Genomic DNA, 106402 nt, shown 5'->3' with positions numbered 1-106402 from the left:
CACCGCTCTTTCAACTCCTTCAGGCTTCGATGAACTGAAGCGTAACCGCTGTCGAAAACTGCGTAACTCTTTGTTTATCAAGGAGTTTTCCGTTTCGACTGCGCCGGAAGTGGGGCGAATTATAGACTTCCAGAATCTGCCGTCAACACCTATTTTCATAAATCTGTCATATCAGTCAAAAACCCCCGAAAACACGAAGGCCGGTCCACCATTATAAAGAGGTGGACCGGCCTTCTGCCCTTCTATTTACAAGCTAGGGAATGCGAACTGCGAGGCTTCATGGCTTGCACGTTGTGGCCAGCGCTGGGTAATCGCCTTGCGACGGGTATAGAAACGCACACCATCCGGGCCATACGCATGCAGGTCACCAAACAATGAACGCTTCCAGCCGCCGAAGCTGTGGTAAGCCACTGGAACTGGCAGCGGAACGTTGACCCCAACCATGCCGACTTCGATCTCGTCGCAGAACAACCGCGCCGCCTCACCATCACGGGTGAAGATGCAGGTGCCGTTGCCATACTCGTGATCGTTGATCAGTTGCATAGCCTCTTCCAGGCTATTGACCCGAACGACACACAGCACCGGCCCGAAGATCTCTTCTTTATAGATACGCATCTCTGGCGTGACGTTATCGAACAGGCAGCCACCCAGGAAGAAACCTTCCTCATGACCGGCAACACTCAACCCACGACCATCGATGACCAGGGAAGCGCCGGAGGAAACACCGTCTTCTATATAGCCACTGACTTTATCGCGAGCCTGACCGGAAACCAGTGGCCCCATGTCCAGACCACACGAAGTGCCGGCACCGATTTTCAGCGCCTTGATCTGCGGAACCAGCTTGGCCACCAGCGCATCCGCGACCTGATCGCCGACGCACACGGCTACCGAGATCGCCATGCAACGCTCGCCACAAGAACCGTAAGCCGCGCCCATCAGCGCGCTGACTGCGTTATCCAGATCAGCATCCGGCATCAGCACCGCGTGATTCTTCGCCCCGCCCAATGCCTGAACGCGTTTACCGCGCTTGGTGCCTTCGGCATAGATATATTCGGCAATCGGCGTCGAGCCGACAAAGCTCAGTGCCTTGACTTCAGGCGCTTCGATCAACGCATCGACCGCAGCCTTGTCACCGTGAACCACGCTCAACACGCCTTTCGGCAGGCCGGCTTCCAGCAGGAGCTGAGCGATCAACAACGTCGAGCTTGGATCACGCTCGGACGGTTTGAGGATAAAGCAGTTGCCGCAGACGATCGCCAGCGGATACATCCACAGCGGCACCATCGCCGGAAAGTTGAACGGGGTGATACCGGCCACCACGCCCAATGGCTGGAAGTCCGACCAGGCATCGATGTTCGGGCCGACATTACGGCTGTACTCGCCTTTGAGGATTTCCGGTGCCGCACAGGCGAATTCGACGTTTTCGATACCGCGCTTCAATTCACCCGCGGCGTCTTCCAGCGTCTTGCCGTGTTCTTCGCTGATCAATTGAGCGATACGCGCTTCGTTCTGCTCCAGCAATTGCTTGAAGCGAAACATCACCTGGGCGCGCTTGGCCGGTGGCGTGTTGCGCCAGGCCGGAAATGCAGCCTTGGCCGAATCGATGGCGTTTTGAATGGTTTCACGGCTGGCCAATGGCACTTTATGGATTGGCTGGCCAGTGGACGGGTTGAACACATCAGCAGTGCGAGCGTTGTCGCTCACCAGTTCACCGTTGATCAAATGCGGGATGAGGCTCATGCGGGGCTCCTGAAAAATTATCCACAGACGCGCATCGCTGCGCGTCCGTTGTTCGTTCTTATATAGAAGGGCTAATCAGTCGATCTTGTTCAGCACTTCTCCGACCGCATCGAACAGACGATCAAGATCCTGCGGCTTGCTGTTGAAGGTTGGGCCGAACTGCAGGGTGTCGCCGCCGAAGCGCACATAGAAACCCGCTTTCCACAGCGCCATGCCCGCCTCGAACGGACGCACAATGGCGTCGCCGTCGCGCGCAGCGATCTGGATCGCACCGGCCAGACCGTAGTTACGAATGTCGATGACGTTCTTCGAACCTTTCAGACCGTGCAGCGCATTCTCGAAGTGCGGCGCAACTTCGGCCACGCTCTGCACCAGGTTTTCCTTTTGCAGCAGGTCGAGTGCCGCCAGGCCGGCAGCGCAGGCCACCGGGTGCGCGGAATAGGTGTAACCGTGGGGGAATTCCACCGCGTATTCCGGCGTCGCCTGGTTCATGAAGGTCTGGTAGATCTCCGAACTGGCGATCACCGCGCCCATCGGGATCGCACCGTTGGTGACTTGCTTGGCAATGCACATCAGGTCCGGAGTCACGCCGAAGCTGTCAGCGCCGAACATCGAACCGGTACGACCGAAGCCGGTGATGACTTCGTCGAATACCAGCAGGATGTTGTGCTGATCGCAGATTTCGCGCAGACGTTTCAGATAACCCTGAGGCGGAACCAGTACACCGGCAGAACCGGCCAATGGCTCGACGAACACCGCTGCGATGTTCGAGGCGTCATGCAGTTCGATCAGCTTGAGCAGCTCATCGGCCAGGGCGATACCGCCCTCTTTCGGCATGCCACGGGAATAGGCGTTGCTGGTCAACAGGGTGTGCGGCAGGTGGTCGACGTCCATCATCGCCTGACCAAACAGCTTACGGTTGCCGTTCACGCCACCCAGGCTGGTGCCGGCGATGTTCACACCGTGGTAGCCACGGGCACGGCCGATCATTTTGGTCTTGGTCGACTGACCTTTCAGGCGCCAGTAAGCGCGGACCATCTTCACGGCTGTATCGGCGCACTCGGAACCGGAGTCAGTGAAGAACACGTGATTCAGATTGCCCGGGGTCAGCTCGGTGATTTTCTCGGCGAGCTGGAACGACAGCGGGTGACCGTACTGGAAGCCCGGCGAGTAATCGAGGGTGCCCAACTGTTTGGCCACCGCTTCCTGGATTTCCTTGCGGGTATGCCCTGCGCCGCAGGTCCACAGACCCGACAGTGAGTCATAGACTTTACGGCCCTTGTCGTCGATCAGGTAGCTGCCTTCAGCGGCAACGATCAGACGCGGGTCGCGCTGGAAATTGCGGTTGGCGGTGTACGGCATCCAGTGGGCATCGAGCTTGAGTTGGCTGGCCAGGGAGACCGGGGCGTTTTCAGGCACGTTCATGAGCAAAACCTCGCAGGGCAATAAGCGGCGTAGGGATTAAAAGCGTTCTTGCAGCTAAGTTGCCACGACGATAAAGTCGGTGAAATCCAACTCTTCTAACCTTCAGTCAGCCAATCACTAAACTTTTGAGTAAAAAGCATGAGCAGCCGCCGACCCGATCCACTGGCACAAGTCAGTGACTTTGATATCCGCCTGCTGCGGATCTTTCGCAGCGTGGTCGAGTGCGGTGGCTTCTCCGCGGCAGAAAGCGTGCTCGGGATTGGACGTTCAGCCATCAGCCAGCAAATGAGCGATCTTGAACAACGACTGGGCCTGCGCCTGTGTCAACGTGGTCGAGCCGGGTTCTCGCTGACCGAAGAGGGCCGCGAGGTCTATCAATCGGCGTTGCAGCTATTAAGTGCGCTGGAAAGTTTTCGCACCGAGGTCAACGGCCTGCATCAGCACTTGCGCGGTGAATTGACCATCGGCCTGACCGACAACCTCGTCACCCTGCCCCACATGCGCATCACTCACGCACTGGCGCAGTTGAAAGAGCGTGGGCCGGACGTGCAGATTCAGATCCGCATGATCGCGCCCAATGAAGTCGAACAAGGCGTGCTCGACGGTCGCTTGCATGTCGGCGTGGTACCGCAGGCCAGCGCCTTGTCGGGGCTTGAGTATCAGCCGCTGTACAGCGAGCGTTCGCTGCTCTACTGCGCGGTCGGCCATCCATTGTTTTATGTCGACGATAAACAGCTGGACGATGAACGCCTGAATAGTCAGGACGCGATCGCCCCGACCTTCCGTTTACCAGCCGAGATCCAGGCGCATTATCAGGCGCTCAATTGCACCGCCAGCGCATCGGACCGCGAGGGCATGGCGTTTCTGATTCTGACCGGGCGCTACATCGGTTACCTGCCAGACCACTACGCCAGCCTGTGGGTGCAGCAAGGTCGCTTGCGCGCGCTCAAACCCGGCGCACGTTTTTATGACCTGAGCCTGGCATCGGTGACACGTAAGGGGCGGCGCCCGCATTTGGTACTGGAAAGCTTCCTGGAAAGCCTTGCAGCGACTCGATAATCAGCATGAAAGGCCCAGCGTTGACGCTTTTATAGCGACAAGGCTTGTCGGATTCCCGTGGGTGCGCTATCAACGCACCGTGCACCCACTGACCCGCTCGGAACCGCCCATGACCTTTGAAGTCCCAGCCCACGCAGGCAAGCCTGCCAGCCGCATTCGTCAGAAGAACGAAGAAGCGATCCTCAAAGCCGCCGAAATCGAATTCGCTCGTCACGGTTTCAAGGGCACCAGCATGAACACCATCGCGCAGAATGCCGGGCTGCCCAAAGCCAATCTGCATTACTACTTCACCAACAAGCTCGGGCTGTACATCGGGGTGTTGAGCAACATCCTCCAGTTGTGGGACAGCACCTTTAATACCCTTACTGCCGAAGACGATCCCGCCGAAGCGCTGACCCGCTACATTCGCGCCAAGATGGAGTTCTCCCGCCGCCAGCCACAAGCCTCGCGGGTGTTCGCCATGGAAGTCATCAGCGGCGGTGAATGCCTGACCGAGTACTTCAATCAGGATTACCGCGCCTGGTTCCAGGGCCGCGCGAACGTGTTTCAGGCCTGGATCGACGCCGGCAAGATGGACCCTGTAGACCCGGTGAACCTGATCTTCCTGTTATGGGGCAGCACCCAGCATTACGCCGATTTCGCCACGCAAATCTGCCGCGTCACCGGTCGTACCAAACTGACCAGGCAGGACATGGAAGACGCTGGCGATAACCTGATCCGTATCATTCTTAAAGGCTGCGGCCTCACTCCAGCCATTTAAGACGCTCAGACATGCCCTTTACCCTCGCAGGCCTTTGCGAATACCGTGAAGAGATTCGCAAAAGCCGCTTCATCGCCCTCGCGGCACCGATCACCAGTGCTGCCGAGGCGCAGGCGTTCATCGAGCAGCACAGCGACCTGAACGCTTCACACAATTGCTGGGCCTGGAAACTCGCCGATCAGTACCGCAGCAGTGACGACGGCGAACCGGGCGGCACTGCTGGCCGGCCGATACTCGCGGCGATCGAAGCGCAGGATTGCGATCAGGTCGCGGTCGTGGTGATTCGCTGGTACGGCGGCATTCAACTGGGCACCGGCGGCCTCGCCCGGGCCTATGGCGGCAGCGCCAATAAATGCCTGCAAGGCGCCGAGCGGATTGCTCTGATCAGCCGAGTGCCGATCCGTTGTGCCTGCAGCTTCAGCGAACTGGTGCTGGTCAAACTGCGCGTGGTCGAGCTGGGCGGGTTGGTGGTGGAAGAAACCTTCACCGCCAATGGTGTGGAACTGCAACTGGCCATCGGTGAGACGCAGATCGATACCTTGCAGCGTCAATTGGCGGATGTGAGTCGCGGGCGGATTGTGTTGCAGCGCTGAAAAAAGGCTGCGATCTTTTGGGGCATTGGCGCCATGCCAACTTTACCGACACTTGCCCACAACCGCTGTGCACCCGGCTGTGGATAACCTGAGCACACAGCGCTGTAACCCTTCCGCCACGTGGCTTTGCGGCCGTTGATCATTTTTCGCCCAACTGACCATCCACAGGTTCAATTCCACCGCAAAACAAACAGTTAGAGCGGCATATCACCTTTAGAAGAAAGCCTTACAGTGCTTATTCCCGGGTTTCTGGCTTGCGCACAAATACTGTGGAGCAACCTGTGGATAACCCGTTCATGGCTGGCTCAGTCGCATAGCCGGCATAGCCTGCAGCCACATGGTCATTTTTTAATCAGATTACCCCGAGCAAAATTTGCACCCGATCCTGCAGCTCGCCCTGAAGTAGTGCCTGACCCCGAATCTAACTTCTGCATTTGATCGTCCAACGTCTGGGCTTTACGCTTGGTGAGATCGGTGAGTTACGCCAGGAACTGCAACAACGGCTCGGGCAACGCTGCCCATTGAACCCATGATTTTTTTCAAGGAAGCCACTCATGTCTACGGTAAAAACCGCACTGATCATCGGCGCCTCACGCGGCCTTGGCCTGGGGCTGGTGAAAACCCTGCTGGCCGACGGCTGGCAAGTCACCGCCACGGTGCGTAACCCACAGAACGCCGAGGCGTTGCAGGCACTGGGCAAGGTACAGATTGAAAAGCTCGACATGGACGATCAGCAAGCGGTGATCGCCCTCAGTCAACGACTCAAAGGCCAGGTGTTCGACCTGTTGTTCGTCAACGCCGGCGTCAAAGGCCCGGAAGTGCAGACACCCGGTGGCGCGACACTGGCCGAGGTGGGTCAATTGTTCTTCACCAACGCCGTGGCGCCCATCAATCTGGCCCAGCGTTTCGTCGGGCAGATCCGCGAAGGCAACGGTGTACTGGCGTTCATGAGCTCGGTGCTCGGCAGCGTGACCATGCCTGATGCGCCAGAACTGGCACTGTACAAGGCCAGCAAAGCGGCGCTGAACTCGATGACCAACAGTTTCGTCACGCAGTTGGGCGAACAGAAACTGACCGTGCTGTCGCTGCATCCGGGTTGGGTGAAAACCGACATGGGCGGCGAAGGCGCGGACATCGATGTCGATACCAGTGCCCGTGGACTGGTCGATCAGGTGAACGCTTATGCCGGCAAGGGTGGGCATCATTTTGTGAATTACCGCGGTGAAACAATTCCCTGGTAAACACCACCCATCCCCCTGTGGGAGCGAGCCTGCTCGCGATGACGGCGTGTCAGTCGACGTCAATGGTGTATGACACACCGCTTTCGCGAGCAGGCTCGCTCCCACAGGTTATTCATCGTCCTGTCGGACCAGGCTTGCCCGAAAAGCGCTTTTGTTCGAAACTTCGCACTTCGCCCCCCGCGGCGACCCTGGATCAGCAGACAGGGCAACACTGAGCTGGCGAACCTGAACCCAACTTTCAGAGGAGCCGGCAAATGCCTGCGACCCGTATCTGGTTAAAAAATCCCCTCGCGATCTTCACGGCCAACGACCTCGATGCCCGTGGTGGCCTGGTGCTGCAAGACGGTTTGATCGTCGAAGTCCTCAAGCAAGGCCAACAACCCGCGACACCCTGTGGACAAGTCTTCGATGCCCGTGAGCATGTGATCCTGCCGGGGCTGATCAACACTCACCATCACTTCTATCAAACCCTGACCCGCGCCTGGGCGCCAGTGGTCAATCAGCCGCTGTTCCCCTGGCTGAAAACGCTTTACCCGGTCTGGGCCCGACTGACCCCTGAAAAACTCGCGCTGGCGACCAAGGTGGCCCTGGCTGAATTGCTGCTGTCGGGTTGCACCACTGCCGCCGATCACCATTACCTGTTTCCCGAGGGACTGGAAAACGCCATCGACGTGCAAGTCGAAAGCGTCCGTGAACTCGGTATGCGCGCCATGCTGACCCGTGGCTCGATGAGCCTCGGCGAAAAGGACGGAGGCCTGCCTCCCCAGCAAACCGTGCAGCAAGGTGAAGTGATTCTCGCCGACAGCCAACGCCTGATCGCCGAGTACCACGAACGAGGCGACGGTGCGCAAATCCAGATCGCCCTGGCGCCCTGCTCGCCGTTCTCGGTCACACCGCAAATCATGTCGGCCAGTGCCGAACTGGCGAATACGCTCGATGTTCGCCTGCACACCCACCTCGCCGAAACCCTCGACGAAGAAGACTTCTGCCTGCAGCGCTTCGGCCTGCGCACTGTGGATTACCTGGACAGCGTTGGCTGGCTCGGCCCACGCACCTGGCTGGCGCACGGCATTCATTTCAACCCCGACGAAATCGCCCGCCTCGGCGCCGCGGGCACCGGTATTTGCCATTGCCCGAGTTCGAACATGCGCCTGGCATCAGGCATTTGCCCAACTCTTGAGCTGACGGCTGCCGGCGCACCGCTGGGCCTTGGCGTTGACGGTTCGGCGTCCAACGATGCGTCAAACATGATCCTCGAAACCCGTCAGGCGCTGTACCTGCAACGGCTGCGTTATGGCGCAGAGAAAATCACCCCGGAGCTGGTGCTGGGCTGGGCCACTCAGGGTTCGGCAAAGTTGCTCGGTCGCAGCGACATCGGCGAAATCGCAGTGGGCAAGCAAGCCGACCTGGCGTTGTTCAAGCTCGATGAGCTGCGCTTCTCTGGCAGCCATGACCCGATCTCGGCATTGCTGTTGTGTGGCGCGGATCGTGCAGACCGGGTGATGATCGGCGGCAAATGGCGAGTGATCGACGGGCAAGTCGAAGGGCTGGACCTGAAAGGCTTGATTGCCGATCACAGCCAGGCGGCGCGGCAGTTGATTGCCGATATCTAACCGGACGCCTTCGTGGGCAAGGGCTGGCCCTTGCCCACGTTTGCCAACATCCAGGTTTATGAGGTGGCTGGATGAACCAACCGGTCAGGTTTTGCTAATTGTTTCTACAGGCATCTGTAGAATGCTCACTATCTGTACCTGATGAGAAAAGAATATGTACGACTGGCTGAACGCCCTGCCCAAGGCAGAATTGCATCTGCACCTGGAAGGCTCGCTGGAGCCTGAGTTGCTGTTCGCCCTGGCCGAACGCAACAAGATCGCCCTGCCGTGGAACGACGTCGAAACCCTGCGCAAGGCCTATGCCTTCAACAACCTGCAAGAGTTCCTGGACCTGTATTACCAGGGCGCAGATGTGTTGCGCACCTCTCAGGATTTCTACGACCTGACCTGGGCCTACCTGTTGCGTTGCAAGGCGCAGAACGTGATTCACACCGAACCGTTCTTCGATCCACAAACCCATACCGACCGTGGCGTGCCGTTCGAAGTGGTGCTTAACGGCATCGCCAGCGCGTTGAAAGACGGTGAACAGCAACTGGGCATCACCAGCGGTTTGATCCTCAGTTTCCTGCGTCACCTGAGCGAAGAAGAAGCCGAGAAAACCCTCGACCAGGCGCTGCCGTTCCGTGATGCGTTTGTCGCCGTCGGCCTGGACAGTTCAGAGATGGGCCACCCGCCGAGCAAGTTCCAGCGTGTGTTCGATCGCGCCCGTCATGAAGGTTTCCTGACCGTTGCTCACGCCGGTGAAGAAGGCCCGCCGGAGTACATCTGGGAAGCCATCGACCTGCTGAAAATCCAGCGTATCGACCATGGCGTGCGCGCCATCGAAGACGAGCGCCTGATGCAGCGGATCATTGACGAGCAGATCCCGTTGACCGTTTGCCCGCTGTCCAACACCAAGCTGTGCGTGTTCGATGACATGTCCCAGCACAACATCCTCGACATGCTTGAGCGTGGGGTGAAAGTTACGGTGAACTCGGATGACCCCGCGTACTTCGGCGGTTATGTCACCGAGAACTTCCACGCGCTGTATACCCATTTGGGCATGACCCAGGATCAGGCCAAGCGCCTGGCGCAGAACAGCCTGGATGCACGGTTGGTCAAGCCATAAGCTTCACCGCAAAACCAATGTGGGAGCGAGCCTGCTCGCKATGAGGCCATAACATTCAATACCAATCTTGAATGTCAGTCCGCCATCGCGAGCAGGCTCGCTCCCACATTGAATTAGTGTTTAACCGACTTGCGCGACCTCGCTCAACTCCTCCAGCGTCTTGCCCTGCGTCTCCATCCCGAACAGCCAGACCACGCCTGCGGCAATGGCAAAACACATCGCGCCCAAGGCGAACACCCCGCCCTGCCCCGTTATCGGGAACACCAGCCCGGTGACCAATGGCCCGAGCAACGAGCCGACCCGGCCAATCGCCGAGGCAAACCCGGAACCGGTGGCCCGCGCTGAAGTGGGATAGAGCTCCGGGGTGTAGGTGTAGAGCACGGCCCACATGCCGAACAGGAAGAACTGCATCAGCAGGCCCGAACTGATCAACAGGCTGACGTTGCCGCCAAACACTGCGCTCTGCCCGTACAGAAACGCCATCACCCCACCACCGAGCAAGGTGATGATGCACACCGGCTTGCGCCCCCAACGTTCCACCAGCCAGGCAGCCATGAGAAAACCGGGAATCCCGCCAAGGGAAATCAGCACGGTGTAATACACCGACTGAGTCACTGCAAACCCTGACTGTTGCAGCAATGCGCTGAGCCAGGAAGTCAGGCCATAGAAGCCAAGCAAGGCAAAGAACCAGACGCTCCAGATCATCATCGTGCGTTGGCGATACAAGGGTGACCAGATTTCATTCAAGGCCGAGAGAAAGTGCCCCGGACGACTCTCGATCCTGGGCAAACGAATCGGCTCCGGCAGATCGGCGCGCCCCAGCGAGCCCCGCACCTTGTCTTCAATACGCTGCAAAACCTTGTCCGCTACCGCATGATGCCCGGCCTGTTCCAGCCAGCGTGGTGACTCGGGAATGAAGAAACGGATCGCCAGGACAAACACCGCCGGTACCGCCAGCACCAGGAAGATGTCGCGCCAGCCAACCAGCGGTAACAGGAAGTAAGACAGCACGCCCGCCGCGACAAAACCCAGCGGCCAGAAGCCATCCATCAACGCGATGTAGCGCCCGCGCCGTTTGGCCGGGATCAATTCGGACAGCATCGATTGGGCAATCGGAAACTCCATGCCCATGCCGATCCCCAGAAGTACTCTAAACAGCGTCAGCGTCTCGACGCTTTGCGCCGTAGAACAGAGGTAACTGGCGACGCCCCACAACACGATGCTCCACTGAAACACCGGCTTTCTTCCGAAGCGGTCGGCAAGCATCCCGGACAACGACGCGCCAAGCACCATGCCGAAGAAACTCGAACTGGCCAGCAACCCGGCCTGCGCGGTGCTCAGAGCGAACTCGGCTTTGATCGACCCCAAGAGGAACGTCATCATTGCCAGGTCCATGGAGTCGAAGAAAAACGCCAGGGCAATGATGATGAAAATGATCCGGTGATAACCGCTGATGGGCAGTCGTTCCAGACGTTCTGCCGCGCTATAGCCTTGCGTTTCCATGCCGTATCCCCCATTCGATAATCCCCGTATCGAGTGTGCGGGATCGCCTGGGGTCACTATTGCTGGATACGACTTGGCCACAGCTCTGAGCGACGTCTGAAACCTCTGGCCACAGACGTCGATTTCAAAGGTTGCTAGAGCGCCATTTCCAACTCGGCCTCTTTGGCGAACTGATCGATTTCACGCTGACCGGCCGCGGTGATCTGCAGAACACGCGTGTCGCTGGGCAGATTCAACCAGCCGGACTGCATGAACAGCTGCAATACCGCCGCCCCCAGTGTGCCGCCCAGATGCGGTCGGCGCTCGCTCCAGTCAGGGCAGGCGCAGACTACTCGGGAAGTGCTGTGGGCCAGGGCCTGAATGAATACGCCGTGGGTTGCCAGCTGATTGGCCCCTTTGTGGGTCACGATGACGCGCTTGTCCAACTGTTCGATCCAGCCGGCATCGAGCATTCGCTGATACAGATCGGCCGCCAGGCTTCCCCCCAGATGGTCTTCACAGAGCCTGGCCCGAAGCAATGACGAAGGTGCCGTACGCACTTTCGTCGATGGGCTGGTGCGCTTGAGCAACTCTGGAACCTTGCCTGGCAGACTGGCCAGAGTGGCGCTGGCCAGCGCTTCAACCGCCGCACCGATTTCGGGAGCCGCAAGCCGGAAAAACCGCTTGCGCCCACGCTCCTCGACTTTCAACAGTCCACCGCTGGACAAACGCCCCAGGTGCGCATTGGCCGATGACGGCGATAAGCCTGCCAGCAATGCCAACTCCTCGGATTGCCGTGCAGTACCGTCCATCAAGGCCCACATCATTGCGCTACGCTTCGGGTCTGCCAGCAACGTGGCTATCTGGCTGATGCAAGGTGCATGTTCCATGTATTCACTCCCTGTTGAATCATTTGTCTGCTGCTCTGGGACATCTTGACCAGTAATGTGCTGCCGGCCAAGGCGTGAAAGCCGCCAAAAGCCGGGCGGTATAACCAACGGATGCGACGAACCTCTTCGAAAACCCCGACCTGGCTCAACAACGATCAGCACAGCGTCCAACCGCTTTGAGCGAGACATCGCAACGTCGCCGACAACGGTGCGACACCAGGCAGGCGCTAGTATATGCGCGATGATCTTCGGTTCCTGCCGGCCGGAAGCTTTTGGAGGTGATAGTTCCTGCCAGAATTTTCCCTATTTGCGTGCGACTACTCGCCCGCACCGATCATTGCTGGCGATTGAGCCGACAATTGCGCACATCGTGACTTGAGCATTTCACTCAGCAGGTTCACCGGCTTACTCAATTGAGCGCGATGAGCGCACAGCAAATTCAGCGGTGCGCGCTCGCAGAGCAGCGCCGGCATCAGCACTTTCAAGCGCCCGGCCAACACATCGCCGGCTACATCCAGCCAGGACTTGTAGGCAATTCCGGCACCGGCCACCGCCCACAGACGTACTACGTCCGCATCATCACTGAAGCGATCACCGCTGACGGTCAAGCTCACCTCCCGCTTGCCGTCATGAAAACTCCAGTGGTCGTGAACCCGGCTGCCCAGCATGTACAACAGGCAATTGTGCTGGGCCAGTTGCTCCAGTTGGCGCGGTTCGCCATGCCGTGCGAGGTAGTGTGGTGCAGCACACAACACGCGACGGTTGTCCGGGGCGATCGGCAGCGCCACCAGGCTTGAGTCTTCCGGTTCCCCGTAGCGCAGGGCGATGTCCACCGGTTGGCGGAACAGGTCGGCAATCCGGTCCCCCAACAGCAGGCGTACCGTCAGTTTTGGATGCTCGCGCTGGAATTCGTCCAGCCACGGCAGCAGCAAATTGCGACCGAAGTCCGAAGGTGCCGACAACTGCAATACGCCGCTGACCTGGTCCTGTCCGCTGGCCAGCAAACGCCGTCCTTCATCCAGATTGCTCAGCGCCGCGCGGGCGTATTCCAAAAAGCCTTCGCCCTCTGCGGTCAGACGCAGACTGCGAGTCGAACGCGCCAGCAACCGCGCGCCCAATTGCTGCTCGATCCGCTTCAACGCGGCGCTGGCCACTGCCGCCGACAGGTCCATGACCCGCGCCGCCGCAGACAGACTGCCCAGGTCCGCAGCCCGGACGAACAACTGCAAGTCATCGAAACGCAGCATCAGCCCACCTGCATTATCAAAAAAATATTGAAAGAGACTGTTCTTTTAGCCGGTTTTATCTTCAAGAGAAATAACCAATCATCCCTGCCATCGAATGCCCCATGAGAATTGCGCCATGAAAGCCATTGCCTACTACCGTTCACTGCCCATCAACGATCCGGAATCGCTGCAGGACATCGAACTGCCCGAGCCGCTTGCAGGCCCACGGGATTTGCTGGTTGAAGTCAAAGCCATCTCGGTCAATCCGGTGGACACCAAGGTTCGCCAGAATGTCGCGCCCGATGAGGGTGTCGCAAAAGTGCTGGGCTGGGATGTGGCCGGCGTGGTCAAGGCAGTCGGCAGCGACGTCAGCCTGTTCAAGCCCGGTGACAAGGTTTACTACGCCGGCTCTATCGCGCGCGCAGGTGGCAACAGTGAACTGCATGTGGTGGACGAGCGCATTGTCGGCCATATGCCCAAGTCCCTGAGCTTCGCCGAAGCCGCCGCGCTACCGTTGACCGCGATCACCGCATGGGAACTGTTGTTCGAACGCCTGCAAGTACGCGAAGGCAAAACCGCTCAAGGCCAAAGCCTGCTGATCGTCGGCGCCGCCGGTGGCGTGGGTTCGATCCTGACTCAACTGGCCAGCCAGCTCACCGCATTGAACGTCATCGGCACTGCCTCACGCCCGCAGACCCAAAGTTGGGTACGCGAACTGGGCGCAGACCTGGTGATCGATCACAGCCAACCGCTGAGCGAAGAACTCAAGCGCGCAGGCCACGCTCAGGTGACTCACGTTGCCAGCCTGACCGAAACCGACCAGCACTTCGAACAACTGGTCGAAGCCCTCGCGCCTCAAGGCAAGCTTGCGCTGATCGATGATCCGAAGGCACTCGACGTGACCAAGCTCAAACGCAAGAGCCTGTCGTTGCACTGGGAATTCATGTACACCCGCTCGCTGTTCGAAACCGCCGACATGCTCGAACAGCACAAGCTGCTGAACCGGGTGGCCGAGCTGATCGATGCGGGCACATTGAAAACCACGGTCGGCGAACACTTCGGCACGATCAACGCGGCCAACCTGCGCCGTGCCCATGCACTGCTGGAAAGCGGCACGTCCAGGGGCAAGATCGTCCTCGAAGGCTTCTAGGGGTTTAGACGACGGTGTGTTCCGCTTGCCGTTTCAAATACGAAACACACCGTCAGTCTGAGGATTTGATCCGCGTCACAAATCCGATTTGATTCAGGTCTACAATCGAGCCTCCCGCAGTGCAGTCTTTTAGGTGAGGAAGTCAGCAATGAAGATCCTGATAAAAGAATTGGCAAAATCCCAGTGGCAGGTCCGCCTGGACAACCACGCGGTGAACTTCCGCAGTGAAGCCGAAGCTCGCGCTTTTACCTCGACCCTCGAGGCTCGCTTGCACGCTCCTCATCAACTCCCCCAACGCCAGCAACGAGCAACCGGCTGACTCAAGTCGCGGCTTGCGCTGCCCGGGCAACTTGCAGCCGACGGGTGAGCATCGCGACGCTCACCACCAACATACCGCACAGGCTGATGACCATCGCCATCGGCATGGCCGTGCCGTCGTGCAGCACGCCGACCAACGCCGCCGCGCCTGCGGCAACGCTGAACTGCAAGCAACCGAGCATCGCCGAAGCGCTGCCTGCGCGCGCGCCCTGCCCGCTCATGGCACACGCCGATGCATTGGGAATGATGCAACCCAGGCTTGCGATGCAGATGAACAGCGGGATCAGCAACGGCCATAAATGCTCGGTATGCAGTGAACTGACCGCCAGCAAGCTCAGGCCTGCCGCCAGATAAATCCACACGGTGCGCGCCAGCAAAAAGGCCGGGCCACGTTTGGAGAGCAACCGGGCATTGACCTGCGCCACCAGAATGAAGCCCGCGGCGTTGGTGCCGAACAACCAGCCGAAGTGCTCGGCCGGCACACCGTAAAGCTTGATGAAGACGAAAGGTGAACCGGCGATGTAGGCAAACATCCCGGCAATCGCGATGCCGCCGGTCAAGGCATGTCCGAGGAAGATCCTGTCAGTGAGCAGGCGACCGTACTGACGCAAAGCACCCGACAACGGCTGACGCGGCTGGTTGGCCGGTAAACTTTCCGGCAGGCCTAGCGCAACCGCCAGGGCTGACAATGCGCTGAACAGCGTCAAGGCGATAAAGATCGACTGCCAGCCATACAGGTTGACCAGCAAACCGCCGAGCATTGGCGCAAGAATCGGGGCCAAGCCCATCACCAGCATCAGCTGGGAAAAGACTTTCGCCGAACCCACCGCGTCGCACTTGTCGCTGACCACCGCGCGGGAAATCACCATCCCGGCGCAGCCCCCCAGCGCCTGAACGAAACGGGCCGCGATCAGCCACTCAAGGCTCGGCGCAAACGCGCACACCAGTGATGCCAGGGTGAACAGACCGACGCCCACCAGCAATGGCATGCGCCTGCCGAAGCGATCGGCCACCGGGCCATAAGCCAACTGACCAATCGACAGGCCGAGGAAATAAGCTGCCAGGGTCAACTGGACGTGTTTTTCATCCGTGCCGAAAGCAGCCGCCATGGCCGGGAAGGCTGGCAGATAGAAATCGATGGCCAGCGGCCCGAAAGCGCTCAGGGCGCCAAGAATCAGAATGGTACGGAGGTTCATCAGGCGTCCAGTTATACGTCAGTCGGCAGCCCGACAGTCTAGCCGCGCCTGGACGCCTTGAACATTCCGATAGGTCGCTAACTATTAAAAAGGTTCAGGCCAGCGTGACCGCGTAGCCTTCTTCGCTGATCAGGCTGATCACCTGCTCTGTCGACAACGCGCTCTCCACGCCGACTTCCTTCGCCGCGAGGTCGACCCGGACACTGGCCGCCGGATCCTTGGCTTTCAGCGCCTCGGTAATGGCCCGAACACAGTGACCGCACGACATTCCTTGAACGTTGAATACTTGCATGAGACAGCTCCTTTGATGAGGTTTAGGGGGCGTTCTCAATCAGTTTCCCCACCGGCGTGGAAACTGATTGAGAACGCCCCCTGAGCCAGTCTTGAGCTTGCCACTGTGGCAAGGTCAAGTTCTGCAGTGATCTGCCGGGCTGGCAATCATCGCCGCGCTCGGCCAAGCTTCGCCATCAATGACTCAAAAGCAGGAGATGCAGCCATGCGCTGGTCAGCTTTCAGCCTATTCGGCATGCTCAGTCTTTTCGCCGCCGCGCCCTCGGCCAGCGCCGAAGACTATGGTGTGTTGATCATTTCTCGCGAGCGCCTGGAAGTCGCGACCTCGTGCGAGATTGGCGTGTACATCCAGGATCAGTTGTCGGCGCGGTTGTTCCAGGAGCAGAGCACCTCGTTCAATTTGCCGCCGGGCAACTACTCCCTGCGACTCAAACTGCTGCCCGGCCAGGCGCCAGGTTGCAGTGCCGGGATGCTCGCCCCGGGTTCGCAGAACATTACGTTGCGAGCGGGCGACCTGTTGAAATACCGCATCGCCATGAATCAGCAAGGCATGTACCTCAAGCCCGCCACGTTGGGGTATTGAGCACATTCCACCTGTAGCGGCTGGCGAAGCCTGCTGCTACAGGGACCGCGTTGGCTTCTTGAAGGACACCATCAAGATTGGCGCTTGACCTTGCCCGCATGGCAAGGTTGATCCTGTAGGTCATCTCTACAGGGAGTAAGACCGATGTCCGATTCCACCACCTTCGATCTGCCGATATCCGGCATGACCTGCGCCAGCTGCGCCGGACGTGTCGAGCGTGCGTTGAGCAAAGTTGTTGGCGCAAGCAGCGTCAGCGTCAACCTGGCCACCGAGCAAGCGCGCGTCCAGGCCCCACGCGACAGTTTGCCTGCACTCATGGAAGCGGTGCAGCAAGCCGGATACAGCGTGCCCGTACACAGCCTCGAATTGAGCATTGGCGGTATGACCTGCGCCTCATGTGTCGGTCGGGTCGAACGTGCCCTTAATAAAATCGCCGGGGTGAACAGCGTCAGTGTCAACCTGGCCAACGAACGCGCGCACCTCGAACTGCTCACTCAGATCGATCCGCAGGTATTGATCGATGCAGTCAGCAAGGCCGGTTACAGCGCCAGCGTCTGGCAAGCCGAGCAAGCCACCGATAACGATCAAGTGCTGCGTCTACACCGTGAGCGCTGGAGTTTGCTGCTGGCAATCGTGCTGGCCTTGCCACTGGTGCTGCCAATGCTGGTGCAGCCGTTTGGCCTGCACTGGATGCTTCCGGCCTGGGCGCAGTTTGCCTTGGCGACGCCAGTGCAATTCATCTTCGGTGCACGCTTTTATGTCGCCGCCTGGAAGGCCGTTCGCGCGGGCGCCGGCAACATGGATCTGCTGGTGGCCCTGGGCACCAGCGCCGGTTATGGCTTGAGCATTTACCTGTGGGCCACCGTCAGCTCCGGCAGCATGCCGCATCTTTATTTCGAAGCTTCGGCGGTAGTGATCGCGCTGGTGTTGCTCGGCAAATACCTTGAGAGCCGCGCCAAACGCCAGACCGCCAGCGCCATTCGCGCCCTTGAAGCCTTGCGTCCTGAACGGGCAATTCAAGTGATCGACGGCCGTGAACAGGACGTCGCCATCAGCGCGTTGCGCCTCGGTGACCTGGTGCTGGTCAAACCCGGCGAACGTTTCCCGGTGGACGGTGAAGTGATTGAAGGCCAGAGCCACGCCGACGAAGCACTGATCAGCGGAGAAAGCCTGCCCGTGCCCAAACATCCCGGCGACAAGGTCACTGGCGGCGCAATCAACGGCGAAGGCCGGCTGCTGGTTCGGACTCAAGCGCTTGGCGCAGAAACCGTGTTGGCGCGAATTATCCGTCTGGTCGAAGACGCCCAGGCCGGCAAGGCACCGATTCAAAAGCTGGTGGATAAAGTCAGCCAGGTGTTCGTTCCCGTCGTGCTGCTTTTAGCGCTGGCAACCTTGATCGGCTGGTGGCTGTACGGCGCACCGCTGGAAACCGCGGTGATCAACGCGGTTGCCGTGCTGGTGATCGCCTGCCCTTGCGCCCTCGGCCTGGCCACGCCGACCGCGATCATGGCCGGCACCGGTGTGGCCGCGCGCCACGGCATTCTGATCAAGGACGCCGAAGCGCTGGAGCGCGCCCATGAAGTCAGCGTGGTGGTGTTCGACAAGACCGGCACACTGACGTCCGGCACGCCGCGCATCGCTCACTTGAGTGCCATCGACGGCAACGAAGCGAGCCTGCTGCAACTGGCCGGCGCCCTGCAACGCGGCAGCGAACACCCGCTGGCCAAAGCCGTGCTCGACGCCTGTGCCGAGCGTAACTTGCCGGTGGCCGATGTCAGCGCTAGCCAGTCACTGACCGGTCGCGGCATTGCCGGCACGCTGGAAGGTCGTCGATTGGCGCTGGGTAATCGCCGTCTGCTGGAAGAAAGCGGCTTGAACGCCGGTCCCTTGAGCGAATCCGCCAACGCCTGGGAAGCCGAGGGTCGAACCTTGTCATGGCTGATCGAACAAAGCCCCGAGCCCAAGGTGCTCGGCCTGTTCGCCTTTGGCGACACCCTCAAGCCTGGCGCGCTGCACGCCATCGAAGCACTCAACGAGCAACATATCGGCAGTCACCTGCTGACCGGCGACAACCGTGGCAGCGCCCGAGTGGTTGCGCAAGCGCTGGGCATCAGCAACGTTCACGCTGAAGTACTGCCGGCCGAAAAAGCCTCGACCGTCGCTGAGCTGAAAAAGACCGGCGTCGTGGCGATGGTCGGCGACGGCATCAACGATGCTCCGGCGCTGGCGGCGGCAGATATCGGCATCGCCATGGGCGGCGGCACTGACGTGGCGATGCACGCGGCCGGGATCACCTTGATGCGCGGCGATCCTCGCCTGGTGCCGGCAGCTCTGGAAATCAGCCGCAAGACCTACGCGAAGATCCGTCAGAACCTGTTCTGGGCCTTCGTCTACAACCTGATCGGCATTCCGCTGGCAGCCTTCGGCTTGCTCAACCCGGTGATCGCCGGTGCGGCGATGGCCTTGTCCAGCGTCAGCGTGGTGAGCAATGCTTTACTGCTCAAGACCTGGAAGCCGAAAGACCTGGAGGACGTTGAATGAACATCGGCCAAGCAGCCAGACACAGCGGCCTGAGCGCCAAGATGATTCGTTATTACGAGTCGATCGGCCTGCTCAAGGCAGCGCACCGTACCGACAGCGGCTACCGCATCTATGGCGACGACGACCTGCACAGCCTGGCGTTCATCAAGCGTTCACGCGATCTCGGATTTTCCCTGGAAGAGGTCGGCAAACTGCTGACCCTCTGGCAGGATCGCCAACGGGCCAGCGCCGACGTCAAGGCACTGGCCCGCCAGCACATCGACGAGCTGAACCAGAAAATCCGCGAACTCGGCCAGTTGCGCGACACCCTGCAGGATCTGGTGGAACATTGTCAGGGCGACCACCGCCCGGACTGTCCGATTCTCAAGGAACTGGCGTCGGGCTGCTGTGCCGAGCCCGCGCGGCAGTGATCATACGGACGACAGCGACTGTCCGATCATCGAACACTTATTGCCGTCTTGCGAGACTTGCCGCTCAGCATCAATTGACCAAATTAACCAGCTAGTACAATTTATCTGCACAGGCGGGTCCCCCTCGACCCACGCCCACAATAACAATGGAGATGCCCCTGATGTCCCCTATCGTTCTGGTGCTCAACGGCCCGAACCTGAACCTGCTCGGCAGCCGTGAGCCGGCGACGTATGGCCATGAAACCCTGGCCGACATTTCAGCCTTGTGCGGTCGCGCCGCCGAGGAGTTCGGCCTGGCAGTGGAGTTTCGCCAGACCAACCACGAGGGCGAATTGCTCGACTGGATTCACTCGGCACGCGGTCGTTGCGCCGGAATCGTGATCAACCCGGCAGCCTGGACGCACACTTCGGTAGCGATCCGTGACGCGCTGGTCGCCAGCGAGTTACCGGTGATCGAAGTGCACCTGTCCAACGTGCATGCTCGCGAGCCTTTCCGTCACCACTCGTTCGTGTCGGCCATCGCCACCGCCATCCTGTGCGGATTCGGCAGCCACGGCTATCGCCTGGCGCTGGAGCATTTCAGTCAACGCCTGAAGGGATGAGCCACATGTCGCAGAACAACACAGTACTCGCAGGACTCATCGGCGCCGGTATCCAGGCGTCTCGAACCCCGGCCCTGCATGAGCGCGAAGGTGATGCCCAAGGCCTGCGCTATCTATATCGGTTGATCGACCTCGATCAGCTGAAACTCGACAGCGGTGCGCTCCCCGACCTGCTGATGTCAGCCGAGCGGATGAACTTCACCGGCCTGAACATCACCTTTCCGTGCAAGCAGGCGATCATCCCGCTGCTCGACGAACTCTCACCGGAAGCCCGAGGCATTGGCGCCGTCAACACCGTGGTGCTCAAGGACGGAAAACGCATTGGGCATAACACCGACTGCCTCGGATTCGCCGAAGGTTTTCGCCGTGGTTTGAAGGATGCTGCCCGCGAGCGCGTCGTCCAAATGGGCGCTGGTGGTGCGGGGGCTGCGGTGGCCCACGCGCTGTTGAGCGAAGGCGTGCAGCAATTGAGTATTTTCGACGTGGACGTCAGCCGCGCGCAAAGCCTTGCGAATAATCTCAATCAGCATTTCGGCAGCGGCCGGGCTTGTGCCGGCAGCGATCTGACCAGCGCACTGGCGCAGGCCGATGGACTGGTGAACACCACACCGATGGGCATGGCCAAACTGCCCGGCATGCCAGTGCCAGTGAAATTGCTGCGGGCTGAATTGTGGGTCGCGGAGATCGTTTACTTTCCACTGGAAACCGAACTGCTGCGCAACGCCCGCGCCCTGGGCTGCCGTACTCTGGATGGCGGCAACATGGCGGTGTTTCAGGCGGTAAAGGCTTTTGAGTTGTTCAGCGGGGTGGTGCCGGATGCACAGCGGATGCTCGCGCATTTTCAAAGCATGAATGGCTGAACAGCATCGCAGGCAAGTTGATCGTTCCCACGAGAGTGGGAACGATCTGCATTCTGCTGGCTTGAGCTTCAGGCCTGCAAATAACGCAGCACCGACTCGCAGATCATCTGCCGATGACGCTGCTTGATCGTTTCGTCCGGCAAGTCGATCTGAAAAATCTCACCAAAGGTATGACGGTTCGACACCCGGTAAAAACAGAACGAACTGATCAACAAGTGCACGTCCAGCGGATCCAGCCCACTGCGGAATACACCCTCCTCGGCACCGCGACGCAGAATCACGCCCAGCGAATCGAGGATCGTATTGTTCATCGCCTTGATCGCTTCGGACTGTTTCACGTACTCGGCGTTGTGAATGTTCTCGATGCTGACGATGCGCACAAAATCGACGTTGCGGTCATGGTGATCGAAGGTGAACTCCACCAGCCGCCGAATCGCCTCACGCGGTTCCAGCTCAGCCAGGTGCAAGCGATTTTCAGTGCTGCGGATGTCGCCGTAAAGTTTCTCCAGCACCTCGACGTAGAGCTGTTCCTTGCTACCGAAGTAGTAATAGATCATCCGTTTCGAGGTGTGGATGCGTTCGGCGATCGCATCGACACGAGCACCGGACAGACCCTGCTGGACGAACTCGACAATGGCTTCTTGAAGAATGTTCTCGCGGGTCTTTTCCGGGTTGTTCTTGCGACTCTTGCGCGGCTCGATCGAGGGTTCGTCGGGCGCGACGGTGAGTTCTGTGGTCATTCTCATTCCGGGCTCATGGCCTTCACTGCACAGCTGGCGATTATGGGCCGCACGCGGCAGTGAAGGAAGCTTCGCCATGGCCGTTTTACCCATGCATTTACCAATTTCCTACAACTTGGCGTGACGCACGCCTCCGCTGCGTGATTTCGCCATCGCCGCCAGGCGCACCGCGACGTTGGCCGCACCATATCCGGCATAGCCGTTTTTGCGCTGGATGATTTCGAAGAAGAAGCGCCCTTCAAAGGGCTCGGTGTACACATGAAACAGCTCACCGCCCTGGGCATCGCGGTCATACAGCACGTTGTAATAGGCGAGCTCGCTGAGGAACTCGTCATCGAAATCAAAGCGTGCCGCGAGGTCATCGTAATAGTTGAGCGGGATGTCCAGCAGCGGTACGCCGGCGGCTTTGGCGCGACTGACTTCAGCGAAAATATCGTCGCAGTCGAAGGCAATGTGATGCACACCGGAACCGCGATAACTGGACAAGGCATGTGAGATCGCCGTGTTGCGGTTCTCAGAAATATTCAGCGGCAAACGGATCGAACTGCATCGGCTGCGCAGCGCGCGGCTTTTCACCAGGCCGTAAGGATCAGGCAACACCACTTCATCGTCGGCCTCGAAATCCAGCAGGCTCTTGTAGAACAGCACCCAACTGTCAAGGCTGTCCGCCGGCAGCGCCATCGCCATGTGGTCGATCCTTTTCAGTCCCCCCCCAGTGGCGGCCGTCGGATGCAGACTGAAGTCGGTGCCGTAGACATCGGCGTGTTCATCCACCAGATAAATCAGGCTGCCATCCGGCGCACGGACTGCCGCCAGTTCCAGTTCATTGGGGCCGACCAGCCCGCGATAGGGTTGCCCTTTGTACGCCACCGCCCGGGCCAGCGCACTGGCGCTGTCCTTGACCCGCACCGCAGTCGCGCACAATGACGGCCCGTGCGCTTCGAAAAAGCTGTGGGCAAACGAATAGGGCTCAGAGTTGAGGATCAGATTGATATCGCCCTGGCGCAGCAGCGTAACGTTCTTGGAGCGGTGTTCACCGGCCTTGACGAAACCCAGTCGCTCCAGCCAATGCGAGAGTTTGGCGCCAAGGCTTTCGTCCGCCGCGAACTCGAGAAACTCGATGCCGTCGTACTCACTGGCCGGCGGCGTGGCGAACAAAATGTCGAGGTTCGGTGTCGGCGTCGCTTGTTGCTGCAAACGCGCTCGGGTCTTCTCTTCCAGATACAGCAAGGAGCGCAGACCATCGGCGGCATTGGCGCGTGTTGGTGCGGCGCGGAAACCGTCATTGAACACTTCCAGCGACAGCGGCCCGGTGTAACCGCTCTGGATGATCGGTGCGAGAAAACCCGGCAAGTCGAATTCGCCTTGCCCGGGGAAGCAACGAAAATGTCGGCTCCACTCCAGCACGTCCATGGCCAGTATCGGCGCGTCGGCCATTTGCACAAAGAAAATCTTCTCGCCGGGAATGTCCGCGATAGCCCGTGGATCCCCCTTGAGCGACAAGGTATGAAAACTGTCCAGCAACACGCCCAGATTCGGATGATCCGCCTGGCGGACGATGTTCCAGACCTGTTGATACGTGTTCACGTGCCGGCCCCAGGCCAGCGCCTCATAACCGATCCGCAAGCCACGAGCCCCGGCGCGCTCGGCCAGCAGTCGCAGATCGTCGACCAGAATCTGCTCATCGCCAACGCTGTCGGCCGAGGCGTTGCTGCACACCAGCACCAGGTCGGTGCCCAGTTCCTGCATCAGGTCGAACTTGCGCTCGGCGCGCTCCAGGTTGCGCGGCAAGCGGTCGCGGCGGCAGCCTTCGAAATCACGAAAGGGTTGAAACAGGGTGATGGCGATGCCGAGGTCAGCGCACATCTGTTTGATTTCACGCGGGCTACCGTCGTAGTACAGCAAGTCATTCTCGAAAATTTCCACCCCATCGAAACCCGCGGCGGCAATGGCTTCGAGTTTTTCCGGCAGGGTACCGCTCAAGGAAACGGTGGCAATGGAACGCTGCATGTTTCGACTCCCGGTGGGATGGGTTGATCTTGTTAGAGGCACGACACCGCTTTTTGTAGCAGCTGGTGTAGCCTGCGTTCGGCTCGGTCCGCGCTCGGGCGAAGCAGTCGTAAATCCTGAGTGCGCGGTCCTCCTGACTCACCGCATCGTCTGATTTCACGACTGCTTCGCAGCCGAACGCCGGCTACGCCAGCTGCTACAAGGGCTTGCGTTTGACTTGGGGCAAATTATTGGCTGCATGAATGATCCGAGCAACGCAAAGTGTACCAACCGGTTAGTTTACTGTGCGATTATCGAACAAAATGGCGGTTGGCGAATTGACGATTTTTCGCTCACTGCGCACCATCGGCAGCACATCGATTCCGGTCATGAACCACCGGTCGAAGTGACCAACGACCCAGAACACACCATAAAAAATTCAAAAATCGGGTACACGCTCATGCTTGCATTCAACGCCTTGCTCCGTTGCTCTCTCCTTCACTCCCCGTGCCTGGCGCCCAACCGCCAACCGCCTTCGAACCTTTCTGGCGCCTGCGACCGAACCCGGCCCGCATGCTGAACACGCGCTTTGGTTGCCTCAGCCAACACTGAGCCAACACAAACACTCAGCCGATCAATCATTGTTTTCACCCTGCGTATCTGCGCACCCCGACGATTGATCACGCGCCCATGAAGTCCCGACGAGCCTTGCTTGTCAGTCATTGAACGGATGGCACAGATGATTCCTTCTCAGAGCTCTCACACAGAAAGCGCCCGCACGGCCTCAAGCCTGGGCGTCGCGACCGGCGGCATCGGCGACAAAATCCGTGGCGCCATGGCGGTCGGCAAAACCCGTTGGGGCATGCTGGCGCTGGTGTTTTTCGCCACCACCCTGAACTACATCGACCGCGCCGCGCTGGGCGTCATGCAGCCGATCCTGGCCAAGGAAATGAGCTGGACGGCGATGGACTACGCCAACATCAACTTCTGGTTCCAGGTCGGTTACGCCGTCGGCTTCGTGCTGCAAGGCCGGCTGATCGACCGGATCGGCGTGAAGCGCGTGTTCTTCTTCGCGGTGCTGCTCTGGAGCCTGGCGACCGGCGCCCATGGCCTGGCGACCTCGGCCCTGGGCTTTATGGTCTGCCGCTTTATTCTCGGGCTGACCGAAGCCGCCAACTACCCGGCCTGCGTGAAAACCACCCGCCTGTGGTTCCCTGCCGGTGAGCGTGCCGTGGCCACTGGCATCTTCAATGCCGGGACTAACGTCGGCGCCATGTTCACGCCGATGCTGTTGCCGCTGATCCTCCAGGTCTGGGGCTGGCAAGCCGCGTTCCTGTGCATGTCGGCACTGGGCGGTATCTGGCTGCTGTTCTGGGGCTTGAAGTACTTCAACCCGGAAGATCACCCGTCGGTGAAGCAATCGGAACTGGACTACATCCAGCACGAAGCCGAACCGGAACAATCCCGCGTACCGTTCTCGCGGATCCTGCGGATGCGTGGCACCTGGGCCTTCGCCCTCGCCTACTCGATGACCGCGCCGGTGTTCTGGTTCTACCTGTACTGGCTGCCGCCGTTCCTCAACCAGCAATACAACCTGGGCATCAACGTGACCCAAATGGGTATTCCGCTGATCATCATCTATATGACGGCCGACTTCGGCAGCGTGGGCGGCGGCATTCTGTCCTCGTTCCTGATCGGCCGCGGGGTCAACCCGATCAAGGCCCGGTTGATGTCCATGCTGCTGTTCGCCTGCTGCATCATCGGCGTGATCATGGCCGCCGGCTCCAGCAACCTGTGGGTCGCGGTGTTTGCCATCTCGCTGGCCATCGGCGCGCACCAGGCCTGGACCGCGAACATCTGGAGCCTGGTGATGGACTACACCCCCAAGCACATGATGAGCACGGTGTTCGGTTTCGGTGGCATGTGCGCCGCCATTGGCGGGATGTTCATGACCCAGTTGGTCGGGCACATCCTGACCATCACCAATAACAACTACACCGTGCTGTTCACCATGATTCCGGCGATGTACTTCATCGCGCTGATCTGGCTGTACTTCATGGCACCGCGCAAGATTCCGAAAATCGACAACTGACACTTCCTCTTTCGCAGGCCTGGTTTCAGGCCTGCTTTTTTTATTTGCACGGTTGCCGATTTCGTCCCTCTTTTTTCCGTCCACGGAGCTCATACCATGTCTCTGGGTAACCTGAGCATCGCCAAACGTGCGCTGATCAGCTTCGGCGTAATCGCCCTGCTGGTGTTGTTGCAAGGACTGTTTGCCCTCAAGCAGGTGGCCGAAGTGCGCGCCACCGGCCAGCACACCGAAAACGTCTCCCTGCCCAGCACACGCTACCTGGGGGAAATCCGCGACTACATTCTGAGCATTCGCGTGCTCAGCCTGCGCATGGCGCTCAACCGCGAGCCCAAGGTACTCGACGCCACTATCGCCCGCCTGCATCAGGTGGAAGGCTGGCTTGAGCAAACGCTGACCAAATTCGCGCCCCTGGTCGATGACTACAACCGCGTGCAGTACGAAACCTTTGTCAGCACTGTAAAGAGCTACCGGCAGGCTCTGGATCAATACGAAGAACTGTCCCGGCAAAATCGCAGCGAGGACATGAGCGCGCTGCTCAACGGAAAAATCCAGGATTACTCGACCCAGACCGGCGATCAATTCACCGAGCTGATGAACCTCACCGCCAGCGAAGTCAGTCAATCGGCCAGCCATGCCGACGCGCTTTACGCCCAGGTAAAAATGACCGTGATCGGCGCACTGATCGCTGTTGCCCTGCTGACCTCATGCCTGGCCTGGCTGCTGATCCGCAGCATCGTCATGCCCATCCGTCAGGCTGTACGTGTGGCCGAGCAGGTCGCTGACGGTGACCTGAGTGCACCGATCCAGAGCCAGGGGCCCGATGAAACCGCCCGTTTGCTCAGGGCCCTGGCCAGCATGCAAAACAGCCTGCGCGACACCCTGCAACTGATCAGTGATACGTCGAACCAACTGAACGGTGCGGCGCAGCAGATGAGCCAGAACACCGGGCAGGACTCCAGTCGCCTGCAACAGCAGCACAACGAAATCGAGCAGGCCGCCACGGCGGTCAATGAAATGACCGTCGCCGTCGAAGAAGTGGCACGCAACGCGGTCTCGACCTCGGACACCACGCGCCAATCGACGATAGAGGCCACTCAGGGTCAGGCGCGAGTGATCGAGACCCTCGATTCGATCCAGGCCATGAGTGCCGACGTTGGCACCGCGCTGCAACAGGTTCAGACCCTGGCCGGACAATCCCGGGAAATCGGCAAAGTACTGGACGTCATCCGCGCCATTGCCGAACAGACCAACCTGCTGGCCCTCAACGCCGCCATCGAGGCGGCAAGAGCCGGGGAAGCCGGGCGCGGTTTTGCCGTGGTCGCCGATGAAGTGCGAGCCTTGGCCCACCGCACTCAGCAGTCGACCCGGGAAATCGAGCAGATGATCGCCCGGGTACAGGGCGACACCGACAGTGTGGTGCTGTCGATGCACGGCAACAGCCAGCGCGTGGCCAAGACCTTGTCGATCGCCGAACAGGCCGGCGTGGCCCTGGCGCAAATCACCCGCGCCATGGAGCAGATCCACGAGCGCAATCTGCTGATCGCCAGCGCCTCGGAAGAGCAGGCTCAAGTGGCCCGAGAGGTCGATCGCAACCTGCTGAACATCCGCGACCTGTCGCTGGCCAGCGCCGACGCGTCGACCCGGACCAGCGCCACCAGTCGGGAGTTGTCGCAACTGGCGGCCGGTTTGCAGAACCTGGTGGTGCGTTTCAGGTTTTGAGCGCAATCAGCTTCTGCGCTGTTGCCAGGCCGCCGCCAGACCGCTGAGGCAAATGATCGCGATGCCGATCACCGTGGTCAGGCTCGGCGTGTGGGAAAACAGCAGCCAGCCGAGCAGTCCGGCAAACACGATCTGACAGTAACCAAAGGGCGCCAGCAGTGCTGGCGCCGCATGCCGAAACGCCTGAGTCAGCAGCAGATGCGCGGTCATCCCGCAGCTACCCAGCGCCAGCATCAACAGCCCGTGGGTAAAACTCGGCACTTGCCAGAACATCGGCACCAGTGCGCTCATGACCAGGGTGTTGCACAAACCGGCAAAGAAGTTGCTGGTGGTCGGGCTGTCGATCTCGCTGAGTTTGCGCGTCAACAGTTGGTAAAAGCAGAAGAACAACGCCGAGCAGAACGGCAGCAACACCGCCGGAGTGAACAAATCGCCGCCGGGGTGGACGATGATCAACACGCCGATAAACCCGCAAATCACCGCCAGCCATTGCCCCCGCGTCACCCGCTCGCCGAGCAAGGGCACCGACAACGCAGTCACCAACACCGGCGCGAGAAAGTTGACCGCCGTGGCTTCTGCCAATGGGATGAACAACAGGCCCGTGGTGAACAGCAGACTGGTGCCAAGCAAGCACAAGGCCCGCAGCAACTGCAGCAACGGGCGTTTTGTGCGCAGGACACGCAAGCCTGATTGCGGCAGAAAAATCCCGGCCATCAGTAGCGTGTGAACCAGATAACGCGCCCACACCACCATAATCACCGGATAGAGGCCCGACAGGTATTTGGACAAGGCGTCGTGAGTGGAAAACAGAAAGGTCGCAACAACGATCAACAGGATGCCTTTGAAGGGCTGATTGATACCGGACAGCGGAGTGCTCGATACAGCTTGGGAATGCGGCTGGCCAATAGTCCCGGCACTGCTCAACCCGATGCGAAGTGGCGAACTCACAGTGCAATCCTCTAGTGATGATTGTCAGGACATCGAATTCCAACAATTTAGAACTTGATTCCAGTTTCTCACACATGAAAACACCAATAGTGTTCGAACAGCGCACAGTTTCTACATGAAGATGGTGATCAGTTGAACAACTCCGACGCCTGACTCGCCACCGACAACTCCTGGGCAAACTGCAACAACAGCGGCGCCAGTTCATGCAGTCGAGACTCGGGCAGCCGCGCACTCGGTCCGGCGACACTGAGCACACCGACCACCCGCCCATTCAGCGGATGGCGCACCACGGCGGCGATTGCCGAGGTGCCGACTGCCGAACTCTCCTGAACCCAGGCATAGCCGTGTTCGCGGGCCAGGCGCAGGCGTTCGAGCAATTCGATAGTGGAACGTGGCGCATTCGGTCCCAGGTCCGACGGTACATCGGCAGCTTGACACTCCACCAGCGACAAGGCCTCTGCGTCGCTCATACTCGCTAGCCACGCATGGCCGGAGGCGGTGTAGAACAACGGTGCATCGCGGCCCATGTCCGGGTCATAACGCAAGCCCGAGCGCGCACCCTGGGACTTGGCGATCCAGGTCTGACGCTCGCCTTCAATCACCCCCAATCGCACCAGCTCCCCGGTTTCCTGGGCCAACCGATCCAGTACTGGCTGGACGATATCCGCGCCGCTGCTCGACAGGTAACGAAAGCCCATGGCAACCAGTTTGGTCGACAGGTGATACCGCAGGTTGTCCGGATTCTGCCGCACGTAACCCAGTCGGATCAGCTCGGCGAGCAAGCGGTGAGTGGCACTTTTCGGGATTTCCAGCTGCTCGGCCAACACCTGCATCGGCAGGCCTCGCGGGTCGCTGGTAAGACTTTCCAGCACACTGAAGACGCGTTCGATTTGACTGCCGGCCATGGTGGGATTCCAGACGAAATTTGGCCGATTCTAGAAGACAAGCGGATGAATGCAAAATGTGGAACTGCGGCGTTCAGCCGTGACCGGCAAGGGAACCAAAGAGCCAGCGTGATGCCTGAAACGTTCGCCGAAGTTCGTCTGCCGCCATCGGTTTTGCAGGTGAATGCCATACTGTCTTTCATTCGGCATAGTCTGAGCATCCACCTGGCGCCTATCCCACTCACCAGCAACACTCATCACCACGCGTAAACAGAGGATTCCCACATGCTATGGAAAAAAGGCCGTCGCAGTGACAACGTGGTCGATGCTCGCGGTGAGGATGCTGGCGGTGGTGACCGCGATTTCGCCCATGGCACGTCGGCGCAACGGGTTCGCTGGTTCAAGACCGGCTTTGCCCAGGGCCAGGTCAGTAAATGCGACACCTTCGCGACGAAGAGCCTCTAAATGAGCACGCGCTGGCTGCTGGTATTCGCGCTGTTATTCGGCAGCGCCAACCTGCTGGCTGCCGAGCAGGCGGTCAAGGTCATCAGCCCTGGTCGGCTGAACATGGGCGACGCCGAACTGGCGGTTGGCATCAGCCAGTCGTCACCGCAAATCCAGCGTGTACTGATCGTGATTCACGGGCGCTTGCGCAACGCCGAAACCTACCGCCAGAGCTCGGAAAGAGCCGCCGAGCAGGCAGGACAAAGCGCAACCACCCTGGTAATTGCGCCGCAGTTTCTTAATGAAAGCGACATCGCACGCCATCAATTGCCCGACAGCCTGCTGCATTGGCGCGGTGATGACTGGATGGCCGGCGAGCTGTCCATCGGAGCGAATCCGCTGAGTTCTTATGCGGTGCTCGACAAGATTCTGGAACGCCTGAGTGATCGCCAGCAGTTTCCAACCCTGAAAGAAGTCGTCATCGCCGGCCATTCCGGTGGCGCACAAGTGGTGCAACGTTATGCACTGCTCGGCCACGATCAGCCGGCACTGCAAGCGGCGGGCGTCAGCGTGCGCTATGTGATCGCCAACCCGTCTTCGTATGCGTATTTCGATGAGCAGCGGCCGGTGCCGTTCAATACCGCGCGCTGCCCCGGCTTCAATGACTGGAAGTACGGACTGCTGAAACTGCCGGACTACGCCAACGGGCAAACGCCGCAGCAACTGGAGCAAGGCTACGTCCAGCGCAACATCACCTATTTGCTCGGTCAGCGAGACACCAATCCGCATCACCCGGCACTCGACAGAAGCTGCGCTGCCGAGACGCAGGGCGCGTCTCGGCTGGTGCGTGGGCATCGCTATTTCGACTACCTGCAGCAGCGCCATCCCGAAGGGTTGAATCAGCGGCTGATCGAAGTGCCCGGCGTCGGGCATAACGGGGACAAGATGTTCACCTCGCCCGAGGGGCTGAAGGCATTGTTTCAGTAGCTGGAAGCAGGTCGCCCGATATGGCCCCATCGCGAGCAGGCTCGCTCCCACCGGGGATCGCATAACACCTGTGGGAGCGAGCTTGCTCGCGATAGCGGTTGACCAGACAACAAATCCCTCAAGCCGACAACATCTGCCGCAACACCACACAATCGCGCGCATGCCAATCGGCCAATTCAGGCCACGGGTTTTCCGGCAGATTCACCAGCACCGTCCGTGCCCCCGCCGCGCGCCCGCAATCCAGGTCGAAGCGATAATCGCCGACCATCACCAACTCGCTCGGCGCTACGTCCCAGGCCTTGGCCAGTTTCAGCAGGCCACCCGGATGCGGTTTGGGCGGTGCTTCATCACGACCCAGCACATCCTCTGCCGCAAAGCAGTCCGCCAGGCCGATCGCCTCAAGCGTGACATGGGCCAGTTCGCGAGCATTGCGCGTAAGGATGCCAAGGCGATAACCGCGCCCGGCCAGTTCACGCACCAGTTCCACCGCACCGGGAGCCGGTTTGGAGCCCAGGGCCAGGTCGCGTTCATGCTCCAGCAACCAGGCGTGTTTCGCTGCGGCTTCATCGGCCGGCAGCGCCGCAAGATGGGTGAGGATGTCGTGCTCAGCGGGAATCGCCAGCGCCTGGCGAATCGCCACGAAATCATGCACGGCCACGGTCAGCGTGCCATCCATGTCGAACACCCAATGCCGCACCTCGGAGAGACTCATGCCCAATCCTTGCGATGACGAATCAGGCCTTCCTGCGTCACCGATGCCACCAGCTTGCCGGCGCGGTTGAACACACTGCCGCGTGAGAAGCCGCGAGAATTGCCGGCCCAAGGGCTGTCCATGGCGTACAGCAACCAGTCATCGGCGCGCAGGTCGGCGTGGAACCACAAGGCGTGATCGAGGCTGGCGACTTGCATGTCTTTCTGCCAGACCGATTTGCCGTGCGGCAACATCGAGGTGGTCAGCAAACCGAAATCGGAGGCATAGGCCAGCAGGTATTTATGCAGCGCCGGCGAGTCGGCCAACGCACCGTCGGCGCGAAACCAGACGTACTTGATCGGGTCGGCCGGTTGTGGGTTGTACGGGTCTTTCTCCGTCACCGGGCGGACTTCGATCGGCTTGGGGCACAGCAGCTTTTCACGCATGTGCTCGGGAATCAAATGCGCGCGTTGCTGGGTGATTTCCAGCTCCGACGGCAGGTTTTCCGGGCCGACCACTTGCGGCATCGCGGTCTGGTGTTCGAAGCCTTCTTCGTCGTACTGGAACGATGCGCTGCAGGTGAAGATCGGGTTGCCCTTCTGGATCGCCGTCACGCGGCGGGTGCTGAAGCTGCCACCATCGCGCACCCGATCCACCTGATAGACAACCGGCATACCCGCATCACCCGGACGCAGGAAATAACCGTGCATCGAATGCACATGGCGCGCGTCTTCGACCGTCTGGCTGGCCGCGGAAAGGGACTGGCCCAACACCTGGCCGCCGAACAGCTGACGAAAACCCAGGTCCTGGCTGCGACCGCGAAACAGGTTTTCTTCGATCGGTTCCAGGGTCAGCAAGTCGACCAGATCATCCAACACATGGCTCATTCAGACTCTCCTCACACAGAGCAATGCCGCGCAGTCTTGGCTGCGCGGTCGATTCAGATAGTGGCCAGGGCCAACCATGAGCCCATTGTAAACATCCCGCAGAGCTTATCCATGCAAGGTTTCCAACCATTGTTCGCGGGTGATGCGGTACAGCACGTGGCGGCGCAGCGGATGATCGGCCGCCAGTTTGGGGTGCTCGAAATCCGCCGCGGGGTCGTGATGCATGCCAATGGCTTGCATGACTTTCTGCGACGGCAGGTTGGCTTCGGTGGTAAACGCCACCACTTCGTCCAGCGCCAAACGGTCAAAGCCGCAACGCAGAGCGGTCCAGGCCGCTTCACTGGCGTAGCCCAGCCCCCAATGCTCACGGGCCAGACGCCAGCCGATTTCGGTCGCCGGGGTGAAAGCAGCCTCGAACCCGACCACCGCCAATCCGGTAAAACCGATAAACGCGCCGGTGTCCTTGCGCTCCAGCGCCCACAGGCCGTAACCATGCTCAGCGAAATGACCACGGATTCGCCCGATCAATGCCGCACTTTCCAGACGGCTCAAGGGCGCCGGAAAGTAGCGCATGACCTGCGGATCGGCGCACATCGCCGCAAACGCCGGTAAATCCTCATCGCGCCATTGGCGCATCAGCAGCCGCGCGCTCTCGAGTTGCAGTATCGGCTCCATCGTTCCCCCTCCGTTCCCCTGCAAACAAGTCTACATCGCTGGTAGGATCCTTCACTCATTCACTCCATGAAATCGCCATGTCGCTGCCGCTGATTTACCACGAAGACTACAGCCCCGAATTCCCGGCGGAACATCGCTTTCCCATGGACAAGTTCCGACTGCTGCGCGATCACCTGGTGGACAGTGGCCTGACTGCCGATCACCAGTTGCTGCGCCCGGAAATCTGCCCGACCGAGATTCTCGCCCTCGCCCATGACCCTGCGTATATCGAACGCTACATGGGCGGCGAGTTGTCCCGCGAAGACCAGCGGCGGCTCGGCCTGCCGTGGAACGAAGCGCTGGCCCGACGCACCGTGCGCGCGGTCGGCGGCTCATTGCTGGCCGCCGAGCAGGCGCTGGAACACGGCATGGCCTGCCATCTGGCCGGCGGTACGCATCACGCCCATTACGATCACCCGGCAGGTTTCTGCATCTTCAATGACCTGGCGGTGATCAGCCATTACCTGCTGGAAAGCGGTCGGGTTGGCCGGGTACTGATCTTCGACTGCGACGTGCACCAAGGCGATGGGACTGCACGCATACTGGAACATACCCCGGACGCCGTGACGGTATCCCTTCATTGCGAAAAGAACTTTCCTGCACGCAAGGCCAAAAGCGATTGGGATATTCCGCTGCCCATGGGCATGGGCGACGAGGATTACCTGAAAGTCGTCGATGACGCGTTGAATTACCTGCTGCCACTCTATCAGCCCGACCTGGTGCTGTATGACGCCGGTGTCGATGTGCATAAAGATGACGCGCTGGGCTACCTGAAACTGACCGATGAAGGCGTCGCCGCCCGTGACGAAAGCGTACTGCGCCATTGCCTGGGGCGCGACATTCCGGTGGTCGGGGTGATCGGCGGCGGCTACAGCAAGGACCGCCAGGCCCTGGCGCGACGCCACGGCATCCTCCATCACAGCGCACAGCGGGTCTGGCAGTCATCAGGTTGTCACTGAGGTGTGGATGCTTTACCCACAATGCCTGTGGAACGGCCTGTGGATAACCTGAGTGAAAGGACCTACAGGCTATAGCGCGTATAGCCTGTAAGCCATTGAGCACTTTTTAACCAGCTCAATCCCATACCCTGTAGCAGCTGCCGAGCCCGCGAGGCTGCGTTCGAGGACGAAGTCCTCGCAAATCCTGGGTACACGGTTTTCCTGAAAGAAAACGCTGCCTGATCTCACAACCGCTTCGTCCGGATGCGGCCCAGACCTAACGCAGCCTCGCGGGCTCGGCAGCTGCTACGGCCGCAGTCCTGTGCTGATAGAATGCCCGCCCTATTCCGCCGAACCGCAGCTCACACCATGACCCAGCCCTCCGCCAACCTCCCTCACCACGTCGCCATCATCGGCGGCGGCCCTGCCGGCCTGATGGCCGCAGAAGTGCTGAGCCAGGCCGGGGTCAAGGTCGATCTGTACGACGGCATGCCCTCGGTGGGTCGCAAATTCCTGCTGGCCGGCGTCGGCGGCATGAACATTACCCATTCCGAAGCCTACCCGGCATTTCTGGCGCGTTATGCCGAGCGCGCCCCGCACATCGCCCCGTTGCTGCGCGAATTCGGGGCTGAGAACCTGTGCCAGTGGATTCATGGGTTGGGTATCGAAACGTTCATCGGCAGCTCTGGCCGTGTGTTTCCGACCGACATGAAAGCCGCCCCGCTACTGCGCGCCTGGCTCAAACGCCTGCGCGATGCCGGCGTCGTTATCCACACCCGCCACCGCTGGCTGGGCTGGAATACCGATGGCAGCCTGCGTATCGATAGCCCCGAGGGCGAGAAGGCGATCAGCGCCGATGCGTTGTTACTGGCGCTGGGTGGCGGCAGTTGGTCGCGTTTGGGCTCGGATGGCGCCTGGATGCTGCCGCTGGAACAACGCGGAGTCGCCTTGGCGCCGCTGCAACCGAGCAATTGCGGATTCGAGGTGAAGGCCTGGAGCGAGCTGATGGTCAGCAAATTCGCCGGGGCCCCGCTGAAAAATATCGCCATTGGCCTCAATGACGATGTCCCGCGACTCGGCGAATGCGTGATCACCGCCACCGGCATCGAAGGCAGTTTGATTTACGCGTTGTCGGCGCCGATCCGTGAAGCCATCAATCAGAGCGGCTCGGCCACCCTTCATCTCGACCTGCTGCCCGGCAGGCCTGTGGATAGAATCCAGGTGGCGCTGAGCAAACCCCGCGGTTCACGCTCCATGGCCAAACACTTGCACAGCCAGCTCGGCCTCGACGGCGTCAAGGCTGCACTGCTACGCGAACTGACACCCGCCGAATGCTTCGCTGAGCCGCTTTTGCTGGCCAACGCGATCAAGGCCTTGCCGCTGACACTGGTCAACACCCGCCCATTGGACGAAGCCATCAGCAGCGCCGGCGGCGTGACGTTCGAGGCAATGAATGAAAAGCTGATGCTCAAGCAACTGCCTGGCGTGTTCTGCGCGGGGGAAATGCTCGATTGGGAAGCGCCAACGGGTGGCTATCTACTGACCGCGTGCTTCGCCAGTGGGCGAGTGGCGGGGTTGGGGATGGTGGAGTGGCTGAAACACAGAAGCTGATCGTTCCCACGCGTGGGAACGATCATTGTCGGGGGCTTAAGGCTTACGCTTGCGCGGCCCGGTATTGAACACCGGTACTTTTCGCACAGGCTTGACCGAAGGCTCCGGCGCCGAAGCATCACCGCTTTCCACCCACTTGCCGAGGTTGCGTTTGCCGCCACCGGAGACTTTGGGCTTCTTCGGCTTTTTCGGTTTCTTGACCACCTGGCCGCTGGCGTCAGTGTCCGGCACACGGTGCTCAGGCTCGAAGTCCTGCTCCATATGACGGGTCAAGGTCTGACGCGTCAGCATCTCGATGGCCGACAGCTGATTCACTTCATCGGCACACACCAGCGAAATCGCTTCACCCGTCGCGCCTGCACGGCCGGTGCGACCGATACGGTGGATGTAGTCCTCGGCAACGATCGGCAGGTCGAAGTTCACCACCAGCGGCAAATCTTCGATGTCCAGACCACGGGCTGCGACGTCGGTGGCCACCAAAATCTGCACTTCACTGGCCTTGAAACGGTCCAGCGCGCGCTGGCGCGTGGCTTGTGGTTTGTCGCCGTGAATACCGTCGGCATTCACGCTCAGGCCCTGGAGTTTTTCCACCAACGCGTCTACGCCGTTGCGGGTCTTGGCAAACACCAGCACCTGCTTCCAGCGATTCTTGCGCAGCAAGTGAATGAACAGCTCGGCCTTGCGCTTCTTGTCGACCGTGACCACCCACTGCTTGACCGTATTGGCGGCAACGTTACGCGGGCTGACTTCGATGCTCAGCGGATCATTGAGCATTTTCCCGGCCAACTCACGAATCGCATCGGAGAAGGTCGCGGAGAACAGCAGCGTCTGACGTTTTTTCGGCAGCGCCTTGTAAATGCTCGCCAGTTCTTCGGAGAAACCCAGATCCAGCATGCGGTCGGCTTCGTCCAGCACCAGGGTTTGCAACTGGTTGAACTTCAGCGCGTTCTGGCGGAACAGATCCAGCAGGCGACCGGGCGTGGCCACCAGCAGGTCGACACCTTTGCGCAGCTTCATCATTTGCGGGTTGATGCTGACGCCGCCGTACACCGCGTAGGTGCTCAGCGGCAGGTTCTCGGCATACTGGCGCACGCTTTCATGAACCTGCTCGGCCAGTTCGCGGGTTGGCACCAGGATCAGCGCACGTACCGAGTTACTGGTGACTTTCGGCCCTTCCATGGCCAGCAATTGCAACAGCGGTACGGCGAAACCGGCGGTCTTGCCGGTGCCGGTCTGGGCCGCAGCCATCAGGTCGCGACCCGCCAGCACCGCCGGAATGGCTTGCGTCTGCACCGGGGTCGGGGTCTGGTAGCCGAGCGTCTCAAGGGCGCGCAGCAAGGGTTCGATCAGGCCAAGAGTGGCGAAAGTCATGGGAATACCGTAGGAAAAATCAGCGCGAGTGTGCAATGGCGCGCAGTTTACCCTAATTCACACGGGATTCTGTCGGCACCAGGACCGCAGGCCGCTCAGGAGCACGTCGCCACTGCGGCAGACTGATCAGCAGCACGGCACTGATGATCACTGCCATCGCCACAGCCTCTTCGATACCGATGCTTTCTCCGGCAAAAACGATCCCCAGCAACACCGCCACTGCCGGGTTGACGTAGGCATAACTGGTGGCCGCCGCCGGGCGGACGTTTTTCAGCAGGTACATATAGGCGTTGAAGGCGACGATCGAGCCGAACACCACCAGGTACAGCATCGCGACCCAACCCTCGAGCGGCGGCAGGCTTTCCAGGTGTTCGCCCGTCAGCGCGCTGCCGATCAACAGCACCACGCCGCCGACCAGCATTTGCGCCGCACTGGACATTGCGCCCTGAGGCATTGGCAAATGTTTGCTCCACACCGAACCAAACGCCCAGGCGGCCGCCGCACCAATCAGCAGCACAGCCCCCAACGGGCTCGATTGCAGATTGGAGCCCAGATTGAGCATGGCGATACCGATCAGCCCCAGCACAATCCCCGCCCATTCCAGACGGGTATTACGCGAGCCCCAGAAATATCCGCAGAGCAAGGTAAACAACGGCACCGTCGCCACCGCCAATGCCGCAACGCCAGAGGCCACGCCCGTGTGCTCGGCCATGGTGACCGCGCCATTGCCAAAGCTGAGCAACAAAATCCCGATCAGCCCCGCCGCCTTCCACTGCGGCCAGGTCGGTGCTGGCACACCGCGCCAGCGCAGAAAGGCATACATCAGCGTCCCGCCAACAATAAAACGAATGCCGCCCAGCATCAGCGGCGGCCAGTACTGCACGCCGATGCGAATCACCAGGTAGGTCGATCCCCAGATCACGTACAGCGCAAAAAAGGCACCCATCAACGGTAACGGGAAACGGCGTAGGCCTGGCATGGGACGCTCGAAGGCAGGACAAGGAGAGCGTTATTTTAGAAAGCCGACAGACGGAACTTAAGTTACAAAACCTGTTTATAAGGCCAGTACACTTTTCAACGCACGGAGATCACGGCTATAAACCGACGCGCATGCTACGCCGAGTTGGAGGTGAGCATGAAGTAGTGCCCCCTGTGGGAGCGAGCTTGCTCCGGGCGGCGATCCGACGATGACGCCGGCACTCTCACCACACAAGTGACTGACAGATCGCTATCGCGAGCAGGCTCGCTCCCTGGAGTGGTGATGCAGTCAGAACCCGCGATGGCGCTTGAGGTGTTCATTGATCTTCGCCGCTGGCACTTTCTGCAAGCTGCACAGCAGATCATGGGACAACTCGCGCAAGCCGTGTTTCTGCCGCAGCTCCTGCGCCAGATGCGCGGTGAGGTTGGCAGCCATTTCGGCATCGGCCATTGCCCGGTGAGCCTGACCGGTGTGGGGCAATTGGGCAAAAGTGGTCAGGGTGCCGAGTTTGTGGTTCGGTGCGGCCGGCATCAGGCGCCGGGCGAGTAACAGCGAGCAAGCGAAGTTCTGCAAACGTGTGCGTTTGATCCGCCCCAGTTCAAAGTCCCAGAACTTCTGGTCGAAAGCGGCGTTGTGGGCCAGCAGCGGCGTGATACCGACGAACTCGTTGACCTCATTCATCACCTGCTCGGCCGAGGGTGCGGTGCGCAGCATGGCGTTGCTGATACCGGTCAGTTGCTCGATGAAGGCCGGGATGCGCACACCGGCGTTCATCAGGCTTTGGTAACGGTCGACAATGCGCCCCTGCTCAAGAATCACCACGGCAATTTCCGTGGCCCGGCAGCTGCTGCTCGGAGAGATTCCGGTGGTTTCAAAGTCGATGACGGCTATGCGTTCCAAACCTGTTCCTTGGGTTCAATAATCAGTTTTTAAGCAGCAACGCGCCTTCGATCGGCACGTAACGGCTGGCCGCGCGAATCAGCGAGTTGGCGGTGAGCCCCGGCACGCCATAGGCCACCGCTTCGACACCGTGCTTGGCGATGATCCGCTCCAGCAACATGTCGAAATCACCGTCCCCCGAGGCCAGCACCACTTCGTCGACGTGATCGGCGGCGTCCATGATGTCGAGGGTGATGCCCACGTCCCAGTCGCCCTTGGCCGAGCCGTCGCTGCGCTGGATGTAGGGCTTGAGTTTCACGATGAAACCGAGGTTGCGCAGGATCTGCTGGAATTGCTGCTGCTTGCTGTCGCCGCGATCGATGGCGTAGGCATAGGCCTCGACGATCTGCCCGCGCTGACTGACGTCAGCCCAGAGGGCGGCGTAGTTGAAATGACAACCGTAGGCCTGGCGCACGGTGTAATAGAGGTTTTGGACATCGGCGAACACTGCGATCTTCTTCACCGCAAATCCTCATGGCGCACACAAGCGCAGGCGATTGATCAGACCCAAGGTCCGAAAAGTCGCCCAGTATGCCAGCCAGAAGGATTTTTCCGCGAATAATCAGTCCGGGGCGCAACAAGGCCCCGGACGAACGGCGTATCAGACGAAGGAATCGTCGTCATCACCACCGAAGAATGAGCTGTCGTCGCTGTCGTCGGCGTCCGCAAACCCGCCCTGATCGTTGTTGCTCCAGGAATCGTTGTTGGCCAGGCGCTCGCTGTCATTCACTTGAGCCGGCTCTTCCTTGATGACTTCAACGATTTCCTGCGGCTGCTGCTGGTTGCTGTGGAACAGGCTGCTGATGCCCTGCGCCAGCATCACACCACCGGCCACGCCGGCTGCGGTTTTCAAGGCGCCACCGAGAAAGCTGCTGCCAGCTGCCGGCGCCTGTTGCTGAGGTGCCGCGTAGTTCTGTTGTGGTGCACCAAAGTTTTGCTGTGGGGCACCAAAGCCCTGCTGTGGCGCGCCATAGTTTTGTGGCGGTGGCGCAGAAGGCCGCGCCGGTTCACGCCAGCCGCCGCTCGAGGCTGGAGCGCTCTGGGCCGGTGCAGGCTGTGAATCACGGGAGCCGCCGAAGATGCTCGACAGGAAACCACCGCCGCTGTTGCTCGGGGCGGGTGCCGCGGCCTGGGTCCTGGCTTGTTGCAGTTCAGCTTGCAGTTGCTGAACTTGCTGGGTGAGCTGTTTGTTTTGCTCGTCGAGGCTCTTGATCGCCGCCTCTTGCACCAGAATCGCCTGAGTCATGAAATAGCCCGCCGCAGGCTGGCGACCCAAATGTTCCTTGATCCGCGCTTCGGCCAAGGCATCGCGCGGGGATGAATCCGTTTCGGCCTGTTGCAGCCGTGAAAACAGTCCATCGATCAGGGTTTGTTCTTCGCTGTTCATGGCGACCTCATAGATTGCCGGAAAATCGTTGCCCTTTTCCCTTATGGATAAGGTGCCCCCTAGTTATGGGGCTGTTGCTGATTGTTTCAATGGCCTTTACCGAACGTTTACGTTTGCTCGACTACCGGTCGCATCGGTTACAGTGTCGACATACTTTGTAATCAGCGAAAGCGACCGATGAATCCGTTAGACGTACTCCGCGACTCCCTGTATTTCTTCCAGCGCAACCTGGGCCGTATCGTGCCACTGTGTCTGCCGTTGGTCGTGCTTGAAGCCTTGCTCCAGCAACTGGTCGACCACTCCCAGGGGCCAGACGCCTTTCCCGGCTATAGCGTGATTGTCGGGTTGCTGGTGTATCCGCTGTACACCGCCGCGCTGATCCTGTTTCTCGATGCCCGCAGCCGTGGCGAATCGCCGCGCACCCTGGCCCTGCTGTCGGCGTCGATCAGCCTGTGGCCACGCTTTGCGCTGCTGACAGCGGTCAACACCTTGCTGATTCTGGTGGGCTTGTCGCTGTATTTCCTGCCAGGCATCTGGCTGATGGTGATGCTCGCCTTTGCCGAATACCTGCTGGTGCTGCGCAACATGCAACCGCTGGAGGCCATCCGCGAAAGCATGCGCCTGGCCCGTGGTAATTTCCTGCGCATCCTGCTGTGCATTCTCTGCGTGATGGGCCCGTTGTGGATACTCAAAGGCGCGAGCATGGCCATCTACCCGGAGCCGCAGAACCCGGCACTGTCGCTGATCATCGAAAGCGTCCACAGCTTTCTGCAACTGTTCACCAGCGTGGTGCTGTTTCGCCTGTTCATGCTGATCAGCGAGGCCCCCGACAAAACCGAAGGAAGCGCCTGACAGCTCTACCCTTGGGGTCAGGACTCACCTCGGTTATGCTCGGGCCCAACTTTGTAACGCCATAAGCCGAGCCATGACCCGTCTACTGCGCTACACCCTGCTGGGCCTGCTGATTCTCGTCAGCCTGCTGTTTTCCTTTCTCTACAGCCTGACCTGGCGCCCCGACGCCAAGGAAACGCTCCCCGTCAGTTGCAGCACCAGCGCGCCTGTGCTGGTGCCGGGGCAGGCGTTGAAAGTGATGACCTGGAACGTCCAGTACCTGGCGGGAAAACGCTATGTGTTCTGGAATGACCTGGCCCAAGGCCCTGACGAAAGCCCGACCCCAGAAGACATGGCTTTCAGCCTTGATGAAGTGGCACGGGTAATCCGCGACGAACAACCGGACGTGGTCCTGTTGCAGGAACTGGATGACGACGCCAAGGCCAGCGGCTATCAGAACCAGCTCAAGTTGCTCCAGGAACGCCTGGCCGACCTCTACCCTTGCAGCACGCACGCCTTCGACTGGAAGGCCGACTTCATTCCCGATCCACACATTTTCGGCAGCGTTGGCCGGCAATTGGCGACCTTGAGCCGCTACCAGATCGAACACGCCGAACGCCTGCAGTTGCCTGAAGCGCCGATCAATTTCATCAGCCGTCAGTTCCAGCCGAAAAACGCCCTGTTGGTGAGTTACCTTCCACTGCGCGATGGCGGGCAAATGGCGGTGCTCAATACCCACCTCGATCGGGCGGTGCAGCCTGATGAGACCCGGCAAGCGAAGGTGACGGCGGTTGCCAAGGTACTCGACACGTATGAAAGTCGCGGCACGCCGTGGCTGATCGGTGGCGACTTCAACCTGTTGCCGCTGGGCCAGTATCAACGCCTCGCGCCCAGGCAACGCACGCCCTACTCCGCCGACAGCGCCCTGCATGTGTTGTGGGACAAGTACCCGATGATCCCGACCAACAACGAGGCCAGCGGTGTCGATCGGGACCAGTGGCTGACCCATTACCCTAACGACCCCGACCTCAACGGCCCGGACCGCACCGTCGACTACCTGTTCTACAGCCCGCGGATCAAACGTATCGAAGCGCAAGTGCGGCAGGACGATACGCTGCGCATCTCCGATCACCTGCCGGTGATTGCACGGTTTCTACTCCCACCCGCTCCGTAGCCCACTCACGAAGATCGAGTGTGGGAGATTGCTCGCGATAGCGGTGGGTCAGTCAACAGTGATGTTGAACGGTATGCCGCTATCGCGAGCAGGCTCGCTCCCACAAAGGGTTCTCCAACATTTTGAGAGATGTGGTTAGGCCTTAAGGCTTACGCGGCTTGGCCCGCGCCGTGGCCTCGGCCACCAGCGGGTCATCCGGCCAGTAATGTTTCGGATAACGACCCTTGAGGTCCTTCTTCACCTCGGCATAGGTGCTGCGCCAGAAGTTCGCCAGATCCTGGGTGACCTGCACCGGGCGCCGCGCCGGTGATAGCAAATGCAGCTTGACCACCTGCCGGCCACCGGCGATGCGTGGGGTTTCGGCCAGGCCGAACAGTTCCTGCAAACGCACCGCGAGAATCGGTGGCTGCTCGCTGTAATCCAGACGAATCGATGAACCGGAGGGCACGCTCAGATGGTGCGGCGCCTGCTCATCGAGGCGTTGCGGCAATGGCCACGGCAGCAGGTTATGCACAAAGCTCGACAGGTCCAGGCTGGCAAAATGGCTGAGCCGCGAAACCCGTCCCAGGTAAGGCATCAACCAGTGTTCGAGGCTGACCAGCAACGCCGCATCACTGACGTCCGGCCACTCACTTTCGCCCTGCTTGCTCAAGTCCAGCTGACGCAGCAATGCCACTCGTGCCTGCCACTGACGCAACTCCGGCGTCCACGGCAACAACTCCAGGCCTTTGCGGCGCACCAGATTGACCAATGCCTGGCTGCGCGCGGTTTCATCAAGACCGGTCAGCGGCTCGCGACTGAGCACCAACTCGCCGACCTTGCGCTGACGCTCGGCCCGCAGCACGCCTTCGCGTTCGTCCCAATCGAGCTGATCGACGCAGCGCACCTGCTCCGCCAATACCGAATCGAACAGCGCCGGATCAAAATCCGCCGCCAGATAAATCCGTTCTTCGCGCTGCCCCTGACGGCTGCCCAGGTCGGCGATCACCAGCCAGGGTTGTTTCATCAGGCTGTCAGCCTCGGCGAACAACGCCGCCCGACCGTTGGCCAGCCGATACTCCGCACCACCGGCGCGGCGCTGTTGGGCGACGCGGTCCGGATAGGCCAGCGCCAGCAAGGCGCCGAGCCAGCGCGGATGCTCCGGATCGCTGACCGGCGACTCGGCTTTGCCACGCAGGTAACCGCGATATTGCCGGGCCAATTGCCGCGCCCGCTGCACACCACCCTGAGCGCCACGCGCCGCTCGCTCTTCGCCGGACAACAACACCAGTCGACTGTGCAAGTCCGCACCGGCACCGCGCAAAATGTCCCGTTCACCGAGCAATGCAGCGACGTCGCAAGCCATGTCCGCCAGCCCCAACGCTTGCCCACGCAGTAACAAATGCGCGATGCGTGGATGGGCCGGCAGTTCGGCCATGGCCTGCCCGTGGCGAGTGAGTTTCCAGTCTTCAGCAGACGAACCCTGCAACGCGCCCAAGCGTTCGAGCAAGTCCTGCGCCTGTGCATAAGCCGCCGCTGGCGGCCCATCGAGCCAGACCAGTTGCCCAGGCGTCACGCCCCAACGACCGAGCTGCAAGGCCAGCCCGGCAAGGTCGGCCGAGAGAATTTCCGGGCTGGCGTAGGCCGCCAGTTGTTCGTGTTGATCCTGCGACCAGAGCCGATAACACACACCCGGTTCCAACCGTCCTGCGCGGCCGGCACGCTGGGTGGCGCTGGCGCGAGAGATGCGCTGGGTGTCGAGGCGGGTCATGCCGCTGCCGGGGTCGAAACGCGGCACTCGTGCCAACCCGGCGTCGATGACGACCCGCACGCCGTTGATGGTCAGGCTGGTTTCGGCGATGTTGGTAGCCAGCACCACTTTGCGCTGGCCGGGCGGTGCCGGGTCGATGGCTGCACGCTGCGCCGCCAGATCGAGCTCGCCATGCAACGGGCAGAGCAACACCTCGGAACGCTCGCCCAAGGCATCCGCCAACTGCTGGTGCACACGACGGATTTCCGCTTGCCCGGGAAGGAACACCAACAGGCTGCCCGCTTCATCGTTCAGCGCGTCGAGAATGGTCTGCACCACTCGCGGTTCAATGAATTCACCTGGCTGAAACGGCCGCCCCCAGCGCATCGTCACCGGGTACATGCGACCCTCACTGCGCAGGATCGGTGCGTCATTCAGCAGCCCGGCGAGACGCTCGCCTTCAAGGGTTGCCGACATCAGCAGGATCTTTAGCGGCTGCTCATCCCGAAACAACTCGCGGCCATTCAGGCTCAGGGCCAGCGCGAGGTCGGCATCAAGGCTACGCTCGTGGTATTCGTCGAAAATCAGCAGGCCCACACCGTCCAGCGCCGGGTCCTCCTGCAAGCGGCGTGTGAGGATGCCTTCGGTGACCACTTCGATGCGCGTTTTCGGCCCAACCTTGCTGTCCAGCCGAATCCGGTATCCGACTGTTTCGCCGACTTTCTCGCCGAGCTCGCTGGCCAGCCGTTCCGCCGCCGCCCGCGCGGCCAGCCGACGCGGTTCAAGCATGAGGATGGTTTGCCCGGCCAGCCATGGCTCGGTCAACAGCGCCAATGGCACGCGGGTGGTTTTACCGGCGCCGGGCGGTGCTTCGAGCACGGCTTCGTGGCGTGTCGCCAAGGCGTCACGCAGCGCGGGTAAAACTTCATCAATTGGCAAAGAGTTCATGCTGGCTCCAAAACAGATCGGCGAGTATAACGGCGAACTGCCTGGCGTTAATCACGGTCCTAATTCATACCGACGACGTTTCGTTTCAAGTTTGCTCAGGAGATTTACCATGCGTACTCCATTTCGCCTGATTGGCGGTGTACTGGTTGCAACCCTGCTGACTCAAGTGACCGCGTGCGGTTCGATTTTCTACCCGGATCGCCGTGGCCAGATCGACGGCAAGATCGACCCGGCGATTGCCGCGCTCGATGCCGTGGGCCTGCTGTTCTATATCATCCCCGGGCTCGTCGCGTTTGCCATAGACTTCACCACCGGCGCGATTTACTTCGAACCCGGCAAGACCGCGCAAGTGGCGCCGGAGAAACTCCGCCAGGCCATCGATGCCGACGGCAAGGTCGATAACCACAAGTTGCAGGCCATTCTCGAAAGCGAACTGGGCCGCAGCTTCCCGCTGGATGATCCGCGCCTGATCCAGCACAAGGGCAGCGCTCAGCAACTGGCCTTGCTCGGCCTGCAACCCGCTGCTTGATGCACAACACCGAGGAAACGCTCCACCTATGACCAGCAGCCCGGAACACGCTCGCCTGTTACGCCTCGCCACCCGCGCCTCCGTGGCGGTGGCGAGCACACTCATTGTCGCCAAGGCCATTGCCTGGTGGCTGAGCGGATCGGTGAGCATGCTCGCCGGGCTGACGGACTCGGCACTCGACGGCGTGACGTCGCTGCTCAATCTGTTGGCGGTGCATTACGCGTTGCGCCCGGCCGATGACGATCACCGCTACGGGCACGGCAAGGCGGAATCCTTGTCGGGCATGGCTCAGGCACTGTTCATCGGCGGCAGTGCGGTACTGATCGCGTATCAGGCATTCGAGCGCCTGCAACACCCGGAACCGGTAGGCGCGCCGTGGATCAGCATCGGCGTGATCATCTTTTCCCTGGTCCTGACCCTGGCGCTGCTGATGCTGCAACACCGGGTGATCCGCGAAACCGGCTCCAGCGCGGTGCGCGCCGACTCGCTGCATTACCGTTCCGACATGATGCTCAACGGCAGCATCCTGGTCGCGTTGGTACTGGCCGGTTTTGGCTGGCATCAAGTCGACGCCTGGTTCGGCCTAGGGATCGCCGTCTACATTTTGTGGAGTGCGATACAAATCGCCCGGGAAAGCTTTGCCGTGCTGATGGATGAAGAACTGCCACCGGACGTCAGCCAGCACATGCTCGAACTGGCGTGCAGCGTACCCGGTGTACTCGGCGCACACGACTTGCGCACGCGGATCTCCGGCAGTCACTGGTTCGTGCAATTGCACCTGGAGTTGCCGGGGGAGCTGACGCTGTCAGTCGCGCACGGCATCAGTGATCAAGCGGCGGACGCCATTCACGCCGTTTACCCGCGAGCCGAAGTGCTGGTGCACGCCGACCCGCAGGAAGTGGTGACAGCCGTCCAGAATCAGAAAGTGACCTGATAACCGCGAGCGACAAGGCAATTGCCCTCGGCCTGGCGGTAAGTCTGTACCACCTGTGGCGCCGGCTGATAGGTCACGGTCCGTGGGTCAAACCCGCTCTGCTGAACCGCCCAACGATAACAATCGTAACCGTCCTGAGTGACCTGCTCGGGCGGCTGCCCATTGATCGGGTATGCCACCACGTCATAACCATTGCTGACGGGTTGTGGTTGCGGGTTGCCTACCGGCGGCTCAACCACAACGTAGTCCTGAGTGCTTTCCTCGTAGGCGTAGTACGCACCTGCCGCCAGAAACATCAACGCGCCACCGATCCACACCTCCTGAGCGTAATCGGGCAGATACCTCACACGGATCCCGCGAGGCGGATGAACCACCACATAGCGCGGCCCTTGCGGGCGATACCAATAGCCACCGGAGTAGAAATAATCCTGCCCACGGTACGGCACACGGTCGTGGCGGTCCGGGAAGCGGTCGATTATTTGACCTGGCCGATACCGCGGGCCATCACCCCAGCCATTGCCATGTCCTTCCGGACGTCCTGGCCAGCGACGCTCATCCCGATGCTCATCGCGACCACCGGCCTGCCAACGCTGGTTGTAATCGTTGCGCCGTGGAACGTCCTGATAGTAGCCGCGCTGTGGCTCCTGGGTCTGGCGAACAGTGTCCGGACGGCCCTGGATCGGCAGGTTGTTCGCCGGCGCTGGAGCTGGGCGAACTTGAACCTGGCCATTGGGCTCGTGTCGCTGACGGTTCTGCCAGTCGCCTCCCTGATTCTGATCGTTGTGTTCGAACTGGCGGCTGTTGTTGCCGCGAATGATTTCAGGCTGCGGACGTGGTTGATTGAATTGGGGACGTGGCTGGTTGGGCTCGACGCGAGGTTGATTGTTTTGCGGGTGCTGCTGGATGTTTTCCACGCGAGGCGGGTTGTTTTCGGGACGCGGTTGATTACCTCCCTGATGACCTTCACCGCCATGCTCGTGCTGGCCACCACCATTATTGTGTTGTTGTTGCTGTTGTTGCTGTCTACGAAGGAGATCCTCCCCACCCTGACCTTCTGCCAGCAATGGCGCGCTGACACTTGCACACAACACACCAACACCTGCCATACGCCAGATGCGCGACTTCATGCTATTCCTCACTGCGGTGGTGACCTATACATAAGACTGAAAAAGCACAGGCCGGTTCTGCAACAGGTTATCAGTCGCCAGACTTATTTCTTGATTTACACACAATAAAAAAGGGAGACCCGTCGGCCTCCCTTTGAGAACTTCGTCCGTGCTCGACGCTTTTGACGTCGGCTCACCTCACTCCGTCTTCTGGACAGTGTGTAGCCCGGGGGCCAACTCAGCTCCTGTGGGAGTGGTGGCCGCGACTGGCCTGATTCGGCGGGTCGCTGTGGACTGTTTGTCCGGGCAGTGATTCTGGTGATAAGAATAGGCTTGGGGCGGCGACAGAGGATTGCGAAGATTGCTCAAATAAACATGACTTGCGCAATTTTTAACCTTGGATAGATAATCTGCCGCAATAGTTAAGACAAAGGCCTGATTCATGAGCAAACTCGACCGATACGACTTGAGCATTTTGGCGGAATTGCAGCGCGACGCGCGCATCTCCAATCAGGAGCTCGCCGAACGCATCGGCCTGTCGCCATCGCCTTGTTCACGGCGGGTAAAGCAGCTTGAAGACGACGGCTACATCACCCGCCAGGTGGCCCTGCTCGACCGCAAGAAGCTTGGCTTGAGCCTGACCGCCTACGTGTTGATCGGCATGGACCGGCACACGCCCGAGCGCTTCGAAAACTTCGAAGCCGCCATCCGCACCTTGCCACAAGTGCTCGAATGCAGCCTGGTGACCGGGATGGACGCCGACTATCAACTCAAGGTGGTGGTGCCGGACATGGACCACTACCAGAAACTGCTGCTCGGCCACCTGACCCGCATTGAAGGCGTGACCAGCGTGCGCTCAAGTTTTGTGCTGAACCAGGTGCTCAACAGCACCGAGTTGCCACTGACTCACCTGCGCAGCTAAGTACGCCATCGCGAGCAGGCTCGCTCCCACAGTTGAACTCGGATGCTCACAAATAATGTGTTCACTGAAGATCCAATGTGGGAGCGAGCCTGCTCGCGATGGGGCCAGCACAGGCGATGAACAACTGCGGCAGACCGACGCACGTCAATGCGCCGCCAATATCCATTGGCGTATACTTGCCCAGCCTTTTTGCCCCGCTTGCGCTGGAGATAATCGATGGATCCTGCAGTATTTGAAGAATGGATGATGACCGGTCTGGTCAGTATCCTGATCATTTTCATGGGTTTCATCGTCTGGGATCTGGCGAAAAAATCCAAGGCCGGACGCTTCGGCTCGTTCATCCTGTTCTTCGTGCTGGGCTTGGGCGTGGCCGCGTTCATCATCAAGAGTGTGGTGATCGGCCTGATCGAATCCGGCGCTTTATAAGCGCGCCGGCACTTCTTTCCACTGTCCCTGATCGAGGCCTTCGATCGTCCAGTCGCCGATTCGCACCCGCACCAGACGCAGAGTCGGCAAGCCAACCGCAGCGGTCATGCGCCGCACCTGGCGGTTGCGCCCTTCACGAATCACCAATTCCAGCCAACTGGTCGGCACGCTTTTGCGAAAGCGCACCGGCGGGTTACGCGGCCATAGTGCAGGTTCTTCCAGCTGCCGCGCCTGCGCCGGCAAGGTCATGCCGTCATTCAACTCGACGCCCTCGCGCAAGCGTTGCAATTGCTCGGCGCTTGGCTCGCCTTCCACTTGCACCCAATAGGTCTTGGCCAACTTGTGTTTCGGATCAGCAATGCGCGCCTGAAGCTGGCCATCGTTGGTCAGCAGCAGCAAGCCTTCGCTGTCACGGTCCAGCCGTCCTGCCGGGTAGATCCCGGGAATCTCGATGTAGTCCTTGAGCGTCGCCCGCCCTTCACCATCGCTGAACTGCGTCAGCACATCGAAGGGTTTGTTGAACAGAATCAGCTTCGGCTCGGCCGGTGGCGCTTTGGCAACACGTCGCGTGGCTGAAGAGGATTGCGCAGGTTTCACGCCGGGGCGGCGGGAAGCGGGACGAGGAGGACGCGGCATGGCAAAAACAACATCTAACGGTCAGGGCTCACCATGCTAGTGGCCCGACCGTTAAATAACCACCATCCAATCAGCGGAACGGCGGCTCGTCGAAGCTGCGCAGTTTGCGCGAGTGCAACGAGTTGAGCTCGGTGCGCAACAGATCCACCGCCGCGATACCGATCTTCAAGTGCTGGCTGACCGCACGCTCATAGAAGGCGTTGGCCGAACCCGGCAACTTGATTTCGCTGTGCAGCGGCTTGTCCGACACACACAGCAAGGTGCCGTACGGCACGCGCAGACGATAGCCTTGCGCAGCGATGGTGCCGCTTTCCATATCCACGGCAACCGCGCGAGACAGGTTGATCAACGGACGCTCCTGAGCCCAGCGCAATTCCCAGTTACGGTCGTCGTAGGTCAGCACGGTGCCAGTACGCAGGCGTTTTTTCAGGTCATCGCCCTTTTCGCCAGTGACGTTGGCTGCCGCTTGCTGCAAGGCCATCTGCACTTCGGCCAGGGCCGGAATCGGAATGTTCGGCGGCACCACCCGGTCGAGAATCCCGTCGCGACGCATATAAGCGTGGGCCAGCACGTAATCACCGATGGTCTGCGACTGCCGCAGGCCGCCGCAGTGACCGATCATCAGCCAGCAATGCGGGCGCAACACGGCCAGGTGGTCGGTGATGTTCTTGGCGTTGGACGGGCCGACACCAATGTTCACCAGGGTGACGCCGTGGCCATCAGACGCTTGCAGGTGATAGGCCGGCATTTGATAACGGTGCCAGACCACGCCAGCGGCAATGGAAGACGCTTCGCCGTGATCCATGCTCTTGTCGATGATCACGTTGCCCGGCAAGACCATGCGCACAAAACGCGGATCGGTGCGCAGTTGCTCCAGGCCGTGGGTGATGAACTGGTCGACATAACGGTGGTAGTTGGTCAACAGGATCCACGGCTGGACATGGCGCCAGTCGCTGCCGGTGTAGTGCACCAGACGGCGCAGAGAGAAATCCACCCGCGCTGCATCGAACAACGCAAGCGGTAGCGGGTCGGTGTTTTCCCAGTCGTACAAACCATCGGCAATGCCATCGGTGGCGGCCGACAAATCGGTACTCGGGAACACTCGCGCCAGCACCGCAGCGGTGACACCGGAGCCGGCCAGTTCATCGCCCTGCTCGACCACGTACGGGTAAGGAATGTTCTGCTCACTGACGCCGACTTCCACCGTCACGGTGAAGTCATGCATCAGCGGCACCAGTTGCTCCAGCAAATACTTACGAAAAGCCGCCGGATGGGTGACGGTGACGCTGTAGGTCCCCGGCAACTGGACCTTGGCGTAAGCCCGCGTGGTCTGTGGGACTTCGCCCTGACAAAGGTAGGTCAGGCGTAATTCCGGATAACGAAACATCGCACGCTGCTCGGCGTCGGGTTCGATGCGGTCCTTCAGATAACGCTTGAGCGCCTGACTCAACGCCGTGGTGGCCCGCTCGTGCAGAGCGGCAAGCCGATCGACGGCTTGTTCGGCGGTTTGAACGACAATAAAGGCTTCGGTCACGATCAGCTTCCTGTGTTCTGACTTGCAGACCTTCATCTTGCCTGCAACATCGCTTCACGGAAACCATTGTGTGTTGGCTATACACCATTGCTGATGCACTGAAATACCCTGTGGGAGCGATGGTGATCAGAAACCCTGCGGTGTCGAACGCGCCACAATCGCTTCCACATCCAGGCCGCGCGGCAAGGTGCCGTAAACCCGGCCGGCCGTTCCCAACCGGCTGGCGATGAAGGCATCGCTGACGGTGGCGTTGCCTGCTTCGAGCAACAGCTTGGCCTGCAGGCCCAGGGCGATGTCTTCGGTCAGCTGCCGGGCGCGGTATTGAATGTCATCGGTGTCCTTGAACGCCGCCTGCAACTGGCTGATGTGTGCGGCCAGACGCTTGTCGCCATGACCATCGCCCAGTTCGCTGAACAGCGCATCGAGCACACCCGGCTCTTTCGACAGCGCTCGCAATACGTCAAGGCATTGAACGTTGCCGGAACCTTCCCACGTCGAGTTCACCGGCGCCTCACGGTACAGGCGCGGCAGAATGCTGTCTTCGACGTAACCCGCACCGCCCATGCATTCGGCGGCTTCGTTGATCATGGCCGGCGCACGTTTGCAGATCCAGTATTTGCCCACTGCCGTTACCAGTCGGGCGAACTTGGCTTCCCGAGTGTCATCAAGGTGATCCAGCGCCCGGCCCATGCGCAGGCTCAACGCCAGCGCGGCTTCGCTTTCCAGCGCCAGGTCGGCGAGCACGTTTTGCATCAACGGTTGTTCACTGAGCAATTTGCCGCCAACCATCCGGTGGGCGCAGTGATGGCTGGCCTGGGTCAATGCCTGACGCATCAGGGCGCTGGAGCCGACCATGCAATCGAAGCGGGTCATGGCCACCATCTCGATGATGGTCGGCACGCCGCGCCCTTCTTCGCCGATCATCCACGCCAGCGCCCCACGAAACTCGACTTCGCTGGAGGCATTGGAGCAATTACCGAGTTTGTTTTTCAGCCGCTGGATATAGAACTGGTTGCGCGTGTCATCCGGGCGATGGCGTGGCAGCAGGAAACAGGTCAGGCCCTTGTCGGTTTGCGCCAGGGTCAGGAATGCATCGCACATCGGCGCTGAGCAGAACCATTTGTGCCCCACCAGCTCATAGGCCTGGCCCGGCCCCGCAGCACCGACCGGATAAGCCTTGGTGGTGTTGGCCCGAACGTCGGTGCCGCCCTGCTTCTCGGTCATTGCCATGCCGATGGTGACGCCGGCCTTGTGGGCCATGCCAACATTGCGCGGGTCATAGGCGGTGGCGAGAATTTTCGGCAGCCACTGTTTGGCGATGTCCGGTTGCAGGCGCAATGCCGGGACACTGGCGAAGGTCATGGTCAGCGGACAGCCACTGCCGGCTTCGGCCTGGCTGTGCAGGTAACTCATGGCCGCGCGGGCAACGTGGGCACCGGACTGCGGATCGGTCCAGGGCAAGGAGGTCAAGCCGTGCTCGACCGCCGTGCGCATGAGCTCATGGTAAGCCGGGTGAAACTCCACCAGATCGATGCGGTGGCCGTAGCGATCATGGCTGCTGAAGACCGGCTTGTTCTGGTTGGCCAGGAACCCCGCTTCCATCAACGGACCACCGGCCAAAGCGCCATACGCGTCGATGCGCGCGTTAGCCCAACCCGCCCCGAAACGCCGCGCCCACTCTTGCAACGGCAGGTCGATGCGGTAGAGATTGGCCCCATCCAGCGATGGCGGCTGGTTGGTGACTTCGTGGGTTTCGGCGAACTGATGCAGGTTCATGGCGGGGCCTCCTTGGGTCAGTTGAGACCTTCAGTTAAGCACCGCCTCCCCACCGAACAAAGTGGCATATCCGCCTAAATATCGGCGCTTTCACCTTGTTTCGGACAAAGCACCCGACGATAGAGCGTCGCTTGCAACTCTTCGAATTTCACCGGTTTACTGAGGTAATCGGTCAATCCGCGCTCAAGATCCAGCCCCTGTACCGAGACCACCGCCGCCAGCACCGGCAACTCGGCATAACCGGGCAATGCGCGGATCAGGCTGTCGATCGACAGTCCGTCGAGCAGCGGCAACGGGCAGTCGATCAGCACCGCATCGAACGACTCGCGACGCAAAAACTCCAGCGCCGCCTCACCGCTGTCGGTGCTGCGAACCCGATAGCCGAGCTTGAGCAACATGCCACGCACCACCAACTGATTGATGTTGTTGTCGTCGACCAGCAACACCGTGCAATCCTGCGGTGCGCGCAAACGGACGCTAACGTGAACCTGGCGCGATTGGGCGACGACCGGTTGCACGACATTCACCACATCGAACTCGACATCAAGCTGGAAGCGGCTACCGCGTCCGGGCTCGGAGCGATGGGTCAAACGCCCGCCAAGCAGCTCGACCAATTGCCGACATATCGCCAGGCCGACACCCAACCCACCGTATTCGCGCGTCATCGAGCCGTCGAGCTGGAAGAACCGCTGATACAGCGTGGCTTCACCCAGATCGGTGAAACCGATGCCGGTGTCGATCACGGCGAAAGACAGCGCCAGACGCCCCTCTTCGGCAAACTTGCCGCTGACCCGCAGGGCCAGTCCACCCACCCGGGTGAACTTGATCGCGTTATCCAGCAAGCACCCCAGACTTTGCGCCAGCTTGGCGCTGTCACCGTGCAGACGGTCGGGTAGCCCCGGGGTCAGATCGACCTTGAAGTCCAAGGCTTTGCTCGCGGCATTGGCGGCGAACTGCTGCTGCAAGGTCTCGACCATCGCGCGCAAGCTGAACGCTTCGGGGTACACCTTGAGTCGGCCAGCCTGCAATTCAGTCAGGGTCAGAATGCCGTTGACCATGCGCATCATGTCCCGCGCCGAACCGGCAGCCGTTTGTTGATACTGCTCGAGCTCCGGGTCGAGGTCGACGGTCTGCATCAACTCCAGTGAACCGATCACGCCGTTCATCGGGGTGCGCAGTTCGTGGGTCAGCGTCGCGAGAAATTCATCCTTGAGCTGGTTACTGCGAGCCAGTTGCTGGTTCAACACTTCGAGCTTCTGCCCGGCGTCAAACAGCGTCTGCGCCTGCTGCTCGCGCATGGCATTGATCCGGTCGGCCAGGGCCAGCGACAGCAGCGCAACTTCAATTGCCGAGCCGATCTGACTGGCGTACATGGTCAGGAACACGTTGGGCAGATAGCCGAGCACCATCAATGTATTGACGACACCGCCAAGCAGAAACGCCGACCAGGCAATGATGAAGTAGCGCGCCACCCGCAGGCCGCGCCACCAGGCGAAAATCCCGGCGAAGAAAATCACCACGGTGAAGATCAACGCCAACGCCGTCGCCAGGCGCAGGGCCAGGGCGTAGCTGGTCATCAACGACAGCCCGACCACCACTGCACTGCACGCGATCAACACCAACAGCAGGCGATCGAGCCAGCGACTGCAACTGGCCGTTTGCAGGAAGCTGCGGGCGAACTGGCTGCCGAACAGGGCGGCGCTGCCAATGAAAAACGGTGTCGAGGCGTTGGCCCACCACGGGTTGTTCGGCCAGAAATACTCGACTGCCGCGCCATTGACCGACAGCTGATAGAGACCGAACGAGGCGATATAGAAGATGTAGTAGAGGTAGCTGGTGTCACGCACGCTCAAAAAGATGAACAGGTTGTAGACCAGCATCCCGAGCAGTACGCCGTAAATCAGACCAAGTACATACAGGCGCAAGGGCTGGTCTTCCAGATAGGCGGTGCTCGACCAAAGGGTCAGTGGCGCCTGTATCGAACCCTCGCTTTGCAGGCGCAAGTACAGCGTTTCGCGCTGATCGGGGACGAAGTCCAGTTTGAACAGGTAGTTGTTTTGTCGAACCTGGCGACTGGCGAACGGCAAGGTATCGCCAGTACGACTGACCAATCGATATTCACCGGTGCTGTCCGGCAGATAGAGGTCGATATGGTCCATCGGCGGATAAGCCAGTTCCAGCAACCATCGGCGTTGAGCGTCGGGGTTGATCGGGCGGTAGTGCAGATCGACTTTGAGCCAGAACGCCGAATGCGAATAACCGGCATTCAACGTGTCTTTGTCGTGGGTCTTGAAGTTRCCGGCCGCCGCTTGCGCGCGTACATCGGCGATGGATGCAGTGCCGGCGACATCTTCGTACACCTGCATGACTCGTCCCAAGGGGAGGCTTTGGGTGAGCTCATCAAAATCGGCTGCGGCCGCCAACATCGGCAAGCTCAACAGCAACAACAGCAAATAGCGCATAAAGCCCCAGCGTGGCCAGTCCGGTTGTGTCAGGAAGCCCCCCATTCCCTTTGAGTAGACGTAAAACCGGCATTACCTGTTATTGGTTTGGATCCACTCTAGCATAGCCATTGATGGCAATTGAACACCATTGGAAAATTTAGTCTAAAGGCTCTAGAACGGGCCTTTCAGAACATCTAACAGAACCTGGATTATCGAGTCGGTCAGATTATGACAATACCCCACTCCTCGTAGCAGCTGCCGAAGGCTGCTGCTACAAAGACCGAGTCATGGGTTATCGGTCGGCACACCGAAAAAAGATGTTTGGTGGTAAGCTCGCGCACCATGAATATCTACAGCTCTCGCCCCGTTGTCCTCTGTCTCTCCGGCCACGACCCAAGTGGTGGCGCCGGCTTGCAGGCAGATATCGAAGCCCTGCTCGCTCAGGGTTGTCATGCTGCCCCGGCAGTTACCGCGCTGACTGTGCAAGACACGGTCAACGTCAGCGATTTCCGCGTTCTCGACCGTGAGTGGGTGCTGGCACAAGCCAACGCCGTGCTCAACGACTCGACGGTCGCGGCGGTCAAGCTGGGTATGCTCGGCTCACTGGAAATGGTCGACACCGTGGTCGAACTGCTTCAGGCGCATCCGCATTTGCCGGTGGTCTGTGACCCGGTGCTGCGCGCCGGCGGTGGCGGACGACTGGGCAAGGACGAAGTCGGCTACGCCATGCGCGAGCGCCTGCTGCCACTGGCGATCATCGCCACCCCTAACCTCCCGGAAGCACGCATCCTTGCCGAATTGCCCGAAGGCACGGCCGATGAATGCGCAGAAAAACTCCTGCCTTACGTCAAGCACCTGCTGATCACCGGCGGTCATGGCGACGAACACGAAGTGCATAATCGCCTGTACAGCCGCGACGGCAGCCGCCACACCTACACCTGCCAGCGTCTGCCCGGCAGCTATCATGGTTCGGGCTGCACCTTGGCCAGCGCTCTGGCCGGACGCCTGGCCCAGGGCGAACACCTGGCCAGCGCGGTACAGTCGGCACTCAATTACACGTGGCGCACCCTGCGAGACGCCGAACAGCTGGGCAAAGGCCAGTTCGTGCCACGCCGTCTGCCACTGGACTTTTGTTCGTAACGCCATGAGGCCTGCACGATGAAACTACGTGGCCTGTACGCCATTACCGACAGCCAACTGCTGGCCGGCAAGTTCCTGCCTTACGTGGAGGCTGCGCTGGACGGCGGCGTCACCTTGCTGCAGTACCGCGACAAAAGCAGCGACGAGGCCCGCCGACTGCGTGAGGCCGAGGCCCTGCATGACCTGTGCGGACGCTACAAGACCCAGCTGATCATCAATGACGACGCCGAACTGGCCGCGCGCCTGGGCGTCGGTGTACACCTGGGACAGACCGACGGGCCACTCACCCCGGCCCGCTCGCTGCTGGGTCGACAGGCAATCATCGGTTCGACCTGCCACGCGCAACTCGAACTCGCCGAACAAGCGGCAAAGGAAGGCGCCAGTTACGTCGCCTTCGGCCGCTTCTTCAATTCCAACACCAAGCCCGGCGCGCCGACCTGCAGTCTCGAACTGCTCGATCAGGCCCGCAGCACACTGCACCTGCCGATCTGCGCGATCGGCGGCATCACCCTCGACAACGCCGCCCCGCTGGTGGCCCACGGGGTTGATCTGCTGGCCGTGGTGCATGGACTGTTTGGCGCCGAGAACACTCAAGAAGTGACGCGCCGTGCTCGCGCCTTCAACGACTTGTTCAAAGCTTAAGTATTCAATTACCGATTTTTGAGAACCCAATCATGTCTCGTTCCGAAACCCTGTTTGCCAACGCCCAGAAACACATTCCCGGCGGCGTGAACTCGCCTGTTCGTGCCTTCAAGAGCGTCGGCGGCACGCCGCTGTTCTTCAAGCACGCCGAAGGCGCCTACGTGACGGACGAAGACGACAAGCGTTATGTCGATTACGTCGGCTCCTGGGGCCCGATGATTCTCGGCCACAGCCACCCGGACGTGCTCGACGCAGTGCGCAAGCAGCTTGAGCACGGTCTGTCCTACGGCGCCCCGACCGCGATGGAAACCGAGATGGCCGACCTGGTCTGCTCGATCGTGCCGTCGATGGAAATGGTGCGCATGGTCAGCTCCGGCACCGAAGCGACCATGAGCGCGATTCGCCTGGCCCGTGGTTTCACCGGCCGCGACAGCATCATCAAGTTCGAAGGTTGCTACCACGGTCACTCCGACAGCCTGCTGGTGAAAGCCGGTTCCGGCCTGCTGACCCAAGGCGTGCCAAGCTCTGCCGGGGTGCCTGCCGCCTTCGCCAAACACACCCTGACGCTGCCATTCAACGACATCGACGCCGTTGAAAAAATGCTCGCCGAGGTTGGCCAGGACGTGGCGTGCATCATCGTCGAGCCTGTGGCGGGCAACATGAACTGCGTGCCGCCAGCCCCAGGTTTCCTCGAAGGCCTGCGCAGCCTGTGTGACAAACACGGCGTGGTGTTGATTTTCGACGAAGTGATGACCGGTTTCCGCGTCGCCCTCGGTGGTGCCCAGGCACACTACGGCGTAACCCCGGACCTGAGCACCTTCGGCAAGATCATCGGTGGCGGCATGCCGGTCGGCTGCTTCGGCGGCAAACGCGAAATCATGTCGCACATCGCACCGCTGGGCCCGGTTTACCAGGCGGGCACTCTGTCGGGTAACCCGCTGGCCATGGCCGCCGGCCTGACCACCCTGCGCCTGATCAGCCGCCCAGGCTTCCACGCCGAACTCAGCGAGTACACCAGCCGCCTGCTCGATGGCCTGCAACAGCGCGCCGACGCCGCTGGCATCCCGTTCGTGACCACCCAGGCCGGCGGCATGTTTGGCCTGTACTTCAGCGGCGCCGACGACATCGTGACCTTCGATGACGTGATGGCCAGCGATGCCAACCTGTTCAAACGCTTCTTCCACCTGATGCTCGAAGGTGGCGTATACCTGGCACCAAGCGCCTTCGAAGCCGGTTTCACCTCGATCGCTCATGGCGAAGCCGAGCTGAAACTGACGCTGGACGCCGCTGAACGTGCATTCGCTGCATTGAAGTAAGCGATAGACGCTGACGTCGACGATTGTCGGCGTCAGCTTTATCCCACACCCCTACCTTATTTCTTACGCAACACGCCTAAATCCCCCAAAAGCGGCAGATATAATCCCCGCGCGGCAGAAAAACGAGTAAAGACTTTGTAAGGTAGGTCCTGCTTATTTCATAATGCGCGCTTATTGGATCCCTCGACGGGTCCGCGCGCCCTTCAGAGGTAAGTCGATTCCCATGAACCGCACCGGCCGCGCCCTTGCACTGGGCTGCCTGTTGCTCCTTCAGCCCCTGCTCGCGCACGCACAAGCAGGCGGCAACTCGTTGTTGATCCCAGCGATGGGTCGTTGCACCCTCAATACCCAGCCTGAAGACCTGAAGGAGGCGCTCGCCGCCTGCCAGAAAGCGTCAGATGCCGGGGATGCGGAAGCGCAATACGAGTTGGGCGAGTTCTACTACGAAGGCAAACGCGTACCGCGCGACCTCAATCAAGCCCTGAGCTACTTCGAAAAAGCTTCGCTGCAAGGCCACGCTCAGGCGCAATTCAAACTCGGCATCATGTTCTTCCATGGCGAAGGCGTGCCGGCCAATAACGTTCAGGCGTATATCGTGCTGAAAATGGCCGCAGTCAACGGCGCGGAAGATGCGCTGGACACCGCCGACGAAGTCGCCGAGCACATGCAACGCGATGAACTGGAAGTCGCCACCCAGGTGCTGGGGCAAATTTTCCGTAAATACCTGATGGAACTGCAAAGCGCAGACGGGCGTACGCCGTTCTCGCCATTACCCTGAATCCAGCGCGGACCTGACTGGCCCCATCGCGAGCAGGCTCGCTCCCACATTTGATTTGTGCATCAACACAATCCACGGTGGGAGCGAGCCTGCTCGCGATGGGGGCGACTCGATTCTGAGGCTTACTTCTCAGGCATCGGCATCGGAAACGGCATGACATTGCCGACCGCGCCACGGGCTTCGCTGATTTTCGGGGTGCCCATGCGCTCGACTTCGTCGATGCGCACAATCGAATGCATCGGCACAAAACTGCGCACCACGCCTTCGAACTGAGCCTTGAGCTTCTCTTCGCTCGGATCGACGACCACTTGCGTGCGCTCGCCAAAGACGAACTCTTCCACTTCCAGAAAGCCCCACAGATCACTTTGATAGATCTGCTTGGCGTACATTTCGAACACCTGGCCCTGGTTGAGGAAAATCACCTTGTAGATTGGAGCTTCACGTTTGGTCATGGTGGGCGAGTAACACATCGAGGGATAAAAATGAGGGCGCGAACTATAGCATAGCCGCTGGACGCACGACGGTAGGAACCTGGGGACTTGTTCCCTATAATGCGCGGTTCTTTGAATCACGTGATGACTCCGTCCATGGCCAAGAAGCTTTATATCGAAACCCACGGTTGCCAGATGAACGAGTACGACAGCTCGCGCATGGTTGATCTGCTGGGCGAACATCAGGCCCTGGAAGTGACGGCGCGCGCCGAAGATGCGGATGTCATCCTGCTCAACACCTGCTCGATTCGCGAACGCGCCCAGGACCGGGTGTATTCCCAGCTCGGCCGCTGGCGCGAACTGAAGCTCGCCAACCCGGAAATGGTCATCGCCGTCGGCGGTTGCGTGGCCAGCCAGGAAGGCGCGGCAATCCGCGACCGCGCGCCCTATGTCGACGTGGTCTTCGGCCCGCAGACCCTGCACCGCCTGCCGGAAATGATCGACGCCGCGCGCCTGACCAAACTGCCGCAAGTCGACGTCTCGTTCCCGGAAATCGAAAAATTCGACCACCTGCCGGAACCGCGCATCGATGGCCCAAGCGCCTATGTGTCGGTGATGGAAGGTTGCAGCAAGTACTGCACTTTCTGCGTAGTGCCCTATACCCGCGGTGAAGAAGTCAGCCGACCGTTCGACGACGTGATCGCCGAGATCATTCACCTGGCCGAGAACGGCGTGCGTGAAGTCACCCTGCTGGGGCAGAACGTCAACGGCTATCGCGGCCTGACTCACGATGGACGCCTGGCCGATCTGGCCGAGCTGATCCGTGTGGTGGCGGCTGTCGATGGCATCGACCGCATCCGCTACACCACGTCGCACCCGCTGGAGTTCTCCGACAGCCTGATCCAAGCCCACGCCGATGTACCGGAACTGGTCAAACACCTGCATTTGCCGGTGCAGTCGGGTTCGGACCGGATTCTGGCGGCGATGAAGCGCAACCACACCGCACTCGAGTACAAGTCGAAACTGCGCAAGCTGCGCGCCGCCGTGCCGGGCATTTGCATCAGTTCGGACTTTATCGTCGGTTTCCCCGGCGAGACCGAAAAAGACTTCGAACAGACCATGAAGCTGATTGAAGACGTCGGTTTCGACTTCTCCTACTCGTTCGTCTACAGCCAGCGCCCGGGCACCCCGGCCGCCGACCTGGCCGACGAAACCCCGGAAGAGCTGAAAAAAGAGCGCCTGAACGCCTTGCAACATCGCCTGAACCAGCAAGGCTTCGAGATCAGCCGACAAATGGTCGGTTCGACCCAGCGGATCCTGGTGACCGATTACTCGAAAAAAGACCCGGGTGAACTGCAAGGCCGGACCGAGAATAATCGAATCGTAAACTTCCGCTGCGACAATCCGACCTTGATCGGCCAGTTCGCCGACGTGCACATCGACGCCGCACAGCCGCACTCACTGCGTGGCTCGTTGATTCAACAGGGCTAACGCGGACTCTTGTGGCGAGGGAGCTTGCTCCCGCTCGGTTGCGAAGCCGCCGCAAACCGGTCGCTTCGGTATCCCCCGAAAAACCGCAGAGGCTGGGGTGGGAGCGCTTCGCACTCCAGCGGGAGCAAGCTCCCTCGCCACAGGTATGGAATGGGTGTTTGATGTTGGCCTGTTTAAGAGCTTTCGCACCCAGGCCTCTGGCGTTATCCTTGATTCATCTCCATTGCCCCAGGGCGGCTAAAAACAACCTTGAACGCACCCATAGAACCACATCGCTTCATCCTCGAGCCCTTTGAGGCTCATCGCTTCGCCAATCTGTGCGGGCAATTCGACGAGCATTTGCGCTTGATCGAACAGCGCCTGGCGATCGTGATCCGCAATCGCGGCAATCAGTTCGAATTGATCGGCGAGCCCAAGCACACCATCTCCGCGGAAAACCTGCTGCGCCGCCTCTACCGTGAAACCAAGAGTAGCGAGCTGTCGCCAGACATGGTCCACCTGTTCCTGCAGGAATCGGCCGTGGAAGAAATGGACAACCATTCGCCCGCCGAACCCTCAGTCGCCCTGCGCACCAAAAAAGGCATGATTCGCCCTCGCGGCTTGAATCAGCTGCGCTACGTGAAGGAAATCCTGGGCAACGATATCAACTTCGGCATCGGCCCGGCCGGTACCGGCAAGACCTATCTGGCCGTTGCCTGCGCAGTCGATGCGCTGGAGCGCGAGCAGATCCGCCGCATCCTGCTGGTACGTCCAGCGGTCGAGGCCGGCGAGAAACTCGGCTTCCTGCCCGGCGACCTGGCACAAAAAATCGACCCGTACCTGCGCCCGCTGTATGACGCGCTGTACGAAATGCTCGGCTTTGAACACGTCGCCAAGCTGATCGAACGCCAGGTGATCGAAGTCGCGCCGCTGGCTTACATGCGAGGCCGCACGCTGAACAACAGCTTTATCATCCTCGACGAAAGCCAGAACACCACCGTCGAACAGATGAAGATGTTCCTGACACGAATCGGTTTTGGCTCGACCGCGGTCATCACCGGCGACATCACCCAGATCGACCTGCCAAAGGGCACCAAGTCCGGGCTGATTCATGTGATCGACGTGCTCAAGGAAGTACCGGGCATCAGCTTTACCCACTTCAAACCCAAAGACGTCGTGCGCCACCCGTTGGTGCAGCGCATTGTCGAAGCCTATGAGCGCTTCGAAAATCGCCTGATTGACGAACCTGCAACGCTTTCCGCCGAAAAGGGCAATCGCCACGATGCTTGAGCTTGATCTGCAACTGGCGACCGAAGCGCCCGCCCCCAGCGAAGCCGAGTTCCGCCAATGGTGCGAACTGGCCCTGCGTCAGCGCACCGCCGACTCCGAATTGACCATTCGCCTGGTCGACGAGGAAGAAGGCCGCGAGCTGAACTACACCTGGCGTCAAAAGGATTACGCAACCAATGTGTTGTCGTTCCCTGCCGATGTGCCCGACGAATTGCTGGACATCCCGTTGCTGGGCGATCTGGTGATCTGCGTGGCCGTGGTCGAGCGCGAGGCTGCCGAGCAAGGCAAGGAATTGAAGGCCCACTGGGCGCATCTGGTCATTCACGGCTGCTTGCATCTGCTTGGTTACGACCATATAGATGATGACGAAGCCGAAGAAATGGAAGCACTGGAACGAACGTTGCTTGCACAATTGGGTCATCCTGACCCGTATGCGGACGACGAAACCGAAACATCCCCTATCGTTACAACAAAGGATTCAGAGTAATCGCTATGAGCGAAGATCGATCGAGCAACGGGCAAAAGTCCTGGCTGGGTAAACTCACCCAGGCTTTTGCCCATGAGCCGAAAAACCGTCAGGAGCTGCTGGAGCTTCTGCGTGATGCCCATCAGAACAAGTTGCTGGACAGCGAAGCGCTGGCCATCGTCGAGGGCGCCATCCAGGTCGCTGACCTGCAAGTACGCGACATCATGGTCCCGCGCTCGCAGATGGTCAGCATCAAGGCGACTCAGACACCCCGTGAATTCCTCCCGGCCGTGGTTGAGTCCGCGCATTCGCGTTACCCGGTAATCGGCGAGAGCCACGACGACGTCATGGGCGTGTTGCTGGCCAAGGATCTGCTGCCGCTGATCCTCAAGGAGAACGGCGACAGCTTCAACATCAAGGATCTGCTGCGTCCGGCCACGTTCGTGCCCGAGTCCAAGCGTCTGAACGTGTTGCTGCGCGAGTTCCGCGCCAACCATAACCACATGGCCATCGTCATCGACGAATACGGCGGCGTGGCGGGTCTGGTAACCATCGAAGACGTGCTCGAGCAAATCGTCGGCGACATCGAAGACGAGCACGACGTTGAAGAAGACAGCTACATCAAGCCACTGCCAAGCGGCGACTTCCTGATCAAGGCCCTGACGCCGATCGAGAACTTCAACGAGTTCTTCGACAGCGAATTCTCCGACGACGAATTCGACACCGTTGGCGGCCTGGTGATGAGCGCGTTCGGGCACTTGCCAAAACGCAACGAAATCACTGAAATCGGCGCCTATCGCTTCCGCATCCTGAACGCCGACAGCCGTCGCATTCACTTGCTGCGCTTGACCCCTATAGCCCGTTAAGGACTGACATGCGTTGGATCACCCGCCCCGGCTGGCCCGGTAACCTGCTGGCCGTGGCGGCCGGTGCACTCACCACCCTGGCCTTGGCGCCGTTCGATATCTGGCCGCTGGCGTTGCTGGCGGTCGGCTTTTTCTATGCAGGCCTTCGTGAACTGACACCTCGTCAGGCGCTGGGTCGTGGCTGGTGCTTTGGTTTCGGCCTGTTTGGCGCCGGCACCAGCTGGATCTACTACAGCATTCACAACTTCGGCGGCGCTTCGATGCTGCTGGCCGGGTTGCTGATGCTGGCGTTCACCGCCGCGATTGCCTGGTTCTTCGCCCTGCCCGCCTGGCTCTGGGCGCGCTGGTTGCGCCGTAACGAAGCGCCATTGGCCGACGCCTTGGCATTCGCGGCGCTGTGGGTGGGCCAGGAAGCGTTTCGTGGCTGGTTCCTCACCGGTTTTCCATGGCTCTATTCCGGTTACAGCCAACTCGACGGCCCGCTTGCCGGATTGGCGCCATTGGGCGGCATGTGGCTGATTTCCTTCAGCCTGGCCCTGACCGCAGCGCTTGTGTACAACCTGCCACGCCTGATCAAGGCCGGACGCAAAGGTTTTGTTGTCGCTGGCCTGCTATTGCTGGCCGCGCCGTGGCTCATCGGCCTGTCACTCAAAGGCCACGCCTGGACCAGCCCTTCGGGCAATCCGCTGAGTGTCGCGGCGATTCAGGGCAACATCGAACAAAGCATGAAGTGGGACCCGGCGCAGCTCAACGCGCAACTGGCGCTGTACCGCGACATGAGCTTCAGCTCCAAACGTGTCGACCTGCTGATCTGGCCGGAAACCGCGGTCCCGGTGCTCAAGGAGTCTGCCGAGGGCTACCTGAACATGATGGGCAGCTTCGCCGCCGAACGTAATTCGGCACTGATTACCGGCGTGCCGATCCGCGAGGAAGTGCACCACGAGAAACGCTTCTACAATGGCATCACCGTGGTCGGCCAGGGCGAGGGCACTTACCTCAAGCAGAAACTGGTGCCGTTTGGCGAATACGTACCGCTGCAAGAGCTGCTGCGTGGCCTGATTGCGTTCTTCGATCTGCCGATGTCGGATTTCGCCCGCGGCCCGGCCGATCAGCCGTTGTTGCAAGCCAAGGGTTATCAGATTGCACCGTTCATCTGCTACGAAGTGGTCTACCCGGAATTTGCCGCCAGCCTTTCGGCGCGCAGCGATTTGCTGCTGACCATCAGCAACGACACCTGGTTCGGCACCTCCATCGGCCCGCTGCAACACCTGCAGATGGCGCAGATGCGGGCGCTTGAGGCTGGCCGCTGGATGATTCGCGCCACCAACAACGGTGTCACCGGGTTGATCGACCCCTTCGGCAAGATCACTGCGCAGATCCCGCAATTCGAACGCGGCATTCTCTACGGTGACGTGGTGCCGATGCACAACCTGACGCCTTACCTGCAATGGCGCTCGTGGCCACTGCTCATCCTTTGCGCACTGCTGTTTGGCTGGGCACTGTTGGCCAGCCGGATCGCCAAGACGGTTTAAGCGCTTGTGGCGAGGGAGCAAGCTCCCTCGCCACAGAGGTGGGAACGATCAATTCAGCGGTAAAAAATCGAATACCCGATCTGCCCCACCGCCTCATTCAACAACTGACCGGATCGCCAGATCGACTTGAACGTCGGCATCCAGCCACCCAGCGGTTCGCCATTATCGGTGCCTAAAAAGCCCACCGGAGCCGGCACCACGGTAAAACCCGCCTGCTCGAAACTCCAGACGCTGCGCGGCATATGCCAGGCTTGCGTCACCACCACGACCCGCTTCAACCCCAAAGGCTCCAGCAGTTCGGCAGTGAATTGAGCGTTTTCCCAGGTGGTGCGGCTGCGCCCTTCCTGCCAACGAACCGTGACCCCGAAATCATCCTGTAGCGAATCGGCCATCAACTTCGCTTCAGTCGGCGGCGTGCCGTAATGCAAACCACCGCTGGTCAACACCGGCAAACCCGACGCCTTGGCCAGCCGCGCCGCATAACGCTCACGCTCCAGCGCCACACCGGTCGGCTGATCGGCCCCCCAGGCAAGGTCCCCGCGTTCGCGCCCCGCCCCCAGCACCACAATCACATCCGCGCGCTCGGCCAGAGTCGTCCATTCGCTGCGGGCCAGCGGGGCTTCACGCTCAAGGGCTTTGGCACTCCACTGCACAACGACCGGCAAGCTCATCAACCAGAACCCTCCGGCCCCCAAGGCAAAACACAGCCCCGCAAGGCGTGGTCTTGAGCGGCGCAACCACCAGGCAAGCGCCAGCAACAGCAAAAAAATACCGGGCGGCAGAAGCAGTTGTTTAACGAAATAACGAAAGGGCATCGGGCATCTCCAGAGATGCCCGAAGCCTAAGTGGGTTGAAGCAATGCGACAACTAAGATGGAAGGCCTTTTCATCAAAAAGCCATCATGGGCGACTTCATGCGCCCGCTTGGGGCAACACACACTTGCCTGATCACTTACTTGACCAGCAGGGACCGGACCTTTACCGCGTCTCTGCGAGAGAGCTTGTCTTGCAACCAGATTATTTTCGCCGAACGGGGAACGTCCTTAGGCTTCACTGTTTCTGATGACAAGCATCCTTGCGCCTCATGCTCACTACGGTCCAGATAAGCCATGATCAGTTCGAACTCTGCGCGGCTCAACCCGCGAAGTTCCAGCTCCACCGGACGCTCATCGCGTAACCGGCCAGCTGTCCTTGCGGCATCCAGGGCCAGCCCCAGGCGCTCTATCAGCTTTTCGTACAACTCCGGCTTAGTTACTTTTCGTTGTGACTCAACCATCCCTCACCTCATTGAAGATAAGACTCACTCCCCATCTAGAGCTTAGCTTCGCTTGGCAAACCGTTCAGGTGCCGCGACCAACGGCCCTACGCGTGTAATCAAGGTTTCCCTCGGTAGAGCGCGGTCATGTATGCTACGGCGCTTCCTGTAACTCCACTTCCAGCTCGGCTGGGCATCGAAAACGCCACTTTTGGCGTCATCAGCGTCCAGCGTTGCATTGAAGAGGATTAGGCCACCCCTATTCAGTTCAAAAGTAGCCATGCACGAACACTATCAGCCCCGCGAAATCGAAAATGCTGCCCAGTCGTTCTGGGACGAGCAAAAGTCCTTTGAAGTCAGTGAACAGCCAGGCAAGGAGACGTTCTACTGCCTGTCGATGTTCCCTTACCCCAGCGGCAAGCTACACATGGGGCACGTGCGCAACTACACCATTGGCGACGTGATCTCCCGCTATCAGCGCATGCAAGGCAAAAACGTCCTGCAACCCATGGGTTGGGACGCTTTCGGCATGCCGGCGGAAAACGCCGCGATGAAGAACAACGTAGCGCCCGCCAAGTGGACCTACGAAAACATCGCCTACATGAAATCCCAGCTGCGCAGCCTGGGCCTGGCGGTGGACTGGTCGCGCGAAGTCACCACCTGCAAGCCCGATTACTACCGTTGGGAACAATGGCTGTTCACTCGCCTGTTCGAAAAAGGCGTGATCTACCGTAAAAACGGCACCGTGAACTGGGACCCGATCGACCAGACCGTTCTGGCCAACGAACAGGTGATCGACGGTCGCGGCTGGCGCTCCGGCGCGCTGATCGAAAAACGCGAAATCCCGATGTACTACTTCAAGATCACCGCTTATGCGGATGAACTGCTGGAGGGTCTCGACGACCTGCCGGGCTGGCCTGAGCAAGTCAAAACCATGCAGCGCAACTGGATTGGCAAATCCCGCGGCATGGAAGTGCAGTTCCCGTACAACGTCGACTCGATCGGCGAAACGGGCGCACTGAAAGTCTTCACTACCCGTCCGGACACCCTGATGGGCGCTACCTACGTTGCCGTGGCAGCCGAGCACCACCTGGCGACCCTGGCCGCGCAGAACAACCCTGAGCTGCAAGCGTTCATCGCCGAATGCAAAGGCGGCAGCGTGGCCGAAGCCGACGTTGCCACCCAGGAGAAAAAAGGCCTGCCGACCGGCCTGTTCGTCGAGCACCCGCTGACCGGCGAAAAATTGCCGGTATGGGTCGCCAACTATGTGCTGATGCACTACGGCGACGGCGCGGTAATGGCGGTTCCGGCCCACGACGAGCGCGATTTCGAATTCGCCCACAAGTACAACCTGCCGGTTAAATCAGTCGTGCGCACCAGTTCCGGTGATAGCAACCCGACACCATGGCAAGACGCCTACGGCGAACACGGCACGCTGATCAACTCCGGCGAGTTCGACGGCCTGGACTTCGCGGGCGCGTTCGACGCTATCGAAGTGGCGCTGATCAAGAAAAGCCTCGGTGCCTCGCGCACCCAGTTCCGCCTGCGCGACTGGGGCATCAGCCGCCAGCGTTACTGGGGCTGCCCGATCCCGATCATCCACTGCAATACCTGCGGTGACGTGCCGGTGCCGGAAGACCAACTGCCTGTCGTGCTGCCGGAAGACGTCGTACCCGATGGCGCCGGTTCGCCATTGGCGCGCATGCCCGAGTTCTACGAATGCACGTGCCCGAAATGCGGTGCACCTGCCAAGCGTGAAACCGACACCATGGACACCTTCGTCGAGTCCTCGTGGTACTACGCCCGCTACGCCTCGCCGCACTATGAAGGTGGCCTGGTTGAAAAATCCGCGGCCGACCACTGGCTGCCGGTGGATCAATACATCGGCGGTATCGAACACGCGATCCTGCACCTGCTCTACGCGCGCTTCTTCCACAAGCTGATGCGTGACGAAGGCCTGGTGAGCTCCAACGAACCGTTCAAGAACCTGCTGACCCAGGGCATGGTGATCGCCGAGACGTACTATCGTCGCGAAGCCAACGGCGCTTATACCTGGTTCAACCCGGCGGACGTCGAGCTCGAGCGTGACAGCAAAGCCAAGGTCATCAGCGCCAGGTTGAAAGCTGACGGCTTGCCGGTGGAAATCGGCGGGACCGAGAAGATGGCCAAGTCGAAGAACAACGGCGTCGATCCACAGTCGATGATCGATCAGTTCGGCGCAGACACTTGCCGCCTGTTCATGATGTTCGCTTCGCCACCCGACATGAGCGCGGAATGGTCCGACTCCGGCGTAGAAGGTTCGCACCGCTTCCTCAAGCGCGTCTGGCGTCTCGCTCAAGCGCACGTCACCCAGGGCCTTCCGGGCAAACTGGACGTCGCCACCTTGAACGACGAGCAGAAAGCCATTCGCCGTTCGATCCACCAGGCGATCAAGCAGGCCAGCCACGACGTGGGCCAGAACCACAAATTCAACACCGCCATCGCCCAGGTGATGACGCTGATGAACGTGCTGGAAAAAGCCGCGCAAGGCACCGAACAGGACCGCGCGCTGATCCACGAAGGCCTGGAAACCGTGACCCTGCTCCTGGCCCCGATCACCCCGCACATCTGCCATGAGCTGTGGCATCGCCTGGGTCACGCCGATCCGGTGATCGATGCCGGCTGGCCGGTTCTGGACGACAGCGCGCTGGTTCAAGACAGCCTGCAGCTGGTGATTCAGGTCAACGGCAAGCTGCGCGGCCAGATCGAAATGCCGGCCAGTGCCAGCCGCGAAGAAGTCGAAGCCGCCGCACGGGCCAATGAAAATGTGCTGCGCTTTGTCGACGGCCTGACTATTCGTAAAGTGATCGTAGTGCCCGGAAAACTGGTCAATATCGTCGCTAGCTAATTGGATCAGGCGCAAGGTCCATACCTGGCGCCGAACAGAACCTTTCGGGTCGTACGCTCGGCCCACATGGTTTCAAGGGGAGCAACAAGATGATCAAACGCAATCTGCTGGTGATGGGGCTCGCTGTTTTGCTGAGCGCCTGCGGCTTCCAACTGCGCGGTACCGGCACCACCGAACTGGCGATCAAGGAACTCGACCTGAGCGCGCGCAACTCGTATGGCGAAACCGTGACGCTGATGCGTCAGGTGCTTGAAAGCAGCGGCGTCAAAGTCTATGCCGGCGCACCTTACAAGCTGGTATTGACCAACGAACAGGAAAGCCAGCGTAGCCTCAGCTACTCCGGCGGTGGCCATTCGGCCGAGTATGAGCTGACCAACGTGCTGAACTATCAAATCGTGGGCCACAACAAGCTGTCCCTGCTCGACGACAAACTGCAAGTGCAGAAGGTCTTCATGCACGACGGCAGCAACATCACTGGCTCCGACCAGGAAGCCAACGAAGTGCGCAAGGAAATGCGTCGCGACCTAGTGCAACGCATGATGCTGCGCCTGCAACAGCTGACCCCGGCTCAGCTTGATCAGTTGCAACAGACTGCCGATGACCGTGCCAAAGCGGAAGCCGACGCGCTGGAAGCAGCCCGTAAAGCTGAAGCGAACACTCCGCGTCAGTCACCTATGCAAGTACCGACCGAGTAAGTCGTACGGGGCGCTCCGGCGCCCCGTTCGCCCTGTCTTATGAAACTAGCCCCCGCCCAGCTCGGCAAACACCTGCAAGGCGCCCTCGCGCCCGTTTACATCATCAGTGGCGATGACCCACTGCTGTGCCAGGAAGCCGCCGACGCCATCCGTGTCGCGGCCCGCCAGCAAGGTTTTGACGAGCGCCAGGTATTCAGCGCAGACGCCAGTTTCGACTGGGGTACGCTCCTGCAAGCCGGCGCCAGCATGTCGTTGTTCGCCGAAAAGCGTCTGCTGGAGTTGCGCTTGCCGTCCGGCAAACCGGGCGACAAGGGTGCAGCAGCGCTGATGGAGTACTGCTCGCGTCCGGCCGAAGACACCTTGCTGCTCATCAGCCTGCCAAAGCTCGACGGCAGCGCGCAAAAAACCAAGTGGGGCAAGGCGCTGGTCGAAGGCCCGCAGACCCAGTTCGTGCAGATCTGGCCGGTGGATACCAACCAGTTGCCGCAGTGGATTCGTCAACGCCTGTCCCAGGCCGGGCTTGCCGCCAGCCAGGACGCTGTCGAACTGATCGCAGCAAGGGTGGAAGGCAACCTGCTGGCGGCGGCCCAGGAAATCGAAAAGCTCAAGTTGATGGCCGAAGGTGGCCAGATCACGGTCGAAACGGTGCAAGCCGCGGTGGCCGACAGCGCACGCTTCGACGTTTTCGGGCTGACCGATGCCATTCTTAACGGTGAAGCGGCGCATGCCTTACGCATGCTTGAAGGTTTGCGCGGCGAAGGTGTCGAACCGCCGGTGATTCTTTGGGCGCTGGCCCGAGAGCTTCGGCTATTGGCCAACCTGTCTCTGCAATACAGCCAGGGTGTGCCACTGGACAAGGCCTTCAGCCAGGCCCGACCGCCCGTCTGGGACAAACGCAAACCCCTGATGAGCAAGGCCCTGCAACGCCATTCGGCGCAGCGCTGGGCGCAACTGCTGCTCGATGCCCAGCGGATCGACGCACAAATCAAAGGCCAGGCTGCAGGTTCACCGTGGATGAGCCTGAGCCGCCTGTCGCTGTTGATGGCCGGCCAGCGCCTGGCACTGCCTGCCGAGTAAGTCTTTCGACCGCATAACGGCCATCGCGAGCCTGCTCGCGATGACGGCTGAAAGGTCCTACACATCGCAGGGACTGGACAGAACCCCGACTTCGGCCGATGATTTGCCCCGCATAAACCACTCAACGAGAGATCCGCCCATGAGCAAACACAAGCGGCCCAACAAGGCCAAATCCATTGTCGCCCAGCCATTGTTCCGCAGCCGCCAGGAACAACCCGGCAAGGGCAAAGGCAGCTACCGCCGCGAAGCCTTCCAGTCTAAAAGCTGGGAGGCTTCTTACTTTCTGGCGGCATGAAGTTTCAACATCACCTCGCTCCCCCTCGGCATGATAAGGTCTGCACCTGATTCGTTTTATCTGGACCTGTGCATGCCCCTTTGTCTTTCCCGTCGTTGGCACCTGCGCCAACTGATTGCTGCCTCCAGCCTTGTTTTGCTTGTCGCCTGCGCGGAAAAACCCACCGCTGCCGACGCGCAACCGCTTCAAACCGCCCCCGTTGCGACCACACCGGCCATCATTCCTCCGGTAGTGCCGACTGGCGACAATCTCGACATCCAGCCGGCCCAGACCTTCGAGGAATGGGAAGCCGGTTTTCGCAAGGATGCCCTCGCCGCCGGTATCCGCCCGGATGTGTTCGACCGCGCCTTTGCCGGTGTCACGCCGGACATGAGCGTAATCCGCGCCGACCGCAGCCAACCGGAGTTCACCCGTCCGGTGTGGGAATACCTTGATGGCGCGCTCTCCGCCGCGCGCGTGCGCAAAGGCCAGGCCTTACTCAACCAGTACGCCGAGACCTTGAACACCATCGAGCAGCGTTATGGTGTTGATCGCCAGGCACTCGTGGCGGTCTGGGGCATGGAAAGTAACTTCGGCAGTTTCCAGGGCGACAAATCGGTGATCCGTTCGCTGGCGACCCTGGCCTACGAAGGCCGGCGTCCAGGCTTTGCGCAAACCCAATTGCTGGCCGCTCTACAAATTTTGCAACAGGGTGATATCACGCCCGAGAAAATGCTCGGTTCCTGGGCCGGCGCCATGGGCCAGACCCAGTTCATCCCGACCACCTACCTCACCCACGCGGTCGATTTTGACGGCACCGGTCACCGCGATATCTGGGGCAGCCCGACCGATGCATTGGCCTCCACCGCCCATTACCTGCAAAGCTCCGGCTGGCAGAAAGGCCAGCCTTGGGGCTTCGAAGTGCAACTGGCGAGTGGTTTCGACTATTCGCTAGCTGACGGTGCGATTCGCAAAAGCGTCTCCGAGTGGATGCAAATGGGCATCAAACTGCCCAACGGCGGCGTCGTTCCGCCCGGTTCCGAACAACTGTCAGCCGCCCTGCTGCTGCCCGCCGGTTATCGTGGCCCGGCGTTCCTGATCCTCGACAACTTTCGCGCGGTCCTCAAGTACAACAACTCGTCATCCTACGCATTGGCGGTGAACCTGTTGTCTCAACGCTTTAACGGAGCGGGCCTGATCAATGGCGAATGGCCGAAGGACGACCTGCCCCTGAGTCGTTCCGAGCGCATCGAACTGCAGAATTTGCTGAGCGCCAGCAACTACGATGCGGGGAACGCCGACGGCATCATCGGCGCCAATACCCGCAAGGCCATTCGCAGCGCCCAGCAGTCGTTCGGCTGGCCGGCCGATGGTTACCCGACGCACAAGTTGCTGGAAGGTTTGCGTAACCGCTAGTCAGCCGTATGGCCGATGCCGCTTTCGCGAGCAGGCTCGCTCCCACAGGTGATCGGGTTTCTTCATGGAAATACGATCGAATGTGGGAGCGAGCCTGCTCGCGATGACTGAATATCTGGCGACAGCAAACTAACGCCTGATCACCACATCCTGCTCCAGCCACAACGCCTTGCTCCCCGCATCCAGCCTCACCAACGCGCCCATGGGCAGCGTCAGGTTCGGGTCGCAATGGCCGCTGCGCCAACCGGCAAGCACCGGAATGCGCAATGGCTCGAAGGTTTGCTTGAGCAACTGCGCCAAGGCATCGCTGTCCACGCCTGCCACATCCCCCACCAGCACCCCGCGCAGCTTGTTCAGCTTGCCGGCCAGGCGCAGATGGGTCAGCAACCGGTCGATGCGATACAACGGCTCGTTGACGTCCTCAATGAACAGAATGATCCCGTCGGCATCGATTTCGAAAGGCGTGCCCAGGGTCGCGGCAATCATCGACAGATTACCGCCCAGCAAACGCCCACGAGCGATGCCTGGCTCAACCGTGCTCAGCGGGTAGGCCACCGGGTGCACCAACGGGCTGCCGGCGTTCATCTGGCCTCTGAGCAGGCTGAACAGCGAAGACTCGGTAGGTTGTTGCTTGTTTCCGAGCAGGTCGGCGTTGAGCATCGGCCCGTGAAAGGTCACGAACCCCGCATAACGGCTGATGGCCAAGTGCAGCGCCGTGATGTCGCTATAGCCGACAAACGGCTTGGCATTGCGCCGCAGCAACTCGAAGTCGATCCGGTCCAGCAGACGCGGGCTGCCATAGCCGCCGCGCAGGCAGAGAATCGCATCAATGGCGGTGTCGGCAAACGCCTCATGCAGATCCTTCAGGCGAACATCGTCACTGCCGGCCAGGTAGCCGTCACTTTCCAGGACGCCCGGAAAAATCCGCAGCGAATACCCGCGTGCACGCATCCATTGAAGGGCCCTTTCGGTATCCAAAGCTGCGGGACCCGCCGGCGCAATCACGCCGATCAGCCCTTCAGCGGGTAACGCCGGGACTGGAGCGTGCTCATAAATAACGTGGGTCGAGCGAGTGGTCATCCGTGATTCTCCCTGTGTGAATGCTTCAACACACAGTAGTCAGGAACGGGGACAAACAGAAGAGGTTCAGTCGTCCCACAGGGTGCAGGAAAAAACTGAGTGTGACGTGGTACCGAGCCAACCCTTGAACAAAAATGCCCGCAAGGCATACGCCTTGCGGGCATCGTGGATCAGGACGACATCAATTCGGCCTTGACCAATTTCGCCTGCTCGTCGGCGTGGTACGAGGAACGTACCAGCGGGCCGGAGGCGACGTTCTTGAAGCCCATCTTGTAACCTTCCTCGGCGAACCAGGCGAAGGTGTCCGGGTGCACGAAACGCTGCACCGGCAAGTGGCTGCGAGACGGTTGCAGGTACTGGCCCAGGGTCAGCATGTCGATGTCGTGTTCGCGCATGCGCTTCATGACTTCGATGACTTCTTCGTCGGTTTCGCCCAGACCCAGCATCAGGCCGGACTTGGTCGGAATGTGCGGCATCATCTGCTTGAACTTTTGCAGCAGGGTCAGCGACCACTGATAGTCCGAACCCGGACGTGCAGCCTTGTACAGGCGCGGCACGGTTTCCAGGTTGTGGTTGAACACATCAGGCGGCTCGGCGGCGGTGATGGCCAGCGCAACGTCCATCCGGCCACGGTAGTCCGGGACCAGGGTCTCGAGCTGTACGTTCGGCGACAGTTTGCGGATTTCGCGGATGCAGTCGGCGAAGTGCTGGGCACCGCCGTCACGCAGGTCATCACGGTCTACCGAGGTGATCACCACGTACTTCAGTTTCAGGTCAGCGATGGCGATGGCCAGGCTTTCCGGTTCGTTGACGTCCAGCGGCTTCGGACGACCGTGGCCAACGTCGCAGAACGGGCAGCGACGGGTGCAGATGTCGCCCATGATCATGAAGGTTGCGGTGCCACCGGAGAAGCATTCGCCCAGGTTCGGGCAGGAAGCTTCTTCGCAGACACTGTGCAACTTGTGTTTGCGCAGCAGCGCCTTGATACGGTCGACTTCCGGGGAAACCGGGATGCGCACGCGAATCCAGTCAGGCTTTTTCGGTAATTCGGTGGTCGGAATGATCTTCACCGGGATACGCGCAACCTTTTCGGCGCCGCGCAGCTTTACGCCAGCTTCCACTTTGGCACGCGGGGCCGGGCGCTCGGTAACATCCAGCGTCGGGATCATGGTTTGCACAGCGTCTTGCGCAGTAGTCATATCAGTCGATTCCGCCCGTTAGGGTCGTCTGCTCAGCATAGTCGAGGTGTTTGACGAGCTGCGCACGCAGCCGGGCACTTACCTCGGCAAATTCAATCGGTCCGGTGTGATCGCGCAGCTGGGTCATGGCCAGCCCGGCGTATCCACAGGGGTTAATCCGGCGAAACGGCTCCAGGTCCATATCCACGTTCAGGGCCAGGCCATGAAAGGAGCAACCGTGGCGGATCCGCAGCCCCAGAGAAGCAATTTTTGCACCGTTGACGTAGACGCCCGGTGCATCGGCCTTGGCCACGGCGGTGACGCCATAGCTGGCCAGCAGTTCGATCAGGCACTGTTCCATCCGGCTGACCAGGTCGCGCACGCCGAAACCCAGCTTGCGCACATCCAGCAACAGATACGCCACCAACTGACCCGGGCCGTGGTAAGTCACTTGACCGCCACGGTCGACCTGCACCACCGGAATATCGCCGGGAAGCAACAGATGCTCAGCCTTGCCGGCCTGGCCCTGGGTAAAAACCGGTGGGTGCTCGACCAGCCAGATCTCATCGGCGCGGTCGCTGCCGCGCTCGTTGGTAAACCGTTGCATGGCATGCCAGACCGGCTCGTAAGCCAGCTGGCCGAGCTCGCGAAAGCCCAGCGGTTCGGACATCACAGCACCATGTGCACGAAGCCGGTGGCCCGCAGTTCGCTGTTGATGTTGTACAGCTGGTCCTGGTCGGTCGCGACGATGTGTAACTGAATCGTCGTGTACTTGCCATTGGTGCTTTGGCGTTCGTCCACACGGTCATGATTGATCGTCGCGTGCTTCTTGACGATTTCGATGATCTTGTCTTTGTTGCCCACCCCGGTATCGCTGATCACCTTAACCGGGTAGTCAACGTTGGGGAATTCGATCTTGGGCGCCTTTACTTCGGTATCGGTCATGGCGTAACGGCCTCGTAAGCGTAAGCCGTGGCGACGGCATGGCCCTGCGCCGGATCAGCGCGTGGCCATGCAGGTGCACACTATCAGTTGAACAAGCCGTAGAAGAATAGACGGATGCTATCCCACATGCGGCGGAAGATACCACCTTGGTCGACCGCGTCCAGCGCGATCAGGTCAGCGCTGTGCACGACCTTGTCGTCCAGTTTCACTTCGACTTTACCAATCACATCGCCCTTGGCGATCGGCGCGACCAGTTGCGGGTTCATGGTCATGCTGGCAGCGAGCTTCTTCAGCTGGCCTTTTGGCAGGGTCATGGTCAGGTCTTCAGCCAGGCCGGCTTTGACCTGGTTGGTGGTGCCCTTCCAGACTGGAGCCTGAGCCAGCTCGGCGCCTTTCTGATAGAAGGTCTGGGTTTCGAAGAAGCGGAAACCGTAGGTCAACAGCTTCTGGGTTTCAGCAGCGCGAGCGCTTTCGCTGTTGGTGCCGAATACCACGGCGATCAGGCGCATGCCATCACGTACCGCCGAGGACACCATGCAGTAGCCGGCTTCTTCGGTGTGACCGGTTTTCAGACCGTCAACGGTCTTGTCACGCCACAGCAGCAGGTTGCGGTTGGGTTGCTTGATACCGTTCCAGAAGAACTCTTTCTGCGAGTAGATCGCGTAGTGAGCCGGGTCTTCGTGGATGATCGCACGCGCCAGGATGGCCATGTCGTGAGCGGTGGAATAGTGCTCAGGATTTGGCAGACCGGTCGGGTTCATGAAGTGACTGTTGTTCATGCCCAGATCGGCAACAGTCTTGTTCATGAGGTCGGCGAACGCGTCTTCGCTGCCGGCGATGTGCTCGGAGAGCGCGACGCTGGCGTCGTTGCCCGACTGGATGATGATGCCGTGCAGCAGGTCGCTGACCGTGACCTGCGAGCCAACCTTGATGAACATCCGCGAACCGCCGGTACGCCAGGCGTTTTCGCTGACGGTGACCGGATCGTTTTCGCCGATCTGGCCGCGACGGATTTCCAGGGTCGCAATGTACGCTGTCATCAGCTTGGTCAGGCTGGCTGGCGGCAGACGCTGGTCACCGTTGTTCTCGACCAGCACGTTGCCGCTGCTGGCATCCATGAGCACATAGGATTTAGCCGCCAGTTGTGGTGGCGACGGCATCATCTCGACCGCAAAGGCGGCGGGCGAGAGGAGCAGCGGGACTAGCAGGCACAGGCGTTTGGCAAAGGTGGTGATGTTCATCCGTCTCTCGAAATCGCTAATGGAAACTGCCCTACGGGCAAAACTAATCAGACAACCTGCAAGGCACGGAGCCTGCGGGTTATCGCGTGTTCAGTTGTTCACTCTCTAACCCTTGCCGGGCTTTTATTGTTCAACGAGCCAACAACTCAGGTTCACCCCCCAAACCGCAAGCGAACCTTGAATCAGGAATTGCTTATTCAGCCGTCACCAGGCTCGGCGAGCCGAGATTGGCCAGGCGCACGCTGTTTTGCACTTGCGCGATTTCACCCTGCGAGCCGATTGGCCCCAGGCGAACCCGATGCAGTGTCTGTTGGTTGCGCACGATCGAGCTGATGAACACCGGAGCGCTCACCATCCCGCTCAGCTTCGATCTCAGGAGTTCTGCAGCGTCCGGGTTGGCGAACGCGCCCACCTGCAGATACTGGCCAGAGGCTGGTACAGAAGCGTTTTTTTTTGCATCGAGCTGCACCGGCACAACGGCCGCGGCATGTTGCTGCGGCGGTGGCGTCCATTGCTCGACGGTGCCGGCCGACGCGGTAATCACTGGTGCGCTATTTTGCGCGACTTGCGGCTCATTGAGCATCAACGGCGCGGGTCGGCCTTTTGCCGCCCACCACTCTTGCGGGTCGATGCCTTCAACCTTGACCCGCGCAGTGCCAATCTCGGCATACCCGAGTTTCTTGGCCGCGGCGTAGGACAAGTCGATGATGCGATCCGAATAGAACGGCCCACGGTCGTTGACCCGCAGGATCACGCTCTTGTTGTTGTCCAGGTTGGTCACCCGAACGTAGCTGGGCAACGGCAGGGTCTTGTGCGCGGCACTCATGCCGTACAGGTCATACACTTCGCCGTTGGCGGTGTTCTGCCCGTGAAACTTGGTGCCGTACCAGGACGCCGTGCCCGAAGCGACATAACGCTTGGATTCGGCCAGCGGAAAGTAGGTCTTGCCCAATACGGTATACGGGTTGGCCTTGTACGGGCCGGTGTGCAGGGTCGGCGTGGCGTCGGGAATCCGTGAGATATCCACATCCCACCACGGCGCACCGTCTTTGTGGGCACGGTTGATATCCAGGCCTGGTGTCGCGCGTACCGCGGTCGAGTATTTCTGTTGCGGTGCACGACTGGTCGAACAGCTGACCACGAGCAACGACAACGCGGCGAAAGCCACCAGCTTCAGGGGTTTGCGGATTGGCGATGCCAGCATTACTTGACGCCCCGTGCTTGGACCAGCATTTCAGACAACTGATGTACAGCCATGGCGTACATCACGCTGCGGTTATAACGCGTAATCGCGTAAAAATTCTTCAGGCCCATCCAGTATTCAGGGCCATTGTCACCTTCCAGCCTGAAAGCCGTGACCGGCATATCATCGCGCAGCGCATCATGACTCGACCAGCCCAACGCTCGCAACTCCCCGACGGTTTTCGTCGGTTCGATGCCGGTGGTCAAGCCGTCGTCGACCTGATCGCCGCGCACATCAGCCCGACTGACCACCGGTTCGCCCGCTTCCCAGCCGTGACGCTTGAAATAGCTGGCTACGCTGCCGATGGCGTCGTCCGGGTTGGTCCAGATATTGATGTGGCCATCACCGTCGAAATCCACCGCATAGGCGCGAAAGCTGCTCGGCATGAACTGCGGCAAGCCCATGGCGCCGGCGTACGAGCCTTTGAGCGTCAGCGGGTCGACCTGCTCTTCACGCGCCAGCAGCAAGAACTCGCGCAATTCCTTGCGAAAGAATTCTGCACGTGGAGGGTAGTCGAAACTGAGGGTCGACAACGCATCGATCACCCGATAATTGCCGGTATTTCGGCCGAAAAACGTCTCAACCCCGATGATCGAAACAATAACTTGCGCCGGCACGCCGTATTCCTGCTCCGCGCGGGCCAGCGCCGCTTCGTGCTGACGCCAGAAATCCACGCCCCGGGCGATTCGCGCGTCGGTCAGGAACATCGGGCGATATTCCTTCCATTGCTTGACCCGCTCGGCCGGCCGGGAGATTGCGTCGAGAATCGATTGCTTGCGCTCGGCCTCGCGGAACACGCCCATCAGCTGTTCACCGGCAAAACCATAGTCGCGGGTCATTTCACCGACGAATTCGGCCACTTGGGGCGAGCCTTCATAATCGCCGGCCAGCGCTTCCTGCGCTGCACCAAGGATGCTTACCAGGCCGACCCACGGAGCGTATCGAGTCGCCCAGCCACGCATTACTTGCATTGAAATCTTCACCTTATTCAAACCTGTGCGATCCACTTACGATGGGTATGGATCGACATCAAAACCCCAAACGCTGACAGCAGCGTCACCAGCGAAGTTCCGCCGTAGCTAATGAACGGCAACGGCACCCCTACCACCGGCAACAGGCCACTGACCATACCGATGTTGACGAAAACATAAACAAAAAACGTCATGGTCAGGCTGCCGGCGAGCAATTTGCCGAACAGGGTCTGCGCCTGGGCGGTAATCACCAGCCCGCGGCCAATCAACAGCAGGTAAATCAACAGCAAGGCGCAAATGCCCACCAGACCGAACTCTTCGCCCATCACTGCGATGATGAAGTCGGTGTGGCTTTCCGGCAGAAAGTCCAGGTGCGACTGGGTGCCCAGCAGCCAGCCTTTGCCAAACACGCCGCCGGAACCGATGGCGGCCTTGGACTGAATGATGTTCCAGCCAGTGCCGAGCGGATCGCTCTCCGGGTCGAGGAAGGTCAAAATCCGCTGCTTCTGGTAGTCATGCATGATGAAGAACCACATGCCGACCGCCACCGGCACGGTCGCCGCGACCACGCTGAGGATCCAGCGCCAGCGCAAGCCACCCATGAACAGCACGAAAGCCCCACCCGCGAGGATCAGCAGCGACGTGCCGAGGTCCGGCTGACGCACGATCAGTATGAACGGCAAGCCGATCAGGAACAGACTGACCCCGACATGCTTGAGTTGCGGTGGCAACGTGCGCTTGGACAGGTACCAGGCAATCGTCGCCGGCATCAGGATCTTCATGAATTCCGAGGGCTGGAAGCGGATCACCCCGGGAATGTTGATCCAGCGCGTCGCGCCCATGGCGTTGTGGCCCATCACGTCCACCACCACCAGCAAGATCACCCCGAGCACATAGCCCAGCGGCACCCAACGCGCCATGAAGCGCGGTTCGAACTGGGCGATGACGATCATCGACACCAGGCCGATCCCGAACGACGTCGCTTGTTTGGCCAGCAAGTCCCAGCTCTTGCCACTGGCCGAATACAGCACGAACAGGCTGCCGGCGGCGAGGATCAGCAGCAGGATCAGCAAGGGGCCGTCGATATGCAGCCGTTGCAACAGCGTCGCGCGGCGACGCATCACATCCTCACTGGAGAGGATGCGATCAAAATTACTCTTCACGGGCCGTAGCCTCCGCGCTGATAGGGCTGTCGTACTCGGGTTTGAGTCGGCCATCCGGGCCCAGGAGCCAGGCGTCCATGACTTGCCGCACAACTGGCGCCGCGACACCGGAACCGGATTCACCGTTCTCGACCATCACCGCCACGGTGATTTTCGGGTTGTCGGCCGGCGCAAAGCCGACGAACAGGGCGTGGTCACGGTGGCGTTCCTGAACCTTGGAGCGGTCGTACTTCTCGCCCTGCTTGATCGCGACCACCTGGGCGGTACCCGACTTGCCGGCAATCCGGTATTGCGAGCCGATCGCCGCTTTACGCGCGGTGCCGCGGGCACCGTGCATCACTTGCTGCATGCCATGGTTGACCTTGGTCCAGTCCGACGAGTCACGCAGAACGATGTCCGGCATCGGGTTCGGGTCCTGCGGCTTCTGGCCTTCGATGGTTTTCGCCAGGTGCGGACGGTTCCACTTGCCCTTGTTGGCAACCAGCGCCGTGGCCTGGGCCAACTGCAACGGGGTGGACTGCATGTAGCCCTGGCCGATCCCCAGAATCAGCGTTTCACCCGGGAACCACGCCTGGCGTCGGGTCGCGCGCTTCCATTCCCGGGACGGCATCAGCCCCGGCGACTCTTCGAACATGTCCAGCGAGACCTTCTGGCCGATGCCGAATTTGCCCATATAGGCCGCCAACCGATCGATCCCCAGCTTGTGCGCCAGGTCGTAGAAGTAGGTGTCGTTGGAACGCATGATCGCCGTGTCCAGATCCACATAGCCGTCGCCGGTGCGGTTCCAGTTACGGTATTTGTGATCGTAGTTGGGCAGCATGTAGTAACCCGGGTCGAATACCCGGCTCGAGGCCGTCACGACGCCAGAGTCCAGCCCGGCAATCGCCACGGCCGGCTTGATGGTCGAACCCGGCGGGTACAGGCCGCGCAGCACGCGGTTGAACAGTGGCCGGTCGATCGAGTCACGCAACTCGGCGTAGGCCTTGAAGCTGATGCCGGTCACGAACAGGTTCGGGTCAAAGCTCGGCTGGCTGACCATTGCCAGCACTTCGCCGGTGTTCGGGTCCAGCGCCACCACGGCACCACGGCGCCCGCCCAATGCGGCTTCCGCGGCTTCCTGCAACTTGATGTCCAGGCTCAGGACGATGTCCTTGCCGGGGATCGGATCGGTACGCTTGAGCACCCGCAGCACGCGGCCACGGGCGTTGGTCTCGACTTCTTCGTAACCGACCTGACCGTGCAATTCCGGCTCGTAGAAGCGCTCGATGCCGGTTTTGCCAATTTGATGGGTACCGCTGTAAGCCACCGGATCCAGGGTCTTCAGCTCTTTCTCGTTGATCCGCCCCATATACCCGACCGAGTGCGCAAAATGCGGACCCTGCGGATAGTGACGTACCAACTGCGCAACCACTTCGACGCCCGGCAGGCGGAACTGATTCACCGCGATCCGGGCGATCTGCTCTTCCGTCAGCTCGAACAGGATCGGCACCGGCTCGAACGGTCGGCGCCCCTGCTTCATGCGCTTTTCGAAGACCGCCCGATCTTCAGGCGTCAGTTGCAGCACCTCAACGATGACATCGAGCACTTGCTTCCAGTCGCCGGAGCGCTCGCGGGTCATGCTCAGGCTGAAGCTGGGCCGGTTATCGGCCACCACCACGCCATTACGGTCATAGATCAACCCGCGAGTCGGCGGAATCGGCTGAACGTGGACGCGGTTGTTTTCCGACAGCGTCGAGTGGTACTCGTACTGAATCACTTGCAGGAAATACAGCCGCGCGATCAGCACGCCGATCAGCGTGACCACCGCAATTGCCCCGAACACGACCCGGCCGCGCACCAGACGGGCGTCTTTCTCGTGGTCCTTGATGCGGATCGGCTGGGACATGGGGGCGCTGAACTACTTGTGGTAAGGGTGCCCGGACAGCACTGTCCAGGCGCGATACAACTGTTCACCGATCAGAATCCGCACCAGCGGGTGCGGCAAGGTCAGGGGCGACAGCGACCAGCGCTGGTCAGCCCGCGCGCAGACTTCCGGCGCCAGCCCTTCGGGGCCGCCGACCATGAAGTTCACCGTACGCGAGTCCAGCCGCCAGCGATCCAGTTCGACCGCCAGTTGCTCGGTGCTCCAGGGCTTGCCGTGAACCTCGAGGGTGACGATGCGCTCGTTCGGGCCGACCTTGGCCAGCATGGCTTCGCCTTCCTGGCGAATGAAGCGCGCCACGTCAGCGTTCTTGCCACGGGTGTTGAGCGGTATTTCCACCAGTTCCAGCGCCAGCTCGGAAGGAAGACGCTTGGCATATTCATGCCAGCCTTCTTCCACCCACTTGGGCATGCGTGAACCGACGGCGATCAGACGCAGTCGCACAGCGAACCCTTATTGCTGGTCTTTGTTGAGCTTGGTGAAATGCTCATGCGGGTTTTCCGGGCTGTGATGCGCAGCGCTGGCCGAACGGCTTTGCTCGGCACCGGCCCACAGGCGCTCCAGGTCATAGAACTGGCGAGCCGAGGCGGTCATCATGTGCACGATGACGTCGTCCATATCCAGCAGCACCCAGTCGCTGTCGCCCTTGCCTTCTTCACCCAGCGGCTTGACGCCCTGGGCCTTGACCGCCTCGCGGACCTTGTCCAGCATCGCGCCGATCTGACGGTTGGAAGTACCGGTGGCGATGATCATGAAGTCAGTGATGCTCTGCTTGTCACGAACGTCGATCACCTGAATGTCCTGGGCCTTGACGTCTTCCAGGGCCGCGACGGCAACCTTGACCAGCTCTTCACCGGCAAGTACGACACCGGTATGAGCTTCTACTGGCAGCGGGGCGCTCTTGAATGTGCCCTTGCGCTTTACTTTGTTTACGTCTTTGTCAGTCATATAAAACTCGTTTTGCTCGTATGTTCGGGCGCTTCGATACACGCGTTCACGTGCCTTGAAACGCGCCTTTTTCAGTTCGACGCACGGTAAAGTCCGTGCGCATCGATATAGGCCAGGACCGCGTCGGGCACCAGGAAACGTACCGACTTACCGCTGGCCAGCAGTTGACGGATCTGGGTGGCGGATACCGCGAGCGGCGTCTGCCAGACGAATGCAATCTGTCCGCTCGACCCTTTGAGGGCCAGCGGGTCGCTCACCGAGCGCGCTGCCAGCAGGTTGCGCAAGGCATCCGGCGGTTCGCTGTCGGCATCCGGGCGTTGCAGCACCAGGATGTGGCAATGCTGGAGCAACTCTTCCCAGCGGTGCCAAGTGGGCAGGCCGCAAAATGCGTCCCAGCCCAAAAGTAGAAACAACTGGTCATCAGCGGCGAGTTCTGCGCGCATCAGTTCCAGAGTGTCGATGGTGTAGGACGGCTTGTCGCGCTTGAGCTCGCGGTCATCCACCACCAACGGTGCCATACCGGCCACCGCGCGCTCGACCATCGCCAGACGGTCCTGCGCCGAAACCTGCGGCGTGTCCCGATGCGGCGGCCTGGCGCTGGGCGTCAGGCGCAACTCATCGAGGGCCAGCGCTTCAGCGACTTCCAGTGCGCTGCGCAAATGGCCGATGTGCACCGGATCGAAGGTCCCGCCCAGGACGCCAATGCGCCGGGGGCCGGTTTCGCTAGTGGTCACAGCGGCGCTCTGGCCAAGATCGCCCAAGTCAGACCGGCTCCTGGCCGCGCAACTGGCCATCACCGACTACGATGTACTTCTCGCAGGTCAGACCTTCGAGGCCCACCGGGCCGCGGGCGTGCAGCTTATCAGTAGAAATGCCAATCTCGGCACCCAATCCGTATTCGAAGCCATCGGCAAAGCACGTCGGGGTGTTGATCATCACCGAGGCCGAATCGACTTCAGCCACGAAACGCCGGGTTTCACCCTGGTGTTCGCTGACGATCGAGTCGGTGTGGTGCGAACCGTAATGGTTGATGTGCTCGATTGCCTGGTCCAGGCCGTCGACCACCAGGATCGACAGGATCGGCGCCAGGTATTCGGTGCTCCAGTCTTCTTCAGTCGCAGCCACGACGTCGATGATCGCCCGGGTGCGTTCGCAACCGCGCAGTTCGACGCCTTTTTCGCGGAACTGTTCAGCCATCGCCGGCAGGAATTCCTTGGCGACCGCTTGATCGACCAACAGGGTTTCCATCGCGCCGCAGATGCCGTAACGGTAAGTCTTGGCGTTGAACGCAATGCGCTGGGCTTTCGGCAACTCGGCGTGGGCACTAACATACACGTGGCAGATACCGTCCAGGTGCTTGATCACCGGCACGCGAGCGTCGCGGCTGACCCGCTCGATCAGGCCCTTGCCGCCACGCGGTACGATCACGTCGACGTACTCGGGCATGCTGATCAACGCGCCGACGGCAGCACGGTCGGTGGTTTCGACCACTTGCACCACCGCAGCCGGCAAACCGGCTTCGGCCAGACCGCGCTGGATGCAGGCGGCAATCGCACGGTTGGAATGAATGGCCTCGGAACCACCGCGCAGGATGGTTGCGTTGCCCGACTTCAGGCACAGGCTCGCGGCATCGATGGTCACGTTTGGCCGCGACTCATAGATGATCCCGACCACGCCCAGCGGCACGCGCATCTTGCCGACCTGAATACCCGACGGCCGGTAACTCATGTCGCGGATCGAGCCGACCGGGTCGGGCAGCGCCGCCACCTGACGCAAGCCGACGATCATGCCGTCGATGCGTGCGGGGGTCAGGGCCAGACGCTCGAGCATGGCCGGCTCAAGCCCATTGGCCCGGCCTGCGGCCAGATCCAGCTCATTGGCGGCGGTCAACTCGGCGCGAGCGTTATCCAAAGCGTCGGCGGCAGCCAGCAGGGCGCGGTTTTTCTGCGCGGTACTGGCACGGCCGATCACGCGGGAAGCGTCGCGGGCAGCGCGACCCAAACGGGTCATGTAGTCAAGAACGGACTCAGTCATGGTCTCTGTGGTCTTGGCAAAGAGGAAAGCGGCAGATTATAGCTGTCGCGCGCTCCTACTAACAGCAGTGACGGGCGGATGGTCGAAATGGGCAGTGTTCAGCCTCGATTAAGTCCGCAGTTGTTATCATTCCGTCATATTTACCTGATCACTTCGGTCGCCATGCCTATTTTGACCACAGCGAAATTGCCAAAAGCCCTGCCCGACAGCTTTTTCAACCGCGATGCTCAGCTGCTTGCCTGTGAATTGCTGGGTAAAGTGATCCGCCATCGCGTCGGTGACCTGTGGCTTTCGGCGCGGATTATCGAGACCGAAGCCTATTACTGCGAAGAAAAAGGCAGCCACGCCTCGCTTGGCTACACAGAAAAGCGTAAGGCTTTGTTTCTGGATGGCGGCCACATCTATATGTACTACGCCCGTGGTGGCGATTCGCTGAACTTCAGCGCCCATGGGCCGGGCAATGCGGTGCTGATCAAATCGGCTTACCCGTGGGTCGATGAAATTTCCGGCCCGGCGAGCCTGGCGCAGATGCTGCTCAACAACCCCGACGCCAACGGCCGACCGAGCCCCTCGCAAAAGCTCTGCGCCGGCCAGACCTTGCTGTGCAAGGCACTGGGCTTGAAAGTACCAACCTGGGATGCCAAGCGCTTCGATCATGAAATACTGTTTGTCGAAGACGTCGGCGCACCTCCCCCGCATGTCATCCAGACCACACGCCTGGGCATTCCCCATGGACGCGACGAACACCTGATGTACCGCTTCGTCGACGGCGCCTACGCGCCCTACTGCACCCGGAACCCCCTGCGACGTGGCCAGGTCGAAAACCGCGACTATTTCCTGCTTCCCTGAGTACTGCTGCGGCCAGCAGCAAAAAAACCGACTGTGGGAGCGAGCCTGCTCGCGATAGCGATGTAACAGCCAACATCAATGTTGAATGTTAATCCACCATCGCGAGCAGGCTCGCTCCCACCGTTCATTTGATGATTTGATGGAGTTGTATGTATGGGCCCATGGCTCGATAGCCTGACCGTCTGGTTGACGGTCAACCCGCAATGGCTGGCGGTGGCGGTATTCATAGTGGCCTGCGTTGAGTGCCTGGCAATTGTCGGGCTGATCGTGCCCGGCATCGTGTTGCTGTTTGCCATCACGGTGCTGGCCGGCAGCGGCGCGCTGTCGCTGGGCGAAACGCTGCTGCTGGGCTTCCTTGGCGGCCTGTTCGGCGATCTGCTGTCGTATTTCCTGGGCAGGCACTTCCACCAGAACATTCGGCGCTTGCCAGGGCTGCGCCACCATCCGGAATGGATCAACGGCGCCGAAAACTATTTCCAGCGCTATGGCATCGCGAGCTTATTGGTCGGGCGCTTTATCGGTCCTTTGCGCCCGATGCTGCCAATGGTTGCCGGGATGTTCGACATGCCCTTCGCGCGCTTCTTTGCGGTCAGCTTGCTGGCGGGTGCCGGCTGGTCGGTGGCCTACCTGCTGCCGGGTTGGGCCACGGGCGCGGCGATTCGCCTGCCGCTGCCGGAAGGTTTCTGGCCTCAAGCCGGAGTGGTCGTCGGCAGTATCGCGGTATTGGTGGGCCTGAGCATCAACAGCAGCTTGCGCGGTCATCGCCAGGCTACTGCGCTGATCGCCGGCCTCAGCCTGGTGATACTCGGCGGGCTGTTCATAGGCTATCCGCACCTGAGCGCCTTCGACCAAGGCCTGATGACGCTGATTCAAGAACACCGCAGCCCGGCGCTGGATGAAGTCGCGGTGATGTTCACCCTGATCGGCGAATTCAAAAACATGCTGGTGATCAGCGCGGCGCTGACGATCCTGCTGCTGGTTACGCGGCAATGGCGGCACATGATCTTCGCCGGCTGCACGCTGCTGATCACCGCGCTGCTGAACACCGGAACCAAGAACCTGTTCGCCCGGATGCGCCCGGAAGTACTGACCGACCCACTGACCAGCTACAGCATGCCCAGCGGTCATGCGTCAGGTTCGTTTGCGTTGTTCCTGACGCTGGCGGTACTGGCCGGCCGAGGCCAGCCAACGCGCATGCGCCTGACCTGGTTGCTGCTCGGTTGCTTGCCGGCAGCGGCTATCGCCCTGTCGCGGGTTTATCTCGGCGCGCACTGGCCAACCGATATAACCGCCGGCGCGATGCTGGCGGCTTGCGTGTGCGCTGCCAGCCTGGCCGTGACCCAGCGCCAGATACCCTTGAGCCCCATGCCGGCCAAGGTCTGGTGGTCGGTGCTACCGGTCATGCTGGCATTGTTCGGGTTCTTCGCGCTGTGGCACTTGCCTCATACCTTGCAGCGGTATGCCTACTGACAAGCATTAGGCAAACAACTCGCCCTGCAACTCATCCAGCAACGCCTGAATCGCATCCAGGCGCTGCTGCGGGTTGTCGAGCTGCAGCAGTTCGATCTTGTCCACCTCAGAAAATGGCAGCAGGTACGCCAATTGATTGGCCAGTGACTGTTGCCCGGCCGCGTCGGCGCCCATGTTCAACGCTTCGACCATCGGGTGTTCGGCCAAGGCCTTGAGCAGCGCGACCAGGTCGGCGTCTTCGTCCTGTAGCGGTTGCTCCGGCTCGTCCTCCAGCCACTCGACGTCAGCGACGGTCAACTGATCACGCTGAACCTCGGTGTGCAGCACGTGGAAACGCCGCCCGCCCTGCACCCGAATGCCCAGCAGGCCATTATCCTGCTGTTTGAAATCGGTAATCAGCGCTTCGCATCCCACCATCGCATAACCTTGCGGGGCAATACCGACTTCTTCGCCGTCGAGAATGCACACCACGCCGAAGCCGGTCCCCTGCTTCATGCAGCGGCTGATCATGTCCAGATAGCGCGCCTCAAAAATCTGCAAGTCGAGGATGCAGCCAGGAAACAGCACCGTGTTCAGCGGAAAAAGCGGCAAGCTCATAGACATTTCCTTACACCACCATCGACACCGCCAACGGCAGGAACACCGCCGTGGCCACGCCCATCAGACTCATCGCCAGCGCCGCGAAGGCGCCGCACTCTTCACTTTCCTGCATCGCCACCGCAGTCCCGACCGCGTGGGCAGTCATACCCAGCGCCATGCCGCGGGCTTCAGGACTGTGCACACCGAGCCGGTTCAACAGGCTCGGACCGAAAATGGCGCCAATCACCCCGGTGATCAACACGAACACCGCCGCCAGCGCCGCCACTCCACCAATCTGCTCGGCCACCAGCATGGCAATCGGCGAGGTGACCGATTTGGGCGCCATGGTCATCAGGATCATGTGCTCGGCACCAAACCACCAACCCAGCAGCACGCCCATGCCGGTGGCAACCACACCACCTATCACCAGCGTAGTAAATATCGGCCAGAACAGTTGTCGAATCCGCCGCAGGTTCAGGTAGAGCGGCACCGCCAGTGCAACAGTCGCCGGCCCCAGCAGAATGCTGAGGATCTCGGTGCTTTTGCGGTATTCGGTATACGTCAGCCCACAGGCGAGCAACACGCCGATCACCAGCAGCATCGATACCAGCACGGGTTGCAGGAAGATCCAGCGGGTTTTCTCGAACGCCGCCAGCACCAGTTGATAGGCGCCCAACGTAACGCCGATACCGAACAACGGATGATGAATCACAGCCGCCAGTGCCCCCTGCCAGTCGAAGATCATCACGACTCCTCCGAACGAACAGCGTGGCGCTTGACCAGCCGCTGCATCAAGACTCCGGCGAACGCCATGGACAGCAGCAGCGACAACACCAGTGCACCAACAATGGCCCAGAAGTCCGCCGCGATATCAGCGGCATACACCATCACGCCCACCGCTGGCGGCACCAGCAGCAATGGCAAATAACGCAGCAGGCTGCCAGCGGCCAGGCTCAGGGGCTCAGCCACTTCGCCACGGATGACCAGGAACCCCAGCAGCAACAGCAGGCCGATAATCGGCCCTGGCAGCACCGGTAATAACAAATGGTTGAGGGCCGTGCCGAGCAATTGAAACAGCACCAGCCAGGTCAGGCCGCGTAGCAACATCCGTCATCTCCAGCAAAACTCGTCCCCACAAGCGGGCTGGACATTATAAGCATGGCACTCGCTATGCATGGGTATTCGCCAAAGGTATGGAAGCTTGACCGGACCTAATCGCCATGATGATCTAAAGTGGTTGTTCCGGGGCCACCCCCCCACCTGAAAAAATCAAAAAACCGATGAACCCAAGGAGAGTCTCAATGCCCTATGTTCCCGTTGCAGAGCTCAAAGATTATGTCGGCAAGGAACTCGGACGTTCCGAATGGCTCACGATCGATCAGGACCGCATCAACCTGTTCGCTGAAGCTACAGGCGATTATCAGTTCATCCACGTTGACCCGGTAAAAGCCGCACAAACCCCGTTTGGCAGCACGATCGCCCACGGTTTCCTGTCGCTGTCGCTGATCCCGAAACTGATGGAAGACATTCTGGTCCTGCCGCAAGGCTTGAAGATGGTCGTCAATTACGGCCTGGACAGCGTGCGTTTCATTCAACCGGTGAAGGTCGACTCCAGAGTCCGGCTCAAGGTCGAACTGAGCGACGTCACCGAAAAGAAACCCGGCCAATGGCTGCTCAAGGCCACCGCCACGCTGGAAATCGAAGGCCAGGAAAAACCGGCGTACATCGCTGAACCGTTGTCGCTGGCGTTCGTTTAACACCCGCCGGATGCGAAGCAGTTCCTGCTGTTTCGCACCGCGTCTCTATATATCAGACACATAGCTGCGGCATACTCCCTCGCCTAATTGCCCGGATCCCGCTATGCGCTCACTTGCACCCCTTGCCCTGACCCTGTTGCTCACCGCGTGTGGTGATGGCGAATCGCTGTTGCCGCCCGACGCACGCCTGCCCGATGGCGGCCGCTATCGGGGTGATCTGGTCAATGGGTTGCTGCAAGGCCAGGGCCGGATCGACTACCCGAACGGCAGCTGGTACGCCGGTCAGTTCGACAAGGGCCAGTGGCACGGTCAGGGCGAATGGCATGGCAGCAACGGCGAGGTTTACCGCGGGGAATTCCAGCAGGGACTGTTTCATGGCCAGGGCACGCTGACCACCAACGGCAGCAGCTACACCGGCGGCTTCAAACTCGGGCGGCGCGACGGTGAAGGCACCCTCAAAGAAGACGGCATGACCTACCGTGGCGAGTTCAAGGCCGATCAGTATTCCGGCCTCGGCCGTCTCGAACTTGACGACGGCAGCCAGTATCAGGGCCAGTTCGCCAACGGCAAACCCAACGGTGAAGGCCAGCGCGGCGATGCCAGCGGCAACCAGTTCACCGGTACGTTTGTCGACGGCCAGCTGGAAGGCAACGGCACCTTCAGCAGTGCCGAGGGCGACAGCTACGTCGGTGGTTTCAAACAGAATCAGCTGAACGGCAAAGGTCGCTACGAAAATGCCGATGGCGACGTGTGGGTCGGCGAGTTCAAGGAAGGTGCGCTGAACGGCAAAGGCGAATTGATCGGCGCCGACAACAGCCACTACATCGGCCAATTCAGTGATTGGCGTTTCACCGGTCAAGGCCGCTTGAACCTGGCGGACGGCAGCTTCTACATCGGCGAGTTCGATAACGACAGCTATCAAGGGCACGGCACGCTGGTGCTGACGGATGGCACCGTGCAAAGCGGCGACTGGATCAATGGCCAGCGTGTACGCGATGCCAATGGCAAGTTGCTGCCGGACACCCTCGAGCTGGGGTTACTGGCGCAAGGGCGCCTGCTCGAAGACGCGCTGGCCAATGTGCCGGCCTCGACCCCGGCGATCGAGCTGTACACCCTGACCGTGGGCGGCGACGGCAAGCAGAGTGTGTTTCTGCGCGAGTCCGATTACGTCAGCAACATGCTCGCCAGCCGCTTCGGCGCCTACGGCCAGATCCGCCTGGTCAACCATCGCGACCACCTCGGCGACCGGCCGATGGCCACGCGCGAGAACCTGCGTCGCGCCGCCCTGACCCTGGCAGAACGCAGCGGGCCGGAAGACCTGGTGTTCATCTACCTGACCAGCCATGGCACCCAGGAACACGAACTGGTGCTCGACCAACCGCGCATGGAACTGGCCGACTTGCCGGCTGACGAATTGGCCGCCGTCCTCGCGCCGCTGAAAAACCGCGACAAGATCATCGTGATCTCAGCCTGCTACTCCGGCGGCTTCATCCCGGCACTCAAAGACGAACGCACACTGATCATGACCGCCTCGCGCGCCGATCGAGTGTCGTTCGGTTGCTCGGAAGAGGCAGACTTCACTTACTTCGGCGACGCCTTGTTCGTTCAGGCACTGAACCAGACCGACGATCTGGAGCAGGCATTCAAACTGGCCAAGGCCACGGTCGCCGAGCGTGAACTGGCAGACAGCTTCGAAGCCTCCGAACCACAGATCTGGGCGCCAAAAGGGGTGTTGGCGCATTGGCAATCACTGCGCAAGCAGCAAGCACGCAAGGCACTGCAAAGTGCCGCTTTAACCAGCAAGGAAGCAAAGAGCAACTAAGCTGAAACAGTATCAAGGGGGAAACATTATGTACTTGACGCCTCAGCATGTATTGCTCGCTGGAGCCACCGGCCTGGTCGGTGAACACTTACTCGATCGGCTGCTCAACGAACCGACCATCAGCCGCGTACTGGCACCGTCACGCCGACCTCTGGCTGAACATCCTCATCTGGAAAACCCGGTTGGCGATCCGGCGGTACTTCTCCCCCAACTCAGTGGCCGCGTCGACATTGCCTACTGCTGCCTGGGCACGACGATCAAACAGGCCGGCTCCGAACAAGCCTTTCGCGCAGTCGATCTGGACCTGGTGGTGGCGTTTGCCAAACGCGCACGGGAAATGGGCGCACGGCACTTGATCGTGATCAGCGCCCTGGGGGCTGATCGCAGATCCTCGGTTTTCTACAACCGGGTCAAGGGCGAGATGGAATACGCATTGCGCGCACAGAACTGGCCGCAACTGACCATCTGCCGGCCTTCCCTGCTACTGGGTGATCGCCTTGAACCGCGACTCGCCGAACAACTGGCAGGCCCGCTGTCCAAACTGATTCCAGGCAAATACCACGGCATCGAAGCCTGCCAACTGGCCCGCGCCATGTGGCGCCTGGCGCTGGAAGAACAGGATGGCTTGCGGATTGTCGAGTCGGACGAGTTGCGCAAGTTAGGCAAATAGATCGGCAGTGACGAATCGTCCGTCATCGCGAGCAGGCTCGCTCCTACATTGATTTTATGTCGCTCACAGATCCAGTGTGGGAGCGAGCCTGCTCGCGATAGAGCGCGGCAGCGCTCTGTTACAACCCGCCAGTCGCCTGAAACCCAACCCCTAACACCGTCAACACCGACAGCGGCAACAGCAGCGTGTCGAGCAGCGCGCTGGCCGGTAGGTCGAGGCCGGGGTAGCTCGGTGCTTCGGCACCAAAATGATCCTTGGCGCAGCAACCGCCGTCCAACGCGTACAGGTCAAGGCGCATCCCCGAGTACACCACTGGCGCGCCAGGCTTGGCCGCGTCCAATGTACGCACGGTGGCACAGCCGCCCAATTGCAGGGCGAGCAGAAGACTCAATAGCTTATTCATCACTGCTCAAATGGTGCTCGCCCCAACGTGGCAGCATGTCTTGCGGGATGTTCAACAGATTGAGAATCCGCGCCACGACAAAGTCCACCAGATCATCGATGGTCTGCGGCTGGTGATAGAAACCCGGCGAGGCCGGCAAAATGGTCACGCCCATGTTCGACAGCTTGAGCATGTTTTCCAGGTGAATACTGGAGTACGGCGCCTCGCGCGGCACCAGAATCAACTGCCGGCGCTCTTTCAAGGTCACGTCGGCGGCGCGCTCGATCAGGTTGTTGCAGGCGCCTGTAGCAATTGCCGACAAAGTCCCGGTCGAGCACGGCACCACCACCATCGCAGCCGGCGAGCCGGAGCCCGAGGCCACGGGCGACATCCAGTCTTCCTTGCCATACACCCGAATCTGCCCGGCAGCCGCGCCGGTGTATTCGGTAAGGAAGGCCTGCATCATCTGCGGTTTCGGCGGCAGCGTAACGTCGGTCTCGGTGGCCATCACCAGTTGCGCCGCCTTGGAGATCAGGAAGTGCACCTCGCGGTCTTCGCGCACCAGGCAATCGAGCAGGCGCAAACCGTACTGGGCGCCGGAAGCGCCGGTCATGGCCAGCGTGATGCGATCCGGACCGTTACTCATTTAAGCGCCTCGGCCAATTTGCCATGCAGGCCGCCGAAGCCGCCGTTGCTCATGATCACCACGTGAGTACCCGGTTTGGCCTGGCTTTTCACCTGCTCGATAATCCCATCCAGCGAGTCGCAGACCATCGACGGCACGGTGCACAGCGCAGCAACGGCGGGCAAGTCCCAGCCGAGGTTGGCCGGTGCATACCAGATCACCTGATCGGCATCGACCACGCTTTCCGGCAAACCGTCACGGTGCGCACCGAGCTTCATCGAGTTGGAACGCGGTTCGATAATCGCGATCAACGGGGCGTCGCCGATGCGTTTGCGCAGACCGTCGAGGGTGGTCGCAATGGCGGTCGGATGGTGAGCGAAGTCGTCGTAGATGGTGACGCCGTGAACTTCAGCGACTTTTTCCATACGGCGCTTGACGCTCTTGAACGCGCTCAACGCGGCGATGCCCATACTCGGCACCACGCCCACATGCCGTGCGGCCGCCAGAGTCGCCAAGGCATTGGCAACGTTGTGCTGGCCGGTCATGTCCCACTCAACCACGCCTTGGGCGACGCCTTCGAACATCACTTCAAACTTCGAGCCGTCTTCGCTGAGCAACTTGACCTGCCACTGCCCGCCTGCGCCGGTGGTTTGCACCGGGGTCCAGCAACCCATTTCGATCACGCGCTGCAACGCAGGTTCGGTGGTCGGGTGGATCACCAGGCCTTCGCTCGGGATGGTCCGCACCAAGTGGTGGAACTGTCGTTCGATGGCCGGCAGATCGGGGAAGATGTCGGCGTGATCGAACTCAAGGTTATTGAGGATCGCGGTACGCGGACGGTAGTGAACGAATTTCGAACGCTTGTCAAAGAAGGCGCTGTCGTATTCATCGGCTTCGATCACGAAGAATGGCGTGTCACCCAGACGCGCCGATACCGAGAAGTTCTGCGGCACGCCACCAATCAAAAAGCCCGGGCTCATGCCGGCGTGTTCCAACACCCAGGCGAGCATGCTGCTGGTGGTGGTCTTGCCGTGAGTGCCGGCAACCGCCAGCACCCAGCGACCTTGCAGCACGTGGTCGGCCAGCCATTGCGGACCGGAGACGTACGGCAGGCCTTTGTTCAAGACGTATTCGACCGCCGGGTTGCCGCGCGACATCGCATTGCCGATCACCACCAGATCCGGGGCCGGATCGAGTTGGGCGGGATCATAGCCTTGCGTCAGCTCGATGCCCTGCGCCTGCAGCTGAGTGCTCATCGGCGGGTAGACGTTGGCATCGGAGCCCGTCACATGATGGCCCAGCTCTTTGGCCAGGACTGCCATCGAACCCATGAAAGTGCCGCAAATACCCAGAATATGAATGTGCATAGTCAACCTCGTAAAACATCGAGGCAGGTTAGCGTAGGGAGGGGAAAATCGCACTCTTTAGTGAGATGACCACGACCACTGTGGCGAGGGAGCTTGCTCCCGCTGGACTGCGTAGCAGTCCCATTTTTAGGGCCGCTYCGCGCCCCAGCGGGAGCAAGCTCCCTCGCCACAAAAGTGTGCTCCGTGCGGTTTAACGGGCTATTCCGTGCTTGCGCAGTTTTCTATAGAGGGTGTTGCGGCTGACTCCCAGCTGTTCAGCCGTATGGGTCATGTGCCAACGCTGCTGCTCCAGCGCATTGAGCAACGCCAGGCGTTCGGCATCGTCCAGCGGATATTCGGACACCTCTTCCAGCTGCGCCAACACTGGAGCCGGTCGGGCCTGGCGAATAATCGCCGGCAAATCCCCAACCCCGATCCGCCCGTCATCGCATAATGCCGCCAGGGTCCGCAGCACATTGCGCAATTGCCGCACGTTACCCGGCCAGGCGTAGTCGAGCAGCGCCTGTCGCGCCGCAGCGTCAATCAGCACCGCCTCCCCGCCCGACTCTTCAGCCAGCAAAAAGTCCAGCAACTGGGATTTGTCGCTGCGTTCGCGCAACGCCGGCAAAGCGATTTCCAGGCCATTGAGGCGGTAATACAAATCTTCGCGGAAACTACCGTCCTGTACCCGCTCGAGCAAATTCCGGTGAGTGGCGCTGATGATCCGCACGTTGACCGGCAGCGGCTCGCCGCCGATCGGCACCACCTGCCGATCTTCCAGCACCCTTAATAGTCGGGTTTGCAGTGCCAGCGGCATGTCACCGATTTCGTCGAGGAACAGTGTGCCGCCATCGGCCTGCTGCAACTTGCCGCGCATGCCTTCTTTTCGCGCACCGGTGAAACTGCCGCCGCGATAGCCGAACAGTTCGCTCTCGATCAGGCTTTCCGGGATCGCCGCACAGTTGAGCGCGACGAAGGCTTTGTCGGCGCGCTGACTGGCCTGGTGCACGGCCTTCGCGAAGGCTTCTTTACCTGAGCCGGTTTCACCGTTGATCAGCAGTGGCACATCACGTTCGAAGACCCGCAAGGCTTTACGAAAATCAGCCTGCAGCCCTTCATCTCCCAGGCAAATGCCCGTAAGAACCGGACGCTCGGCAATGAGCGGCGGTTGCAGCACCGGGGTCGGGATGCTGCGGGGCTGGCCGCGCAGCAGCGCAAACAGCACCCGCCCGTCGCGGGTGCGCAGTGGCCAACTGGCGCTGGCATTGACGCTCGCACGCCCCAGCAGTTCGTCCAGCGAGCAATCGAAAAACGCCTCGACCGGTTGACCCAGCAACCCGCCACGAATATGCCCCAGCAGGTTCAACGCGCTCTGATTGACCGCGCTGATCCGCCCTTCGCCGTCGAACGCCAGCAACCCTTCGCTGAACAGCCCGACCGACTCGGCCTGCAAGTGAAAGCGCAGCAGCCATTGATTGTCGAAGTAACGCAGGAAGTAGCAGCTCTCGATCATCTTCGCCGAGAGGTTGACCAGCGCCATGGTGTGGAACTGGCTCTGACGCGAGACATCGTGGCGCGCCGACGAAACGTCGAGCACCGCCAGCAGTTCGCCATGCGGGTCGAACACCGGGCTCGCCGAACAGGTCAGTCCTGTATGACGTCCCCGAAAATGCTCATCCTGGTGAATGGTCAGCGACTGCCGCTCCACCAGGCAGGTGCCGATGCCATTGGTGCCTTCGCAAGCTTCGCTCCAGTCGGCACCGAGCCACAGGCCTGCGCGCTCGAAAATCTTCCGTTCGGCAGGTGCGGTGACACAGTTGAGGATCACCCCGCGGGCGTCGGTCAACAGCACGGCGTGACCGGCACCGGAAAGTTGTTGATGCAGGCTGGTCATTTCACCGCCGGCAATCTGCAGGACTTGCTGCAAGCGCTCGCGACTCTCCAGCACACGACCGTGTTCAAGCACCGTCGGCGCCATCGTCAGGGCCGGGTCGAGGTGATAATCCTCAAGACAACGCAGCCAGGAACGGGCGATGGACGGATCGCTACCCGGACCGTGCAAATGGGATTTGCCTTGGGTCACGGTCAAGACTTGCTGGGCATGGCGACTCAAATGGTTGCTGTGCATTTTTTATTATTCTCTCCGAACACTGTGCTGGGCCCAATGAAGGACTGTCACCACCTTGTGGCGCCCAGCATCCTCCTGCCTCGATTGCTTTGCAATGCTGGCAAGACCACCCGGTCACAGGCTGTGCCACAAGCGGTACAAACTGTCACAGGCGCCGTACCGCATCTGTCACACGTCCTGTATCACCACCCTCTCAAAAAAACCGTAAGCCCTTGATTTACCTGACCTGCAAAGCACTGGCCCGACCTTTGCTCTACGCTTCTCAAGCGCTTATTGCGCGTACTCCCTTATAAGCACAAAAGCCAAGGAGATACTCACCATGCGTTACGCTCACCCAGGTACTGAAGGCGCTATCGTTTCGTTCAAGAGTAAATACGGCAACTACATCGGCGGCGAATTCGTCGCGCCTGTCAAAGGTCAGTACTTCACCAATACCTCCCCGGTCAACGGCCAACCGATTGCCGAATTCCCCCGCTCCACGGCCGAAGACATCGAAAAAGCCCTGGACGCTGCCCATGCAGCCGCCGATGCCTGGGGCAGCACTTCTGCTCAGGCGCGCTCGCTGGTGCTGCTGAAAATCGCCGACCGCATCGAGCAAAACCTCGAAGTCCTGGCAATCACCGAAAGCTGGGACAACGGCAAAGCCGTACGTGAAACCCTCAACGCCGACATCCCGCTGGCCGCTGACCACTTCCGCTACTTCGCCGGTTGCCTGCGTGCTCAGGAAGGCAGTGCCGCGGAAATCGACGGCAACACCGTGGCCTATCACATTCACGAACCGCTGGGCGTGGTCGGGCAGATCATCCCGTGGAACTTCCCGATCCTGATGGCCGCCTGGAAACTTGCCCCGGCACTGGCCGCCGGCAACTGCGTGGTGCTCAAGCCCGCCGAGCAAACCCCGCTGGGCATTACCGTGCTGCTGGAGCTGATCGGCGACCTGCTGCCGCCTGGCGTGCTGAACGTCGTGCAAGGTTTCGGCAAAGAAGCCGGTGAAGCCCTGGCCACCAGCAAACGCATTGCCAAAATTGCCTTTACCGGCTCGACGCCGGTCGGCTCGCACATCATGAAATGCGCTGCCGAAAACATCATTCCGTCCACCGTGGAACTGGGCGGCAAATCGCCGAACATCTTCTTCGAAGACATCATGCAGGCTGAATCGACCTTCATCGAGAAAGCCGCCGAAGGTCTGGTGCTGGCGTTCTTCAACCAGGGCGAAGTCTGCACCTGCCCGTCCCGCGCACTGGTGCAAGAGTCGATCTACGACGACTTCATGAAAGTGGTGATGAAGAAGGTCCTGCAAATCAAACGTGGCGACCCGCTGGACACCGACACCATGGTCGGCGCCCAGGCGTCCGAGCAGCAATTCGACAAGATCCTTTCGTACCTGGAAATCGCTAAAGGCGAAGGTGCCGAGTTGCTGACCGGCGGCAAGGTGGAAAAACTCGAGGGCAACCTGGCGACCGGCTATTACATCCAGCCGACCCTGCTCAAGGGCACCAACAAAATGCGCGTGTTCCAGGAAGAAATCTTCGGCCCAGTGGTGAGCATCACCACCTTCAAGGACGAAGCCGAAGCCCTGGCGATTGCCAACGACACCGAGTTCGGCCTCGGCGCCGGCCTCTGGACCCGCGACATCAACCGCGCCTACCGCATGGGCCGGGCGATCAAGGCCGGTCGCGTCTGGACCAACTGCTACCACCTGTACCCGGCTCACGCTGCGTTCGGCGGTTACAAGAAGTCCGGCGTTGGTCGTGAAACCCACAAAATGATGCTCGATCACTACCAGCAAACCAAAAACCTGCTGGTGAGCTACGACATCAATCCGTTGGGCTTCTTCTAAAAACCGGGGGCGGCACAGGTATTCCTGTGTCGCCCTGCAAATGGCTATCGCGAGCAGGCTCGCTCCCACAGTGGTTCTCCGGCGTTCATAGAACTCATGTGGGAGCGGGCTTGCTCGCGAAGGCGCCTTAACTGACACACCGAACATCGCCCTGCCGCTCTGGCACGGGCTTTGCGTGCCCGCTCGACAGATTAACCGCTGCGTGAACAGCGTCGATCCACCCAAACCGCCACACCCGAAAGTCCAACAGATCGAACAATAAAAAACAGAGAGGACTTATGACTTCTTCAACAACGCTCAAACCCACACTCGGCACCTTGCACCTATGGGGCATTGCCGTCGGCCTGGTGATTTCCGGCGAATACTTCGGCTGGAGTTATGGCTGGGGCACCGCAGGCACCCTGGGGTTCCTCGTCACCGCGTTGATGGTGGCGACGATGTACACCTGCTTCATCTTCAGTTTCACCGAACTCACCACCGCGATTCCCCACGCTGGCGGGCCATTTGCCTACAGCCGACGGGCGTTTGGTGAAAAAGGCGGCTTGATCGCCGGGATCGCCACGCTGATCGAGTTCGTCTTCGCGCCACCGGCCATTGCGATGGCCATCGGCGCCTACCTGAACGTGCAATACCCGGATCTRGACCCGAAAATCGCCGCGGTCGGCGCCTACTTCGTGTTCATGGGCCTGAACATCCTCGGCGTCAGCATTGCCGCGACCTTCGAGCTGGTGGTGACCGTTCTGGCGGTAGCCGAACTGCTGGTGTTCATGGGCGTGGTTGCACCGGGCTTCAGCTTCAGCAATTTCGTGCTCAACGGCTGGTCCGGCTCCAATGAGTTCACGGTCGCCTCGATCCCCGGCATTTTTGCGGCGATCCCCTTCGCGATCTGGTTCTTCCTTGCCATCGAAGGCGCGGCCATGGCTGCCGAAGAAGCCAAGGACCCGAAACGCACCATTCCACGGGCCTACGTCAGCGGCATCCTGACCCTGGTGTTCCTGGCGATCGGCGTGATGGTGATGGCCGGCGGTGTGGGCGACTGGCGCCAACTGGCGAACATCAACGATCCACTGCCTCAGGCCATGAAAGCCGTGGTCGGCAACAACTCCAGCTGGATGCACATGCTGGTGTGGATCGGTTTGTTCGGTCTGGTGGCGAGCTTCCACGGGATCATCCTCGGCTACTCGCGCCAGTTCTTCGCCCTCGCTCGCGCCGGCTACCTGCCCCGCGGCCTGGCCAAGCTCTCGCGTTTCCAGACCCCGCATCGGGCGATTCTGGCTGGTGGCGTGATCGGCATCGCGGCGATCTACAGCGACGGGCTGGTCAACCTGCAAGGCATGACCCTGACCGCCGCGATGATCACCATGTCGGTGTTCGGCGCCATCGTGATGTACATCATCAGCATGCTCAGCCTGTTCAAACTGCGCAAAACCGAGCCATTGCTGGAACGTACCTTCCGCGCCCCGGGTTATCCGATCGTGCCGGGGATTGCGCTGTTCCTGGCGGTGGTCTGCCTGGTGGCGATGGCCTGGTTCAACACCTTGATCGGAATGATTTTCCTCGGTTTCATGGTCGCAGGCTTCATCTACTTCCAGTTGACCGCCAAACAGCGCTTCGACGCCCCGGCGGACGCGATGCTTACGGGTATCTGAGTTGCACCGGCGCCGGGCAGTTTTCCCGGCGCCTGCATTTTTGAAGTGCACTGAGATCCAGTGTGGGAGCGAGCCTGCTCGCGATAGCGGTCTGACATCCGGCACATGCGCTGAATGACACACCGCTATCGCGAGCAGGCTCGCTCCCACAGGGAATGGTCAGTGTTATCAAGACGTGTACACATCAAGAGGACACCGCTCATGGCTGCATTTGCCCATACCGTCGGCGCCCGGACCTACCGTTTCGATGGCCTCAAGGAAGTCATGGCCAAGGCCAGCCCGGCACGCTCCGGGGACTTTCTGGCCGGCGTCGCCGCCCTGAACGATGGCGAGCGGGTCGCCGCGCAAATGACCTTGGCTGACATCCCGCTCAAGCATTTCCTGCAAGAAGTACTGATCCCCTACGAATCCGATGAAGTCACCCGGCTGATCATCGACACCCACGATGCCCGCGCCTTTTCGACCGTCAGCCACCTGACCGTCGGCGGTTTTCGCGACTGGCTGCTCAGCGATGCGGCCGACGAGCAGAGCCTGCGGGCGCTGGCCCCTGGCCTGACCCCGGAAATGGCCGCTGCCGTGTCGAAGATCATGCGCGTGCAGGATCTGGTGCTGGTGGCGCAGAAGATCCGCGTGGTGACTCAGTTTCGCGGCACCATGGGCCTGCGCGGGCGCCTGTCGACCCGCCTGCAACCCAACCACCCTACCGACGAACCCGCCGGGATTGCCGCGAGCATTCTCGACGGCCTGCTCTACGGCAACGGCGACGCGATGATCGGCATCAACCCGGCCACCGACAGCATCGCCTCGATCTGCGCCATGCTGGAAATGCTCGATGCGGTCATCCAGCGCTACGAAATCCCGACCCAAGCCTGCGTGCTGACCCACGTCACCACCTCCATCGAAGCGATCAACCGTGGCGTGCCGCTGGACCTGGTGTTCCAGTCGATCGCCGGCACCGAAGCGGCCAACGCCAGTTTCGGCATCAGCCTGAGCGTGCTGCAGGAAGGGTATGAAGCAGGTTTGAGCCTCAATCGCGGCACCTTGGGGCAAAACCTGATGTATTTCGAAACCGGCCAGGGCAGCGCGCTGTCGGCCAACGCCCATCACGGCATCGACCAACAGACCTGCGAAACCCGCGCCTACGCCGTGGCACGGCACTTCAAGCCGTTTCTGGTGAACACCGTGGTCGGCTTCATCGGCCCGGAATACCTCTACAACGGCAAACAGATCATCCGCGCGGGCCTCGAAGACCACTTCTGCGGCAAGTTGCTCGGTGTGCCGATGGGTTGCGACATCTGCTACACCAACCACGCCGAAGCCGATCAGGACGACATGGACACCCTGCTGACGCTGCTCGGCGTGGCCGGGATCAACTTCATCATGGGCATCCCCGGTTCCGACGACATCATGCTCAACTACCAGACCACGTCGTTCCACGACGCGCTCTACGCGCGCCAGACCCTGGGTCTGAAACCGGCACCCGAGTTTGAGCGGTGGCTGGCACATATGGGCATCTTCACCCAAGGTGACGGCAAGGTGCACTTCGGCAACAACCTGCCGCCGGCCTTCCGCCAGGCCATGGCGCAACTGGGATGAGTGATCTGCTGATGGATAAACCAACTGTCGACCCGCAAAACCCCTGGCTGGGACTGCGCCGCCTGACTCCGGCACGCATCGCCCTGGGTCGTACCGGCACCAGCATGCCGACCAGCGCGCAACTGGATTTCCAGTACGCCCACGCCGAGGCGCGCGATGCCGTGCACCTGCCCTTCGACCATGCCGGGCTCAGCCAGCAACTGGCCGAGCGCGGACGCGACAGTCTGCTGCTGCACAGCGCCGCCAGCGATCGCCACAGTTATCTGCAACGGCCGGACCTGGGGCGCAAGTTGAGTGATGAGTCCGCGCAAAAACTGCGCGAACACGCGCTGGCCAACCCGGGCGGCGTTGATCTGGCGATCGTCGTGGCCGACGGCCTGTCGGCGCTGGCAGTGCACCGGCACACCTTGCCGTTTCTGACACGCATGGAAGAACAGACTCACGCCGAAAGCTGGTCATTGTCGCCGGTGATTCTGGTGGAACAGGGTCGCGTCGCCGTGGCTGACGAAATCGGCGAATTGCTCGGCGCAAAAATGGTCGTGATCCTGATCGGCGAACGCCCTGGACTCAGCTCGCCAGACAGCTTGGGCTTGTATTTCACCTACAATCCAAAGGTCGGCCTGACGGACGCCTATCGCAACTGTATTTCCAACGTCCGCCTTGAAGGTTTGAGCTATGGCATGGCGGCACACCGTTTGCTGTACCTGATGCGTGAAGCCTGTCGACGGCAGTTGTCGGGGGTTAACCTGAAAGACGAAGCCCAGGTCCAGACTATTGGGTCGAAAGATGACGCTGATATGAAAGGAAATTTCCTACTGAGCCTGCCGGATGCCTGACCCGTATTCGAATTGCGTTTTTGATCCGCTTTCAGGCAGAGTCGACGAACGGCTGCCCGAGTAGTGAACCGATTGCCGTCGTATCCACTGGAAACTGCCGCCCTATCTACTTGAAAGTTGAGGCCTAGCATGCGGATTACTCAAGCAACCCTCGAGCACCTGGACCTTCTGACACCGTTGTTCGTCAAATACCGCGAGTTTTATGGCTCGCTGCCTTATCCAGACTCGTCCCGGGCCTTTCTGGAAAAGCGCCTGCGGCGCAAGGAGTCGGTGATTTATCTGGCCCTGCCCGATGATGACGACAACAAACTGCTGGGGTTTTGCCAGCTGTACCCAAGCTTTTCGTCCCTGTCGCTCAAGCGCGTGTGGATCCTCAACGACATCTACGTCGCCGAAGACGCCCGCCGCCAACTGGTTGCCGACAACCTGATGCGCACCGCAAAGAAAATGGCCAAGGAAACCCAGGCTGTGCGCATGCGCGTGTCCACCAGCAGCGACAACAAAATTGCGCAGAAAACCTACGAATCCATCGGGTTTCGCGAAGACACCGAGTTCAAGAACTACGTCTTGCCGATCAGCGAAGAACTCTGAGCCAGACTCTGTGGGCGAGCCTGCTCGCGATTCAGACGCCTCGGTGTGTCAGTCATACCGAGTCGATGCTATCGCGAGCAGGCTCGCTCCCACAAAGTTCAGTACCGAACCACCGATCCGACTTGGAAATCCCTCGCTACAAACTCGACACGCTTTTCACCTTTCAGTCCGTATAATCACGAACCTCACGGGCTGTAAGAAAAACTCCACAGCCCTGTAGCCCATTTTCCAAAATATTCGCACAGGCCTGCTGAGTCGGGTCGTTACCACAGGTGCCCACCATGGATTTCAACCCGATCGACCTAATCCTGCATCTCGATGTCTACCTCGATTTGCTGGTGACCAACTACGGGCCATGGATCTACGCCATCCTGTTCATGGTGATTTTCTGCGAAACCGGCCTGGTGGTGATGCCATTCCTGCCGGGCGATTCGTTGTTGTTCATCGCCGGCGCGGTAGCGGCCGGTGGCGGCATGGACCCGGTACTGCTGGGCGGCTTGTTGATGCTGGCGGCGATTCTCGGTGACAGCACCAACTACCTAGTCGGGCGAACAGCCGGTGAAAAGTTGTTCAGCAATCCGAATTCGAAGATCTTCCGTCGCGATTACCTGCAGCAAACCCATGACTTCTACGACAAGCATGGCGGCAAGACCGTGACCCTGGCGCGCTTCCTGCCGATCATCCGGACCTTCGCACCGTTCGTCGCCGGCGTCGGCAAAATGCCTTACCCGCGTTTCTTCGCCTTCAGCGTGTTCGGCACCGTCCTCTGGGTCGGCGGCCTGGTGACCCTGGGTTATTTCTTCGGTAACGTGCCGTTCATCAAGAAGAACCTGTCGTTGCTGGTCGTGGGCATCATCCTGCTGTCGCTGGTGCCGATGATCATTGGCGTGATCCGCAACCGCCTGGCCAACGCGAGCTCCAAAGCCGCGTCGCGCTGAGCGTCCATGTGGTTCCTCAACGCCTGGCGCCGCCGGCGTACGCTGACCAAGCACCCCGTTGCCGATGAAACCTGGCAGCGGGTGCGCCAACACCTGAGTTTTCTCGACGGCCTCAGCGAGGCCGAAGACCACTGGCTGCGCGAAGCCGCCGTGCTCTTTCTGCAAGAAAAACACCTGACCTGCCTGCCCGGCGTCGAACTGCACCAGGAGCAGCGCCTGCTGCTTGCCGCGCAGGCGCAATTGCCGCTGCTGCACCTGGGCGATTTGAACTGGTATCAGGGTTTCCACGAAATCGTGCTCTATCCCGACGACTTCCTCAGCCCGCAGCGCCATCGCGATGCCAGCGGCGTCGAGCATGAATGGAACGGCGAGCACAGCGGCGAAGCCTGGCAACAGGGGCCGATCATTCTGGCCTGGCCGGGCGTGATGGCCAGCGGGGGCTGGGAAGGCTACAACCTGGTGATCCACGAACTGGCGCACAAACTCGACATGCTCAACGGCAATGCCAACGGCTTGCCGCCGCTGCACAGCGACATGCGCGTCAGTGAGTGGGCGAAAGTCATGCAACAGGCCTACGACGACCTTAATCGCCAACTGGATCGCCATCCGCACGCCAACACCGCCATCGACCCTTATGCGGCGGAAAACCCGGCCGAGTTCTTCGCCGTCACCAGCGAATACTTCTTCAGCGCCCCGGATCTGTTGCACGCCACTTATCCACAGGTCTATCAGCAACTGCAGCTGTTTTACCGCCAGGACCCGCTGGCCAGGCTTGAGCAACTGCAAGCCACCCATCCGGGCTATCAGGCACACGACTAGCTTCCTGCCTGGGTCTATACGACCTCTGGTACGTGGCGCAGGCGACGGAATATGCCTATAATCGCCGCCACTTTTTGGTCAATCCGGCCAAGTCATTTGGCCACTTACGGGGGCACCGCCCAATGAGCTACAGCAAGATTCCGGCTGGCAAAGACCTGCCGAACGACATCTACGTCGCGATCGAGATTCCGGCCAACCACGCGCCGATCAAATACGAAATCGACAAAGACAGCGATTGCCTGTTCGTTGACCGTTTCATGGCCACCCCAATGTTCTACCCGGCCAACTACGGTTACATCCCGAACACCCTGGCAGACGACGGTGATCCCCTCGACGTGCTGGTCGTGACCCCTTACCCGGTTGCTCCAGGCTCGGTGATCCGCGCGCGTCCAGTCGGCATCCTGAACATGACCGACGACGGCGGCGGCGATGCCAAAGTCATCGCTGTTCCACACGACAAGCTGTCCCAGCTGTACGTCGACGTGAAGGAATACACCGACCTGCCAGCGCTGCTGATTCAGCAGATCGAGCACTTCTTTGCGAACTACAAAGATCTCGAAAAAGGCAAATGGGTGAAGATCGAAGGCTGGGACGGCGCAGATGCCGCTCGCGCCGCGATCACCAAGTCGGTTGCTGCCTATAAAGGCTGAGACGGCCTTGGCTGAACGCCACTGACCTCTTGAAGAAACCCCGGTTATCCGGGGTTTAATGAGATGGTCAGCCTGACCGAGAAGCCCTGCAGGTTTACGCTTGCAGGGCTTTTCTCGTTTTCGGCGGAGGATCTCTCATGAACACGATGACGCTTCTCGGTATCGACATTGGCAAACATAGCTTCCACCTGCATGGCCAG

Annotated in this window: 100 protein-coding genes and 1 pseudogene; 53 read left to right on the top strand and 48 right to left on the bottom strand. The window is 60.5% G+C overall.

What is annotated here, in order from left to right; all coding sequences use genetic code 11:
- A partial coding sequence (locus AC1DIH_RS23100; protein WP_477773420.1) for a hypothetical protein occupies nucleotides 1-217 on the top strand: 217 nt, incomplete at its 5' end.
- 29 nt (nucleotides 218-246) lie between these two features.
- Here the strand turns inward: AC1DIH_RS23100 and AC1DIH_RS23095 are convergent.
- Nucleotides 247-1740 (bottom strand): CoA-acylating methylmalonate-semialdehyde dehydrogenase, encoded by a 1494-nt coding sequence (locus AC1DIH_RS23095; RefSeq protein ID WP_477773419.1) that lies wholly within the window; start codon nucleotides 1738-1740, stop codon nucleotides 247-249.
- 75 nt (nucleotides 1741-1815) lie between these two features.
- Nucleotides 1816-3165 carry an omega-aminotransferase AptA gene (aptA, locus tag AC1DIH_RS23090; protein WP_477773418.1) on the bottom strand — a complete coding sequence of 450 codons (1350 nt, stop codon included), beginning with the start codon at nucleotides 3163-3165 and terminating at the stop codon, nucleotides 1816-1818.
- Between the two features lie 138 nt (nucleotides 3166-3303).
- On the opposite strand from aptA, the gene AC1DIH_RS23085 reads away from it, so the two are divergent.
- The 6 genes from AC1DIH_RS23085 to AC1DIH_RS23060 all read left to right on the top strand — a co-directional run bounded on the left by AC1DIH_RS23085 (nucleotide 3304) and on the right by AC1DIH_RS23060 (nucleotide 9539).
- Nucleotides 3304-4224 carry a LysR family transcriptional regulator gene (locus tag AC1DIH_RS23085; protein ID WP_401124358.1) on the top strand — a complete coding sequence of 307 codons (921 nt, stop codon included), beginning with the start codon at nucleotides 3304-3306 and terminating at the stop codon, nucleotides 4222-4224.
- A gap of 109 nt (nucleotides 4225-4333) precedes the next feature.
- Nucleotides 4334-4984 carry a TetR/AcrR family transcriptional regulator gene (locus tag AC1DIH_RS23080; RefSeq protein WP_477773417.1) on the top strand — a complete coding sequence of 217 codons (651 nt, stop codon included), beginning with the start codon at nucleotides 4334-4336 and terminating at the stop codon, nucleotides 4982-4984.
- A gap of 11 nt (nucleotides 4985-4995) precedes the next feature.
- Nucleotides 4996-5577: an IMPACT family protein gene (locus AC1DIH_RS23075; protein ID WP_477773416.1), complete on the top strand. Its 582-nt coding sequence runs from the start codon at nucleotides 4996-4998 to the stop codon at nucleotides 5575-5577.
- Between the two features lie 554 nt (nucleotides 5578-6131).
- Nucleotides 6132-6818, top strand: coding sequence for an SDR family oxidoreductase (locus tag AC1DIH_RS23070; RefSeq protein WP_477773415.1), 687 nt, complete (start codon nucleotides 6132-6134; stop codon nucleotides 6816-6818).
- A 254-nt stretch (nucleotides 6819-7072) separates the two neighbouring features.
- Nucleotides 7073-8431, top strand: coding sequence for an 8-oxoguanine deaminase (locus tag AC1DIH_RS23065; protein ID WP_477773414.1), 1359 nt, complete (start codon nucleotides 7073-7075; stop codon nucleotides 8429-8431).
- Between the two features lie 154 nt (nucleotides 8432-8585).
- Nucleotides 8586-9539 (top strand): adenosine deaminase, encoded by a 954-nt coding sequence (locus tag AC1DIH_RS23060; RefSeq protein ID WP_477768594.1) that lies wholly within the window; start codon nucleotides 8586-8588, stop codon nucleotides 9537-9539.
- 120 nt (nucleotides 9540-9659) lie between these two features.
- On the opposite strand, the gene AC1DIH_RS23055 is transcribed toward AC1DIH_RS23060, so the two are convergent.
- The 3 genes from AC1DIH_RS23055 to AC1DIH_RS23045 form a co-directional block, all read right to left on the bottom strand.
- Complete coding sequence (locus AC1DIH_RS23055; RefSeq protein WP_477773413.1) at nucleotides 9660-11042, bottom strand: MFS transporter; 1383 nt, start codon at nucleotides 11040-11042, stop codon at nucleotides 9660-9662.
- A gap of 134 nt (nucleotides 11043-11176) precedes the next feature.
- Complete coding sequence (locus AC1DIH_RS23050) at nucleotides 11177-11911, bottom strand: ArsR/SmtB family transcription factor (RefSeq protein WP_427528721.1); 735 nt, start codon at nucleotides 11909-11911, stop codon at nucleotides 11177-11179.
- 317 nt (nucleotides 11912-12228) lie between these two features.
- Nucleotides 12229-13158: a LysR family transcriptional regulator gene (locus AC1DIH_RS23045; RefSeq protein WP_477773412.1), complete on the bottom strand. Its 930-nt coding sequence runs from the start codon at nucleotides 13156-13158 to the stop codon at nucleotides 12229-12231.
- A gap of 115 nt (nucleotides 13159-13273) precedes the next feature.
- Here AC1DIH_RS23045 and AC1DIH_RS23040 point away from each other — a divergent pair, with 115 nt between their 5' ends.
- Together AC1DIH_RS23040 and AC1DIH_RS23035 are read left to right on the top strand one after the other, a co-directional pair.
- The gene (locus AC1DIH_RS23040) at nucleotides 13274-14287 is read left to right on the top strand and encodes a zinc-binding alcohol dehydrogenase family protein (protein WP_477773411.1); all 1014 of its coding nucleotides are present in this window, start codon (nucleotides 13274-13276) and stop codon (nucleotides 14285-14287) included.
- Nucleotides 14288-14435: 148 nt separating this feature from the next.
- The gene (locus AC1DIH_RS23035) at nucleotides 14436-14606 is read left to right on the top strand and encodes a hypothetical protein (protein WP_177474787.1); all 171 of its coding nucleotides are present in this window, start codon (nucleotides 14436-14438) and stop codon (nucleotides 14604-14606) included.
- A 1-nt stretch (nucleotide 14607) separates the two neighbouring features.
- Here the strand turns inward: AC1DIH_RS23035 and AC1DIH_RS23030 are convergent, their stop codons facing one another.
- Together AC1DIH_RS23030 and AC1DIH_RS23025 are read right to left on the bottom strand one after the other, a co-directional pair.
- Entirely contained in the window at nucleotides 14608-15801 is a 1194-nt protein-coding gene (locus tag AC1DIH_RS23030; RefSeq protein ID WP_477773410.1) for a multidrug effflux MFS transporter, read from the bottom strand.
- A gap of 94 nt (nucleotides 15802-15895) precedes the next feature.
- The gene (locus AC1DIH_RS23025; RefSeq protein WP_477773409.1) at nucleotides 15896-16093 is read right to left on the bottom strand and encodes a heavy-metal-associated domain-containing protein; all 198 of its coding nucleotides are present in this window, start codon (nucleotides 16091-16093) and stop codon (nucleotides 15896-15898) included.
- A 204-nt stretch (nucleotides 16094-16297) separates the two neighbouring features.
- On the opposite strand from AC1DIH_RS23025, the gene AC1DIH_RS23020 reads away from it, so the two are divergent.
- The 5 genes from AC1DIH_RS23020 to AC1DIH_RS23000 all read left to right on the top strand — a co-directional run bounded on the left by AC1DIH_RS23020 (nucleotide 16298) and on the right by AC1DIH_RS23000 (nucleotide 21088).
- Nucleotides 16298-16675 carry a hypothetical protein gene (locus AC1DIH_RS23020; protein WP_477773408.1) on the top strand — a complete coding sequence of 126 codons (378 nt, stop codon included), beginning with the start codon at nucleotides 16298-16300 and terminating at the stop codon, nucleotides 16673-16675.
- Nucleotides 16676-16819: 144 nt separating this feature from the next.
- Nucleotides 16820-19216 carry a heavy metal translocating P-type ATPase gene (locus tag AC1DIH_RS23015; RefSeq protein WP_477773407.1) on the top strand — a complete coding sequence of 799 codons (2397 nt, stop codon included), beginning with the start codon at nucleotides 16820-16822 and terminating at the stop codon, nucleotides 19214-19216.
- The gene (gene cueR / locus AC1DIH_RS23010) at nucleotides 19213-19626 is read left to right on the top strand and encodes a Cu(I)-responsive transcriptional regulator (protein ID WP_477773406.1); all 414 of its coding nucleotides are present in this window, start codon (nucleotides 19213-19215) and stop codon (nucleotides 19624-19626) included. The genes AC1DIH_RS23015 and cueR overlap by 4 nt, the downstream gene beginning before the upstream one ends.
- Before the next feature lie 161 nt (nucleotides 19627-19787).
- Entirely contained in the window at nucleotides 19788-20228 is a 441-nt protein-coding gene (gene aroQ / locus AC1DIH_RS23005) for a type II 3-dehydroquinate dehydratase (protein ID WP_477773405.1), read from the top strand.
- A 5-nt stretch (nucleotides 20229-20233) separates the two neighbouring features.
- Nucleotides 20234-21088, top strand: a complete 855-nt coding sequence (locus AC1DIH_RS23000) for a shikimate dehydrogenase (protein WP_477773404.1) — start codon at nucleotides 20234-20236, stop codon at nucleotides 21086-21088.
- A gap of 68 nt (nucleotides 21089-21156) precedes the next feature.
- On the opposite strand, the gene AC1DIH_RS22995 is transcribed toward AC1DIH_RS23000, so the two are convergent.
- Nucleotides 21157-21834 carry a TetR/AcrR family transcriptional regulator gene (locus tag AC1DIH_RS22995; RefSeq protein WP_477773403.1) on the bottom strand — a complete coding sequence of 226 codons (678 nt, stop codon included), beginning with the start codon at nucleotides 21832-21834 and terminating at the stop codon, nucleotides 21157-21159.
- 102 nt (nucleotides 21835-21936) lie between these two features.
- A complete protein-coding gene (gene quiC / locus AC1DIH_RS22990; protein WP_477773402.1) occupies nucleotides 21937-23838 on the bottom strand; it encodes a 3-dehydroshikimate dehydratase QuiC in 1902 nt (633 codons plus the stop codon).
- Nucleotides 23839-24556: 718 nt separating this feature from the next.
- Here quiC and AC1DIH_RS22985 point away from each other — a divergent pair.
- Together AC1DIH_RS22985 and AC1DIH_RS22980 are read left to right on the top strand one after the other, a co-directional pair.
- On the top strand, nucleotides 24557-25909 hold the full coding sequence (locus AC1DIH_RS22985; RefSeq protein WP_477773401.1) for an MFS transporter: 1353 nt from the start codon (nucleotides 24557-24559) through the stop codon (nucleotides 25907-25909).
- A 96-nt stretch (nucleotides 25910-26005) separates the two neighbouring features.
- Nucleotides 26006-27628: a methyl-accepting chemotaxis protein gene (locus AC1DIH_RS22980; protein WP_477773400.1), complete on the top strand. Its 1623-nt coding sequence runs from the start codon at nucleotides 26006-26008 to the stop codon at nucleotides 27626-27628.
- Between the two features lie 6 nt (nucleotides 27629-27634).
- Here the strand turns inward: AC1DIH_RS22980 and AC1DIH_RS22975 are convergent, their stop codons facing one another.
- Together AC1DIH_RS22975 and AC1DIH_RS22970 are read right to left on the bottom strand one after the other, a co-directional pair.
- Nucleotides 27635-28534, bottom strand: coding sequence for a DMT family transporter (locus AC1DIH_RS22975; RefSeq protein ID WP_477773423.1), 900 nt, complete (start codon nucleotides 28532-28534; stop codon nucleotides 27635-27637).
- Between the two features lie 170 nt (nucleotides 28535-28704).
- Complete coding sequence (locus AC1DIH_RS22970; RefSeq protein WP_477773399.1) at nucleotides 28705-29481, bottom strand: IclR family transcriptional regulator; 777 nt, start codon at nucleotides 29479-29481, stop codon at nucleotides 28705-28707.
- Between the two features lie 342 nt (nucleotides 29482-29823).
- Here AC1DIH_RS22970 and AC1DIH_RS22965 point away from each other — a divergent pair.
- Together AC1DIH_RS22965 and AC1DIH_RS22960 are read left to right on the top strand one after the other, a co-directional pair.
- Nucleotides 29824-29925, top strand: a pseudogene (locus AC1DIH_RS22965) (neutral zinc metallopeptidase); the annotation flags it as partial.
- Nucleotides 29926-30891, top strand: a complete 966-nt coding sequence (locus AC1DIH_RS22960; protein ID WP_477773398.1) for an alpha/beta hydrolase — start codon at nucleotides 29926-29928, stop codon at nucleotides 30889-30891. It abuts the pseudogene before it with no gap.
- A gap of 118 nt (nucleotides 30892-31009) precedes the next feature.
- Here the strand turns inward: AC1DIH_RS22960 and AC1DIH_RS22955 are convergent, their stop codons facing one another.
- From AC1DIH_RS22955 to AC1DIH_RS22945, 3 genes are all read right to left on the bottom strand, one after another.
- Nucleotides 31010-31603 carry an HAD family hydrolase gene (locus AC1DIH_RS22955; protein WP_477773397.1) on the bottom strand — a complete coding sequence of 198 codons (594 nt, stop codon included), beginning with the start codon at nucleotides 31601-31603 and terminating at the stop codon, nucleotides 31010-31012.
- Nucleotides 31600-32469 carry an acyl-CoA thioesterase II gene (gene tesB, locus AC1DIH_RS22950; RefSeq protein WP_054594173.1) on the bottom strand — a complete coding sequence of 290 codons (870 nt, stop codon included), beginning with the start codon at nucleotides 32467-32469 and terminating at the stop codon, nucleotides 31600-31602. Before tesB ends, AC1DIH_RS22955 begins: the two co-directional genes overlap by 4 nt.
- Before the next feature lie 105 nt (nucleotides 32470-32574).
- Entirely contained in the window at nucleotides 32575-33144 is a 570-nt protein-coding gene (locus tag AC1DIH_RS22945; RefSeq protein WP_477773396.1) for a GNAT family N-acetyltransferase, read from the bottom strand.
- 77 nt (nucleotides 33145-33221) lie between these two features.
- Between AC1DIH_RS22945 and AC1DIH_RS22940 the strand changes: the two genes are divergently transcribed.
- Nucleotides 33222-34142, top strand: coding sequence for a histone deacetylase family protein (locus tag AC1DIH_RS22940; protein ID WP_071553190.1), 921 nt, complete (start codon nucleotides 33222-33224; stop codon nucleotides 34140-34142).
- A gap of 348 nt (nucleotides 34143-34490) precedes the next feature.
- A complete protein-coding gene (locus tag AC1DIH_RS22935) occupies nucleotides 34491-35732 on the top strand; it encodes a TIGR03862 family flavoprotein (protein ID WP_477773395.1) in 1242 nt (413 codons plus the stop codon).
- A 36-nt stretch (nucleotides 35733-35768) separates the two neighbouring features.
- Here AC1DIH_RS22935 and AC1DIH_RS22930 read toward each other — a convergent pair whose 3' ends face one another.
- The 5 genes from AC1DIH_RS22930 to AC1DIH_RS22910 all read right to left on the bottom strand — a co-directional run bounded on the left by AC1DIH_RS22930 (nucleotide 35769) and on the right by AC1DIH_RS22910 (nucleotide 40408).
- Nucleotides 35769-37103, bottom strand: a complete 1335-nt coding sequence (locus AC1DIH_RS22930; RefSeq protein ID WP_477773394.1) for a DEAD/DEAH box helicase — start codon at nucleotides 37101-37103, stop codon at nucleotides 35769-35771.
- Nucleotides 37104-37155: 52 nt separating this feature from the next.
- Entirely contained in the window at nucleotides 37156-38082 is a 927-nt protein-coding gene (yedA, locus tag AC1DIH_RS22925) for a drug/metabolite exporter YedA (RefSeq protein ID WP_477773393.1), read from the bottom strand.
- 288 nt (nucleotides 38083-38370) lie between these two features.
- Nucleotides 38371-38982, bottom strand: a complete 612-nt coding sequence (locus AC1DIH_RS22920; RefSeq protein ID WP_347928096.1) for a 3'-5' exonuclease — start codon at nucleotides 38980-38982, stop codon at nucleotides 38371-38373.
- A 22-nt stretch (nucleotides 38983-39004) separates the two neighbouring features.
- Nucleotides 39005-39484 (bottom strand): LabA-like NYN domain-containing protein, encoded by a 480-nt coding sequence (locus AC1DIH_RS22915; RefSeq protein WP_019691557.1) that lies wholly within the window; start codon nucleotides 39482-39484, stop codon nucleotides 39005-39007.
- A gap of 138 nt (nucleotides 39485-39622) precedes the next feature.
- Nucleotides 39623-40408: a DUF2076 domain-containing protein gene (locus AC1DIH_RS22910; RefSeq protein WP_477773392.1), complete on the bottom strand. Its 786-nt coding sequence runs from the start codon at nucleotides 40406-40408 to the stop codon at nucleotides 39623-39625.
- Nucleotides 40409-40585: 177 nt separating this feature from the next.
- Here AC1DIH_RS22910 and AC1DIH_RS22905 point away from each other — a divergent pair, with 177 nt between their 5' ends.
- Both AC1DIH_RS22905 and AC1DIH_RS22900 read left to right on the top strand, forming a co-directional pair.
- Nucleotides 40586-41260, top strand: coding sequence for a YciC family protein (locus AC1DIH_RS22905; protein ID WP_477773391.1), 675 nt, complete (start codon nucleotides 40586-40588; stop codon nucleotides 41258-41260).
- 73 nt (nucleotides 41261-41333) lie between these two features.
- Nucleotides 41334-42413, top strand: a complete 1080-nt coding sequence (locus tag AC1DIH_RS22900; RefSeq protein WP_477773390.1) for an endonuclease/exonuclease/phosphatase family protein — start codon at nucleotides 41334-41336, stop codon at nucleotides 42411-42413.
- 142 nt (nucleotides 42414-42555) lie between these two features.
- Here the strand turns inward: AC1DIH_RS22900 and hrpB are convergent, their stop codons facing one another.
- Nucleotides 42556-45090: an ATP-dependent helicase HrpB gene (gene hrpB / locus AC1DIH_RS22895; protein ID WP_477773389.1), complete on the bottom strand. Its 2535-nt coding sequence runs from the start codon at nucleotides 45088-45090 to the stop codon at nucleotides 42556-42558.
- Between the two features lie 109 nt (nucleotides 45091-45199).
- On the opposite strand from hrpB, the gene AC1DIH_RS22890 reads away from it, so the two are divergent.
- Both AC1DIH_RS22890 and AC1DIH_RS22885 read left to right on the top strand, forming a co-directional pair.
- Nucleotides 45200-45619, top strand: a complete 420-nt coding sequence (locus tag AC1DIH_RS22890) for a polyribonucleotide nucleotidyltransferase (RefSeq protein ID WP_477773388.1) — start codon at nucleotides 45200-45202, stop codon at nucleotides 45617-45619.
- Between the two features lie 28 nt (nucleotides 45620-45647).
- On the top strand, nucleotides 45648-46553 hold the full coding sequence (locus AC1DIH_RS22885) for a cation diffusion facilitator family transporter (RefSeq protein WP_477773387.1): 906 nt from the start codon (nucleotides 45648-45650) through the stop codon (nucleotides 46551-46553).
- Here the strand turns inward: AC1DIH_RS22885 and AC1DIH_RS22880 are convergent.
- Complete coding sequence (locus AC1DIH_RS22880) at nucleotides 46538-47680, bottom strand: DUF6515 family protein (RefSeq protein ID WP_477773386.1); 1143 nt, start codon at nucleotides 47678-47680, stop codon at nucleotides 46538-46540. The genes AC1DIH_RS22885 and AC1DIH_RS22880 overlap by 16 nt on opposite strands.
- A 421-nt stretch (nucleotides 47681-48101) precedes the next feature.
- Between AC1DIH_RS22880 and AC1DIH_RS22875 the strand changes: the two genes are divergently transcribed.
- Together AC1DIH_RS22875 and AC1DIH_RS22870 are read left to right on the top strand one after the other, a co-directional pair.
- Nucleotides 48102-48581, top strand: a complete 480-nt coding sequence (locus tag AC1DIH_RS22875) for an Lrp/AsnC family transcriptional regulator (protein ID WP_427528659.1) — start codon at nucleotides 48102-48104, stop codon at nucleotides 48579-48581.
- Nucleotides 48582-48797: 216 nt separating this feature from the next.
- On the top strand, nucleotides 48798-49007 hold the full coding sequence (locus AC1DIH_RS22870) for a DUF2788 domain-containing protein (protein WP_003228500.1): 210 nt from the start codon (nucleotides 48798-48800) through the stop codon (nucleotides 49005-49007).
- On the opposite strand, the gene AC1DIH_RS22865 is transcribed toward AC1DIH_RS22870, so the two are convergent.
- The 4 genes from AC1DIH_RS22865 to AC1DIH_RS22850 all read right to left on the bottom strand — a co-directional run bounded on the left by AC1DIH_RS22865 (nucleotide 49002) and on the right by AC1DIH_RS22850 (nucleotide 55415).
- Nucleotides 49002-49643, bottom strand: coding sequence for a pseudouridine synthase (locus tag AC1DIH_RS22865; RefSeq protein ID WP_477773385.1), 642 nt, complete (start codon nucleotides 49641-49643; stop codon nucleotides 49002-49004). The two genes, AC1DIH_RS22870 and AC1DIH_RS22865, sit on opposite strands and share 6 nt — an antisense overlap.
- 70 nt (nucleotides 49644-49713) lie before the next feature.
- The gene (amn, locus tag AC1DIH_RS22860; protein ID WP_477773384.1) at nucleotides 49714-51213 is read right to left on the bottom strand and encodes an AMP nucleosidase; all 1500 of its coding nucleotides are present in this window, start codon (nucleotides 51211-51213) and stop codon (nucleotides 49714-49716) included.
- 90 nt (nucleotides 51214-51303) lie between these two features.
- Nucleotides 51304-52953, bottom strand: coding sequence for an acyl-CoA dehydrogenase family protein (locus AC1DIH_RS22855; protein ID WP_477773383.1), 1650 nt, complete (start codon nucleotides 52951-52953; stop codon nucleotides 51304-51306).
- A 74-nt stretch (nucleotides 52954-53027) separates the two neighbouring features.
- A complete protein-coding gene (locus tag AC1DIH_RS22850; protein ID WP_477773382.1) occupies nucleotides 53028-55415 on the bottom strand; it encodes a 7TM diverse intracellular signaling domain-containing protein in 2388 nt (795 codons plus the stop codon).
- A gap of 324 nt (nucleotides 55416-55739) precedes the next feature.
- Between AC1DIH_RS22850 and AC1DIH_RS22845 the strand changes: the two genes are divergently transcribed.
- The 4 genes from AC1DIH_RS22845 to AC1DIH_RS22830 all read left to right on the top strand — a co-directional run bounded on the left by AC1DIH_RS22845 (nucleotide 55740) and on the right by AC1DIH_RS22830 (nucleotide 59273).
- Nucleotides 55740-56537 carry a hydroxymethylpyrimidine/phosphomethylpyrimidine kinase gene (locus AC1DIH_RS22845; RefSeq protein WP_019691830.1) on the top strand — a complete coding sequence of 266 codons (798 nt, stop codon included), beginning with the start codon at nucleotides 55740-55742 and terminating at the stop codon, nucleotides 56535-56537.
- Between the two features lie 18 nt (nucleotides 56538-56555).
- Nucleotides 56556-57179, top strand: coding sequence for a thiamine phosphate synthase (thiE, locus tag AC1DIH_RS22840; RefSeq protein ID WP_477773381.1), 624 nt, complete (start codon nucleotides 56556-56558; stop codon nucleotides 57177-57179).
- A gap of 32 nt (nucleotides 57180-57211) precedes the next feature.
- Nucleotides 57212-58495, top strand: coding sequence for a glutamate-1-semialdehyde 2,1-aminomutase (gene hemL, locus AC1DIH_RS22835; protein ID WP_477773380.1), 1284 nt, complete (start codon nucleotides 57212-57214; stop codon nucleotides 58493-58495).
- 223 nt (nucleotides 58496-58718) lie between these two features.
- Nucleotides 58719-59273: a tetratricopeptide repeat protein gene (locus AC1DIH_RS22830; protein WP_019691827.1), complete on the top strand. Its 555-nt coding sequence runs from the start codon at nucleotides 58719-58721 to the stop codon at nucleotides 59271-59273.
- A gap of 122 nt (nucleotides 59274-59395) precedes the next feature.
- Here AC1DIH_RS22830 and AC1DIH_RS22825 read toward each other — a convergent pair whose 3' ends face one another.
- Nucleotides 59396-59725: a DUF1820 family protein gene (locus AC1DIH_RS22825; RefSeq protein ID WP_008052403.1), complete on the bottom strand. Its 330-nt coding sequence runs from the start codon at nucleotides 59723-59725 to the stop codon at nucleotides 59396-59398.
- A gap of 135 nt (nucleotides 59726-59860) precedes the next feature.
- On the opposite strand from AC1DIH_RS22825, the gene miaB reads away from it, so the two are divergent.
- From miaB to lnt, 5 genes are all read left to right on the top strand, one after another.
- Nucleotides 59861-61195, top strand: a complete 1335-nt coding sequence (gene miaB, locus AC1DIH_RS22820; RefSeq protein ID WP_054598186.1) for a tRNA (N6-isopentenyl adenosine(37)-C2)-methylthiotransferase MiaB — start codon at nucleotides 59861-59863, stop codon at nucleotides 61193-61195.
- A gap of 249 nt (nucleotides 61196-61444) precedes the next feature.
- The gene (locus AC1DIH_RS22815) at nucleotides 61445-62464 is read left to right on the top strand and encodes a PhoH family protein (RefSeq protein ID WP_054594194.1); all 1020 of its coding nucleotides are present in this window, start codon (nucleotides 61445-61447) and stop codon (nucleotides 62462-62464) included.
- Nucleotides 62457-62951, top strand: coding sequence for an rRNA maturation RNase YbeY (gene ybeY / locus AC1DIH_RS22810; RefSeq protein WP_477773379.1), 495 nt, complete (start codon nucleotides 62457-62459; stop codon nucleotides 62949-62951). Before AC1DIH_RS22815 ends, ybeY begins: the two co-directional genes overlap by 8 nt.
- A gap of 5 nt (nucleotides 62952-62956) precedes the next feature.
- The gene (locus tag AC1DIH_RS22805; protein ID WP_019691823.1) at nucleotides 62957-63796 is read left to right on the top strand and encodes an HlyC/CorC family transporter; all 840 of its coding nucleotides are present in this window, start codon (nucleotides 62957-62959) and stop codon (nucleotides 63794-63796) included.
- Between the two features lie 8 nt (nucleotides 63797-63804).
- Complete coding sequence (lnt, locus tag AC1DIH_RS22800; protein WP_477773378.1) at nucleotides 63805-65328, top strand: apolipoprotein N-acyltransferase; 1524 nt, start codon at nucleotides 63805-63807, stop codon at nucleotides 65326-65328.
- A gap of 53 nt (nucleotides 65329-65381) precedes the next feature.
- Here the strand turns inward: lnt and AC1DIH_RS22795 are convergent, their stop codons facing one another.
- Nucleotides 65382-66143 (bottom strand): YdcF family protein, encoded by a 762-nt coding sequence (locus AC1DIH_RS22795; protein WP_477773377.1) that lies wholly within the window; start codon nucleotides 66141-66143, stop codon nucleotides 65382-65384.
- Between the two features lie 136 nt (nucleotides 66144-66279).
- Nucleotides 66280-66603, bottom strand: coding sequence for a hypothetical protein (locus tag AC1DIH_RS22790; RefSeq protein ID WP_477773376.1), 324 nt, complete (start codon nucleotides 66601-66603; stop codon nucleotides 66280-66282).
- 259 nt (nucleotides 66604-66862) lie between these two features.
- Between AC1DIH_RS22790 and leuS the strand changes: the two genes are divergently transcribed.
- The 5 genes from leuS (at nucleotide 66863) to AC1DIH_RS22765 (ending at nucleotide 72931) form a co-directional block, all read left to right on the top strand.
- Nucleotides 66863-69469 carry a leucine--tRNA ligase gene (gene leuS, locus AC1DIH_RS22785; RefSeq protein WP_477773375.1) on the top strand — a complete coding sequence of 869 codons (2607 nt, stop codon included), beginning with the start codon at nucleotides 66863-66865 and terminating at the stop codon, nucleotides 69467-69469.
- 89 nt (nucleotides 69470-69558) lie between these two features.
- Entirely contained in the window at nucleotides 69559-70164 is a 606-nt protein-coding gene (locus AC1DIH_RS22780; RefSeq protein WP_477773374.1) for an LPS-assembly lipoprotein LptE, read from the top strand.
- A gap of 39 nt (nucleotides 70165-70203) precedes the next feature.
- Nucleotides 70204-71241, top strand: coding sequence for a DNA polymerase III subunit delta (gene holA, locus AC1DIH_RS22775; RefSeq protein WP_477773373.1), 1038 nt, complete (start codon nucleotides 70204-70206; stop codon nucleotides 71239-71241).
- A gap of 139 nt (nucleotides 71242-71380) precedes the next feature.
- The gene (gene arfA / locus AC1DIH_RS22770) at nucleotides 71381-71536 is read left to right on the top strand and encodes an alternative ribosome rescue factor ArfA (RefSeq protein WP_019693801.1); all 156 of its coding nucleotides are present in this window, start codon (nucleotides 71381-71383) and stop codon (nucleotides 71534-71536) included.
- A 72-nt stretch (nucleotides 71537-71608) separates the two neighbouring features.
- Nucleotides 71609-72931, top strand: coding sequence for a lytic murein transglycosylase (locus tag AC1DIH_RS22765; protein ID WP_477773372.1), 1323 nt, complete (start codon nucleotides 71609-71611; stop codon nucleotides 72929-72931).
- A 129-nt stretch (nucleotides 72932-73060) separates the two neighbouring features.
- Here AC1DIH_RS22765 and AC1DIH_RS22760 read toward each other — a convergent pair whose 3' ends face one another.
- The 13 genes from AC1DIH_RS22760 to AC1DIH_RS22700 form a co-directional block, all read right to left on the bottom strand.
- The gene (locus AC1DIH_RS22760; RefSeq protein ID WP_477773371.1) at nucleotides 73061-74011 is read right to left on the bottom strand and encodes a S66 peptidase family protein; all 951 of its coding nucleotides are present in this window, start codon (nucleotides 74009-74011) and stop codon (nucleotides 73061-73063) included.
- A 170-nt stretch (nucleotides 74012-74181) separates the two neighbouring features.
- Nucleotides 74182-75180, bottom strand: coding sequence for a lipoyl synthase (gene lipA / locus AC1DIH_RS22755; RefSeq protein WP_162491279.1), 999 nt, complete (start codon nucleotides 75178-75180; stop codon nucleotides 74182-74184).
- A gap of 31 nt (nucleotides 75181-75211) precedes the next feature.
- Complete coding sequence (gene lipB / locus AC1DIH_RS22750) at nucleotides 75212-75859, bottom strand: lipoyl(octanoyl) transferase LipB (RefSeq protein ID WP_054594204.1); 648 nt, start codon at nucleotides 75857-75859, stop codon at nucleotides 75212-75214.
- Nucleotides 75859-76134: a DUF493 domain-containing protein gene (locus tag AC1DIH_RS22745; RefSeq protein WP_003215438.1), complete on the bottom strand. Its 276-nt coding sequence runs from the start codon at nucleotides 76132-76134 to the stop codon at nucleotides 75859-75861. The genes lipB and AC1DIH_RS22745 overlap by 1 nt, the downstream gene beginning before the upstream one ends.
- Before the next feature lie 83 nt (nucleotides 76135-76217).
- Nucleotides 76218-77375, bottom strand: coding sequence for a D-alanyl-D-alanine carboxypeptidase family protein (locus AC1DIH_RS22740; RefSeq protein ID WP_054594205.1), 1158 nt, complete (start codon nucleotides 77373-77375; stop codon nucleotides 76218-76220).
- 193 nt (nucleotides 77376-77568) lie between these two features.
- Nucleotides 77569-78579: a septal ring lytic transglycosylase RlpA family protein gene (locus AC1DIH_RS22735; protein WP_477773370.1), complete on the bottom strand. Its 1011-nt coding sequence runs from the start codon at nucleotides 78577-78579 to the stop codon at nucleotides 77569-77571.
- A complete protein-coding gene (gene mltB / locus AC1DIH_RS22730) occupies nucleotides 78579-79589 on the bottom strand; it encodes a lytic murein transglycosylase B (protein WP_477773369.1) in 1011 nt (336 codons plus the stop codon). The genes AC1DIH_RS22735 and mltB overlap by 1 nt, the downstream gene beginning before the upstream one ends.
- 17 nt (nucleotides 79590-79606) lie before the next feature.
- Nucleotides 79607-80710, bottom strand: a complete 1104-nt coding sequence (rodA, locus tag AC1DIH_RS22725) for a rod shape-determining protein RodA (protein ID WP_024265179.1) — start codon at nucleotides 80708-80710, stop codon at nucleotides 79607-79609.
- Nucleotides 80711-80741: 31 nt separating this feature from the next.
- Entirely contained in the window at nucleotides 80742-82637 is a 1896-nt protein-coding gene (gene mrdA / locus AC1DIH_RS22720; protein WP_477773368.1) for a penicillin-binding protein 2, read from the bottom strand.
- Between the two features lie 12 nt (nucleotides 82638-82649).
- Complete coding sequence (rlmH, locus tag AC1DIH_RS22715) at nucleotides 82650-83117, bottom strand: 23S rRNA (pseudouridine(1915)-N(3))-methyltransferase RlmH (RefSeq protein ID WP_003185785.1); 468 nt, start codon at nucleotides 83115-83117, stop codon at nucleotides 82650-82652.
- Nucleotides 83118-83126: 9 nt separating this feature from the next.
- Nucleotides 83127-83621, bottom strand: coding sequence for a ribosome silencing factor (gene rsfS / locus AC1DIH_RS22710; protein ID WP_427528615.1), 495 nt, complete (start codon nucleotides 83619-83621; stop codon nucleotides 83127-83129).
- Between the two features lie 71 nt (nucleotides 83622-83692).
- Nucleotides 83693-84415 carry a nicotinate-nucleotide adenylyltransferase gene (nadD, locus tag AC1DIH_RS22705; RefSeq protein WP_429539713.1) on the bottom strand — a complete coding sequence of 241 codons (723 nt, stop codon included), beginning with the start codon at nucleotides 84413-84415 and terminating at the stop codon, nucleotides 83693-83695.
- Nucleotides 84384-85655, bottom strand: coding sequence for a glutamate-5-semialdehyde dehydrogenase (locus AC1DIH_RS22700; RefSeq protein ID WP_477773367.1), 1272 nt, complete (start codon nucleotides 85653-85655; stop codon nucleotides 84384-84386). The genes nadD and AC1DIH_RS22700 overlap by 32 nt, the downstream gene beginning before the upstream one ends.
- A gap of 162 nt (nucleotides 85656-85817) precedes the next feature.
- Here AC1DIH_RS22700 and AC1DIH_RS22695 point away from each other — a divergent pair, with 162 nt between their 5' ends.
- Entirely contained in the window at nucleotides 85818-86504 is a 687-nt protein-coding gene (locus AC1DIH_RS22695) for a DNA-3-methyladenine glycosylase (RefSeq protein WP_477773422.1), read from the top strand.
- 153 nt (nucleotides 86505-86657) lie between these two features.
- Entirely contained in the window at nucleotides 86658-87974 is a 1317-nt protein-coding gene (locus tag AC1DIH_RS22690) for a bifunctional DedA family/phosphatase PAP2 family protein (protein WP_477773366.1), read from the top strand.
- 6 nt (nucleotides 87975-87980) lie between these two features.
- On the opposite strand, the gene AC1DIH_RS22685 is transcribed toward AC1DIH_RS22690, so the two are convergent.
- From AC1DIH_RS22685 to AC1DIH_RS22675, 3 genes are read right to left on the bottom strand one after another with little or no spacing between them, the layout of a single operon-like run.
- Entirely contained in the window at nucleotides 87981-88571 is a 591-nt protein-coding gene (locus AC1DIH_RS22685) for an LON peptidase substrate-binding domain-containing protein (protein WP_477773365.1), read from the bottom strand.
- A gap of 10 nt (nucleotides 88572-88581) precedes the next feature.
- Nucleotides 88582-89298 (bottom strand): LrgB family protein, encoded by a 717-nt coding sequence (locus tag AC1DIH_RS22680; protein WP_019693817.1) that lies wholly within the window; start codon nucleotides 89296-89298, stop codon nucleotides 88582-88584.
- Complete coding sequence (locus tag AC1DIH_RS22675) at nucleotides 89298-89660, bottom strand: CidA/LrgA family protein (protein WP_477768523.1); 363 nt, start codon at nucleotides 89658-89660, stop codon at nucleotides 89298-89300. The genes AC1DIH_RS22680 and AC1DIH_RS22675 overlap by 1 nt, the downstream gene beginning before the upstream one ends.
- A gap of 194 nt (nucleotides 89661-89854) precedes the next feature.
- Between AC1DIH_RS22675 and AC1DIH_RS22670 the strand changes: the two genes are divergently transcribed.
- The 3 genes from AC1DIH_RS22670 (at nucleotide 89855) to AC1DIH_RS22660 (ending at nucleotide 92802) form a co-directional block, all read left to right on the top strand.
- On the top strand, nucleotides 89855-90310 hold the full coding sequence (locus tag AC1DIH_RS22670) for a MaoC family dehydratase (RefSeq protein ID WP_019693819.1): 456 nt from the start codon (nucleotides 89855-89857) through the stop codon (nucleotides 90308-90310).
- A gap of 103 nt (nucleotides 90311-90413) precedes the next feature.
- Entirely contained in the window at nucleotides 90414-92132 is a 1719-nt protein-coding gene (locus tag AC1DIH_RS22665) for a C13 family peptidase (protein WP_477773364.1), read from the top strand.
- A gap of 28 nt (nucleotides 92133-92160) precedes the next feature.
- The gene (locus AC1DIH_RS22660; protein WP_054594218.1) at nucleotides 92161-92802 is read left to right on the top strand and encodes an oxidoreductase; all 642 of its coding nucleotides are present in this window, start codon (nucleotides 92161-92163) and stop codon (nucleotides 92800-92802) included.
- 118 nt (nucleotides 92803-92920) lie between these two features.
- On the opposite strand, the gene AC1DIH_RS22655 is transcribed toward AC1DIH_RS22660, so the two are convergent.
- The 4 genes from AC1DIH_RS22655 to AC1DIH_RS22640 form a co-directional block, all read right to left on the bottom strand.
- Complete coding sequence (locus AC1DIH_RS22655) at nucleotides 92921-93205, bottom strand: YceK/YidQ family lipoprotein (RefSeq protein WP_477773363.1); 285 nt, start codon at nucleotides 93203-93205, stop codon at nucleotides 92921-92923.
- The gene (gene ubiX / locus AC1DIH_RS22650; protein ID WP_019693823.1) at nucleotides 93198-93830 is read right to left on the bottom strand and encodes a flavin prenyltransferase UbiX; all 633 of its coding nucleotides are present in this window, start codon (nucleotides 93828-93830) and stop codon (nucleotides 93198-93200) included. The genes AC1DIH_RS22655 and ubiX overlap by 8 nt, the downstream gene beginning before the upstream one ends.
- On the bottom strand, nucleotides 93827-95176 hold the full coding sequence (mpl, locus tag AC1DIH_RS22645) for a UDP-N-acetylmuramate:L-alanyl-gamma-D-glutamyl-meso-diaminopimelate ligase (RefSeq protein ID WP_103317538.1): 1350 nt from the start codon (nucleotides 95174-95176) through the stop codon (nucleotides 93827-93829). Before mpl ends, ubiX begins: the two co-directional genes overlap by 4 nt.
- A 190-nt stretch (nucleotides 95177-95366) precedes the next feature.
- Nucleotides 95367-97283 (bottom strand): sigma-54-dependent Fis family transcriptional regulator, encoded by a 1917-nt coding sequence (locus tag AC1DIH_RS22640; RefSeq protein WP_477773362.1) that lies wholly within the window; start codon nucleotides 97281-97283, stop codon nucleotides 95367-95369.
- Between the two features lie 319 nt (nucleotides 97284-97602).
- On the opposite strand from AC1DIH_RS22640, the gene exaC reads away from it, so the two are divergent.
- The 8 genes from exaC to ppa all read left to right on the top strand — a co-directional run bounded on the left by exaC (nucleotide 97603) and on the right by ppa (nucleotide 106202).
- Nucleotides 97603-99123 (top strand): acetaldehyde dehydrogenase ExaC, encoded by a 1521-nt coding sequence (gene exaC / locus AC1DIH_RS22635; protein WP_477773361.1) that lies wholly within the window; start codon nucleotides 97603-97605, stop codon nucleotides 99121-99123.
- A 278-nt stretch (nucleotides 99124-99401) separates the two neighbouring features.
- Nucleotides 99402-100772, top strand: coding sequence for an ethanolamine permease (gene eat, locus AC1DIH_RS22630; protein ID WP_477768516.1), 1371 nt, complete (start codon nucleotides 99402-99404; stop codon nucleotides 100770-100772).
- A 201-nt stretch (nucleotides 100773-100973) separates the two neighbouring features.
- Nucleotides 100974-102368, top strand: coding sequence for an ethanolamine ammonia-lyase subunit EutB (locus tag AC1DIH_RS22625; protein WP_477773360.1), 1395 nt, complete (start codon nucleotides 100974-100976; stop codon nucleotides 102366-102368).
- 11 nt (nucleotides 102369-102379) lie between these two features.
- Nucleotides 102380-103204, top strand: a complete 825-nt coding sequence (eutC, locus tag AC1DIH_RS22620; RefSeq protein ID WP_477773421.1) for an ethanolamine ammonia-lyase subunit EutC — start codon at nucleotides 102380-102382, stop codon at nucleotides 103202-103204.
- 129 nt (nucleotides 103205-103333) lie between these two features.
- Nucleotides 103334-103795 carry a GNAT family N-acetyltransferase gene (locus AC1DIH_RS22615; RefSeq protein ID WP_054594225.1) on the top strand — a complete coding sequence of 154 codons (462 nt, stop codon included), beginning with the start codon at nucleotides 103334-103336 and terminating at the stop codon, nucleotides 103793-103795.
- Between the two features lie 281 nt (nucleotides 103796-104076).
- Nucleotides 104077-104733 carry a DedA family protein gene (locus AC1DIH_RS22610; protein ID WP_427528589.1) on the top strand — a complete coding sequence of 219 codons (657 nt, stop codon included), beginning with the start codon at nucleotides 104077-104079 and terminating at the stop codon, nucleotides 104731-104733.
- A gap of 6 nt (nucleotides 104734-104739) precedes the next feature.
- Entirely contained in the window at nucleotides 104740-105552 is an 813-nt protein-coding gene (locus tag AC1DIH_RS22605) for a M90 family metallopeptidase (protein ID WP_477773359.1), read from the top strand.
- A 122-nt stretch (nucleotides 105553-105674) separates the two neighbouring features.
- On the top strand, nucleotides 105675-106202 hold the full coding sequence (gene ppa, locus AC1DIH_RS22600; RefSeq protein ID WP_007933577.1) for an inorganic diphosphatase: 528 nt from the start codon (nucleotides 105675-105677) through the stop codon (nucleotides 106200-106202).
- Nucleotides 106203-106402 lie beyond the last annotated feature (200 nt).

Source organism: Pseudomonas sp. 05N36, from assembly GCF_056397385.1.
This window is presented reverse-complemented; position numbering and strand designations above follow the sequence as displayed.

What these genes read in the sequence shown, in the direction of transcription:
- AC1DIH_RS23095 (WP_477773419.1), bottom strand. Translation starts at nt 1,740, where the DNA reads ATGAGCCTCATCCCGCATTTGATCAACGGTGAACTGGTGAGCGACAAC.
- aptA (WP_477773418.1), bottom strand. Translation starts at nt 3,165, where the DNA reads ATGAACGTGCCTGAAAACGCCCCGGTCTCCCTGGCCAGCCAACTCAAG.
- AC1DIH_RS23085 (WP_401124358.1), top strand. Translation starts at nt 3,304, where the DNA reads ATGAGCAGCCGCCGACCCGATCCACTGGCACAAGTCAGTGACTTTGAT.
- AC1DIH_RS23080 (WP_477773417.1), top strand. Translation starts at nt 4,334, where the DNA reads ATGACCTTTGAAGTCCCAGCCCACGCAGGCAAGCCTGCCAGCCGCATT.
- AC1DIH_RS23075 (WP_477773416.1), top strand. Translation starts at nt 4,996, where the DNA reads ATGCCCTTTACCCTCGCAGGCCTTTGCGAATACCGTGAAGAGATTCGC.
- AC1DIH_RS23070 (WP_477773415.1), top strand. Translation starts at nt 6,132, where the DNA reads ATGTCTACGGTAAAAACCGCACTGATCATCGGCGCCTCACGCGGCCTT.
- AC1DIH_RS23065 (WP_477773414.1), top strand. Translation starts at nt 7,073, where the DNA reads ATGCCTGCGACCCGTATCTGGTTAAAAAATCCCCTCGCGATCTTCACG.
- AC1DIH_RS23060 (WP_477768594.1), top strand. Translation starts at nt 8,586, where the DNA reads ATGTACGACTGGCTGAACGCCCTGCCCAAGGCAGAATTGCATCTGCAC.
- AC1DIH_RS23055 (WP_477773413.1), bottom strand. Translation starts at nt 11,042, where the DNA reads ATGGAAACGCAAGGCTATAGCGCGGCAGAACGTCTGGAACGACTGCCC.
- AC1DIH_RS23050 (WP_427528721.1), bottom strand. Translation starts at nt 11,911, where the DNA reads ATGGAACATGCACCTTGCATCAGCCAGATAGCCACGTTGCTGGCAGAC.
- AC1DIH_RS23045 (WP_477773412.1), bottom strand. Translation starts at nt 13,158, where the DNA reads ATGCTGCGTTTCGATGACTTGCAGTTGTTCGTCCGGGCTGCGGACCTG.
- AC1DIH_RS23040 (WP_477773411.1), top strand. Translation starts at nt 13,274, where the DNA reads ATGAAAGCCATTGCCTACTACCGTTCACTGCCCATCAACGATCCGGAA.
- AC1DIH_RS23035 (WP_177474787.1), top strand. Translation starts at nt 14,436, where the DNA reads ATGAAGATCCTGATAAAAGAATTGGCAAAATCCCAGTGGCAGGTCCGC.
- AC1DIH_RS23030 (WP_477773410.1), bottom strand. Translation starts at nt 15,801, where the DNA reads ATGAACCTCCGTACCATTCTGATTCTTGGCGCCCTGAGCGCTTTCGGG.
- AC1DIH_RS23025 (WP_477773409.1), bottom strand. Translation starts at nt 16,093, where the DNA reads ATGCAAGTATTCAACGTTCAAGGAATGTCGTGCGGTCACTGTGTTCGG.
- AC1DIH_RS23020 (WP_477773408.1), top strand. Translation starts at nt 16,298, where the DNA reads ATGCGCTGGTCAGCTTTCAGCCTATTCGGCATGCTCAGTCTTTTCGCC.
- AC1DIH_RS23015 (WP_477773407.1), top strand. Translation starts at nt 16,820, where the DNA reads ATGTCCGATTCCACCACCTTCGATCTGCCGATATCCGGCATGACCTGC.
- cueR (WP_477773406.1), top strand. Translation starts at nt 19,213, where the DNA reads ATGAACATCGGCCAAGCAGCCAGACACAGCGGCCTGAGCGCCAAGATG.
- aroQ (WP_477773405.1), top strand. Translation starts at nt 19,788, where the DNA reads ATGTCCCCTATCGTTCTGGTGCTCAACGGCCCGAACCTGAACCTGCTC.
- AC1DIH_RS23000 (WP_477773404.1), top strand. Translation starts at nt 20,234, where the DNA reads ATGTCGCAGAACAACACAGTACTCGCAGGACTCATCGGCGCCGGTATC.
- AC1DIH_RS22995 (WP_477773403.1), bottom strand. Translation starts at nt 21,834, where the DNA reads ATGAGAATGACCACAGAACTCACCGTCGCGCCCGACGAACCCTCGATC.
- quiC (WP_477773402.1), bottom strand. Translation starts at nt 23,838, where the DNA reads ATGCAGCGTTCCATTGCCACCGTTTCCTTGAGCGGTACCCTGCCGGAA.
- AC1DIH_RS22985 (WP_477773401.1), top strand. Translation starts at nt 24,557, where the DNA reads ATGATTCCTTCTCAGAGCTCTCACACAGAAAGCGCCCGCACGGCCTCA.
- AC1DIH_RS22980 (WP_477773400.1), top strand. Translation starts at nt 26,006, where the DNA reads ATGTCTCTGGGTAACCTGAGCATCGCCAAACGTGCGCTGATCAGCTTC.
- AC1DIH_RS22970 (WP_477773399.1), bottom strand. Translation starts at nt 29,481, where the DNA reads ATGGCCGGCAGTCAAATCGAACGCGTCTTCAGTGTGCTGGAAAGTCTT.
- AC1DIH_RS22960 (WP_477773398.1), top strand. Translation starts at nt 29,926, where the DNA reads ATGAGCACGCGCTGGCTGCTGGTATTCGCGCTGTTATTCGGCAGCGCC.
- AC1DIH_RS22955 (WP_477773397.1), bottom strand. Translation starts at nt 31,603, where the DNA reads ATGAGTCTCTCCGAGGTGCGGCATTGGGTGTTCGACATGGATGGCACG.
- tesB (WP_054594173.1), bottom strand. Translation starts at nt 32,469, where the DNA reads ATGAGCCATGTGTTGGATGATCTGGTCGACTTGCTGACCCTGGAACCG.
- AC1DIH_RS22945 (WP_477773396.1), bottom strand. Translation starts at nt 33,144, where the DNA reads ATGGAGCCGATACTGCAACTCGAGAGCGCGCGGCTGCTGATGCGCCAA.
- AC1DIH_RS22940 (WP_071553190.1), top strand. Translation starts at nt 33,222, where the DNA reads ATGTCGCTGCCGCTGATTTACCACGAAGACTACAGCCCCGAATTCCCG.
- AC1DIH_RS22935 (WP_477773395.1), top strand. Translation starts at nt 34,491, where the DNA reads ATGACCCAGCCCTCCGCCAACCTCCCTCACCACGTCGCCATCATCGGC.
- AC1DIH_RS22930 (WP_477773394.1), bottom strand. Translation starts at nt 37,103, where the DNA reads ATGACTTTCGCCACTCTTGGCCTGATCGAACCCTTGCTGCGCGCCCTT.
- yedA (WP_477773393.1), bottom strand. Translation starts at nt 38,082, where the DNA reads ATGCCAGGCCTACGCCGTTTCCCGTTACCGTTGATGGGTGCCTTTTTT.
- AC1DIH_RS22910 (WP_477773392.1), bottom strand. Translation starts at nt 40,408, where the DNA reads ATGAACAGCGAAGAACAAACCCTGATCGATGGACTGTTTTCACGGCTG.
- AC1DIH_RS22905 (WP_477773391.1), top strand. Translation starts at nt 40,586, where the DNA reads ATGAATCCGTTAGACGTACTCCGCGACTCCCTGTATTTCTTCCAGCGC.
- AC1DIH_RS22900 (WP_477773390.1), top strand. Translation starts at nt 41,334, where the DNA reads ATGACCCGTCTACTGCGCTACACCCTGCTGGGCCTGCTGATTCTCGTC.
- hrpB (WP_477773389.1), bottom strand. Translation starts at nt 45,090, where the DNA reads ATGAACTCTTTGCCAATTGATGAAGTTTTACCCGCGCTGCGTGACGCC.
- AC1DIH_RS22890 (WP_477773388.1), top strand. Translation starts at nt 45,200, where the DNA reads ATGCGTACTCCATTTCGCCTGATTGGCGGTGTACTGGTTGCAACCCTG.
- AC1DIH_RS22885 (WP_477773387.1), top strand. Translation starts at nt 45,648, where the DNA reads ATGACCAGCAGCCCGGAACACGCTCGCCTGTTACGCCTCGCCACCCGC.
- AC1DIH_RS22880 (WP_477773386.1), bottom strand. Translation starts at nt 47,680, where the DNA reads ATGAAGTCGCGCATCTGGCGTATGGCAGGTGTTGGTGTGTTGTGTGCA.
- AC1DIH_RS22875 (WP_427528659.1), top strand. Translation starts at nt 48,102, where the DNA reads ATGAGCAAACTCGACCGATACGACTTGAGCATTTTGGCGGAATTGCAG.
- AC1DIH_RS22870 (WP_003228500.1), top strand. Translation starts at nt 48,798, where the DNA reads ATGGATCCTGCAGTATTTGAAGAATGGATGATGACCGGTCTGGTCAGT.
- AC1DIH_RS22865 (WP_477773385.1), bottom strand. Translation starts at nt 49,643, where the DNA reads ATGCCGCGTCCTCCTCGTCCCGCTTCCCGCCGCCCCGGCGTGAAACCT.
- amn (WP_477773384.1), bottom strand. Translation starts at nt 51,213, where the DNA reads ATGAAGGTCTGCAAGTCAGAACACAGGAAGCTGATCGTGACCGAAGCC.
- AC1DIH_RS22855 (WP_477773383.1), bottom strand. Translation starts at nt 52,953, where the DNA reads ATGAACCTGCATCAGTTCGCCGAAACCCACGAAGTCACCAACCAGCCG.
- AC1DIH_RS22845 (WP_019691830.1), top strand. Translation starts at nt 55,740, where the DNA reads ATGAATATCTACAGCTCTCGCCCCGTTGTCCTCTGTCTCTCCGGCCAC.
- thiE (WP_477773381.1), top strand. Translation starts at nt 56,556, where the DNA reads ATGAAACTACGTGGCCTGTACGCCATTACCGACAGCCAACTGCTGGCC.
- hemL (WP_477773380.1), top strand. Translation starts at nt 57,212, where the DNA reads ATGTCTCGTTCCGAAACCCTGTTTGCCAACGCCCAGAAACACATTCCC.
- AC1DIH_RS22830 (WP_019691827.1), top strand. Translation starts at nt 58,719, where the DNA reads ATGAACCGCACCGGCCGCGCCCTTGCACTGGGCTGCCTGTTGCTCCTT.
- AC1DIH_RS22825 (WP_008052403.1), bottom strand. Translation starts at nt 59,725, where the DNA reads ATGACCAAACGTGAAGCTCCAATCTACAAGGTGATTTTCCTCAACCAG.
- miaB (WP_054598186.1), top strand. Translation starts at nt 59,861, where the DNA reads ATGGCCAAGAAGCTTTATATCGAAACCCACGGTTGCCAGATGAACGAG.
- ybeY (WP_477773379.1), top strand. Translation starts at nt 62,457, where the DNA reads ATGCTTGAGCTTGATCTGCAACTGGCGACCGAAGCGCCCGCCCCCAGC.
- AC1DIH_RS22805 (WP_019691823.1), top strand. Translation starts at nt 62,957, where the DNA reads ATGAGCGAAGATCGATCGAGCAACGGGCAAAAGTCCTGGCTGGGTAAA.
- lnt (WP_477773378.1), top strand. Translation starts at nt 63,805, where the DNA reads ATGCGTTGGATCACCCGCCCCGGCTGGCCCGGTAACCTGCTGGCCGTG.
- AC1DIH_RS22795 (WP_477773377.1), bottom strand. Translation starts at nt 66,143, where the DNA reads ATGCCCTTTCGTTATTTCGTTAAACAACTGCTTCTGCCGCCCGGTATT.
- AC1DIH_RS22790 (WP_477773376.1), bottom strand. Translation starts at nt 66,603, where the DNA reads ATGGTTGAGTCACAACGAAAAGTAACTAAGCCGGAGTTGTACGAAAAG.
- leuS (WP_477773375.1), top strand. Translation starts at nt 66,863, where the DNA reads ATGCACGAACACTATCAGCCCCGCGAAATCGAAAATGCTGCCCAGTCG.
- AC1DIH_RS22780 (WP_477773374.1), top strand. Translation starts at nt 69,559, where the DNA reads ATGATCAAACGCAATCTGCTGGTGATGGGGCTCGCTGTTTTGCTGAGC.
- holA (WP_477773373.1), top strand. Translation starts at nt 70,204, where the DNA reads ATGAAACTAGCCCCCGCCCAGCTCGGCAAACACCTGCAAGGCGCCCTC.
- arfA (WP_019693801.1), top strand. Translation starts at nt 71,381, where the DNA reads ATGAGCAAACACAAGCGGCCCAACAAGGCCAAATCCATTGTCGCCCAG.
- AC1DIH_RS22765 (WP_477773372.1), top strand. Translation starts at nt 71,609, where the DNA reads ATGCCCCTTTGTCTTTCCCGTCGTTGGCACCTGCGCCAACTGATTGCT.
- AC1DIH_RS22760 (WP_477773371.1), bottom strand. Translation starts at nt 74,011, where the DNA reads ATGACCACTCGCTCGACCCACGTTATTTATGAGCACGCTCCAGTCCCG.
- lipA (WP_162491279.1), bottom strand. Translation starts at nt 75,180, where the DNA reads ATGATCCCGACGCTGGATGTTACCGAGCGCCCGGCCCCGCGTGCCAAA.
- lipB (WP_054594204.1), bottom strand. Translation starts at nt 75,859, where the DNA reads ATGTCCGAACCGCTGGGCTTTCGCGAGCTCGGCCAGCTGGCTTACGAG.
- AC1DIH_RS22745 (WP_003215438.1), bottom strand. Translation starts at nt 76,134, where the DNA reads ATGACCGATACCGAAGTAAAGGCGCCCAAGATCGAATTCCCCAACGTT.
- AC1DIH_RS22740 (WP_054594205.1), bottom strand. Translation starts at nt 77,375, where the DNA reads ATGAACATCACCACCTTTGCCAAACGCCTGTGCCTGCTAGTCCCGCTG.
- AC1DIH_RS22735 (WP_477773370.1), bottom strand. Translation starts at nt 78,579, where the DNA reads ATGCTGGCATCGCCAATCCGCAAACCCCTGAAGCTGGTGGCTTTCGCC.
- mltB (WP_477773369.1), bottom strand. Translation starts at nt 79,589, where the DNA reads ATGCAAGTAATGCGTGGCTGGGCGACTCGATACGCTCCGTGGGTCGGC.
- rodA (WP_024265179.1), bottom strand. Translation starts at nt 80,710, where the DNA reads ATGCGTCGCCGCGCGACGCTGTTGCAACGGCTGCATATCGACGGCCCC.
- mrdA (WP_477773368.1), bottom strand. Translation starts at nt 82,637, where the DNA reads ATGTCCCAGCCGATCCGCATCAAGGACCACGAGAAAGACGCCCGTCTG.
- rsfS (WP_427528615.1), bottom strand. Translation starts at nt 83,621, where the DNA reads ATGACTGACAAAGACGTAAACAAAGTAAAGCGCAAGGGCACATTCAAG.
- nadD (WP_429539713.1), bottom strand. Translation starts at nt 84,415, where the DNA reads ATGGCCAGTTGCGCGGCCAGGAGCCGGTCTGACTTGGGCGATCTTGGC.
- AC1DIH_RS22700 (WP_477773367.1), bottom strand. Translation starts at nt 85,655, where the DNA reads ATGACTGAGTCCGTTCTTGACTACATGACCCGTTTGGGTCGCGCTGCC.
- AC1DIH_RS22695 (WP_477773422.1), top strand. Translation starts at nt 85,818, where the DNA reads ATGCCTATTTTGACCACAGCGAAATTGCCAAAAGCCCTGCCCGACAGC.
- AC1DIH_RS22690 (WP_477773366.1), top strand. Translation starts at nt 86,658, where the DNA reads ATGGGCCCATGGCTCGATAGCCTGACCGTCTGGTTGACGGTCAACCCG.
- AC1DIH_RS22685 (WP_477773365.1), bottom strand. Translation starts at nt 88,571, where the DNA reads ATGAGCTTGCCGCTTTTTCCGCTGAACACGGTGCTGTTTCCTGGCTGC.
- AC1DIH_RS22680 (WP_019693817.1), bottom strand. Translation starts at nt 89,298, where the DNA reads ATGATCTTCGACTGGCAGGGGGCACTGGCGGCTGTGATTCATCATCCG.
- AC1DIH_RS22675 (WP_477768523.1), bottom strand. Translation starts at nt 89,660, where the DNA reads ATGTTGCTACGCGGCCTGACCTGGCTGGTGCTGTTTCAATTGCTCGGC.
- AC1DIH_RS22670 (WP_019693819.1), top strand. Translation starts at nt 89,855, where the DNA reads ATGCCCTATGTTCCCGTTGCAGAGCTCAAAGATTATGTCGGCAAGGAA.
- AC1DIH_RS22665 (WP_477773364.1), top strand. Translation starts at nt 90,414, where the DNA reads ATGCGCTCACTTGCACCCCTTGCCCTGACCCTGTTGCTCACCGCGTGT.
- AC1DIH_RS22660 (WP_054594218.1), top strand. Translation starts at nt 92,161, where the DNA reads ATGTACTTGACGCCTCAGCATGTATTGCTCGCTGGAGCCACCGGCCTG.
- AC1DIH_RS22655 (WP_477773363.1), bottom strand. Translation starts at nt 93,205, where the DNA reads ATGAATAAGCTATTGAGTCTTCTGCTCGCCCTGCAATTGGGCGGCTGT.
- ubiX (WP_019693823.1), bottom strand. Translation starts at nt 93,830, where the DNA reads ATGAGTAACGGTCCGGATCGCATCACGCTGGCCATGACCGGCGCTTCC.
- mpl (WP_103317538.1), bottom strand. Translation starts at nt 95,176, where the DNA reads ATGCACATTCATATTCTGGGTATTTGCGGCACTTTCATGGGTTCGATG.
- AC1DIH_RS22640 (WP_477773362.1), bottom strand. Translation starts at nt 97,283, where the DNA reads ATGCACAGCAACCATTTGAGTCGCCATGCCCAGCAAGTCTTGACCGTG.
- exaC (WP_477773361.1), top strand. Translation starts at nt 97,603, where the DNA reads ATGCGTTACGCTCACCCAGGTACTGAAGGCGCTATCGTTTCGTTCAAG.
- AC1DIH_RS22625 (WP_477773360.1), top strand. Translation starts at nt 100,974, where the DNA reads ATGGCTGCATTTGCCCATACCGTCGGCGCCCGGACCTACCGTTTCGAT.
- eutC (WP_477773421.1), top strand. Translation starts at nt 102,380, where the DNA reads ATGGATAAACCAACTGTCGACCCGCAAAACCCCTGGCTGGGACTGCGC.
- AC1DIH_RS22615 (WP_054594225.1), top strand. Translation starts at nt 103,334, where the DNA reads ATGCGGATTACTCAAGCAACCCTCGAGCACCTGGACCTTCTGACACCG.
- AC1DIH_RS22610 (WP_427528589.1), top strand. Translation starts at nt 104,077, where the DNA reads ATGGATTTCAACCCGATCGACCTAATCCTGCATCTCGATGTCTACCTC.
- AC1DIH_RS22605 (WP_477773359.1), top strand. Translation starts at nt 104,740, where the DNA reads ATGTGGTTCCTCAACGCCTGGCGCCGCCGGCGTACGCTGACCAAGCAC.
- ppa (WP_007933577.1), top strand. Translation starts at nt 105,675, where the DNA reads ATGAGCTACAGCAAGATTCCGGCTGGCAAAGACCTGCCGAACGACATC.